This window comes from Azotobacter chroococcum (genome assembly GCF_004339665.1).
Taxonomy (GTDB): Bacteria; Pseudomonadota; Gammaproteobacteria; order Pseudomonadales; family Pseudomonadaceae; genus Azotobacter; species Azotobacter chroococcum.
This window is the reverse complement of the sequence record NZ_SMMU01000001.1, coordinates 326,892-435,627: the sequence shown is the minus strand read 5'-3', so window position 1 is coordinate 435,627 and position 108,736 is coordinate 326,892. Positions and strand designations below refer to the sequence as shown.

General features: G+C 67.4%; 113 protein-coding genes, 5 pseudogenes and 1 riboswitch (2 of these 119 only partly in view). Of the genes and pseudogenes, 66 read left to right on the top strand and 52 right to left on the bottom strand.

Annotated features, from left to right (window positions below):
- Together rsxA and metG are read right to left on the bottom strand one after the other, a co-directional pair.
- Nucleotides 1–19, bottom strand: partial view of an electron transport complex subunit RsxA gene (rsxA, locus tag EV691_RS02100; RefSeq protein ID WP_039803267.1) — the 5' portion only. Its footprint begins 566 nt before the window's first position; only the first 19 of its 585 coding nucleotides appear in the window; the start codon lies at nt 17–19; its stop codon lies beyond the left edge, outside the window.
- Between the two features lie 147 nt (nt 20–166).
- Nucleotides 167–2,212: a methionine--tRNA ligase gene (metG, locus tag EV691_RS02095; RefSeq protein ID WP_131297748.1), complete on the bottom strand. Its 2,046-nt coding sequence runs from the start codon at nt 2,210–2,212 to the stop codon at nt 167–169.
- Nucleotides 2,213–2,407: 195 nt separating this feature from the next.
- Between metG and apbC the strand changes: the two genes are divergently transcribed.
- Both apbC and EV691_RS02085 read left to right on the top strand, forming a co-directional pair.
- Nucleotides 2,408–3,502 carry an iron-sulfur cluster carrier protein ApbC gene (gene apbC / locus EV691_RS02090; RefSeq protein ID WP_131297749.1) on the top strand — a complete coding sequence of 365 codons (1,095 nt, stop codon included), beginning with the start codon at nt 2,408–2,410 and terminating at the stop codon, nt 3,500–3,502.
- A 65-nt stretch (nt 3,503–3,567) separates the two neighbouring features.
- Nucleotides 3,568–4,089, top strand: coding sequence for a sterol desaturase family protein (locus EV691_RS02085; protein ID WP_131297750.1), 522 nt, complete (start codon nt 3,568–3,570; stop codon nt 4,087–4,089).
- On the opposite strand, the gene EV691_RS02080 is transcribed toward EV691_RS02085, so the two are convergent.
- Genes EV691_RS02080 through fni form a run of 5 tightly spaced genes read right to left on the bottom strand, consistent with a single transcriptional unit; the run spans nt 4,004 to nt 9,624 of the window.
- Nucleotides 4,004–4,969 (bottom strand): phytoene/squalene synthase family protein, encoded by a 966-nt coding sequence (locus tag EV691_RS02080; RefSeq protein ID WP_131297751.1) that lies wholly within the window; start codon nt 4,967–4,969, stop codon nt 4,004–4,006. The genes EV691_RS02085 and EV691_RS02080 overlap by 86 nt on opposite strands.
- Nucleotides 4,966–6,456 carry a phytoene desaturase gene (locus tag EV691_RS02075; RefSeq protein WP_131297752.1) on the bottom strand — a complete coding sequence of 497 codons (1,491 nt, stop codon included), beginning with the start codon at nt 6,454–6,456 and terminating at the stop codon, nt 4,966–4,968. The genes EV691_RS02080 and EV691_RS02075 overlap by 4 nt, the downstream gene beginning before the upstream one ends.
- A 1-nt stretch (nt 6,457) precedes the next feature.
- A complete protein-coding gene (gene crtY / locus EV691_RS02070; RefSeq protein WP_131297753.1) occupies nt 6,458–7,627 on the bottom strand; it encodes a lycopene beta-cyclase CrtY in 1,170 nt (389 codons plus the stop codon).
- Entirely contained in the window at nt 7,614–8,564 is a 951-nt protein-coding gene (locus EV691_RS02065; RefSeq protein ID WP_131297754.1) for a glycosyltransferase, read from the bottom strand. Before EV691_RS02065 ends, crtY begins: the two co-directional genes overlap by 14 nt.
- A gap of 16 nt (nt 8,565–8,580) precedes the next feature.
- On the bottom strand, nt 8,581–9,624 hold the full coding sequence (gene fni, locus EV691_RS02060; protein ID WP_131297755.1) for a type 2 isopentenyl-diphosphate Delta-isomerase: 1,044 nt from the start codon (nt 9,622–9,624) through the stop codon (nt 8,581–8,583).
- 142 nt (nt 9,625–9,766) lie between these two features.
- Here fni and EV691_RS02055 point away from each other — a divergent pair, with 142 nt between their 5' ends.
- Together EV691_RS02055 and dcd are read left to right on the top strand one after the other, a co-directional pair.
- Nucleotides 9,767–10,669: a polyprenyl synthetase family protein gene (locus tag EV691_RS02055; RefSeq protein WP_131297756.1), complete on the top strand. Its 903-nt coding sequence runs from the start codon at nt 9,767–9,769 to the stop codon at nt 10,667–10,669.
- Nucleotides 10,670–10,743: 74 nt separating this feature from the next.
- The gene (gene dcd / locus EV691_RS02050) at nt 10,744–11,310 is read left to right on the top strand and encodes a dCTP deaminase (protein WP_131297757.1); all 567 of its coding nucleotides are present in this window, start codon (nt 10,744–10,746) and stop codon (nt 11,308–11,310) included.
- A gap of 48 nt (nt 11,311–11,358) precedes the next feature.
- Here the strand turns inward: dcd and EV691_RS02045 are convergent, their stop codons facing one another.
- From EV691_RS02045 to EV691_RS24105, 6 genes are all read right to left on the bottom strand, one after another.
- The gene (locus EV691_RS02045; RefSeq protein ID WP_131297758.1) at nt 11,359–12,540 is read right to left on the bottom strand and encodes an NYN domain-containing protein; all 1,182 of its coding nucleotides are present in this window, start codon (nt 12,538–12,540) and stop codon (nt 11,359–11,361) included.
- 96 nt (nt 12,541–12,636) lie between these two features.
- Nucleotides 12,637–13,080 (bottom strand): potassium channel family protein, encoded by a 444-nt coding sequence (locus EV691_RS02040; RefSeq protein ID WP_131297759.1) that lies wholly within the window; start codon nt 13,078–13,080, stop codon nt 12,637–12,639.
- Between the two features lie 12 nt (nt 13,081–13,092).
- Entirely contained in the window at nt 13,093–14,133 is a 1,041-nt protein-coding gene (locus EV691_RS02035) for a DUF2955 domain-containing protein (protein ID WP_131297760.1), read from the bottom strand.
- Entirely contained in the window at nt 14,123–15,259 is a 1,137-nt protein-coding gene (locus EV691_RS02030) for an HlyD family secretion protein (protein WP_131297761.1), read from the bottom strand. The genes EV691_RS02035 and EV691_RS02030 overlap by 11 nt, the downstream gene beginning before the upstream one ends.
- The gene (locus EV691_RS02025; protein WP_131297762.1) at nt 15,252–16,772 is read right to left on the bottom strand and encodes a TolC family protein; all 1,521 of its coding nucleotides are present in this window, start codon (nt 16,770–16,772) and stop codon (nt 15,252–15,254) included. Before EV691_RS02025 ends, EV691_RS02030 begins: the two co-directional genes overlap by 8 nt.
- A 10-nt stretch (nt 16,773–16,782) precedes the next feature.
- Nucleotides 16,783–16,905, bottom strand: a complete 123-nt coding sequence (locus EV691_RS24105) for a hypothetical protein (RefSeq protein WP_269768794.1) — start codon at nt 16,903–16,905, stop codon at nt 16,783–16,785.
- A 302-nt stretch (nt 16,906–17,207) separates the two neighbouring features.
- On the opposite strand from EV691_RS24105, the gene EV691_RS02020 reads away from it, so the two are divergent.
- Nucleotides 17,208–17,417, top strand: a complete 210-nt coding sequence (locus tag EV691_RS02020) for a hypothetical protein (RefSeq protein ID WP_082045382.1) — start codon at nt 17,208–17,210, stop codon at nt 17,415–17,417.
- A gap of 25 nt (nt 17,418–17,442) precedes the next feature.
- Here the strand turns inward: EV691_RS02020 and EV691_RS02015 are convergent, their stop codons facing one another.
- Nucleotides 17,443–18,114, bottom strand: a complete 672-nt coding sequence (locus EV691_RS02015) for a phosphoribosyltransferase (RefSeq protein ID WP_131297763.1) — start codon at nt 18,112–18,114, stop codon at nt 17,443–17,445.
- A gap of 4 nt (nt 18,115–18,118) precedes the next feature.
- On the bottom strand, nt 18,119–19,435 hold the full coding sequence (locus EV691_RS02010; protein ID WP_207390158.1) for an erythromycin esterase family protein: 1,317 nt from the start codon (nt 19,433–19,435) through the stop codon (nt 18,119–18,121).
- Nucleotides 19,436–19,574: 139 nt separating this feature from the next.
- Between EV691_RS02010 and EV691_RS02005 the strand changes: the two genes are divergently transcribed.
- Nucleotides 19,575–19,853, top strand: coding sequence for a hypothetical protein (locus EV691_RS02005; RefSeq protein WP_242672499.1), 279 nt, complete (start codon nt 19,575–19,577; stop codon nt 19,851–19,853).
- 140 nt (nt 19,854–19,993) lie between these two features.
- Here EV691_RS02005 and EV691_RS02000 read toward each other — a convergent pair whose 3' ends face one another.
- From EV691_RS02000 to EV691_RS01990, 3 genes are all read right to left on the bottom strand, one after another.
- Complete coding sequence (locus EV691_RS02000) at nt 19,994–22,525, bottom strand: penicillin acylase family protein (protein ID WP_207390159.1); 2,532 nt, start codon at nt 22,523–22,525, stop codon at nt 19,994–19,996.
- Nucleotides 22,526–22,645: 120 nt separating this feature from the next.
- Nucleotides 22,646–23,101 carry a DUF2489 domain-containing protein gene (locus EV691_RS01995; RefSeq protein WP_131297764.1) on the bottom strand — a complete coding sequence of 152 codons (456 nt, stop codon included), beginning with the start codon at nt 23,099–23,101 and terminating at the stop codon, nt 22,646–22,648.
- A 6-nt stretch (nt 23,102–23,107) separates the two neighbouring features.
- Nucleotides 23,108–23,605 carry an LEA/WHy family protein gene (locus EV691_RS01990; protein WP_207390160.1) on the bottom strand — a complete coding sequence of 166 codons (498 nt, stop codon included), beginning with the start codon at nt 23,603–23,605 and terminating at the stop codon, nt 23,108–23,110.
- Nucleotides 23,606–23,782: 177 nt separating this feature from the next.
- On the opposite strand from EV691_RS01990, the gene EV691_RS01985 reads away from it, so the two are divergent.
- Nucleotides 23,783–24,319: a hypothetical protein gene (locus EV691_RS01985; protein WP_131298168.1), complete on the top strand. Its 537-nt coding sequence runs from the start codon at nt 23,783–23,785 to the stop codon at nt 24,317–24,319.
- Nucleotides 24,320–24,486: 167 nt separating this feature from the next.
- Here the strand turns inward: EV691_RS01985 and EV691_RS01980 are convergent, their stop codons facing one another.
- Together EV691_RS01980 and EV691_RS01975 are read right to left on the bottom strand one after the other, a co-directional pair.
- Nucleotides 24,487–25,005, bottom strand: a complete 519-nt coding sequence (locus tag EV691_RS01980; protein WP_131297765.1) for a YchJ family protein — start codon at nt 25,003–25,005, stop codon at nt 24,487–24,489.
- A gap of 4 nt (nt 25,006–25,009) precedes the next feature.
- Nucleotides 25,010–25,507 carry a DUF6231 family protein gene (locus tag EV691_RS01975; RefSeq protein WP_131297766.1) on the bottom strand — a complete coding sequence of 166 codons (498 nt, stop codon included), beginning with the start codon at nt 25,505–25,507 and terminating at the stop codon, nt 25,010–25,012.
- A 110-nt stretch (nt 25,508–25,617) separates the two neighbouring features.
- Here EV691_RS01975 and EV691_RS01970 point away from each other — a divergent pair, with 110 nt between their 5' ends.
- Nucleotides 25,618–25,887: a DUF1145 domain-containing protein gene (locus EV691_RS01970; RefSeq protein ID WP_131297767.1), complete on the top strand. Its 270-nt coding sequence runs from the start codon at nt 25,618–25,620 to the stop codon at nt 25,885–25,887.
- Between the two features lie 18 nt (nt 25,888–25,905).
- Here the strand turns inward: EV691_RS01970 and EV691_RS01965 are convergent, their stop codons facing one another.
- Nucleotides 25,906–26,370 carry a CopD family protein gene (locus EV691_RS01965; protein ID WP_131297768.1) on the bottom strand — a complete coding sequence of 155 codons (465 nt, stop codon included), beginning with the start codon at nt 26,368–26,370 and terminating at the stop codon, nt 25,906–25,908.
- A 94-nt stretch (nt 26,371–26,464) separates the two neighbouring features.
- Between EV691_RS01965 and dinG the strand changes: the two genes are divergently transcribed.
- The gene (gene dinG / locus EV691_RS01960) at nt 26,465–28,609 is read left to right on the top strand and encodes an ATP-dependent DNA helicase DinG (protein ID WP_131297769.1); all 2,145 of its coding nucleotides are present in this window, start codon (nt 26,465–26,467) and stop codon (nt 28,607–28,609) included.
- 12 nt (nt 28,610–28,621) lie between these two features.
- Here the strand turns inward: dinG and EV691_RS23720 are convergent, their stop codons facing one another.
- From EV691_RS23720 to EV691_RS23710, 4 genes are all read right to left on the bottom strand, one after another.
- Nucleotides 28,622–28,834: a hypothetical protein gene (locus EV691_RS23720; protein WP_242672500.1), complete on the bottom strand. Its 213-nt coding sequence runs from the start codon at nt 28,832–28,834 to the stop codon at nt 28,622–28,624.
- Nucleotides 28,835–28,993: 159 nt separating this feature from the next.
- Nucleotides 28,994–29,539 (bottom strand): proton-conducting transporter transmembrane domain-containing protein, encoded by a 546-nt coding sequence (locus EV691_RS23715; RefSeq protein WP_242672501.1) that lies wholly within the window; start codon nt 29,537–29,539, stop codon nt 28,994–28,996.
- A 12-nt stretch (nt 29,540–29,551) separates the two neighbouring features.
- The gene (locus EV691_RS01950) at nt 29,552–29,737 is read right to left on the bottom strand and encodes an NADH-ubiquinone oxidoreductase chain 4L (RefSeq protein ID WP_242672502.1); all 186 of its coding nucleotides are present in this window, start codon (nt 29,735–29,737) and stop codon (nt 29,552–29,554) included.
- A gap of 4 nt (nt 29,738–29,741) precedes the next feature.
- Nucleotides 29,742–30,026: an MnhB domain-containing protein gene (locus EV691_RS23710; protein ID WP_242672503.1), complete on the bottom strand. Its 285-nt coding sequence runs from the start codon at nt 30,024–30,026 to the stop codon at nt 29,742–29,744.
- A gap of 393 nt (nt 30,027–30,419) precedes the next feature.
- Here EV691_RS23710 and EV691_RS01940 point away from each other — a divergent pair, with 393 nt between their 5' ends.
- The 5 genes from EV691_RS01940 (at nt 30,420) to EV691_RS24100 (ending at nt 36,005) form a co-directional block, all read left to right on the top strand.
- Nucleotides 30,420–32,813, top strand: coding sequence for a beta-agarase (locus EV691_RS01940; protein ID WP_131297770.1), 2,394 nt, complete (start codon nt 30,420–30,422; stop codon nt 32,811–32,813).
- Between the two features lie 88 nt (nt 32,814–32,901).
- Nucleotides 32,902–34,053, top strand: a complete 1,152-nt coding sequence (locus EV691_RS01935; RefSeq protein WP_131297771.1) for a serine hydrolase domain-containing protein — start codon at nt 32,902–32,904, stop codon at nt 34,051–34,053.
- 143 nt (nt 34,054–34,196) lie between these two features.
- Nucleotides 34,197–34,841 (top strand): OmpA family protein, encoded by a 645-nt coding sequence (locus EV691_RS01930; RefSeq protein ID WP_131297772.1) that lies wholly within the window; start codon nt 34,197–34,199, stop codon nt 34,839–34,841.
- A 52-nt stretch (nt 34,842–34,893) separates the two neighbouring features.
- Nucleotides 34,894–35,541, top strand: a complete 648-nt coding sequence (gene pdxH / locus EV691_RS01925) for a pyridoxamine 5'-phosphate oxidase (RefSeq protein WP_131297773.1) — start codon at nt 34,894–34,896, stop codon at nt 35,539–35,541.
- Nucleotides 35,542–35,876: 335 nt separating this feature from the next.
- On the top strand, nt 35,877–36,005 hold the full coding sequence (locus tag EV691_RS24100; RefSeq protein ID WP_278250223.1) for a hypothetical protein: 129 nt from the start codon (nt 35,877–35,879) through the stop codon (nt 36,003–36,005).
- Between the two features lie 37 nt (nt 36,006–36,042).
- Here EV691_RS24100 and EV691_RS01915 read toward each other — a convergent pair whose 3' ends face one another.
- Complete coding sequence (locus tag EV691_RS01915; RefSeq protein ID WP_131297774.1) at nt 36,043–36,483, bottom strand: anthrone oxygenase family protein; 441 nt, start codon at nt 36,481–36,483, stop codon at nt 36,043–36,045.
- A gap of 471 nt (nt 36,484–36,954) precedes the next feature.
- Between EV691_RS01915 and EV691_RS01910 the strand changes: the two genes are divergently transcribed.
- Complete coding sequence (locus EV691_RS01910; RefSeq protein WP_131297775.1) at nt 36,955–37,665, top strand: DUF2076 domain-containing protein; 711 nt, start codon at nt 36,955–36,957, stop codon at nt 37,663–37,665.
- A gap of 145 nt (nt 37,666–37,810) precedes the next feature.
- On the opposite strand, the gene EV691_RS01905 is transcribed toward EV691_RS01910, so the two are convergent.
- Together EV691_RS01905 and EV691_RS01900 are read right to left on the bottom strand one after the other, a co-directional pair.
- The gene (locus EV691_RS01905) at nt 37,811–38,155 is read right to left on the bottom strand and encodes a zinc ribbon domain-containing protein YjdM (RefSeq protein ID WP_131297776.1); all 345 of its coding nucleotides are present in this window, start codon (nt 38,153–38,155) and stop codon (nt 37,811–37,813) included.
- 138 nt (nt 38,156–38,293) lie between these two features.
- Nucleotides 38,294–38,650, bottom strand: a complete 357-nt coding sequence (locus EV691_RS01900; RefSeq protein WP_131297777.1) for a cation transporter — start codon at nt 38,648–38,650, stop codon at nt 38,294–38,296.
- Nucleotides 38,651–38,975: 325 nt separating this feature from the next.
- On the opposite strand from EV691_RS01900, the gene EV691_RS01895 reads away from it, so the two are divergent.
- The 3 genes from EV691_RS01895 (at nt 38,976) to EV691_RS01880 (ending at nt 41,732) form a co-directional block, all read left to right on the top strand.
- Nucleotides 38,976–39,236: a hypothetical protein gene (locus tag EV691_RS01895; protein WP_039803340.1), complete on the top strand. Its 261-nt coding sequence runs from the start codon at nt 38,976–38,978 to the stop codon at nt 39,234–39,236.
- Nucleotides 39,237–39,989: 753 nt separating this feature from the next.
- Nucleotides 39,990–41,225 carry an OprD family porin gene (locus EV691_RS01885; protein WP_131298170.1) on the top strand — a complete coding sequence of 412 codons (1,236 nt, stop codon included), beginning with the start codon at nt 39,990–39,992 and terminating at the stop codon, nt 41,223–41,225.
- 42 nt (nt 41,226–41,267) lie between these two features.
- A complete protein-coding gene (locus tag EV691_RS01880; RefSeq protein WP_131297779.1) occupies nt 41,268–41,732 on the top strand; it encodes a MaoC family dehydratase in 465 nt (154 codons plus the stop codon).
- Nucleotides 41,733–41,791: 59 nt separating this feature from the next.
- On the opposite strand, the gene EV691_RS01875 is transcribed toward EV691_RS01880, so the two are convergent.
- Entirely contained in the window at nt 41,792–42,067 is a 276-nt protein-coding gene (locus EV691_RS01875; RefSeq protein WP_242672504.1) for a DUF3144 domain-containing protein, read from the bottom strand.
- A gap of 195 nt (nt 42,068–42,262) precedes the next feature.
- On the opposite strand from EV691_RS01875, the gene EV691_RS01870 reads away from it, so the two are divergent.
- Nucleotides 42,263–42,508 (top strand): hypothetical protein, encoded by a 246-nt coding sequence (locus tag EV691_RS01870; RefSeq protein WP_131297780.1) that lies wholly within the window; start codon nt 42,263–42,265, stop codon nt 42,506–42,508.
- Nucleotides 42,509–42,618: 110 nt separating this feature from the next.
- Here EV691_RS01870 and EV691_RS01865 read toward each other — a convergent pair whose 3' ends face one another.
- Nucleotides 42,619–43,317, bottom strand: a complete 699-nt coding sequence (locus EV691_RS01865) for a YebC/PmpR family DNA-binding transcriptional regulator (protein ID WP_039803344.1) — start codon at nt 43,315–43,317, stop codon at nt 42,619–42,621.
- Between the two features lie 106 nt (nt 43,318–43,423).
- Nucleotides 43,424–43,795 carry a DUF3597 domain-containing protein gene (locus tag EV691_RS01860; RefSeq protein WP_131297781.1) on the bottom strand — a complete coding sequence of 124 codons (372 nt, stop codon included), beginning with the start codon at nt 43,793–43,795 and terminating at the stop codon, nt 43,424–43,426.
- A 241-nt stretch (nt 43,796–44,036) separates the two neighbouring features.
- Here EV691_RS01860 and EV691_RS01855 point away from each other — a divergent pair, with 241 nt between their 5' ends.
- The 7 genes from EV691_RS01855 to EV691_RS01830 all read left to right on the top strand — a co-directional run bounded on the left by EV691_RS01855 (nt 44,037) and on the right by EV691_RS01830 (nt 48,999).
- Complete coding sequence (locus EV691_RS01855) at nt 44,037–45,080, top strand: DUF1176 domain-containing protein (RefSeq protein WP_242672505.1); 1,044 nt, start codon at nt 44,037–44,039, stop codon at nt 45,078–45,080.
- 106 nt (nt 45,081–45,186) lie between these two features.
- A complete protein-coding gene (locus EV691_RS01850) occupies nt 45,187–45,972 on the top strand; it encodes a TSUP family transporter (protein ID WP_131297783.1) in 786 nt (261 codons plus the stop codon).
- A 148-nt stretch (nt 45,973–46,120) separates the two neighbouring features.
- Nucleotides 46,121–46,348: a hypothetical protein gene (locus EV691_RS01845; protein ID WP_131297784.1), complete on the top strand. Its 228-nt coding sequence runs from the start codon at nt 46,121–46,123 to the stop codon at nt 46,346–46,348.
- Nucleotides 46,345–46,626, top strand: a complete 282-nt coding sequence (locus EV691_RS01840) for a cell division protein ZapA (RefSeq protein ID WP_039803360.1) — start codon at nt 46,345–46,347, stop codon at nt 46,624–46,626. The genes EV691_RS01845 and EV691_RS01840 overlap by 4 nt, the downstream gene beginning before the upstream one ends.
- A 217-nt stretch (nt 46,627–46,843) precedes the next feature.
- Nucleotides 46,844–47,200, top strand: coding sequence for a hypothetical protein (locus EV691_RS23560; RefSeq protein ID WP_207390162.1), 357 nt, complete (start codon nt 46,844–46,846; stop codon nt 47,198–47,200).
- Nucleotides 47,201–47,308: 108 nt separating this feature from the next.
- Nucleotides 47,309–47,731, top strand: a complete 423-nt coding sequence (locus EV691_RS23555) for a tetratricopeptide repeat protein (protein ID WP_207390163.1) — start codon at nt 47,309–47,311, stop codon at nt 47,729–47,731.
- Between the two features lie 77 nt (nt 47,732–47,808).
- On the top strand, nt 47,809–48,999 hold the full coding sequence (locus tag EV691_RS01830; protein ID WP_242672506.1) for an acyltransferase family protein: 1,191 nt from the start codon (nt 47,809–47,811) through the stop codon (nt 48,997–48,999).
- Between the two features lie 77 nt (nt 49,000–49,076).
- Here the strand turns inward: EV691_RS01830 and EV691_RS01825 are convergent, their stop codons facing one another.
- The 3 genes from EV691_RS01825 to EV691_RS01820 all read right to left on the bottom strand — a co-directional run bounded on the left by EV691_RS01825 (nt 49,077) and on the right by EV691_RS01820 (nt 50,224).
- Nucleotides 49,077–49,358: a peptidylprolyl isomerase gene (locus EV691_RS01825; RefSeq protein ID WP_089168565.1), complete on the bottom strand. Its 282-nt coding sequence runs from the start codon at nt 49,356–49,358 to the stop codon at nt 49,077–49,079.
- A 120-nt stretch (nt 49,359–49,478) separates the two neighbouring features.
- Nucleotides 49,479–49,610: a hypothetical protein gene (locus EV691_RS24095; protein WP_264371140.1), complete on the bottom strand. Its 132-nt coding sequence runs from the start codon at nt 49,608–49,610 to the stop codon at nt 49,479–49,481.
- 287 nt (nt 49,611–49,897) lie between these two features.
- Nucleotides 49,898–50,224 carry a hypothetical protein gene (locus EV691_RS01820; protein WP_131297786.1) on the bottom strand — a complete coding sequence of 109 codons (327 nt, stop codon included), beginning with the start codon at nt 50,222–50,224 and terminating at the stop codon, nt 49,898–49,900.
- A gap of 516 nt (nt 50,225–50,740) precedes the next feature.
- Here EV691_RS01820 and EV691_RS01815 point away from each other — a divergent pair.
- Nucleotides 50,741–51,313, top strand: coding sequence for a histidine phosphatase family protein (locus EV691_RS01815; RefSeq protein WP_131297787.1), 573 nt, complete (start codon nt 50,741–50,743; stop codon nt 51,311–51,313).
- Between the two features lie 111 nt (nt 51,314–51,424).
- On the opposite strand, the gene EV691_RS01810 is transcribed toward EV691_RS01815, so the two are convergent.
- Nucleotides 51,425–53,425, bottom strand: coding sequence for a peptidase U32 family protein (locus EV691_RS01810; RefSeq protein ID WP_131297788.1), 2,001 nt, complete (start codon nt 53,423–53,425; stop codon nt 51,425–51,427).
- A gap of 326 nt (nt 53,426–53,751) precedes the next feature.
- Here EV691_RS01810 and EV691_RS01805 point away from each other — a divergent pair, with 326 nt between their 5' ends.
- From EV691_RS01805 to EV691_RS01785, 5 genes are all read left to right on the top strand, one after another.
- Nucleotides 53,752–54,162 carry an HPF/RaiA family ribosome-associated protein gene (locus EV691_RS01805; RefSeq protein ID WP_089168561.1) on the top strand — a complete coding sequence of 137 codons (411 nt, stop codon included), beginning with the start codon at nt 53,752–53,754 and terminating at the stop codon, nt 54,160–54,162.
- 219 nt (nt 54,163–54,381) lie between these two features.
- Nucleotides 54,382–55,233, top strand: coding sequence for a CAP domain-containing protein (locus EV691_RS01800; RefSeq protein ID WP_131297789.1), 852 nt, complete (start codon nt 54,382–54,384; stop codon nt 55,231–55,233).
- Between the two features lie 99 nt (nt 55,234–55,332).
- Nucleotides 55,333–55,674, top strand: a complete 342-nt coding sequence (locus EV691_RS01795; RefSeq protein WP_131297790.1) for a hypothetical protein — start codon at nt 55,333–55,335, stop codon at nt 55,672–55,674.
- A gap of 30 nt (nt 55,675–55,704) precedes the next feature.
- Nucleotides 55,705–56,043: a hypothetical protein gene (locus EV691_RS23705; RefSeq protein ID WP_242672507.1), complete on the top strand. Its 339-nt coding sequence runs from the start codon at nt 55,705–55,707 to the stop codon at nt 56,041–56,043.
- Between the two features lie 687 nt (nt 56,044–56,730).
- A complete protein-coding gene (locus EV691_RS01785; protein ID WP_039803376.1) occupies nt 56,731–56,979 on the top strand; it encodes an FmdB family zinc ribbon protein in 249 nt (82 codons plus the stop codon).
- Between the two features lie 72 nt (nt 56,980–57,051).
- On the opposite strand, the pseudogene EV691_RS01780 reads toward EV691_RS01785, so the two are convergent.
- Nucleotides 57,052–57,584, bottom strand: a pseudogene (locus EV691_RS01780) (REP-associated tyrosine transposase).
- 267 nt (nt 57,585–57,851) lie between these two features.
- Between EV691_RS01780 and EV691_RS01775 the strand changes: the two are divergent.
- Nucleotides 57,852–58,595, top strand: coding sequence for a class I SAM-dependent DNA methyltransferase (locus EV691_RS01775; RefSeq protein ID WP_207390178.1), 744 nt, complete (start codon nt 57,852–57,854; stop codon nt 58,593–58,595).
- A 277-nt stretch (nt 58,596–58,872) separates the two neighbouring features.
- On the opposite strand, the gene EV691_RS01770 is transcribed toward EV691_RS01775, so the two are convergent.
- The 5 genes from EV691_RS01770 to EV691_RS01750 form a co-directional block, all read right to left on the bottom strand.
- Nucleotides 58,873–59,322, bottom strand: a complete 450-nt coding sequence (locus tag EV691_RS01770) for a hypothetical protein (protein ID WP_131297792.1) — start codon at nt 59,320–59,322, stop codon at nt 58,873–58,875.
- 638 nt (nt 59,323–59,960) lie between these two features.
- A complete protein-coding gene (locus tag EV691_RS01765) occupies nt 59,961–61,217 on the bottom strand; it encodes a ribonucleotide-diphosphate reductase subunit beta (protein ID WP_131297793.1) in 1,257 nt (418 codons plus the stop codon).
- Between the two features lie 294 nt (nt 61,218–61,511).
- The gene (locus EV691_RS01760; protein WP_131297794.1) at nt 61,512–64,394 is read right to left on the bottom strand and encodes a ribonucleoside-diphosphate reductase subunit alpha; all 2,883 of its coding nucleotides are present in this window, start codon (nt 64,392–64,394) and stop codon (nt 61,512–61,514) included.
- Between the two features lie 657 nt (nt 64,395–65,051).
- Nucleotides 65,052–65,777 carry a 4'-phosphopantetheinyl transferase family protein gene (locus EV691_RS01755; protein ID WP_131297795.1) on the bottom strand — a complete coding sequence of 242 codons (726 nt, stop codon included), beginning with the start codon at nt 65,775–65,777 and terminating at the stop codon, nt 65,052–65,054.
- 96 nt (nt 65,778–65,873) lie between these two features.
- A complete protein-coding gene (locus EV691_RS01750; protein ID WP_089168550.1) occupies nt 65,874–66,659 on the bottom strand; it encodes a dienelactone hydrolase family protein in 786 nt (261 codons plus the stop codon).
- 303 nt (nt 66,660–66,962) lie between these two features.
- Between EV691_RS01750 and EV691_RS01745 the strand changes: the two genes are divergently transcribed.
- A complete protein-coding gene (locus EV691_RS01745; protein ID WP_089168549.1) occupies nt 66,963–68,291 on the top strand; it encodes a dicarboxylate/amino acid:cation symporter in 1,329 nt (442 codons plus the stop codon).
- On the opposite strand, the gene EV691_RS01740 is transcribed toward EV691_RS01745, so the two are convergent.
- Nucleotides 68,266–68,760: a SprT family zinc-dependent metalloprotease gene (locus EV691_RS01740; RefSeq protein ID WP_131297796.1), complete on the bottom strand. Its 495-nt coding sequence runs from the start codon at nt 68,758–68,760 to the stop codon at nt 68,266–68,268. The genes EV691_RS01745 and EV691_RS01740 overlap by 26 nt on opposite strands.
- 203 nt (nt 68,761–68,963) lie before the next feature.
- The gene (locus tag EV691_RS01735; protein WP_131297797.1) at nt 68,964–69,563 is read right to left on the bottom strand and encodes a Yip1 family protein; all 600 of its coding nucleotides are present in this window, start codon (nt 69,561–69,563) and stop codon (nt 68,964–68,966) included.
- Between the two features lie 284 nt (nt 69,564–69,847).
- On the opposite strand from EV691_RS01735, the gene ttcA reads away from it, so the two are divergent.
- The 6 genes from ttcA (at nt 69,848) to EV691_RS01700 (ending at nt 75,508) form a co-directional block, all read left to right on the top strand.
- On the top strand, nt 69,848–70,672 hold the full coding sequence (gene ttcA, locus EV691_RS01730) for a tRNA 2-thiocytidine(32) synthetase TtcA (RefSeq protein ID WP_131297798.1): 825 nt from the start codon (nt 69,848–69,850) through the stop codon (nt 70,670–70,672).
- Between the two features lie 479 nt (nt 70,673–71,151).
- On the top strand, nt 71,152–72,231 hold the full coding sequence (locus tag EV691_RS01720) for a 3-deoxy-7-phosphoheptulonate synthase (protein WP_131297799.1): 1,080 nt from the start codon (nt 71,152–71,154) through the stop codon (nt 72,229–72,231).
- A 91-nt stretch (nt 72,232–72,322) separates the two neighbouring features.
- Complete coding sequence (locus EV691_RS01715) at nt 72,323–72,994, top strand: DNA-3-methyladenine glycosylase I (protein ID WP_131297800.1); 672 nt, start codon at nt 72,323–72,325, stop codon at nt 72,992–72,994.
- A 127-nt stretch (nt 72,995–73,121) separates the two neighbouring features.
- Nucleotides 73,122–73,889 (top strand): NAD-dependent deacylase, encoded by a 768-nt coding sequence (locus EV691_RS01710; RefSeq protein ID WP_131297801.1) that lies wholly within the window; start codon nt 73,122–73,124, stop codon nt 73,887–73,889.
- Nucleotides 73,890–74,237: 348 nt separating this feature from the next.
- Complete coding sequence (locus EV691_RS01705) at nt 74,238–74,855, top strand: C40 family peptidase (RefSeq protein WP_131297802.1); 618 nt, start codon at nt 74,238–74,240, stop codon at nt 74,853–74,855.
- A 140-nt stretch (nt 74,856–74,995) separates the two neighbouring features.
- On the top strand, nt 74,996–75,508 hold the full coding sequence (locus tag EV691_RS01700) for a C40 family peptidase (protein ID WP_131297803.1): 513 nt from the start codon (nt 74,996–74,998) through the stop codon (nt 75,506–75,508).
- Nucleotides 75,509–75,519: 11 nt separating this feature from the next.
- Here EV691_RS01700 and EV691_RS01695 read toward each other — a convergent pair whose 3' ends face one another.
- A complete protein-coding gene (locus EV691_RS01695) occupies nt 75,520–76,227 on the bottom strand; it encodes a glutamine amidotransferase (RefSeq protein WP_131297804.1) in 708 nt (235 codons plus the stop codon).
- A gap of 104 nt (nt 76,228–76,331) precedes the next feature.
- On the opposite strand from EV691_RS01695, the gene EV691_RS01690 reads away from it, so the two are divergent.
- The 13 genes from EV691_RS01690 to EV691_RS01630 all read left to right on the top strand — a co-directional run bounded on the left by EV691_RS01690 (nt 76,332) and on the right by EV691_RS01630 (nt 89,087).
- A complete protein-coding gene (locus tag EV691_RS01690) occupies nt 76,332–77,066 on the top strand; it encodes an SIR2 family NAD-dependent protein deacylase (protein ID WP_131297805.1) in 735 nt (244 codons plus the stop codon).
- Nucleotides 77,067–77,145: 79 nt separating this feature from the next.
- A riboswitch (cobalamin riboswitch) is annotated at nt 77,146–77,377 on the top strand.
- A 95-nt stretch (nt 77,378–77,472) separates the two neighbouring features.
- Nucleotides 77,473–79,326, top strand: coding sequence for a TonB-dependent vitamin B12 receptor (gene btuB, locus EV691_RS01685; protein WP_131297806.1), 1,854 nt, complete (start codon nt 77,473–77,475; stop codon nt 79,324–79,326).
- Between the two features lie 47 nt (nt 79,327–79,373).
- Nucleotides 79,374–79,958 carry a hypothetical protein gene (locus tag EV691_RS01680; protein WP_131297807.1) on the top strand — a complete coding sequence of 195 codons (585 nt, stop codon included), beginning with the start codon at nt 79,374–79,376 and terminating at the stop codon, nt 79,956–79,958.
- Complete coding sequence (gene cobO / locus EV691_RS01675) at nt 79,955–80,566, top strand: cob(I)yrinic acid a,c-diamide adenosyltransferase (protein WP_039803421.1); 612 nt, start codon at nt 79,955–79,957, stop codon at nt 80,564–80,566. The genes EV691_RS01680 and cobO overlap by 4 nt, the downstream gene beginning before the upstream one ends.
- Nucleotides 80,567–80,711: 145 nt before the next feature.
- A complete protein-coding gene (locus EV691_RS01670; RefSeq protein ID WP_131297808.1) occupies nt 80,712–82,004 on the top strand; it encodes a cobyrinic acid a,c-diamide synthase CobB in 1,293 nt (430 codons plus the stop codon).
- A gap of 27 nt (nt 82,005–82,031) precedes the next feature.
- Entirely contained in the window at nt 82,032–82,682 is a 651-nt protein-coding gene (gene bluB, locus EV691_RS01665; protein ID WP_090898729.1) for a 5,6-dimethylbenzimidazole synthase, read from the top strand.
- Nucleotides 82,679–83,587: an adenosylcobinamide-phosphate synthase CbiB gene (cbiB, locus tag EV691_RS01660; RefSeq protein ID WP_131297809.1), complete on the top strand. Its 909-nt coding sequence runs from the start codon at nt 82,679–82,681 to the stop codon at nt 83,585–83,587. Before bluB ends, cbiB begins: the two co-directional genes overlap by 4 nt.
- The gene (gene cobD / locus EV691_RS01655; RefSeq protein ID WP_131297810.1) at nt 83,580–84,656 is read left to right on the top strand and encodes a threonine-phosphate decarboxylase CobD; all 1,077 of its coding nucleotides are present in this window, start codon (nt 83,580–83,582) and stop codon (nt 84,654–84,656) included. Before cbiB ends, cobD begins: the two co-directional genes overlap by 8 nt.
- A complete protein-coding gene (locus EV691_RS01650) occupies nt 84,644–86,095 on the top strand; it encodes a cobyric acid synthase (protein WP_131297811.1) in 1,452 nt (483 codons plus the stop codon). Before cobD ends, EV691_RS01650 begins: the two co-directional genes overlap by 13 nt.
- Nucleotides 86,096–86,210: 115 nt before the next feature.
- The gene (gene cobU, locus EV691_RS01645; RefSeq protein ID WP_131297812.1) at nt 86,211–86,732 is read left to right on the top strand and encodes a bifunctional adenosylcobinamide kinase/adenosylcobinamide-phosphate guanylyltransferase; all 522 of its coding nucleotides are present in this window, start codon (nt 86,211–86,213) and stop codon (nt 86,730–86,732) included.
- The gene (gene cobT / locus EV691_RS01640) at nt 86,729–87,787 is read left to right on the top strand and encodes a nicotinate-nucleotide--dimethylbenzimidazole phosphoribosyltransferase (protein WP_131297813.1); all 1,059 of its coding nucleotides are present in this window, start codon (nt 86,729–86,731) and stop codon (nt 87,785–87,787) included. Before cobU ends, cobT begins: the two co-directional genes overlap by 4 nt.
- A complete protein-coding gene (gene cobC, locus EV691_RS01635) occupies nt 87,784–88,353 on the top strand; it encodes an alpha-ribazole phosphatase family protein (protein ID WP_131297814.1) in 570 nt (189 codons plus the stop codon). The genes cobT and cobC overlap by 4 nt, the downstream gene beginning before the upstream one ends.
- A gap of 2 nt (nt 88,354–88,355) precedes the next feature.
- On the top strand, nt 88,356–89,087 hold the full coding sequence (locus EV691_RS01630; RefSeq protein WP_131297815.1) for an adenosylcobinamide-GDP ribazoletransferase: 732 nt from the start codon (nt 88,356–88,358) through the stop codon (nt 89,085–89,087).
- Between the two features lie 12 nt (nt 89,088–89,099).
- Here the strand turns inward: EV691_RS01630 and EV691_RS01625 are convergent, their stop codons facing one another.
- The 3 genes from EV691_RS01625 to EV691_RS01615 all read right to left on the bottom strand — a co-directional run bounded on the left by EV691_RS01625 (nt 89,100) and on the right by EV691_RS01615 (nt 91,083).
- Nucleotides 89,100–89,435 (bottom strand): four-helix bundle copper-binding protein, encoded by a 336-nt coding sequence (locus EV691_RS01625; protein ID WP_131297816.1) that lies wholly within the window; start codon nt 89,433–89,435, stop codon nt 89,100–89,102.
- Nucleotides 89,436–89,518: 83 nt separating this feature from the next.
- On the bottom strand, nt 89,519–89,998 hold the full coding sequence (locus EV691_RS01620) for a hypothetical protein (protein ID WP_131297817.1): 480 nt from the start codon (nt 89,996–89,998) through the stop codon (nt 89,519–89,521).
- A 230-nt stretch (nt 89,999–90,228) separates the two neighbouring features.
- Nucleotides 90,229–91,083 (bottom strand): sulfurtransferase, encoded by an 855-nt coding sequence (locus EV691_RS01615; RefSeq protein WP_131297818.1) that lies wholly within the window; start codon nt 91,081–91,083, stop codon nt 90,229–90,231.
- 81 nt (nt 91,084–91,164) lie between these two features.
- On the opposite strand from EV691_RS01615, the pseudogene EV691_RS23700 reads away from it, so the two are divergent.
- Nucleotides 91,165–91,326 (top strand): annotated as a pseudogene (locus EV691_RS23700) (adenosylcobinamide-GDP ribazoletransferase); the annotation flags it as partial.
- A 13-nt stretch (nt 91,327–91,339) separates the two neighbouring features.
- Here EV691_RS23700 and EV691_RS23695 read toward each other — a convergent pair.
- Nucleotides 91,340–91,468 (bottom strand): annotated as a pseudogene (locus tag EV691_RS23695) (IS5/IS1182 family transposase); the annotation flags it as partial.
- Nucleotides 91,469–91,592: 124 nt separating this feature from the next.
- Between EV691_RS23695 and EV691_RS01605 the strand changes: the two are divergent.
- Complete coding sequence (locus tag EV691_RS01605) at nt 91,593–93,182, top strand: glycoside hydrolase family 68 protein (protein WP_207390164.1); 1,590 nt, start codon at nt 91,593–91,595, stop codon at nt 93,180–93,182.
- A 325-nt stretch (nt 93,183–93,507) separates the two neighbouring features.
- On the opposite strand, the gene EV691_RS01600 is transcribed toward EV691_RS01605, so the two are convergent.
- Entirely contained in the window at nt 93,508–95,163 is a 1,656-nt protein-coding gene (locus EV691_RS01600; RefSeq protein WP_131297819.1) for a glycoside hydrolase family 32 protein, read from the bottom strand.
- A gap of 703 nt (nt 95,164–95,866) precedes the next feature.
- On the opposite strand from EV691_RS01600, the gene rnd reads away from it, so the two are divergent.
- Entirely contained in the window at nt 95,867–96,994 is a 1,128-nt protein-coding gene (gene rnd, locus EV691_RS01595) for a ribonuclease D (protein WP_131297820.1), read from the top strand.
- Nucleotides 96,991–97,293 (top strand): YcgL domain-containing protein, encoded by a 303-nt coding sequence (locus tag EV691_RS01590; RefSeq protein ID WP_131297821.1) that lies wholly within the window; start codon nt 96,991–96,993, stop codon nt 97,291–97,293. Before rnd ends, EV691_RS01590 begins: the two co-directional genes overlap by 4 nt.
- 49 nt (nt 97,294–97,342) lie before the next feature.
- Here the strand turns inward: EV691_RS01590 and EV691_RS01585 are convergent, their stop codons facing one another.
- Nucleotides 97,343–98,056, bottom strand: a complete 714-nt coding sequence (locus tag EV691_RS01585; protein ID WP_131298179.1) for a FadR/GntR family transcriptional regulator — start codon at nt 98,054–98,056, stop codon at nt 97,343–97,345.
- A gap of 411 nt (nt 98,057–98,467) precedes the next feature.
- Here EV691_RS01585 and EV691_RS01580 point away from each other — a divergent pair.
- From EV691_RS01580 to EV691_RS01550, 7 genes and pseudogenes are all read left to right on the top strand, one after another.
- Nucleotides 98,468–98,560: pseudogene (locus EV691_RS01580) on the top strand (5-dehydro-4-deoxyglucarate dehydratase); the annotation flags it as partial.
- A pseudogene (locus tag EV691_RS01575) lies at nt 98,553–99,530 on the top strand (MFS transporter); the annotation flags it as partial. The pseudogenes EV691_RS01580 and EV691_RS01575, both read left to right, overlap by 8 nt.
- A 76-nt stretch (nt 99,531–99,606) precedes the next feature.
- Entirely contained in the window at nt 99,607–100,959 is a 1,353-nt protein-coding gene (gene gudD, locus EV691_RS01570) for a glucarate dehydratase (protein WP_131297822.1), read from the top strand.
- Nucleotides 100,960–101,120: 161 nt separating this feature from the next.
- A complete protein-coding gene (locus EV691_RS01565) occupies nt 101,121–101,570 on the top strand; it encodes a YcgN family cysteine cluster protein (protein WP_131297823.1) in 450 nt (149 codons plus the stop codon).
- Between the two features lie 74 nt (nt 101,571–101,644).
- Nucleotides 101,645–102,883, top strand: a complete 1,239-nt coding sequence (locus EV691_RS01560; protein WP_131297824.1) for a hypothetical protein — start codon at nt 101,645–101,647, stop codon at nt 102,881–102,883.
- 218 nt (nt 102,884–103,101) lie between these two features.
- Entirely contained in the window at nt 103,102–103,551 is a 450-nt protein-coding gene (locus EV691_RS01555; RefSeq protein WP_131254356.1) for a bacteriohemerythrin, read from the top strand.
- 165 nt (nt 103,552–103,716) lie between these two features.
- Nucleotides 103,717–104,562: a YihY/virulence factor BrkB family protein gene (locus tag EV691_RS01550; protein ID WP_377802304.1), complete on the top strand. Its 846-nt coding sequence runs from the start codon at nt 103,717–103,719 to the stop codon at nt 104,560–104,562.
- 3 nt (nt 104,563–104,565) lie between these two features.
- On the opposite strand, the gene EV691_RS01545 is transcribed toward EV691_RS01550, so the two are convergent.
- Complete coding sequence (locus tag EV691_RS01545) at nt 104,566–106,596, bottom strand: S9 family peptidase (protein WP_131297826.1); 2,031 nt, start codon at nt 106,594–106,596, stop codon at nt 104,566–104,568.
- A gap of 107 nt (nt 106,597–106,703) precedes the next feature.
- On the opposite strand from EV691_RS01545, the gene EV691_RS01540 reads away from it, so the two are divergent.
- Nucleotides 106,704–107,150: a hypothetical protein gene (locus tag EV691_RS01540; RefSeq protein ID WP_131297827.1), complete on the top strand. Its 447-nt coding sequence runs from the start codon at nt 106,704–106,706 to the stop codon at nt 107,148–107,150.
- A gap of 33 nt (nt 107,151–107,183) precedes the next feature.
- A complete protein-coding gene (locus EV691_RS01535; protein ID WP_089168519.1) occupies nt 107,184–107,957 on the top strand; it encodes a class II glutamine amidotransferase in 774 nt (257 codons plus the stop codon).
- Nucleotides 107,958–107,987: 30 nt separating this feature from the next.
- On the opposite strand, the gene EV691_RS01530 is transcribed toward EV691_RS01535, so the two are convergent.
- Nucleotides 107,988–108,736: the 3' portion of a vWA domain-containing protein gene (locus EV691_RS01530; protein ID WP_131297828.1), read on the bottom strand. It continues 430 nt past the right edge of the window; only the last 749 of its 1,179 coding nucleotides appear in the window; its start codon lies off the right edge, out of view; the stop codon is at nt 107,988–107,990.

The window sequence follows — 108,736 nt, the reverse complement described above, 5'->3', positions numbered from 1 at the left end:
TCAGAACGAGTTCGGTCATCGCGGGGGCACCGTGGTGCGAGCTGGAGTCGGGGAGAAAAGGTGTCCATTATCCGGGAAGACGCCAGAACGGACAACCGCGAGGGTTGTCCGGCGAAGGCTTCTGGAGCGCGGGGGCGGGGTGGAAAACTCTCCACCCCGGCGGGCCTCAGTGCACGCGCTGACCGGGTTTGGCGCCGGCGTCCGGGCTGAGCAGGAAGATCTCGCTGCCGCCAGGGCCGGCGGCCAGCACCATGCCTTCGGACAGGCCGAACTTCATCTTGCGCGGCGCCAGGTTGGCGACATACAGGGTCAGGCGGCCTTCCAGCTGGCTCGGGTCCGGGTAGGCGCTCTTGATGCCGGAGAACACGTTGCGCTTGGCGTCGCCGATGTCCAGGGTCAGGCGCAGCAGCTTGTCGGCGCCCTCGACGAACTCGCACTTCTCGATCAGGGCGATGCGCAGATCCACCGCCGCAAAAGCGTCGAAGTTGATTTCCGCGGCCAGCGGCTCCTTGGCCAGTTCACCGTTGCCCTGCGGGGCGGCGGCTTCGGTGCTCTGGGCGGCGAGGTCTTCCTTCGAGGCTTCGATCATGGCGTCAATCTTCGCGGGTTCGATACGGGTCATCAGCGGGATGAACGGGTTCAGCGGGTGGTTGGCTAGGCGCAGCGCGTGGTCCTGCCAGGTCAGCGGGGCGACGTTGAGAAAGCTCTCGGCGGCAGCGGAGAGGTTCGGCAGCACCGGCTTGAGGAAGATCACCAGCTGGCGGAACAGGTTGACGCCGAAGGCGCAGATTTCCTGGACCTCGGCCTGCTTGCCCTCGACCTTGTTCAGTGCCCAGGGCGCCTTGTCGGCGATCCAGGCGTTGGCGCGGTCGGCCAGGGCCATGATCTCGCGCATGGCGCGGCTGAAGTCGCGGTGCTCGTAGGCCTCGGCGATGGCCGGAGCGGCGGCCTGGAAGGCGTCCCAGAGTTCCGGCTCGGGGTTGGCGTCGACCATCACCCCATTGTTGCCCTTGTGGATGAAGCCGGCGCAGCGGCTGGCGATATTGACCACTTTACCCACGAGATCCGAATTGACCTTCTGCACGAAGTCCTCGAGGTTGAGGTCGAGGTCGTCCACGCCGCGCGACAGCTTGCTGGCGTAGTAGTAGCGCAGGTACTCGGGATTCAGGTGGTCCAGGTAGGTGCGTGCCTTGATGAAGGTGCCGCGCGACTTGGACATCTTCTGGCCGTTGACGGTCAGATAGCCGTGGACGCAAACCTGCGTCGGCTTGCGGAAGCCCGCGCCTTCGAGCATCGCCGGCCAGAACAGGGTGTGGAAGTTGACGATGTCCTTGCCGATGAAGTGGTACAGCTCGGCGCTGGAGTCCTTGCGCCAGAAGGCGTCGAAGTCCAGCTCTGGACGGCGCGCGCAGAGGTTCTTGAAGCTGGCCATGTAGCCGATCGGCGCATCCAGCCAGACGTAGAAGTACTTGCCCGGCTCGCCGGGAATCTCGAAGCCGAAGTAGGGCGCGTCGCGGGAGATGTCCCACTCCTGCAGGCCACCGTCCAGCCATTCGGCGATCTTGTTCGCCACTGCATCCTGCAGGCTGCCGCTGCGGGTCCAGTCCTTCAGCATCGCCTCGAAGTCCGGCAGCTTGAAGAAGAAGTGCTTGGAGTCCTTGAGCACCGGGGTGGCGCCGGAGATCGCCGAGCGCGGGTCCTTCAACTCGGTCGGCTCGTAGGTGGCGCCGCACTTCTCGCAGTTGTCGCCGTACTGGTCCTCGGCGCCGCACTTCGGGCAGGTGCCCTTGATGAAGCGGTCGGCGAGGAACATGCCCTTGTCCGGGTCGAAGTACTGGGTTACCGAGCGGGTGGCGATGTGTCCGGCGTCGCGCAGGCGGGTGTAGATCAGCTCGGCCAGCGCGCGGTTCTCCTCGGCGTGGGTCGAGTGGAAGTTGTCGAAGTCGACCAGGAAGTCGGCGAAGTCGGCACTGTGCTCGGCCTGCACATAGGCGATCAGCTGTTCCGGGGTGATGCCTTCCTTCTCCGCGCGCAGCATGATCGCCGAGCCGTGGGCGTCGTCGGCGCAGACGTACACGCACTGGTTGCCGCGCAGCTTCTGGAAGCGCACCCAGATGTCGGTCTGGATGTACTCGAGCATGTGTCCCAGGTGGATGGAGCCGTTGGCGTAGGGCAGGGCGCTGGTGACGAGAATCTGGCGAGCTTCGGACATGGTCTGTGCGGTCGGAATTGCGGAAGGAAAGTCCGCGAGTGTAAAGCCGCGGCGGTTTTTTTTCACCCGCAGGGGTGCCATGCGAAAGCCGGCGGGCAGGCGTCTTTCGTCGCGCCTGCCGCCTGAGCATGGCGCCCGGGCCGACCTCGGCTATCATGGCCATCTGTTTTACTCGGTCTTTTTCGGGAGCACCCCATGTCCGTCACCCGTGAAGCGGTGGAAACCGCGCTGCGTCAGTACCTCGACCCGCATCTCAACCAGGACCCGGTCAGCGCCGGCTGCGTCCGCGACATCGCCATCCAGGATGGCCAGGTCAGCGTGCGCCTGGAGCTCGGCTATGCCGCCGGGCTGTTCAAGGACGGCTGGGCGCAACTGCTCGAGGCCGGCCTGAGGAATCTCGACGGCGTGCGCGAGGCCCGGGTGCAGGTGGACTGCACGATCGCTCCGCATCAGGCGCTGGGGCAGGTGCAGGGACTGCATGGGGTGAAGAACGTCATCGCCGTGGCCTCCGGCAAGGGCGGGGTGGGCAAGTCCACCACCGCCGCCAACCTGGCCCTGGCCCTGGTTCGCGAGGGCGCGCGGGTCGGCATGCTGGATGCGGACATCTACGGCCCCAGCCAGGGCATCATGTTCGGCATTCCCGAGGGCACCCGTCCGCAGGTCCGCGACCAGAAGGCCTTCGTGCCGCTGCAGGCCCACGGCGTGCAGCTGATGTCCATGGCCTTCCTCACCGACGACAACACGCCGATGGTCTGGCGCGGGCCGGTGGTTTCCGGCGCGCTCCTGCAACTGGCCACCCAGACCGACTGGGACGACCTCGACTACCTGGTGGTGGACATGCCGCCCGGTACCGGCGACATCCAGCTGACCTTGGCGCAGAAGGTGCCGGTGGCCGGCGCGGTGATCGTCACCACGCCGCAGGACCTGGCTCTGCTGGATGCCAAAAAGGGCGTGGAGATGTTCCGCAAGGTGAACATCCCGGTGCTCGGCGTGGTGGAGAACATGGCCGTGCACATCTGCTCCAACTGCGGGCATGCCGAGCATCTGTTCGGCGAGGGCGGCGGCGAGAAGCTCGCGGCGCAGTACAACGTCGAGCTGCTCGCCTCCCTGCCGCTGTCCATGGACATTCGCAGCCAGGCCGATGCCGGCCGGCCGACGGTGATCGCCGATCCGGACAGTCCGGTCAGCCTGATCTACCAGCAGATGGCCCGCACCGTCGGCGCGCGCATCGCCCAGAGCGGGCAGATCGTCGCCCAGTCGATGCCGAAGATCGTGATCAGCGAGGATTGAAGTCCGGGGTTGTCCGCAGCCGGCGTCTTCTAGACTGAGGGCACCTCCACTGCCGAAGGTCCGCCATGCGCCTGCTGCTCGACACCCTCATCGTGCTCGCCACCGTCGCCATGATGGAGGCGGTGGCCTGGGCCTCGCACAAGTACGTGATGCACGGCTGGGGCTGGGGCTGGCACCGCTCGCACCACGAGCCACGCCACGGCTGGTTCGAGAAGAACGATCTCTATGCGCTGGTGTTCGCCGGCCTCGCCATCCTGCTGATCGCCCTGGGTACCGCCGGTCTCTGGCCGCTGCAGTGGATCGGCGCCGGCATGACCCTCTATGGCCTTCTCTATTTCCTCGCCCACGACGCCCTGGTGCATCGGCGCTGGGGGCTGCGCTACGTGCCGCGCAGCGGCTATCTCAAGCGCTTGTACCAGGCGCACCGGCTGCACCATGCGGTGCCGGGACGCGATGGCTGCGTCTCCTTCGGTTTCCTGTATGCGCCCAGGCTGGACATTCTCAGGGGGGAACTGCGACGCCTGCATGGCGGGCCGTTGCAGGGTCCGGCCGCGACCGGGTCCACAGGCCCGTGGGCCGCGGACTAGGCCTGCCGAGGCGCGAGACCAGCGCCTGCAAGCCGCCGACGGAGGCCAGACACAGCTTGTCCGTCCTGCTCGTGGCAAGGCGCGAGTCCCAGGCAGCGGAACCGGCCGCCTTCACCCTGATCCCGATCTGCCGATAGACCGCCCACGCCGTGGCGACGGCCCAGGCCGAACGCGGCGGCAGAGCCGCCAATCCGCCGAGCGCCGAGGCGTAGTAGGGCTCGGCTGCATTTACCAGGCGCCCGGCCAGATGTGCCAGCGCTGGGCGGTGCCGGGGGGCGCTCAGCGCCTCGGGCGGCACGCCGGCTTCGTCCAGCCACTGCGCCGGCAGGTAGAGGCGGCCGCTGGCGTGGTCGTCGAGGATGTCGCGGGCGATGTTGGTCAGCTGGAAGGCCAGGCCCAGGTCGCAGGCGCGATCCAGGGTGTCCTCGTCGCGCACCCCCATGACCAGCGCCATCATCACGCCGACCACCCCGGCGACGTGGTAGCAGTAGTCCAGGGTGTCGGCGAAGCTGTGGTAGCGCCGGCCTTCCACGTCCATGCGAAAGCCGGCCAGGTGATCGAGCGGGTAACGCTCGGGAATGCCGTGCCGGCGGACCACCTCCTGCAGCGCGGCGAAGGCGGGGCTGGCGGGGGGCTCGCCGGCGCAGACGCGGCGGGTGGCCTCCTCGAGCTGGGCGAGACAGGCCGGATCGGCGCCGGGCAGTCCGTTGCCGAAGCCGTGGGACTGGCCGTCGACCACATCGTCGCAATGCCGGCACCAGGCGTAGAGCAGCACCGTGCTGCGCCGGGTCGATGCATCGAACAGCCGGGCGGCGGCGGCAAAGCTCTTCGAGCCTGCGGCGATGCTCCGGCTGGCGTGTTCGAACAGGAGATCGTTCATCCGCTCAGCTCCTCGAGCATCAGTCCCGCGGTGGCCTTGGCCGAGCCGACCACCCCGGGCAGGCCGGCGCCGGGATGGGTGCCTGCGCCGACGATGTAGAGGTTGGCGATCTCGTCGTCGCGGTTGTGCGGACGGAACCAGGCGCTCTGGGTCAGGATGGGTTCCAGGGAAAAGGCCGAGCCCAGGTGAGCGTTCAGCTCGTCGCGAAAATCCAGCGGGGTGAAGGTGCGGCAGGTCACCAGGTCCTGGCGCAGGTCCGGGATGTAGTGGCGCTCCAGGTAGGCGAGGATGCGGTCGCGGTAGCGCGGCCCTTCCTGCGTCCAGTCGATGGCGGCGCGTCCCAGATGCGGCACCGGCGCCAGCACGTAGAAGCCGGAGCAGCCCGGCGGCGCCAGCGAGGGGTCGGTGACGCAGGGCGCGTGCAGGTAGAGGGAAAAGTCCTCGGGCAGGGCCGTGCCCTTGAAGATTTCCTCGATCAGGCCGCGATAGCGCGGGCCGAAGCACACCGTGTGGTGCTGCAGATGCGCGTGCTGGCGCTTCAGGCCGAAGTAGACGACGAACAGCGACATGCTGAAGCGCTTGCCCGCGAGCCGCCGGCCCTCCCGGCGGCCGCGCTCGTGTTGACCGAGCAGTTCGCGGTAGGTATGCACGACGTCGGCGTTGGAGGCGACGGCATCGGCCGCGAAACGTCGGCCATCGGCGCAGATCGCCGCGTTCAGGCGCTTGCCCTCGGCGGCCAGGCGCGCCACCGGCGCGTTCAGCTCCAGTCGCCCGCCGAGTTCCTCGAACAGTTGCACCAGGGCGCGCACCAGGGCGCCGGTGCCGCCGCGGGGGAACCACACGCCCCAGCGCCGCTCGAGGGCATGGATCAGCGCATAGATCGAGGAGGTGGCGAAGGGATTGCCGCCGACCAGCAGCGAATGGAAGGAGAAGGCCTGACGCAGCTGGTCGTCCTCGATGAAGGACGACACCATCCCGTACACGCTGCGCCAGGCCTGCAGCCGGACCAGCTGCGGCGCGGCCATGACCATGCGCTCGAAGGTCAGGAAGGGCACGCTGCCGAGCTTCAGGTAACCGGCTTCGAACACTGCCCGGGAATAGTCGAGAAAGCGCCGGTAGCCGTCGACGTCCGCCGGGTTGCGCGCTCGGATCTGGCTGTCCAGCAGGGCCTGGTCGTTCACGTAGTCGAAGCGGCTACCGTCCTCCCAGCACAGCCGGTAGAAGGGGCTGACCGGCAGCAGCTCGACGTAGTCGGCCAGGCGCCGGCCGCTTGATATGAACAGCTCTTCCAGCGCCGAGGGATCGGTGATCACCGTGGGACCGGCATCGAAGACGAAGCCTTGGTCCTCGTAGACGTAGGCGCGGCCGCCCGGCTTGTCGCGCTTCTCCAGGAGCGTGGTCTGGATCCCGGCGGCCTGCAGGCGGATGGCCAGAGCCAGGCCGCCGAAGCCGGCGCCGATCACCACGGCGTGTTTCCCTGTGCTCATTTCAACTCCCTTGTCGATGCAGATCCCCGGCCAGCGCCGCCCACAGCGCCTGGTCGAGGGGCACCGGCGGCTTGCCGGCGAGGATGCGCAGTTTGTCGCCGGCATGCAGACGGCCGGCGTAGAAGCGCCGGATCAGAGCCTCCGGCAGGCCGTAGAAGCGCTGCATGACCCGCCAGCGGTCTTCCGGCGCGCCGGCGAGGAACAGCATGCGGTTGAGCAGGCGGAAGAACCCCTGGCGGCGCCACTCGGCGCGCAGGGTCGCCTGTATTTCTGTAGCCAGACTGGCGGCGTCGAGCTGTGGCAGGGCGGCGATGCGCTCGGCCAGGCGCACCGCATGCGGCAGCGAATAGCCGGTGGTGGCGTGAAACAGGCCGGCGGCCAGACCGCTGCACGGCTGGGCGCCCATTTCCCGGCAGAAGCCCTCGAGATCGCCGCTGAGGATGATCGGCAACACGCCCTGTTCCTCGCGCAGCACCTCCAGGATGCGCCAGCCATGCTGCGCGGTGTACTCGTCGATCCGTGCGCGCAGGGCTGCGGGGGCCAGAGTCTCGCCGTCGGCGTAGTAGGTGTCCTCGATCAGCAGGCGGTCGGGGCCGAAGGGCAGCAGGTAGACGAACCGGTAGCCTTCGCGCTGGGCGACGCCGGCGTCCATCAGCACCGGCATGTCCAGCCCGTGCGGCGCCGTCAGGCGCACCTCGCGGCCGAGGAATTTCTGGTAGCCGAGCGCCAAGTGCGGACTGGAACGCGGGCCGCGGCCGTCGATCACCGCGCGGGCACCGAGGCTGCTGCCGTCCGCCAGCTCCACCCGTTGCGGATTCAGGCTGTGCACCTTGTTGCCCAACTGCACCTGACCGACGAGGCGTGCACACAGCTGGGCGTCGAAGTGCGTGGAGGTGATCGACGCATAACCGCTGTGCAGGATGCGCCGTCGCTCGGGAAAGCGCACTTCGTAACCGGGCCAGCGGTGACTCACCAGCGGCGCCAGCCAGGCGTGCTGTTGCGGGGTCAGATCATCCTGATGGAACGACCAGGTGTGATTGCCGCCGAGCACCGGGCCCCGCTCCAGCAGCAGCAGGCGCAGCGCCGGGCGCAGCTCGGCCAGGCGCCAGGCGATCAGGCCGTTGGCCAGGCCGCCGCCGACCAGGATAAGGTCGTAGTCAGGCCGCGGCATGGAGAACCGGCCGGCCGCTTTTCAGTACCGCCTCGACGATGTCGGCGGCGCGCTCGGCACCGCCCGCCTGTCGCGCCTCGGCGCCGATCCGGGTGGCATGCTCGGCGAAGGCTGGCTCGTCCAGCAGCCGGCGCAGCAGGCGACGCAGCGTGCTGCGCTGGGCCAGCAGCGGTGAGGCGCGCAGCCCGGCGCCGGCATACACCACCCGGGCGGCGATCGCTGGCTGATTGAAGGCGATCGGCAGGGCGAGCATCGGCGTGCCGGCGACCAGGGCATCGAGCACGGTGTTCAGTCCGGCATGGGTGATCGCCACATCGGCTTGGGCCAGGGCCGCACATTGAGGGGCGAAGTCGGTCACCCAGGTGGCGCCCGCCGCGTGCAGTGCGCGCACCTGGCCGGGGTCCAGTCGGCCGCAGTGCGCCAGCAGGAGTTGCAGATCCAGGTCGCGACAGGCTGCGGCCATACGCCGAAACAGGCCGAAACGGCCGCCCTGCAGGGTGCCGAGCGAAGCGAAGACGAACGGCCGCCCAGGGGCGACTGGCAGGTCCAGCGGCGCCGTGCCCTGATTCGGTGAGCGCAGCGGGCCGACCGGGTGGAAGTGCGCCGGGGCCTCCTGGCGCGGAAAGTCGAAGCCGGCGAGGGTCTGGCTGATCTGGGCGAAGGGCGACAGGCACTGGTGCAGGCTGTCGCGCGGCGGCAGGCCGAACGGAGCACCGGGATGCCCGGCATGGCTGATGACCGTGGCGAGCGAGCCGGGCGGATGCGAGGCCTGGCCGAGGGCGGCGAACTCGACGTGCGGCTGGCGCAGCAGGGCGCGGGCATCCTCCTGCTGGACGAAGGTGACCCGGTGCCCGCGCATGATGAGGCATTCGGCCAATGCTTCCAGCGCCCAGAAATGGCCGGCGAAAGGTGGTGCGATGACGGCGAAGTGGCTCATCCTTGAACTCCAGCTTCTAGTGCGGCGGCGCTACCTGCCGTATGCGCGCCAAGCGCAGGGCCGCCAGGTCCGCCGAGCCGGTGCAGAAGCAGGCGATGCGCAACTGCTCGATGATCACGCTGAAATGCTCGATCACCGCCTCGCTTGAGCACAGTGCGCCGGGCAGCGCGGCGGCGGCCTGTCCGGCCAGATCGGCACCCAGACGGATCGCCTTGGCCACGTCCACGCCGTCGCGTATCCCGCCCGAGGCGATCAGTGGCGTCCCCGGGCAAGCCTGGCGCACCTCGCACAGCGCCTCGGCGGTGGGGATGCCCCAGTCGGCGAAGGCCAGTGCGATTTGCTTCCGGGCCGGGGTGCGTGCCCGTTGCGCCTCGACCGTGACCCAGTTGGTGCCGCCGGCGCCGGCCACATCAATCACTGCGACGCCGGCTTCGACCAGGCGCCGCGCGACTGGGGCGCTGATGCCGGCGCCGACCTCCTTGACCACCAGCGGTACGCCCAGCCGGGCAGTGAGATGGCTGATGGCATCGAGCACGCCGCGCCAGTCGCGGTCGCCTTCCGGCTGTACAGCCTCCTGCAAGGGGTTCAGGTGCACGATCAGGGCGTCGGCCTCGAGCATGTCCACCGCCCGTCGTGCCTCCTCCAGGCCGAAGCCGGCAGCCAACTGCGCCGCGCCGATATTGGCCAGCAGCGGCACGTCCGGAGCCAGTTGGCGCAGTTGTCGGGTCAGGCCGTGGTCGGCGCCGGTTTCCAGGGCGATGCGCTGGGAGCCGACGCCCAGGGCGATGCCGAGCGCCTGTGCCGCTTCGGCCAGATGCCGGTTGATGGTCGCCGCCCGCGCGGGACCGCCGGTCATGGAGCTGATCAGCAGCGGCGCACGCAGGGGGCGGCCGAGGAAACTCGTGCCCAAGTCGACCTGCTGCAGGTGCAACTCCGGCAGCGCGCAATGCTCGAAGGCAAAGGCGGCGAAGCCGGTATTGCCGTGTCGCTTGGTCCGGGCCGGGTCGAGGACGATATCCAGATGGTCGTTCTTGCGCGCCGCCAGTTCGTCTCCTGCCATCGCTGTTCCCTGGTTCGGTGGAGTGGGACTGCGGGGGTCGGGAAATCTTTCCGTCAGGATTGTACAGAATTGGAAATATGTACAAGAATTTTAGCATTCTTTCTTCCGCCCGCCTTTTCAGAAAACGGAGTTTCTGGACCTTATGGCAACTTCACTTGTGCCACTCCAAGATGACACCTTCGCCGACGACCTCGGCGCGCTGCGTGGGCGGATCGACCGGCGCCTGGCGCATCTGCTGTCCACTTCCGCGGATGAGAGCGACCTGATCGGCACGGCGATGAAGGCTGCGCTGCTCTCGCCCGGCAAGCGCGTACGTCCGCTGATAGTGGTGCTGGCAGGAAGCCAGCTGGGCGCCCGCGAGGCGCCGCTGCTGGACCTGGGGTGCGCGCTGGAGATGGTCCATGCCGCCTCCCTGGTGCTCGACGACATGCCGTGCATGGACGATGCGCGTCTGCGCCGGGGCCTGCCGACCGTGCATGTACGCTTCGGCGAGGATATCGCCGTGCTGACGGCGGTGGCGCTGCTCGGCCAGGCCTTCAAGGTGATTTCCAGTGCATCCGAGCTGCCGTCGTTGCTGCGTGCCCGGCTGGTCGGCGTGCTCGCCGACGCGGTGGGGGCACAGGGGCTGGTGCGCGGCCAGTATCAGGATCTGCGCGAAGGCGGCCGGCCGCGCCGGGTCGGCGAGATCGCCGAAACCAATCACCTGAAGACCGGGGCGCTGTTCGCCGCGGCCCTGGAGATGGCGGCGCAGGTCGCGCATGCCCGCGATGACGTGCGCATGACCCTGCGCGAAGCGGCGCTCGAGCTGGGGCAGGCCTTCCAGCTGTACGACGACCTCTGCGACGGCGCGTCGGATGCGCCACTGCGCAAGGACCCGGGCAAGGATGCCGGCAAGTCGACCCTGGTCGCCCTGCTCGGGCAGGAAGCGGCCAGACAGCGTCTGTACGGGCACGTGCAACGCATCGATACCCTGCTGAGTGGCGTGTACGGGCCGGATTGCTTGCTCCTGCGGCTTCTTTGCCTGCTGTTTTCGCGTCTGTACTAGGCCGGCGGCTGGCGCTTTGAAGGCGTCGGGACAGCCGTTAATATGCGCACCTCATTTTTTGCAGGACTGCCGTCATGACCATCAAATCGGACAAGTGGATTCGCCGCATGGCCCGGGAGCAGGGCATGATCGAGCCCTTCGTCGAGCGCCAGGTGCGCACCGAGGGCAGCGAGCGGCTGATTTCCTACGGCGTGTCCAGCTACGGCTACGATGTGCGCTGTGCCAACGAATTCAAGGTATTCACCAACATCCACTCGGCCACCGTCGACCCGAAGAACTTCGACGAGCGGAGCTTCGTCGACGTCAAGGGCGACGTCTGCATCATTCCGCCGAACTCCTTCGCCCTGGCGCGCACCGTCGAATACTTCCGCATTCCGCGCAACGTGCTGACCATCTGCCTGGGCAAGAGCACCTACGCGCGCTGCGGGATCATCGTCAACGTCACCCCGCTGGAGCCCGAATGGGAAGGCCACGTGACCCTGGAGTTCTCCAACACCACCACCCTGCCGGCGAAGATCTATGCCAACGAGGGCGTGGCGCAGATGCTCTTCCTCGAGTCCGACGAGCCCTGCGAGGTGTCCTACAAGGACCGCGGCGGCAAGTACCAGGGACAGACCGGGGTCACCCTGCCCAAGGCCTGATCGCCCGCGTGGGCGCATGACGTCCGTGGGCAGCCCTTCGTCATCGATTCAGGCCTCGGCCTTTTCCTGCAGGGCCGATGCCTGTTCGATGAGCTGTTCGAGCGCATTGTCGTCGTATTTCCCATAGAGCAGGTCGCGCAGTGCGGCCTTTTCGATCTTCGTGCCGTTTTCCCGGCAGGCCGAGAACAGCCGGGAAAGCATGGCCGCATCCACGGTGCGCGCGAGGTTCAGCTCGGGAGCTATGCTCCACAGCTTTTCCCCGGCGTCGCTGAAGCCGCTGACCCGGAGCACCTTCGAGCGGACCAGGATGATCAATGCCTTGTTGATTTCGACGCTGGTGAGCATCTGGCTGTGCTTGCGGGCCTCCTCGGTGATCCGCTCCTTGCTCTGCTGGGGATGATGGCGGGCGAGTTGATAGACCTCGTTCAGGGCCTTGCTGGACGTGAGGCGCCACTGTTTCTTCCGGAGCAGTCTTTCGTAGCTTCTCACCAGGGAGTCCTGGAGGTTCCCTTCGCGGGCCTCGCCGGCCGGGTCGCTGCCCTTCAGGGTCGCGGTCCAGGACTTGTTCTTGCCGTCCTGGGTGACCTCGATCGAGTCGATCGCCTTGAGGAAGTCGATGAACGAGCGATAGCCGAGATCGCGCTCGTTGAAGGCGCTGTCGACGCTGAGCATGCCGTTCTTCAGGGTGGAGAGCGGCAGCGTCTGGTCGGCGGCCCTGAGGATCTTCTCGGCCAGATCCATGGCGTCGTCGGTGTTCGAGCGCAGCTCCTTCTTGCTGGCCGTGTGCTCGGTGCCGGTGTAGAGGTACTTCGAACAGGAGGTCTTCACGCTCTCGCTGAGCGGCGAGCGCGGGCCGACGCCGATCACCTCCTTGCCCATCTCGCGCAGCTTGCGGAACAGCGGCGAGAAGTCCGAGTCCCCGGTCGCCAGGACGAACCACTGGATGCCCGGCAGGTTGTGGGCGTAGTCGATCACGTCGATGGTCAGTTGAATGTCGGAGGAGTTCTTCTTGCTGACCGGATGGAAGTTGTGGATCAGCTCGAAACCGAGCCGGTTGAGTTCGCTCTGGAAGCCCTGCACGCAGGGATTGCCCCAGTTCCCGTAGGCGCGCCGCACGATCAACTGGCCGATGGCGCTGAGTTCGGTGATCAGCAGGTCCGGGCCGTTGTTCTTCAGCCAGTGCGTCAGGTTTTCCACGTCGATGAACAGTGCGATTTTCGATCGATCCATGATGCTTTTCTTGTAATGGAGACAGAGGGAGACAGGCGTCCTGGCCAGGGCGGGAGTATCCACTGCCCGGGCGCCTGCCGTCACCTGCCGGGGAGTTCACGGCGACCCGGGCGGCTTGTCCCGACCGTGCCGGATCAGGTCGGTCAGCGCCGCGGTCATCATCGCGGTGGAAACGCCGAACATGAGGATGCCGTTGGCCGCCTCCAGCGCGCCGAGCAGGCGCCAGCGCTCGGACATGACGATGTCGCCGTAGCCCAGGGTGGCGAAGTTCACCGCCGAGTGATACAGCGCGGTGGAAAAGTCGGCGAACTCGCCGAGCAGCACGAACAGCCCGGCCCAGGCGGCCATCTGCAGGAGGTTGCCGAACATCGCCAGCAGCATCACCAGGGCGAGCAGGACGATCTGCTGCAATGACCTGCCGAATACCTCGTGGTCCTGGCGGAAACGCACATAGCGGCGCAGGCAGATGCCCACGAAGATCGCCTGGAACAGCAGGCAGATCAGCATGACGGCGATTCCGATCAACAGATTGAGCAGCATGGCGAACTCCTTTCAGGCGGCGGGGTGCGGGCGCAGACGCCGCCGGTCGATCAGTTGGACCGCCGCGCAGGCATACAGGGTGACGGCGATGAACAGCCCCATGCGTACGGCGAAGGCGGTGTAGACGTCCTTGCCGGCCGCGCTGTCCTGTACCGACTGGCCGAGCAGGATGATCAGAGTGGCGGCGCCGTTCAGCCAGAAGCCCGGCGTCTGCCGGTTGTCGGTCACGCGGTAGAGGCGGCGCGCCAGCAGCAGGACGAACAGCAGCGTCCACAGGAAGAACATCCACAGGTGCGGGAAAAGGCTCAGCGCCGACCAGAAACACACCGCCAGCAGGCCGCCCAGCAGGGTCGAACCGAGCAGTTCGCGTCCGGCGTCGCGGGCACTGGTGCCGCACACCTGCTGGCCGAGGCTCACCGCCTTCATCACCAGCGGCACATAGCTGCCCGGATCGATCAGGGCGAGCAGGAAGGCCGGGATCACCACCAGGGTCGCGCGCAGGGCGATCCAGGCGGTCTGCTGCGGGTCGGCTGGCGGGCGAACGGGCGGCTCGGCGAGTCCGCTGGGTTCGGGAAACAGCCAGTGACCCAGGGCCACGCAGAGGCTGGTCAGCAGCAGCCCCTTGACCAGCGCCTCGATGACCGTCAGGGCGATGGCGAAGGCGCTGGCGCCTGTGGCGGACACCAGGGTCAGGCCGATGATCAGGAAGGTCGACACCAGGTTGTTGCCGCCGCGCAGCGCATAGCCGAAGCAGAGGAACAGGCACAGCGCGACCAGCAGCACGCCGCTGGCCGGGTAGTAGCGCAGCAGCGGGATCAGCAGCAGGCCGCCGCCGGTGGTGACGGCCGCCAGCACGGCCAGGCCGAGACTGGCCTTGAGGGGCAGCGGCTGGTTGCGCATGGCCAGCAGAAACAGGGTCAGCACGGGTGGCAGGAAGGGGATCGGCAGGGCCAGGCCGAAGCTCGTGGCCAGGCAGGCGGCCGTGCCGAAGGCCAGGCGCAGGGCGCGCTGCGGGCGCGGATCGAGGCGGCGGACGGGCGCTTCAGTAGGCATAGGACAGCCAGCTCATCAGGCGCAGGAAGACGCGGCCGAGCGGATTGAGCGGATTGCCGGGGCTGGGGAAGGCCATCACCTCGGCCTGGCCGCCGATGCGCAGCGCCCGGGGATCGGCCAGCTCGCCCGGCGCGAACTCGACGATCACCGGGAAGCGCTGGGCGGCGCGCAGCCAGTCGCGGTTGTTCTGCACCGTCGGCAGGCTGCCGGGCGGGCTGCCCTGGCCGACGCTGACGCCGAAGCCGATGCTGCGCACATGCCCTTCGAACACGGCTCCGGGCAGGGCGTCGAGGACGATCGCCACCGGCGTGCCGGGTTCGAGGTGGCCCAGGTTGTTCTCGGTCATTTCCGCGCTGATCCACAGGTCGTCGATGGCGATCAGGGTCAGCACCGGATTGCCGGTGCCGGCGTACTGGCCGACCTCGGCGCGCAGGTCGGTGATCAGTCCTGCGGAGCTGGCGCGGACCCGGGTGTTGGCCAGGTCGCGTTCGGCCTGCTCGAGGGCGGCGGCGGCGCTGCGCAGCGTGGCGTTGTCCGCGCCGCTGCCGCCTTCCTGTTCGCGGGCCCGCTGGACCTCGGCGCGGGCCGCGGCGACCTGGCTGACGGCCTGTTCCAGGGTCGCCTGGGCAACCTCCAGGCGCCGCAGGGAGATGGTGCCGGAGTCCTCGCGGTAGAGCCGCGCCAGGCGCTCGCTGTCCTGCCGGGCCTTGAGTTCGTTGGCCTGCGCGGCGCGCAGTCCGGCCAGCGCGGCATCGATGCCGGCGGTGCCGGCGCCGACCTGCCGGCGCGTGCTCTCCAGCTCGGCGCGTGCCCGCTCGACGGCGATCCGGTAGGGCTCCGGGTCCAGTTCGAAGAGCAGTTGGCCGGCCTCCACGCTCTGGTTGTTGCGCACCGCGACGCCGGTCACGCGGCCGGCCACCTCGGGCGCGACCCCGACCACCAGGGCCTCCACCCGGGCCTGCTGGGTGTAGGGAGTGTAGCGGTCGGCGCACAGATACCAGAGCAGGCTGAGGACGATCAGCACGAGGCTCCAGCGCACGCCGCGGCGGCTGGGGTCGGCCGGCTCGGGTGCTGCGGCGGGCGGCGGCGCGGGCGTCTCGATGGGGGGCTGCGGGGTTTCAGTCATGGCTGTCTGCCTTGTCGGAAGGGGGACTGACCTCGTCCAGCAGGTCGCCCCAGTCGGTGCGTTTGGCCATCTGTTCGCGGCTGGCCGCATCGATGGGCGGCCGCTCGCTGTACCAGCCGCCGCCGAGGGCCTTGTAGAGGTCGATCAGGCTGCTTATCGCGGCGTTGCGGGTGACCAGGTAGCTGTCCTGCTGGGCCAGCAGGGCGCGCTGGGCGTCCAGCACGCGCTGGAAGTCGGTGTAGCCCTCGCGGTATTGGGCGCTGGCCAGGGTCAGTGCGCGCTGGGCGCTGATCGCCGCCTCGCGCAGGGTGCGCTCGCGCTCCAGCGCCTTGACCAGTCCGGTGGCGGCGTCATCGGCCTCGCGCGCGGCCTGGCGCACCCGGTCGCGGTAGGCCTCGATCAGCTGTTGCAGGCGGGCGTCCTGGACGCGCACGTTGTTGCGCATGCGGCCGTTGTCGAAGACGTTCCACAGCAGGCTGGGTCCGCCGATGAGATCGCGGCTGTCGGAGCTGCCATCCAGCGAGCTGGCCGACCAGCCGATCGCACCGAACAGGCTCAGGGACGGGTAGAGGTCGGTTTCGGCCAGCCCGACCTGGGCGGACTGCGCGGCCACCTGCAGTTCGGCGGCGCGCACGTCCGGGCGGCGCAGCAGCAGGTTGGCGGGTACGTCGTCGAGCAGGGCGCGGTCGAGCAGGGGGACCAGGCCCGTGTGTACGGCGAGTTCCGGCAATGTGTTGGGGGGGACGCCAATCAGTACCGAGAGGGCATTGCGGGTCTGCCGCACCAGGGTCTCGAACTCCGGCACGGTGCTCAGGGTGCCGAGGTACTGGGTCTTGGCCTGCTGCAGATCGAGTTCGTCGCTGTTGCCGCTCAGGAACAGGCGCTCGGTGATCTCGAAGCTGCGCTTCTGCCGCTCGGTGTTTTCGCGGGCGATGCGCAGGCGGGCCTCGGCGGTGCGCAGGGCGAAATAGGTTTGCGCGACCTGGGCGCGCAGCAGCACGAGGACGTCCTGATAGTTGGCCTGGGCGGCGAAGTAGGCGGCGTCGGCGGACTCGATGGCGCGGCTGTAGCGGCCCCAGAAGTCGAGTTCCCAGCCGACGCTGAAGCCGGCGTCGTACTGCCAGGCATGGCGGTCCTGCGGATTGACGCCGCCGTACTGGCGGCGGTCGAGGTAGAGCGCCTCGGCAGTGACCTGGCGCAACTGGGGGCTGAGGCCGCTGAGGGCGATGCCGAGCTGCGCCCGGGCTTCGAGGATGCGCAGGCCGGCGATGCGCAGGTCCGGATTGTGCTCATCGGCGTGGGCGATCAGCCGGTCGAGCAGCGGGTCGCCGAGGCCCGTCCACCACTGGCGGTTGTCCGGCTGCACGCGCAGGGTGCTGGCCTGGGCCAGCATCTCGCTGTCCCAGTGGTCGACCCAGGGCTCGCGGGGCGACTGGAAGTCCGGCCCCAGGCGGATGCAGCCGCCCAGGACACAGGTCGCCAGCAGCGGGAGCGGGGCGAGCCGGAGCCGCATGGCGGGGTGGTCAGACGAGCGGCTGGAGCCTGTCCGGCATGCGGCCGCGCGCCTTCGCCGGCAGCGGCCTGATCGTCCGGCCGGCGCGCAGGGTTTTCCGAGGTTGCTGGCTGAGGGAGCTTTTCGGCGACATGGAGAGTTCCTTTCCTTGAGGGCACGGGCATCCTGTCCGGGCGGTCTGGGCGATTCAGAGGGGGCGGGACGAATGCTTCTGCAGCGGGAGCGTGCGCGCTAGAGCATAGTTCAGGCGCTGGCGTCCGTTGGCCAGTAGTGCGGGGGGCGCACGGGGCGGGATCAAGGCTCGTAGAAGGCATGACCGGCGGCATCGCATCGCCAGGCTCGCCGTCCAATTTCGGGAATTACTCCTCTCCGGCGGGTTCTACCGACTGTAGCCATCGGGTCGGCAGCTCGCCGCCCCCACCGTCGGAGGTCATCATGGAGATCCGTCAGCACCGCGAACCCCTTCAACAACCCTCGATAGCGCCGCAGGCGCTGCCCAATCGGCCCTGGTTGGCCGGCAATCCTTCCGGCGATCCGGAGCCGGGAGGACCAGGGCAGCCCAGCGAGCCCGGCGTGCCGACGCAGCCGACCGAGCCGGGAGAGCCGACCCGGCCGGACCAGCCGCCGCCGGCGCCGGTGGTCTGAGCGCCCCGTCGGGCACGGCGCCTGATCAGCGGGCGCTGTGCCGAGCCTCCGCCAGCAGGTCGACGACTTCCTGATCGCTGATTTCGCCGAAGTCGCCGTAGTGCCGCCAGATCGCCCCGAAGGGCTCGGGCATGGCCAGGCAGACCAGCTCGTCGACCAGCGGCTGCAGGTCCTTGACGACTTCACGTGGGGCGACCGGTACGGCCAGGATCAACTGCCCGGGGGCGGACTTGGCCAGGCCCTTCAGCGCGGCCCGCACGCTGCTGCCGGTGTCGATGCCGTCATCCACCAGGATCACGCAGCGGCCGGTCACCGGAGGGGGGGGCTCGCTGCAGTACAGTCTCCGGGCGCATTCCAGCTCCAGCAGCTGGCGCTGCATTTCCAGCTCGAACCAGCCGGACGGCGGACGCACTTGGCGCACCACTTCCTCGTTGACCACGAACTGCGGATTGGCGCCGTCGATCACCGCACCCAGCGCAAGGCCGCTGTGTCCGGGCGCGACGATCCGGCGCACCAGCAGGATGTCCAGTTCGGCACGCAGCGTCCGGGCGACCTCGAAGGCGACCGGAACACCGCCACGGGGTAGGGCGAGCACCAGCGGTCGTTCGGCCGCATGGGACAGCAGCGCGTCGGCCAGCTCCAGGCCGGCGCTGCGGCGGTCGAGGAACAGGTGGGGGGCATGGCTGGTTGCGTGCATGGGCTCATTCTCCGAACGGGTAGGTTTCGGCCTGCCCCACCTGCGGCTGGTGGGGCCCCAGGGGCGTGACGGCGTGGGTTTCCTCCAGCCAGATCCAGGCATCGAACTGCTCGGCCAGCACGGCTTCGAAGTAATGGCTCTGACGCTCGCTCTCCGGCCGGTAGATCACGCCGATGGCGCGCTCCAGCAGGGTTTCGGAGAGAACCGCACGCAGCTCGGCGGGTGCGTCGTCACGCCAGTCGGTGAAGGAGGCGGGGATGCCGGTTTGCAGGAACAGGCGCTCCCAGCTGTCCGGACGCGCGGGGCGAACCTTCTTGATGCGCATCGGCTCGTCCCACTCGCTGGCGCAGGCCACCTCGCCGCGGTCGGTGCCCATGCCGATCAGCACAGCATCCCTGCCCCAGGCGGTGCGGCTCAGTTCGCCGATGTTGAATTCGCCGGCCCAGCCCATGGCCGTCGCGTCGGCATTGCCGATGTGCGAGTTGTGCGCCCAGACTACCGCCCTGGCCGCGGGGCCGCGGTGCTCCAGCAGGCTGCGCAGGGTGTCGAACATGTGCCGGTCGCGCAGGTTCCAGGAGGCGCTCGAGCCGTGGTACATGATCCGGTAGTAGTGTTCGGCGGCGCGCACCACGCGGGCGTTCTGGGTGGCGTCGAAGAAGTCCTCGCCATCCTGGCCGAGCGCCTCCAGGCGCAGCTCGAGCAGGCTGCGCAACTGCTCGACCACCGCCTCCTCGCAGGACTGGGTACCGTAGAGGACATCGCGGCCGTAGCGGGCCGGCGCATCCTGCCAGGGCATCAGGCAGCCGTAGCGCTGGCGCGCCTCCCGGGCGGCCTGGGCATCGGTCCTGTCCAGGTAGTCCAGCACCGCGCCGATCGAGGCGCCCAGGCTGTAGACGTCGAGGCCGCGAAACTCGACGCGCTGCTCGTACGGCAGGTCCCGGTTGAAATGGCTCAGCCAGTCGCAGAACTCGGCGACCTCCAGATTGCGCCACATCCAGACGGGAAAGCGCTGGAAGGCCTGGCGCTCCCAGTCGGGCGGCTGCTGCCGGCGCACCTGGTGATCGATCCGGGCAGCGTCCGGCCAGTCGGCCTCGACCGCGACGATGTTGAAGCCGTGCCGTTCGATCAGTCGCCGGGTGATCGCCGCGCGGGTGCGGTAGAACTCGGAGGTGCCGTGGCTGGCCTCGCCGATCAGCACCACCCGGGCATCGCCGTAGCGGTCGAACAGGCTGGCGAACGCCTCGCTGTCGAGCGCAGGCAGGGAAATGGCATGGCGGCCCAGCAGCTCCACAGGCTCCCGGGCCTCGAAAAGCTCTTTCATGCAAGCCTCCTGAAGCCCTGGCCTCGTCGGGCGAGCCTGTCGACGGGCTGTGGCAGGATCCTCAGAAAAGCCTAGTCATATTTGGCCAAGTGGCGAGTTGTGCAGAGAGGGTCTAGTCTGACTTCTAGACTGGACCGGGATGTCTACCCGCATTCCCGCATTGATGGCGAAAACGGAGGAATACGACATGGCTATTTGGTCGATCACATTCAACAAGGATGGCAATACGGTGAAGATGGTGACCGAGTCACCGGCCAAGCCCAGCGTGGAGGAAGCGAGCCGGAAAGTTCTGGAACTGGCGAGGCGTGAAGGTTTCGAGCGCCGCGACAATGGCGGTGGCAACGGCGCGAAGGAGCCGGCGCTGCAGTTGTTCGAGCGCTACGGCATCACCCTGAGCGGCATCCTGAAAACGGGCTGAGGCGCGGCGGCGCCCCAGGAAAGAAAGACAGTCCGGCACCTGACGGGCTGAACGTCTAAAGACAAAACTTCCCCGAGTACCAGCGAGGATGGTATCGGGATCAGTTCGTTCCCGGCCCCTCGGGCCAATCCACCTCGAGCCTACGGCACCAGCAGCAGACGCTGGCTGCCGTAGGTCTTGTCCAGATTCTCTGCCTTGAAGGGAAAGCTCATGTAGCGCCCTTCGAGCCAGGCATCGATGCCGTCCTTGTAGTGCGCACTGGCCGGGTTGCCGGACTGGCCGGTGCTGTTCAGCCCGAGCATGGGCTCCTCGCGGGCGAAGTCGACGACGATGCGCATGGCCGGGATCAGGCGGCTGTCGAAATCCTGTCCCCAGCGATAGGCGGAAGCGTTCAGCGTGCCATGGTCGCCGCCGGCAGGACGGGCGGCACCATCCAGGTAGTCGCCGAGCGCGTGGATGGCGGTGCGTTGGCTGGCGCCGAGGTAGGGCGCCATGCGGGTACTGTCGCTGGTCCACTGATAGCGGTGCAGCTTGCCCCATTGCCAGGCACCGCGCTCGCTGCCGAGCCGGCTTTCCAGGTGGCTCACCGCGGCCGCCAGGCTGCGCGCGAGGATGGCCGGCTTGTCCTCGGGCGGCGGGGTGGCGATGTCGTCCCAGAACGGGCTGTCCTCGCGGCCGAGCAGGTGGTCGGCCTGGGCCGAGTAGGAGAGGCCGGACATCTGCAGCAGGGCTTGCCAGGCGGGACTGTCGTCCGGGCCGAGTTCGTCGAGGAAGGTCTGCCGCGCGCTCTCCTGCAGGAAGGCGCCGTACAGGGCGGCGTCCGCCGAGTCGGCTGTTAACCGGCCGTCGAAGGCGAGCAGCCGGCTCAGGGCCTCGCGGGCCTTGTCGCGCTCGGCCGGCGGCAGGGCGTCGATGGCCTGGCGCAGTGGTTTGGCCATGCCCGGTGCTTCGAACATGCTCTTGAGCTTGGCGGCGAAGCGCGTGGTCTGGTCGTACTGCATGGCGATCATGCTCTGCGTGTCGTGGCGACCGCGGCCGGCCAGTTCGGCGATGCGTTCGGCGCGCTCCGGGTAGTACCAGGTGCTGGACAGCTGCATGCCATAGCCGCGCGGCACCGTGCGCTGGTTGGCGGTACCCAGCCAGCCCTGTGCCGGGTCCTGGTCGTAGGGATGCAGCATGGGATCGGCGAAGCCGTCCCAGTCGTAGGCGCCGTCCCAGCCGGGGGAGGGCAGCAGACCGAGGCCCGCGCGGCGATTGGGATAGCGTCCGGTCACCTGCCAGCCGATGTGCTCGGCATCGGCGAACATCAGGTTCACCGCCATGGCGCGCAGTTCGCCGGTCGCCTTGAAGGCCTCGTCCACCGAACGGGCGCGGGACAGCTGGAAGAAGGCGTCCAAGCTGCGGTCGTCGTCGATGGGCAGCGTCTGCAGCGCCAGCCCATGGCCGCTGCTCACCGACAGGGGCTGCAGCGGATGCTTGCGCTCGCCGAGCACGCTGTTCAGCAGCGGGCCGTGGCGGGTCTCGTAGAGGGTTTCGCGGACTGGCTGCGCGCCCTTGACGAGGAAGGTCTCCTGGCGCTCGCGGGCCGGCAGCCACTGGCCGTCGGCGAGGTAGTGGAGGCGCCCGCCCTCGCTCCTGATCCGCTCGAGGAACAGGTCCTGGGTGTCGGCCATGACCATGGTCATGCCCCAGGCCAGCTGGCCGTTGAAACCGGCGATCACCGCCGGGATGCCGGCGACCGAGACGCCGGCGGTCTGGCGTTGCGGCGTGCGGACATGCACGAAGTTCCACAGCGAGGGCAGGGCCGGCGGCAGGTGGGTGTCGTTGGCCAACAGGCTCTTGCCTAGTCGGCTGCCGCGTGGCGCGATCGCCCAGTTGTTGGAGGCGGCGACGCCCAGCATGTTCACGGCGGCGACCTGTCCGGCCGCTTGCTCCAGCGCGGTGAGGCCGGGGATCTGCCCGCCAAGGGCGAGGCCCTTGAGCTTGTCCGCCTCCTCGACCGGCAGGGGATCGTCCGGGTAGATCGGCGTCAGCCAGGCCAGCCGATCCGTTCCGAGCTTCTGCGCCAGCGTGAGCGCGGCGATCTCCTCCTGCAGGTTGGTCGACAGGCTGAAGTTCAGCAGGCAGAACAGCAGCACCGAGTCCTCGGCGTTCCAATACGGCGGCTGGTAGCCGGACTCGGCCAGGTCCATGGGCAGCCGCTCGCGGTGACGGAACAGGAAGGCATTGACCCCCCGGGCGTAGACCTCGAAGTCCTGCTTCAGCCGGGGCGAGGCATTGTGGTAGAGCGTTTCGGCATGGCGCCGCAGGCCCATCGCGCGCATGAAGCGGTCGATGTCGAGGACGCCCGGGCCGAGCATTTCGGCCAGCCGTCCTTCGGCCATCAGGCGCAGGCCGACCATCTGGCTGAGACGATCGCTGGCGTGCACGTAGCCGAGGGCGAACAGGGCGTCGTGCTCGTTGCGGGTTTCGATCAGCGGCATGCCGAGGGCGTTGCGCCGCACCACCACGCTGTCCGTCAGTCCCTGAATGTGCTGTACGCCCTGCGCAGGCGGCAGGTTGTCCGCATGGCGCTGGTCGACCATCGTCTGGCAGCCGGCGAGCGCGAGCAGGGACGCGAGTCCGGCGCCGAGGGTCAGGCGGGACAGGGGGCGAAACGGGCGCAGGCACATGCGGCGGGTTCCTTCGAGCATGGGGTCGCGCAAATGACGGGCAGGCGGGCGACCCGGGGGTACGGGATGGGCGCCTAAGGTAGGGAGCCGGCCTGCGGCTTGCAAGCCGGCTGGGGGTTTTCAGCGATGCGTGGCCAGCCCTTCCTCCAGCAGCCAGCGCGCGCTGCTGCGGGCCGCTGCCTTGTGCTGCAGTTCGAGGCTGCTGAACAGCACCTCGTACTGGCGCCGCTCCGCCCTGCTCAGGGCTTTCCAGGCCTCATGCGTGGGAATGTGGGCGGTGGCCTCGCAGAGTTCGTGGAAAACCTGTAGGCGTTCGCTCTGGTTCAGCGGTGGGTCGTAGTGTTCGAGCAGGCTCTTGATGCGGATGGCGCCCTCGAGCAGGGGCAGTTGCCCATCGAGCAGGCTGCCGGCGAGGATGCGCAGATGCTCGGCGAGCTGCGCCTGGCGCTCTGCTTCGGCGGCCTTGCGGGCTTTCTGGCGCAACCACACCCGGCGCCAGAGGACGAAGGCTACAACGCTCAGGGCCAGCACGATCAGCAGGGCGGCCAGCAGCAGGCCGACGATCAATGGACTCATGGGCGATCAGTCCCGGATGTAGTCGCCAGGGGTGATCTCGCCATAGCGGGAAACCAGCACCTTGCGTCCAAACAGCAGCCCCGTCTTGGCCTTGCCCTGCAACTGGTACTGGATCGGCCGGTCGGGTTCTTCCAGCAGCTTGACGATTCTCTTCATATGTCGCCAGAGGTTGGTCGTGACCAGGACGTCGAACTCCTCGCGACCGCGGGCGGGTACGGTGAACCACTTGCTCGACTCCCCCTTGGCCAGGCGGATGTCGTTCAGGAACACCTCATAGTCCAGGCCGCGGATCGGCAGGCTCGCCCAGTTGGGATTGTCGACGCGAAAGCGCAGGATGAACTGCTGTTCCAGCAGGCGGGCCTTGACGACGTCGACTTTGACCAGCTGGACATCGGGATCCTTGAAGGCCCCGGTCACCCAGGTGGAACAGCCGGCGAGACCGGAAAGCAGACCGAGCAACCCCAACAGGCCTAGAGTTCTTGTGATTTGCGCCTGGAAAAACATGCTGCACTCCAAAGGGGGCCTCAGTGTAACAAGCAGCGGCCTGGCTGCAACCGTTGCCGGATCCGCCCGGCGGCGGGATGATCTGCTTCGCAGAAGTCCCGTTTGCCTGCTGCCCGAGCTTGTTGGCCGAAAAAAAACTGCGCCATACTGCCAGACGATTGGGACATGAGTATGACCATGAGCCGCTATCAGATCGTTTTTTCCGGCCAGCTGGTGCACGGAGCTTCTCGGGAGCAGGTGCAGGCCAATCTGGCCAAACTGTTCCGTGCGGATGCCGCACGCATTGCCGCCCTGTTTTCCGGCCGGCGTGTATCCCTCAAGGGCAATCTGGCGGCCGAGGAGGCCGAGAAGTACCGGACCACCCTGGAGCGGGCCGGTGCCCTGGCGGACATTCTGCCGATGGAGACGGCGGCGCTGCTTGCCCCAGGGCAGGAAACCGACCTTCCTGCCAATCGGCCCGAATCTCCCCGCAAGCCTCTCGTGGTGGCGCCGCGGGATCTTTACATGGCGGCCTTCACCGCGGTCGAGGCTCCGGATTTCGGAGTCGCTCCGGCGGGGGCCGACCTGCAGGCGCCGAAGCCCGAAGCGCCGCCGCCGCGTCTGGACCTGAGCGCTCTGAGCCTGGCTCCGGTCGGCAGCGACATGGGACAGGCTCCGGCGCGGTCGGCCGGCCCGGCGCCCGATATCTCCCATCTGCGCCTGGAGACCCCCTGATTCGAGGGCGCCTGCACCTCGGTCGGACAGGGGCATGCAATGTTTCCTTGGATCGTCACCGTATACACCCGATGTCGGGGATGGGGAATGGTGGGGTGACGAGTGTACTCAACAATTAAGAATTATTCTTAATAATTGGCGTTTTGCCGCCTTCGCCAGGAAGGGGACTACCCATCCGGTCCCTGCGCGGCCTGGTGCAGCGCATCCGCGCAGCATTTCTTGAACTTCATTCCGCTGCCGCAGGGGCAGGGATCGTTGCGCCCCGCCTGCAGCGGGACGGTCGGGTCGATGAAGTACCAGCGGCCGGCATGCCGCACGAAGGCGGAGCGCTCGCGATGGATGTGCCCGCCCGAGACATCCCGCCAGCGTGCGCTGAAGGTGACGAAGGCATGCGCCGACCGCTCGGCGGGCGGCTCGGCCCTTTCCACCTGCAGGCCTAGCCAGGTGCTCTGCAGGCTCCAGGCACGCATCGCCTCGGCGTCCAGACCCGCCTGCTGGGCCGGCAGGGTGGTCTGCCGCAGATAGTCGATGTCGCCCAGCACGTAGGCGCTGTAGCGCGAGCGCATCAGGCGTTCGGCGCTGGGGGCGGGAGTGCCGGCCAGATACTGGCCGCAACATTCGTCGAGTCGGGCGCCGCTGCCGCAGGGGCAGTCCGGGCTCCGCTCCGGCGTGGAGTGGCTGGTCATCCGTTCACCACCAGTACTTGCCGAAATTTTCCGGGTTGGCCCAGAACTTGGCGTTCAGCCAGTCCGGTATCTGCTTGTAGTCGTAGAGGTCGTAGGTGAACAGAGAGAGGGTCTGTTCGTCACGTCGGAAACGCTCGCTGGCCTGCAGCGCCAGGGCGAAGAAGTCGGTATCCTGCCAGCCGCACGCCGCCAGGTCGACCAGTACCGCGAGTCGGTTGGCGTTCAGGTTGCGAATGCCGCCGAGCAGTTCCAGGCCGGTGCGCCGGGGCAGGTGTTCCAGACAGTCGACCAGCACGGCCAGCTCGTAGCGCTGGGCGGCGACTTCGGCCGGCAGCGGGCCGGCGGCGCAGTGGGTCACCTGGGCCTTTGGATGCGTGTTGCGGAAGGCCTCGAGGGCGGGCAGGTCGCTGGCGCCGACCAGCAGCAGCCGGTCCGGGGCGTAGCGCTCGAGCAGGGCGGCGAGGGCCTGCTGCGGCGTGCGGGAAGAAAAGCTGTCGGTCATCGAAGATCCTCGATCGGGAGTGCAGCTGAGGTTCAAGAGTAAGGCAATCGGCGTTCCGTGCTGGCGGCGACGCCTGACGGATCGGACAAGGATCGCATGACGGGAGCGCGATGAAACTGTTGTTGACTATGGGAAAGGCCCTGAACCTGACGCTGTGGTTGGCGCTTGCCGGCGCTTTCCTGGTGCCGCTGAACAAGCCCTTCGACCTGCTGCTGCCGCTCTGCGGCGGAGTGCTGCTGCTCGCCCGGGTGCTCGCGCTGATGCTGTCCCGGCGTGGCGCCGAGGCCGTCCCGCCGAGCTGGAGAAGCCGTCTGCAGATACTGCTGTTCGGCATCCTCCATGTGTATGCACCGCCGCAGGACAGTCGGCCTCGGCCATGACTTCGGCGGCCGGGCGTTTCAGAACGTCGGCCGGGCGGCGGCGATGGCGACCAGCGCCAGACCGATCAGCAGGTTGAATCCCACCAGCCGGCGGATCCGCCCCAGCGCCGCGCCGCCGGCCGGCCAGTCGCGAAGCTCCACGGCCCTGCGCAGCTGCGGCAGCTGCAGCAGCTGCACGCGCAGGAACAGGGCGAGCATCACCAGGTACAGGCCCATCATGATGTGCACGTACGCGGGTGCCGTCTCAAGGCTGGGGAAGCGCAGGTGCAGCAGGCCGATGCCGCTGAGGGGCAGTACTACCACGGCCACCCAGACCCACTGGAAGAAGCGGCGAAATACTTCCGGCCAGAGCTTCAGCCGAGCCGGCGTATCCAGCTCGCTGACCGTGGCGGGACGCAGGATCATCCAGGCGAAAAACATGCCGCCGACCCAGATCAGGGCGGGCAGCACATGCAGGGTGTAGGCGAGGGAATAGGGCGTCATTCGGCAATCTCCGGTGGTGGTCCACGCAACGCGCGCTATCATAGCCGCCGATTTGCATACTGAAAATTTGTCCAGTTTCGATTCGGGAAGCGGAATGCTCAGCGCCGAACTCAAGTCACAGATCCAGGGTGCCTACTCCCGCTTTCTCGAAGCCAAGGGCCTCAAGCCGCGCTACGGTCAGCGCTTGATGATCGCCGAGGTGGCCAGGGTCCTGGGCGCCATCGTCACCGACGACGAAGGCCGGCGCCTGGGCGAGCCGGCGGTGGTCGCGGTGGAGGCCGGCACCGGCACCGGCAAGACAGTGGCCTACAGCCTGGCGGCGATTCCCGCGGCCAAGGCGGCCGGCAAGCGCCTGGTGATCGCCACCGCGACTGTCGCCCTGCAGGAGCAGATCGTCAACAAGGACCTGCCCGACCTGATGCGCAACAGCGGCCTGAGCTTCAGCTTCGCCCTGGCCAAGGGGCGCGGCCGCTACCTGTGCCTGTCCCGGCTCGACCTGCTGCTGCAGGAGGGGCAGGCGCAGAGCGCCACCGCCCAGCTGTTCGAGGAGGAAGGCTTTCGCATCGACGTCGACGAGGCCAGCCAGAAGCTGTTCACCCAGATGATCGAGAAGCTCGCCGGCAACCGCTGGGACGGCGACCGCGATGCCTGGCCGCAGGCCATCGAGGACGACACCTGGTCGCGGCTGACCACCGACCACAGCCAGTGCACCGGCCGGCACTGCCCGAACTTCCAGCAGTGCGCCTTCTACCGGGCGCGCGAGGGCATGACCAAGGTCGACGTGATCGTCACCAACCACGACATGGTGCTCGCCGACCTCGCGCTGGGCGGCGGCGCCGTGCTGCCCGATCCGCGCGAAACCCTCTACGTGTTCGACGAAGGCCATCACCTGCCGGACAAGGCCATCGGCCACTTCGCCCACTTCACCCGTCTGCGCTCGACCGCCGACTGGCTGGGGCAGGTGGAGAAAAACCTGACCCGGCTGCTCGCCCAGCATCCGCTGCCCGGCGAGCTGGGGCGGTTGATCGAGGGCGTGCCGGAGCTGGCCCGCGAGCTGCGCACCCAGCAGCAGTTCATGTTCGCCGCCTGCGAACAGCTCGCCGACTTTCGTGCCGGCGAGGACATGGACGGCCGCGAGCGGCCGCGCCACCGCTTCGTCGGCGGGGTGGTGCCGGAGCACCTGCGCGAGCTGGGCTGCGAGCTGAAGAAGGGCTTTTCCCGATTGATGGAGGCTTTCACCCGGCTCACCGAGCTGCTCAAGGAGGCCATGGACGGCGAGCCCGGCACGGGCCTGGCCAGCCACCAGGCGGAAGAGTGGTATCCGCTGTTCGGCAGCCTGCTGGCGCGGGCCGAGGGCAACTGGCAGCTGTGGACCGCCTTCACTGCGGAGGACCCGGAGGACAGCCCGCCGATGGCGCGCTGGCTGACCCTGGCCGAGGGCGGCGCGCTGCACGACATCGAGGTCGACGCCAGTCCGATCCTCGCCGCCGAGACCCTGCGCCGCCACCTGTGGAGCATCGCCCATGGCGCGCTGGTGACCTCCGCCACCCTGACCGCGCTGAACAGCTTCGACCGCTTCCGCATGCGCGCCGGCCTGCCGAAGAGCGCCGTCAGCGCGGTGGTGCCCAGCCCCTTCGCCCATGCCGAGGCGGGCCTGCTGCGGGTGCCGGACCTCAAGGCCGACCCGCGCGACGTCGCTGCGCACACCGCCGCCATCGTCCGCGAACTGCCGCAGCTGGTGGCGGGCGCGCGCGGGGCCCTGGTGCTGTTCTCCTCGCGCCGGCAGATGCAGGACGTCTTCGACGGCCTCGAGCGCGACTGGCGCAGGCGCGTGCTGATCCAAGGCAACCTGTCCAAGCAGGAAACCCTGAACCGGCACAAGGCGCGGGTCGACGGGGGCGAGCCCAGCGTCTTGTTCGGCCTGGCCAGTTTCGCCGAGGGCGTCGATCTGCCCGGGGCCTACTGCGAACACGTGGTGATCGCCAAGATCCCCTTCGCTGTGCCCGACGATCCGGTGGAGGCGGCGCTGGCCGAGTGGATCGAGGCGCGCGGCGGCAATCCATTCATGGAGATCGCCGTGCCCGACGCCTCGCTGCGCCTGGTCCAGGCCTGCGGCCGGTTGCTGCGCACCGAGCAGGACCGCGGCACCATCACCCTGCTCGATCGGCGGGTGGTGACCCAGCGCTACGGCAAGGCGATCCTCGATGCGCTGCCGCCGTTTCGCCGGGAGATCGGCTGACGCGGCTGCGGATCAGGATCGCCGTGGCAGTCGCCTCCAAAGCTGCATCTCGAGAGCGGTGTGCCACTCCCGGGGCTGGGCAAGGCTCAGTCGTTTTTCCGCCGCTCCCTTCTCCTTCTTGTTGCGTGCTTCGTGTTCTGCCGACTCCTCGCGGAACAGGAAGGCGCAGGCGGTGGTGCCGATGAAGGACATCAGGGCCGGCAGCACCGCGACATCGAGCAGCACCGCCTGGACCCGGAACAGGGCGGCCAGGGCCAGTGGCGTGGGTCAGGGCGAGGCCGAGGATCATGTAGCCGATCTGGCTGACGATAAGGACAGGATGCGCCGCACTTCGCTCTGTGCCGCGGCGCCCAGCACGCCCGCCAGCATGGTGGCGCAGGCGATTCACAGCAGAGCCTCGTGGGCCGGGCCGTATTCGGGCCAGAGCAGGGTCACCAGGCGGATCAGCGCATAGACTCCGACCTTGGTCAGGAGGCCGGCGAACAGCGCCGAGACAGCCATCAGCGGTACGTGATAGGTGGCCGGCAGCCAGCCGAACACCGGGAACAGTGCGGCCTTGATGGCGAACGACGGTAGCACCAGAAACAGCGCGGCGGTGGTGCCCGGAGCCGTCTCGCCGGCGCGTACGATCAGCGCCAGATCGCCCATGTTGAGGGTTCCGGTGCTGCCGTAGAGCAGTCCGGCGGCGAGCAGGAACAGCAGGGTGGCGAACAGGTTCAGCGCCATGTAGGTCATGGTGCCTGCCAGGTGCCGCTTGCCGCCGCCCAGTTGCCCGGACAGCAGCACATCGCTGGCCGCCAGCCAGACGAGCGTCAGGCCGACCAGCAGCAGACTGCAGCCGCCGATGCTGAGTCGCGCTACCAGCCGGATCCGGGCCCGCCAACAGGATGCCCAGCAGCAGCGTGGCGAGCGGTACCAGCACGGGAGCAACCAGCAGGATATTCATGAGGGTGGCTCCCGCCGGCCGCCGCTGCCGGGTTCCTCTTCCGCCTGGCCGGCGGTGAGCACGCCGAGATTGATGGCATTGCCCAGCACGCCGATGCCCAGCACCACACGCTTCAGATTGCGGTCCAGAAGTATCCACGGGCCAAGGCCGGCCAGGCCGCCGGCAGTCAATGCCGCCTCCACTCCATCAGTCCGGTACTCCCGTCAGCTTCTCCTGCATGTGCATGGCCGAGCCGAGCACCGTGAGAAATACGCCCAGGTCGAACAGCAGGGGACTGCCCAGCGGGAGGCCGCCGGGAAACATCCAGAGCCCGTCGAGAAAGGCCTCGCCGGCCAGCAGGCCGAGCAGCCCCGCTCCCGTGGCACAGGCCAGACCGCAGCCGATCAGGCGTGCCGGGCTGACCGGCAGCAGGCGGCGGACCCCGCGGCTGCCGAAGGTCAGGGACAGCAGCATCAGGTTGGAGGCCGCCACCAGAGCGGCGATGAACCCGCGCCACCCGGCAGGTTGTGGCCACGCCACAGCAACAGGGCGCTGGCCTGACGCAAGCGGCGGGACTGCGCTGGAGCAAAAGACATCCGCGCCAGGGTGTGCGATGAAGGGCTGCCGCTCGGTATTCCATGCCGCTTTTCCCAGCATAGAGAATCCGCCAGCACATTACCCTTTGTTACGCTAGGGCGTCTGCTTGTCGATGTCCGGTCCCGGCCGAACTGCATGGGCGGATCCCTGTCGCATCCGGTCATGCCCTTGCATGAAGCGTGCTGAAATAGGCCATTCAGTCAGCGCCTTGGCTTCACCGCGGCAGGGGCGACTGGCATCATGCCAACCTTTATTGTCCACCTCCCGTCCCGCTGGAGAGCGAACTCGATGATCCGTCCGCTGGTTTCCCTGCTGTTCGCCTGTTGTCTGGTACCCCTTTCTGCACAGGCGGCCGACGAGCAGGTGCTGTTCAACTTCGTGCGTCCCACCGACGTGGTGCAGGTCAAGGGCGAGGGCGCCTTCCTGCCCGAGCTGACCGCGGAGGGCGTGGCTGGGGGAGAGCTGCTCCGGCGGGTCACCTTCAATCCGCAGGAGGGGCCGAGCCTGCGCCTGACCCCGCAGCAGGGCAGCTGGGACTGGTCCAGCACCGGGGCGGTCAGCCTGCGCATCCAGAATGCCATGGACTGGGCGTTGACCCTGCAGGTGAGCATCGAGAGCGCCGACGGCAAGTTCCTCAAGACGCTCGTCGCGTTGCCGGCCGGTCCGGCACAGACCCTGGTGCTGCCGCTGCACGCCAGCTCGCCCAGGGCGCAGGGCATGCGCGCTGCGCCGCCGATGCCCTGGACCCATGACAACCAGCGCCTGCTCGTGGCGACCAGCCGGGAAGGCGAGATCGATCTCCGCCAGGTGAAGGCGGTGACCCTCTCCCTGGAGAAGCCGGACGTGCAGCAGAGCATTCTGCTCGGCCGCTTCGGCGTGCGCGAGGATCTCGAGCCGGAAGTCTACCGTGGCATCGTCGATGCCTATGGGCAGTACAGTCGGGGCGAGTGGCCGGAAAAGGTCAGCAGCGACAAGCAGTTGAAGGCGGCAGCCGAGCAGGAGCAGGCGCAGCTCGGCCGCTGGCTGGCCGAGCGGTCCCAGCTGGACCGATTCGGCGGCTGGCTGAAGGGCCCGCAGCTGGAGGCCACGGGCTTCTTCCGGGTGGCCAGGCACGAGGGCCGCTGGTACCTGGTGACGCCGGAGGGCCATCCGTTCTTCTCCCTCGGCGTGAACACCGTTTCCTCCGGCAACAGCCGCACCTACATCGAGGGGCGCGAGGGGATGTTCCTCGACCTGCCCGGCAAGGACGCCCCGCTGGGCGCCTTCTACGGGGCCGGCGACAGCCGCCAGGCCACCGGCGCCAACGGCGGGCGCCAGTTCGCCCACGGACGCTGGTACGACTTCTACCGGGCGAATCTCTATCGAACCTACGGCCAGAGCTGCACGCCGGCCGGGGTGCAGGCTGCCACCGAGGCGGAGATTGTCGAGCCGGAGCGCGCGCCGCCGGAAGCCCCCGCCGCGGAAGCACCTGCCAACCCGGCAGCTGTCGCGCCGGTCGCCGGGCAGCCCGCCGCTGCACCGCCGTGCGTCACCCAGTTCTTCGACGCCCAGCGCTGGCGCGGACAAACCCTGGACCGCCTGCAGGCCTGGGGCTTCAACACCCTGGGCAACTGGAGCGATCTTGCCCTGGGGGCGATGCGCCGGGTGCCCTACACGATTCCGCTGCTGATCCGCGGCGACTACGCCACCATCTCCACCGGCCACGACTGGTGGGGCGGCATGCCCGACCCCTTCGATCCACGTTTCGCCATGGCCGCCGAGCGCGCCATCGCCATCGCCACCCGTGATCACCGGAACAACCCCTGGGTGGTCGGCTATTTCGCCGACAACGAGCTCAGCTGGGCTGCGCCGGGCACCGATCCGAAGTCCCGCTACGCGCTGGCCTATGGCACCCTGCGGCAGACCACCGACGTGCCGGCCAAGCGCGCCTTCCTCAAGCTGCTGCGCGACCGCTACCGCAACCAGCAGGGCCTCTCCGCCGCCTGGGGCATCGAGCTGCCGGCCTGGGAGCTGATGGAGGACCCGGGCTTCGAGGCGCCGCTGCCGAGCCCCGAACATCCGGCCATCGAGGAGGATCTGCTGCGCTTCCAGCAGCTCTTCGCCGACACCTACTTCAAGACCATCGCCGAGTCGCTGAAATGGCACGCCCCCGACCATCTGCTGCTCGGCGGCCGCTTCGCCATCTCCACCCCCGAGGCGGTTGCCGCCTGTGCCAGGTACTGCGACGTGCTGAGCTTCAACTTCTATACCCGCGAGCCTCAGCACGGGTATGACTTCGAGGCCCTGCGCGCGCTGGACAAGCCGGTGCTGGTCAGCGAGTTCCATTTCGGCTCGCGGGATCGCGGCCCGTTCTGGGGCGGCGTGGCCGAGGTGTACAAGGAGGAGGAGCGTGGGCCGGCCTACGCACACTTCCTCGAGCGCGCCCTGGCCGAGCCGTCGATCGTCGGCGTGCACTGGTTCCAGTACCTCGACCAGCCGGTGACCGGGCGTCTGCTGGACGGCGAAAACGGCCATATAGGCCTGGTCGGCGTCACCGACCGGCCGTTTTCCGGCTTCGTCGAGTCCGTGCGCAAGGCCAACCTGAAGGTGGAGAGCATCCTCGAGTCGGCCGCGGCACCGGCTGCCGGCAAACCGGCGGCCGAAGGCGGCGCTCGGTCCGAGACGCCGGCCAAGGCGCCGTGACCGCGCCACAAAGATTCCGTGCAGGAGTTCACAAAACCCTGTGGCGGCTGGGAGAATGACGAACGGTTGGGCTGCCAGGAGAGACAAGGTGCAGGTTCAAGGCTATTTCGACCTCAAGTTCGAGGCGCTGAAGGAAGCGTTCGCCGCATTGTTCGAGGACGGCCAGACCCGTGGCGCGGCGCTCTGCATTCAGATCGGCGGGGAAACCGTGGTGGATCTCTGGGCCGGGGTCGCCGACCGGGAGGGCAGCGAGGCCTGGCAGAGCGACACCATCGCCAACCTGTTTTCCTGCACCAAACCCTTCGCCGCGGTCACCGCCCTGCAATTGGTGGAGGAGGGCAAGCTGGATCTCGATGCCCCAGTGGCACGGCTGTGGCCCGAGTTCGCCGCCGCCGGCAAGGCACGCATCACCCTGCGCCAGTTGCTCTGCCACCAGGCGGGACTGCCGGCGATCCGTGCCCCGCTGGCGCCGGAGGCGCTCTATGACTGGCAGGCGATGACCGCGGCTCTGGTTGCCGAAGCTCCCTGGTGGGAGGCGCACGACAAGGGACACGGCTATGCGCCGATCACCTTCGGCTGGCTGGTCGGCGAGCTGCTGCGGCGTGCCGATGGCCGCGAGCCTGGCGACTCGATCGCGGCGCGCATCGCCCGGCCGCTCGGTCTGGATTTCCATGTCGGGCTGGACGACGCCGAATTCCACCGGGTCGCCCATATCGGGCGGAGCAAGGGCAATCTTGGCGATACCGCCGCCCAGCGCCTGCTCAAGGTCACGATGAGTGAACCGGAGGCCCTCAGCACCCGCGCCTTCACCAACCCGCCGTCGATCCTGAACAGCAGCAACAAGCCCGAGTGGCGGCGCATGCATCAGCCGGCGGCGAACGGCCATGGCAATGCACGCTCCCTGGCGGGCTTCTATACCGGGCTGCTCGACGGTCGCCTGTTGCCGGCCGAGTTGCTCAATGAAATGACCCACGAGCACAGCTGCGGCGAGGACCGCACCCTGCTCACCCCGACCCGCTTCGGCCTCGGCTGCATGCTCGACCAGCCCGCGCTGGCCAATGCCACCTTCGGCCTCGGCCCCAAGGCCTTCGGTCATCCGGGCGCTGGCGGCTCCTGCGGTTTCGCCGACCCCGAGTGCGAACTGGCCTTCGGCTTCGTCACCAACAGCCTGGGGCCCTACATACTGATGGACCCGCGGGCACAGAAGCTGGCGCGCCTGGCGGGAAAATGCCTGGGTTGACACCGCTCGTCTGCCTGTCAAGGCAATGCCTTGCCTGCGGCGAGCTTGCGGCCAGACTCAATTTCTAACCTGAGGCTTGCCAGCGTCATACGACCCGTGACGCCTCATCGTCCCTACCACCTTATCCACGACGGGATCTATCGATGAAACTCCTCATTAAAAGCAGCACCCTGATCCTCTGCATGGCCATGGCCGCCTGCAGTTCCTCCGGCAAGCCGGAGCGTTACGTCACCCGGACTGCCAAGCCCGTTTCGCCGGCGGCCAAGTTGGAGTCCCGGGCAAGTCGGGTCTGGACGGCGGAGCACGAGGCGCGTGTGCGCGAGGCCGTCAAGGGCAGCCAGTTCGAAGTGGAGCGCCGCGGCGATCTGCTGGTCGTGACGGCCCCGGTGGACGGCTCGTTCAATCCGGATCGGCCGAGCATGCTGCTGGTGGCGACCCTGGGACCGCTCAGTCGGGTGGCCAAGCTGGTGGCGCAGGACCGCGAGGTGGCCGTGCTGCTGCTGGGGCATGGCGACAGCAGCGGGTCGCCTGCGCTGACGCTCAAGTTGAGCCAGGAGCGGGCGCAGTCCATGGCCTCGATCTTCCGCATGAGTGGCCTGCACCATGACCGCCTGATGTACAAGGGAATGGGCGACGACGCGCCGCGTGCCAGCAATGACAGCAAGGATGGGCGCTCCCTCAATCGCCGCGTGGAGATGTTCCTGGCCACCCGCGGCAGCCTGCCTACCGTTCTGGCCCAGTATGGTGCCCCAGGGGGGCGGATGGTTGCCTCAGATCAAGCGAAGTGACGGCGGTCTGGTTAAGATTTGCGCGAACTTAATCCATCCGAAGGACCCCGCCATGCCCCAGACTCTGGCCGACATGCGCCGCGACTACACCCGCGCCGGCCTTTGCGAGGCCGATGCCCCGCTCGAACCCTTTTCCCTGTTCCATCTGTGGTTCGCCGAGGCGATGAAGACCGAGCAACTGCCGGTCGAGCCCAATGCCATGAGTCTGGCCACCGTGGACGCCAGCGGACGGCCGCATTGCCGGGTTCTGCTGCTCAAGGGCCTGGATGAGCGTGGCTTCACCTTCTTCAGCAACTACGACAGCGCCAAGGGCCAACAACTGAAGGCACGGCCGTTCGCCGCCATGACCTTCTTCTGGCCCACCCTGGAGCGTCAGGTGCGCATCGAAGGGCAGGTGGAGCGGGTGACGTCACAGGAGTCCGATGCCTATTTCCAGGTGCGCCCCTTGGGCAGTCGCCTGGGGGCCTGGGCTTCGCCGCAGAGCCAGGTGATCCGCGACCGTGTCGAGCTGGAGGATCTGCTGGCACTGACCGAGAAACGCTTCCTCGACCAGGCGCCGCACTGCCCCGGGCATTGGGGCGGCTACCGCCTGCTGCCCGAGCGCGTCGAGTTCTGGCAGGGACGTGCCAGTCGTCTGCACGACCGGCTCAACTATCGCCTGGAAAAGGGCGGCTGGATTCGCGAGCGTCTGGCTCCCTAGTGCAACCGTAATGGGTACAGACCCGCTCCATTGCCAGGCGCTTGCCGACCCAGTCGAGGAAGTCCTCGTCACCTGGCTGAGCGGGCAGCCCCTGACGAAACGCAGCAGCCTCTGCCCCGTGTCGGCGCGCAGCAGACCATAGCAACTCGCCGCCTTGGGTCCGGCATCCTGCGGATCCGCCGACAGCTGCTGCAGGCGCAGGGCCGGCCCCTCGCTCCAGGCATTCAGGGACGGACGCGCGAAGCGGCGCCCCAAACTTCGTCCTGAAAACCCAACACCCAGTCCGGACGCTTCGCCGCCAACTGAACCCGGCGGACGGCCCGCTGGCCGATTTCGTGCGGCTGAACATCGCCGGGCAGCGCTACGGCCGCGGCGAGGATAACGCCAGCGCCTGGCCCGCCAGCCCCCAGACCTCCTTCGTCAGCGGCGCCGAGCTGCTGGTGGCCGGCGGCTTCAGCCCCTGATCCGGGCGCGCGCGGCTCCAGCGTTGGGCGGCGGGTCTCAGGCACCGAGCAACTGCAGCAGATAGACCAGGGAAGCGGCCAGGCCCAGGCCGCTGCGCACTCCGTGCAGCCGGCCCCACCTGTCGAGCAACTGGCGCGTTTCCGGCGACGACAGGTCGCGTCCGGGTTCGAGCAGGCGGTGGTTGGTCGGCATGATCGCGACGAAGGTGAAGGGCACCACCAGACCGATCAGCAGCGCCCCGCCAAGCCAGGCGATGCCTCCGCCGAGCAGCCAGGCCAGCACGCCGCAAAGCAGGCTGGCGATGCCCAGCGAAGCCTGCATGAGGGTCGCTCGCCGATAGCTCGGCGCCCATACCGTCGCGGCGATCTCGGTGGGGCAGCTCATGCGCGCCGGATGCTCGACGAGGTTGATGTAGATCGCTGCGCCGCTGAACAGGGTGCAGCAGAGGGTGGCGAGTAGCTGGGCCGCTTCGAGCATGGGGGTTCTCCTGTCCCGGATTGGAATGCCGAAGACGCAAGCCTGGCCGCTGCTTGGCAGTCTTGCCCGGCAGCCGACTGCGCCATGGAGCATGAAGCCATATATGGCGCGCCACTTCGAAACAGTGGCGATTTATTGCTTGTAAATTAAGGAGGCTGTTATGGCAGATGGCTGGACACTCGATCGAAGTGCATGTCACCAATGGGAGGACAATTTTTGTAATAGCTGGACTTTGACATTTCCCAAGCGCAGTTGCAGTATTGCGCTACGTTTTCCGGATTGGTAATTGTCGCCGGATTCTTTGTTTTTAGCTTCATTTTCGTGCTTTTTGTCGATTTAAGTGCTCTCTTTCGAGTTTTTCAAAGTTTCGATACAAAGTGCGTTTGATTTTCCCGTATTCGACCTTATATGTAAGTCATGCATGCGTTTCGGCATGCGATCTTCTATCGGCAACCCAGTCAAGAGAAAACCATGCAGTCTGAAGAGAAGAATCTGATCGATGGCCTGTTTTCCCGCCTCCGCAATGCCGAAGGCCAATCCGCGCCTCGCGATCCGCAGGCTGAGAGCGTGATCAAGGAGCACGTTGCCCGTCAGCCGGCTGCTCCCTACTACATGGCCCAGGCGATCATCGTGCAGGAAAGCGCCATCCAGCAGCTCGACGGTCGTGTCAAGGAACTGGAAGCTGAGATCGAACAGCTGAAGCTGCAGGCCCAGAACGCCAGCCGCCAGCAGGGCAGCGGCGGCTTCCTGGCCGGTCTGTTCGGCGGTGGCCGCAGCGAGCCGCAGCCCCAGCAGCCTGTCGCCCGTCCGCAACCGGTGGCCCGTCCGGCGGCCTCGGGCTGGAGCGAGCCCGGCCACGGCAGCCAGGGTGGCTTCGGCCAGCAGCCGGGCTTCCAGCGCGGCGCCTATGCGCCCCAGCCGGGCGGCGGTGGTGGTTTCCTCTCCGGTGCGCTGCAGACTGCAGCCGGCGTGGCCGGTGGCATGGTGCTGGGCAACCTGCTGATGGACATGTTTCAGGATGAAGAAGCGCCGGCGGTGGCCGAAGCCGCTCCCGAGCCGGCCGCGGAGCCGGCACCGCAGGTCGCGGAAGAGAGCTATGAGCCGCAAGAGGACTACTTTGCCGACAGCGGCGAGGGCGAGGGTGGCGATTTCTTCGGCGGAGACGACGAAGACTTCGTCTGACCGGCCTTCCGGCTGCTCCCGCTTCCTGTGGGAGCGCGCTTGACCGCGATGCCGCCGAAGGTGGCACCTGCGGTCGTGGATGGGGCGCGCTGCCCCGTCCATGGAGTCGCGGCGCCTCGAGCGCGAGGTGCCTGCTTTCCAGGCGTCAGACCTTCTTCACGAACTCCGACTTCAGTTTCATCGCGCCGATCCCGTCGATCTTGCAGTCGATGTCGTGGTCGCCGTCGCACAGGCGGATGTTCTTCACCTTGGTGCCGACCTTCACCACCAGGGACGATCCCTTGACCTTCAGATCCTTGATCACGGTAACGGTGTCGCCGTCCTGCAGGGTGTTGCCGACCGAGTCCTTGATCACCTTGTCGCCCTCGGCTGGCGCTTCGGCCGTCCCGTTGGCGGACCACTCATGGGCGCATTCCGGACAGACCAGCTGCGTGCCGTCCTCGTAGGTGTATTCGGAAGCGCATTTGGGGCAGGGTGGCAGGGTGCTCATGAGGTGTCCTCGGCTACAGGGATGAAAAGGGCGGGGATTGTAAGGCTTTTTGCAAGGCATGGCAGTGGCTGCGCCGGCTCGCCAGGCCGGTGGCAGGAGGCCTGGCGGTGTGCCGGTGTCGGTTGTCCCGCGGCCCGCCTATCTTCTGGGCATTATCCTGTGGTGGGACCAAGGCTCGTGCTGGGCATTGTCCCTGACATTCTGGTCGGTGAAGCGGTACCAGCCCTCCTTGAAGTGCGTCCACCAGCCATGATCGAGATCGCTGCCGTACCTGCGCACGATCTCCTCCAACTGCTCGATGCGCAGGTGCGCGGCGTCGTAGGCAACATCCAGACGGCCGCTGCTCTTGTCGAGCGCGACCTTGTCCACACCCACCAGCCGATTGATCTCCTGCGCGATGGCCTCGGCCCTGGCCGCATCCAGAGCTTCGAGTTTGAGATGACGTTTCACCAGGTAAGCTTCGCGGACTCCCGGTCGGTGATCCATATCAGACATGCGTGTTCTCCCGCGCTTGGGTGCGTTTTGTTGTGGCGGTGCCCGAGCGCCAGGCGGGTTGGCTGCGGAGCTTGGGCACGAAGAGCCCGCCTCGTCGCCTGGCTAACCAGCAACTATAGGCCGGCTGCCGACTGGCGGCGGCTCGCCGGCAATCGCCTGTGCTATACCCCTCTCAGGGCAGGAGGAAGGCGCAAGGACAGCGATTCCTGCCGGCGCTTGAGCCGTCGAAGTCCGGCGGCGCCATCCGGGCCGCATCTGCGGCCGGCCAGCGCAGCGGATGCCCTGGCCGGCGGGCGGGCGGCCGGCAGACAGCGAGGTTCATACCATGACCCTGATGCAATGCACCTACCGCGACCACATCATCACCGCCGACGTTCTGGAGCATGAGGGCAGTCCGATGCCTTGGGCCGGCGGTTGCCAGATCACCACGCCCGAAGGCCGCACCACCCGCCGGCTGCCCCTGCCGCTCGGATACGCCTTCATGGCCGAGCTGGAACAGGCCCAGCACGCCTCCATCGCCCACGGCAAGTGGCTGGTCGACCAGTGCCTTGACCACGGTAAGCCGCTCTTCCCCCAGGCCGCCTGACGGGCCGGCATCCCGCTTCACGACCGGGTGGAAAAGCCGCCAGGCCTTTTCCACCCCTGACCGTCATGCTTCTCCTGCAGGCAGGCGCGCATGCGCCTTCCTTGGAATCACGCTGGCCGTTGGCTGTCCGCAAATGTCCAGAATTAGGCTGCAAGCGTTATTGTCGTGCCACTGTCCGCCCGCCACTCTAATGCTGCCCCGCCAGGCTGGCGATCTGGCCATCCGCACGGCGGGCAGTGATTCTGGCAATGAGTTCACAACAATCATTCGGAAAAAGACTCATGCAAGCACGGAAAGCCGTCATCCCCTCGGGGATGCCTCCCGCGATCGAAGGTCATGGCGGTGACCTGAACGGTTGCCATCCATCCGGTCCGACCGCACTGGTCCTGGCCGTAACAGTCAAGCCTTTCGCTCTTGCTTCTTCCGGCCCTGGCCGGCGCCCCTGCCGAATTCCCATCGAGCACGCTTGAAGCGGCTGTCCCTCGGGGCGGGCGGGCCTGAGTCCGTACGGCCAGGCTCGCGACCGGCACGTCGCTAGGCAGGCGCACCGCCGACCGTCTCCCGGACATCCCGATCAAGACTGGAACTCGCCCGATTCAGCCGAATGGGGCGTGACGGGCAGCCTTTGCCTGCGCGATTCCCGGCGTGGCGGCCCGTCATGGCTGAGCGGTGGCGATGCCCACCGTGCCCGTGACAAGAACAACAAAACAGAAGGATCACGACGCGATGTTCAAGACTTTCCATCTCCGGAGCATGGTGTTTTCCCTTTCCGGCCTGGCGCTGGCCGGCGGCACGCCCTCGCTGGCGCTGGCCGATTTCTTCGCCGACAGCAAGGCCAGCCTGCTGATACGCAACTACTACTACAACCGCGATTTCCGCCAGGAGGGCGGCAGCAGCACGGGACAGTCCCATGCCGATGAATGGGCCCAGGGCTTCATGCTGAACTACGAGTCCGGTTTTACCGAGGGCGCCTTGGGATTCGGCATCGACGCCGTCGGCATGTGGGGCATCCGCCTCGACTCCAGTCCCGGGCGGGCGGGCACCGGCCTGCTGCCGGTGCATAATGATGGCGACGTGCCCAACGACTACGGCAAGGTGGGCGCCACGCTCAAGCTGCGTTACTCCAGGAGCCTGCTGCGGTACGGCAGCCTGTTTCCCAAGATGCCGACGGTCATGCCCAACGAGACGCGCCTGTTTCCCACCTATTTCCGTGGTGGGAGCCTGGTTTCCCAGGAGATCGACGGCCTGACCCTGAATGTCGGTCGCCTGACCCACCTGATTGAGCGCAATTCCAGTGCCAGCGAAGACATCACCATGATCAACAAGGGCATGAAGGGACTGGATGCCACCGACCAGTTCGACTTCGCCGGGGTCAAGTACAAGTGGAGTGACAACCTGACCACTGCCTATGACTATGCCAACCTGGACAACAACTACCACCAGCACTTCTTCACCCTGAACCATTCGCTGCCCATCGCTGCCGGGCAGTCCCTGGCGACGGACCTGCGCTTTGCGCGCTCGTCCGACGACGGCGACAGCAACGTGGACAACAAGGCGATCAACGCCATGTTCGTCTACAAGCTGACGGCCCACAGCTTCGGCCTTGGCTATCAGAAGATGATCGGCGACACCGGCTTCGCCTACATCACCGGAACCGACCCCTACCTGGTCAACTTCGCCCAGGTGAACGACTTCGCCAACCCGGGCGAGAAGTCCTGGCAGGTGCGCTACACCTACGACTTCGCTGCCCTGGGCATTCCCGGTCTGAATTTCATGACCCGCTACATCAGCGGCCGCGACATCCGCCGGGCCGACGGCAGCAAGGGGGAGGAGTGGGAGCGCGATACCTACATCGACTATGTGTTCCAGAGCGGTGTCCTCAAGAACCTCAGCCTGCAATGGCGCAACGCCACGCTGCGCAACGACGGCCGAGGCAACGACCTCGACGAGAACCGCCTGATCGTCACCTACACCATGCCCTTGCTATAGCCTGCATGGGAGGATGCCTGCAATGGAACAGAAGGAGTGCACATGAACGAGATGCGGCGGGAAGCAACCCTTTATCTGGACGATCTGGCCGTGGGCGCGCGCTTTCGCAGCGGCGAATTCGTGCTGGACGAGGCCGGCCTCAAGGCCTTCGCCGCGCAGTTCGACCCCCAGCCCTTTCACCTGGACGACGAGGCGGCCCGGCAGACCCTGTTCGGCGGGCTGGCCGCCAGCGGCTGGCATACCGCGGCCATCACCATGCGCCTGCTGGTCACCAGCGGCATGCCGCTGGCCGACGGGCTGATCGGTGCCGGCGGCGAGATCGACTGGCCTAGGCCGACCCGGGCGGGGGACATCCTGCATGTGGAGAGCTGCATCCAGGCGATCACGCCGTCGCGCTCCAGGCCGGATCGCGGCATCGTCGCCCTGGAAAGCCTGACGCTGAATCAGCGTGGCGAGGTGGTGCAGAGGTTGCTGGCCAAGCTGGTCGTATTCCGGCGGCCGGCGTAACGGGACGTGCTGCGGGAGTCGGCAGGCGGGTTCGGAAGTCCCGCCTGTCCGGCGCCTGTTCAGCGCTGTTTGGCCATCTCGATATGCTGGTCGAGGTTTTCGGCCAGCATCTTGCTGAACTGCTCGGTGTACCAGTTGAAGGCTTTTTCCTTGTCGACCGACAGATCGCCGGAGCGGCAGGCGGCCTCGTGGGCGCTGAAGCGGGCCGCGGCGTAGCGGATAGCGGCACTGATCTGCCCCAGATCCTTCTGTTCCTCCTCGAGCAGACGGTTGGCAACGGCGATGAACTCATCGGCCATGTCGAAGATTTCCATGTTTACCGGGTTTTCGGCCATGTTCGGATCCTGTGGCATCAAGGGTTGAGTGGAAGTTTGTTCCGTTTATACGTGGCACGGATTTGCAAGTAAACGGTTGCATGTCGCCGCGATGTCATGCTTGGGGCGAAATCCAGCCAGCCGCCGCTGGACCGTCGAAGCTTTCCCCGGCTCGCGTTGTCCATTACTGCATAGCGCCCACCAACGGAGAGTCGTATGGCCCGCAAGCATTTCACCAAGTTCGACGCCATTTCCTCGGCCATTCCCGCAGGCAAGGCCTTCCAGGCTGTCATTGCCGTCAAGCGCCGTGGCGTCGACGAAAACGCCCGTGTGCATCAAGTGGCCAATGGTCACTGCTACGACCTGGCCTCCGAAGCCGACGCGGTGGCCGAGGCCGCGCTGACCAAGGTGATCGAGGTCCGCGACGACGGCGTGCTGATATGGGAGCCCAATGCAGTTTGAGGCACCAGGCATCCTGAACTTGCTGCCGGAGCCTCAGCTCCGGCTAGTACAAGCCTGGATATGTTCGGGATCGTTCCCGGGTGGCGGCGCGGGAATGATCTGGCGAGGACTCAGGCGCTCAGGCCGACGTAGACGTTCTGCACGTCGTCGTGGTTGTCCAGGGCTTCGAGGAAGGCCTCGACCTCCTCGAGTTCGGCGCCGGACAGGCTCACCGGGTTCTTCGCCTTGTAGCCGAGGTTGGCCGACTGCACGGTGAAGCCGAACTCCGGCAGCGCCTTGCACACCGCGTCCAGGTCGGTCGGCTCGGTGTAGAACAGGGTGGCGCCTTCCTCGGCAGGCTCGAAGTCCTGGGCGCCCGCCTCGATGGCGGCCAGTTCTGGATCGGCGCCTCCCTCCGGGGTCGCCTCGATCATGCCCAAGTAGTCGAAGTCCCAGCTCACCGAGCCCGAGGTGCCCAACTGACCCTTGCGGAACAGCACGCGGATTTCCGCCACGGTGCGGTTCACATTGTCGGTCAGGCACTCGACGATCACCGGCACGCGGTGCGGGGCGAAGCCTTCATAGATGGTGCGCTCGTAGTTGACCACCTCGCCGGAGAGGCCCGCGCCCTTCTTGATCGCGCGCTCCAGGGTGTCCTTGGGCATCGAGGCCTTCTTGGCCTGATGCACCGCCAGGCGCAGCTTGGGGTTCATATCCGGGTCCGCGCCGTTGCGTGCGGCAATCATGATTTCCTTGACCAGCTTGCCAAAGATCTTGCCCTTGGCGTTGGCGGCAATTTCCTTGGGTCTGGCTTTCCACTGGGCGCCCATATCGATTCTCTCGCTGCGAGGGGTGAGTCCCGGCCGGCCCGGGAACGAAAGGGGGCGATTCTAGCGCCTCGCGGGCAGGCCGGCACCTGCCGGCCGGGCGCGCTCATCAGTCGAGCAGCTCGGGCGGTACGTTGCCGCCGTTCTCCGCCAGCTTCTGCAGCACGGTCTTGTGCAGCCACATGTTCATCTGCGCCGAGTCGCCCATCTTCTCCGGCGGGCAGCCCAGCTCGCTGGCCAGCTCCTTGCGCGCCTGCAGGCTGCTGTCCAGATCGAGCAGCTTGAGCAGGTCGACGATGGAGGTTCGCCAGTTGAGCTTTTCCGGATGGCCGGCCGCCAGCCCTTCCAGCTTGCCCACCACATCCACCGTACCGCTGCCTGCCGGGGCGGCTGGCGCCGAGGGGGCGGACGGTGCCGCCTCTGCCGACTTGGCTTTCGCGCCGAAACCGAGCGAATGGAGAATCTTGCTGAACAGACCCATGGGAGTTCCCTCCGGTTTTTGGTTATGGCGAAGGGAGCATAGATCAGGATGCCGCTGTTTATCCTGACGGTACCAGCAGGGAAGTGCTGGCGTTTCGGTGCAAAAATGCCGCTATCGAGCGCAGGGCGAGGGCGTTCCGGCATTGGTCTGCAGCCGGAAGCATCCATGGCGCGCGCTTGTGGCGTCGGGGCCTGGCGCGCAAGATGCGCGGCAAAACCGCCCCATGAAGAACGGAGTTCCCATGCCGCGTCTGTCGCCCCTGATCCTGATCCTGCTCGGAAGCGCCGCCCAGGCGGCGCCGGAGCCGGTGCCCCTGTACCGCGAGATCAAGGACTGGGTGGTGGCCTGCGACAACCTGCGCAGCTGCCAGGCCATCAGCGCCGCGGCCTTCGGCTTCAGCCCGCTCCGCCTGGTGGTCAGCCGCGATGCCGGCCCCAAGGCCCAGCCGCGGGTTCGCCTGAGCTACGCCGGGCAGGCTGGGCACTTCCCGCTGTCGACCGACGACCGCCCGTTGCCGGATGCGCTGACGGATGCCCTGCAGCGCGAGGCGGGCGAGGACGCGCTGATCCTCCGCGGCGAGGGCGATACGGCGCGCGCGCTGCTGGCCGAGTGGCGCAATGGCGAGACTTTGCGCCTGGACGTGACGACAGGCGAGGAGGCCGAGGTTTCCCTCGCGGGCCTTTCTGCGGCGCTGCTGTTGATGGACTCGGTGCAGGGCCGGCTCGACACCCGCGGCGCGCTGTACCGCCCTGGCGAGCGCGACGACCGCGAGGTGCCGGAGGCGCCGCCGCTGCCGCTGCTGCGTCCGTTCCCCGGTGTCGTGCCGCTGGCCGATGACGAGCGCCAGCGCATCGCCCAGGCGGTGCTGGCCGCCACCCGCAGCGAATGGCAGGAGGCCAACACGGACGGCCGGGAGCCCGAGGCGCAGGCCCATGCGCTCAACACGCGGGAGGCGCTGGTGCTGATCCAGACCTCCTGTGCGGCCTACAACTGCAACTTCGCCCTCTACCGGGTCGCCCGCGAAGCGCCCTATCCACAGCAGCCGCTGCGCATCGAGCCCCTGCCGCTTGGCGGCGAAGGCCTCGGCGGCTGGGTCGAATACGACGAGGGCACCGGGGAACTCGGCTACTTCATGAAGGGCAGGGGCCTCGGCGATTGCGGTGACGCGGGCAGCTGGCTGTTCGACGGCGAGCGTTTTCAGCTGCAGTCCGCGCAGATGATGCAGCGCTGTGCCGGCAGCACCCCCGACGACTGGCCGGAGCTGTGGCGCACGGCCAGGCCGTGAGGGCGACAACCGCCAGGAAAGCCGGTATCTGCCCGCTTGCATTCGCGGCAGTCGGTGCGGCGCGCTACCATCCGCGCCGCTCTTTCCCCATAGGTCGCGCCAGCCCATGCCCTTTGCCTTCGAGATCGCCATGGACCCCGCCACCCTTGCCGTCTTGGCGGGTGTGGCCTTCATCGCCGGCTTCATCGACGCGATTGCCGGCGGAGGCGGGCTGATCACGGTTCCCGCGCTCTTGACCGCCGGTCTGCCGCCGCATCTGGTGCTGGGCACCAACAAGCTCAGCTCCACCTTCGGTGCGGCCATCGCCAGCCTGACCTTCATTCGCCGCGGCCTGTTCCAGTCCGGCCACTGGTATGGTGCACTGGTCGCCACCGCCCTCGGTGCGCTGCTGGGCGCCGCCATCACCCATTACCTGCCGGCCAGGTGGCTCAACCAGATGCTGCCGGTCGTCGTCTTTGCCTGCGGGCTGTACCTGCTGTTCAGTCGCACGCCGGACAGCGCCCACGCCCCCGATGTCCCGATCGCGAAAAGGCGCCAGTGGCCGCAAGGTCTGGCCCTGGGGGCCTACGACGGCGCCATCGGTCCTGGTACCGGCGCCTTCTGGACGATCAGCACCCTGCTGCTGTACCCGCTCGATCTGGTGCGCGCCAGCGGCGTGGCGCGCACCATGAACTTCGTCAGCAACGCCATGGCCCTGGGCGTCTTCATCGGCACCGGCCATGTGGCCTGGGTGCTTGGCTTGTGCATGGGCAGTGCCCTGATGGCCGGCGCATGGCTGGGCGCCCGCACCGCCATCGGCGGCGGGGCCCGGTTCATCCGCCCGGTGTTCATCTGCGTGGTGCTGGCCCTGACCGCGCGCCTGGCCTGGCTGCACTGGTTCGGGCATGCTTGAATGCCGGACTCGGATCGCTTCACCTTCCGGCACGAGAGGACAGGCGAGGCGCTGCGTCACGGCGCCGCAATACCCGAAGCAAAAACTTTTCCGCTGGCCGGTGTTCTTAGATAACCTTCCCGTTTCTCCACGGATCCCGATAAACACCATGTTTGAAACGACCCTCGCGCAACTCGAACGCGTTGTAGCCGACCTGCTGCAACAAAACCGGACGCTGGCCGAAAACTGCAGCCAACTTGAGCAGGAGCTGCGCCAGGCCAGGGAGGAGAACGACAACCTTCAGCTGGCCGCCCTCGAACAGGAAGAAAAGCAGGCCGCCACGCTCGCCCGTTTGCGGGCTCTGGTAGAGCGTGCCGGCGCCAGTAGCGTCGCATGAAGGAGAGTGGCGTCCGTGTCCTGAAGATTCTCGGGCGCGATTACCCAGTCAGGGCCTCCGCCAGCGAGGAGCGCGCCCTGCAGGAGGCCGCCGACCTGCTCCAGGAGCGTCTGGCGGAGAGCCGGCAGCGCTTTCCCGGCGCCAGCAAGGACGAGCTGCTGGTGCTGACGGCCCTCAACCTCTGTGTCCCGCTGATTCAGCAGGGCCAGCAGCTGCGCGAGGCCGAGCAGCGCCTCGCTGCCTGCATCGAGCAGATCAGCCGCCAGTTACAACTGTAGGCTGGCGCTCGACCGGCCTCACCTCACGGCATTCTCTGAGCCCGGCGCCTGCCATGGCCGTCGGTGGACAAGCAGTGCCTTGCCCAAAGGTCCACATCGACGGCTACTGCGACCTGGTCAAGCTGTTTACGGCCAGGGCTACAGCGTCCCGGTGCTCGGCTAATTTCCAGCCTCCTTGTTCGTTCCTCCCTGATTCGCCAGCCAAAGGAGACTGTGCGTGAAGTCTAAGTTCGCACGTGGTTTGATCGCCGCCAGTTTGTCGATCGGCAATGTCGCTCTCGCCGCCCCTTTTCAGAAGGAGCCGATCGACACCCTCAAGGACGAGGGCTGGTTCAAGGCCTGCCTGCAGATCGACGATCTGCAAGAGCCGGCGGACACCGCCGGTAAAGAGTGGCGCGACCATGTATCCCTCAAGGCCGCCTGCCTGGCGGAGGCCCGCCGCGACGCCGAGGCCGTCGCCTTTCTCGAGGAGAAGATGGCCAGGGCCGGGCGCAGCCCGCAACTGCTGGATTTCCTGGGCACCAGCCAGTTCCGGCTGGGGCAGAACGCCGAGGCAGCGGCTTCCTTCGAGTAGGCTCTTGAAGGCGGGGTTTCTTACAATGACAGGCCGAATCTCTACCGCAAGCTGGCCGCCGCCTACCTGAAGCAGGCATCCGCCAGCGGCAAGGCGCCCGACAAGGAAGTGCTGGCCAAGGCCGAGCGCTACACCAGGCTGCTTCTGGACGCCGACCCGATTGCCGGGCCGGCAGTCTATGCTCAGCTGGCCCGAGTGAGGCTGATGCAGGGGGCCTATGATGAATCGAACAGCCTGTTCGGCGAGGCCTTGGTGAAGAACGCCAGCTACCCCGGTTGGCCCGGCGAAGTGCGCAGGATCATGGAAGTCGAGTTCACCATGGGACTGGGGCAAGCCTACTACCGCAAGGGCGACAAGTCTCGCGGCGCGGCCCTGATGGAGCAGGCCATCGATATTGCGCCGACCGAATCCCTCAAGGCCGTGATGCGCGCCATTCGCGACGATACCCTGAGGCCGGCCACGGCCGGTCTTGGACTTGATTGGAGACCCGGGCTCCCGGGAGTGTGGACAGCCATGGGAGCCCGGACCTGAGGGATGAGGCCGGCCAGCGGAGTGTCCGTCCCCAACCAATGACTCGCCCCTGATCATCAACCATGGAGGACACGTCAGTGAAACTCCAGGCAGTGAAGTTCGGCGATGGCTTTGCGCGGTGGCTGCGTCGCGATGCACGCCCGCTGGGCGCACGGGACCTCTCGCACGCCATCGGACTGGCGCGCATCACGCTGATCGTCGGTCTGGTATTCCTGCATTACCTGGAGTATCCGAACTCGCCCGTTTCCCCGTTCCACGGCATGGACGTCGTGCACCATCCGCTGGCGACCTTCGTCAACAGCTTCATCCTGTTCTTCTTTTTCAGCGCGGTTCCCCTGCTCAGCCTGATCTCCGGCTGGCTGTTCTTTTCCTTCGCGGAGGAGCGTCACGCCGCCCACCTCGAGCTGGCGCGGCGTATCCGTCGCCGCCTGACGTCCCTGTATCTTCCGCTGGTGTTCTGGAACGCCGCATTCCTAGCGATGCTGCTGCTCCTGTTCAGTTGGCGCCCCGATGCCCCGCTGCTCGATGCGCTCAATATCCGCTTCGAGCGTGCCGGCTGGTTCGACTACCTCAACGCCGTATTCGGCCTCACCCGGCATCCGGTGGGATTCCAGTTCTGGTTTGTGCGCGACCTGTGTGTGACCGTCCTGGTCAGTCCGCTCCTGTGGCTGTCGCTGCGCCATGTGCCCAGCCTGGGTCTGGCGATGCTGGGGTTGGCGTGGATGGCCGACAGCGACCTGCGGATCTTCTTTCGCGCCGACGTGGTGTTCTTCTTCTATCTGGGGGGCTGGCTGCGGATGCGCGGCATGGCGCTGGAAGTGGGGCTGCGCTCGACGCTGGTTTCGCTGCTGGCCTACCTCGTTCTCGTCGCGCTGCGGGCCGCGGCTCCCCTGCTGTTGGGTGGGGAAGGTCCGCATCCCGAGTGGCTGAACGCGGCGACTCGGGCCATGCGCCTGATCGGCGTGCTGGCATGCTGGGGGATCGTCCTGCAACTGGCGGCGACCCCGGCGGGCGCCGCCCTTGCACGCTACGGCGGCCTGGCCTTCTTCCTCTACGCCATGCACTTTCCCTTCATCGCCGCGGTGAAGATCCAACTCTGGCGCCTGATCCCGGCTCCGACGGACGGCTGGATGCTGGCGCACTATCTGGCCAGCGTCCTCATCACCCTGGCGATCGCGCTTTCCGCTGGCCTGCTATTGGCGCGAAAGGCGCCGCGCTGCTTCGCCTTGATGAACGGCGGCAGGGCGCTCGGTGCAGGCAGTCCGTAGTGCTGAAGAGGGGGTATGCCGGCGGTCATGGGGGTGCCAGCGCCGGGCCACGAAGTCCCGGCGCGACGCCCGCCGGCTCAATCCTGGCGGCTGGTGACTTCGAGCAGGTGGTAGCCGAACTGGGTCTTGACCGGACCCTGCACGACATTCAGCGGGGCGCTGAACACTACGGTGTCGAATTCCTTCACCATCTGGCCCGGGCCGAACGAGCCGAGGTCGCCGCCGCTGCGGCCGGACGGGCAGGTGGAGTTGTCGCGGGCGACCTGGGCGAAGTCGGCGCCGGCTTCGATGGCGGCTTTCAGTTCGAGGCACTTGGCCTCGGTGGGAACCAGAATGTGACGGGCGGTGGCGCGGGCCATGGGGATACTCCTGTTCGATGAGGGCGCTCAGCCTACCCTAATGTGGCGGCCATGCAAGTTCTCGGGGCGCAGGATGTCAGGCCCTGCGACCCGGCGCGCGGCGCCGGGTCATGCCGCTGTTCAGGAGGTGGCGGCGTGGCTGCCCAGCAGGGTGTGCTCGGACTTCTTGATGCGCTTGGCCTGGCGTTTTTCCTGGGCGCTCTTCAGCGGTTTCTTCTTGGTGTCCTTGTGCGATTCGTGGCTTTTGCTCATGGCGTCGCTCTCCAGGGAAAGGGGGAGTGGATCAGTGGGGACTGCGCGGGTCGTGCATCGTCACCTCCCTGGCGTGGGCCTTGGTTGTGGAATTGATTCCAGTCTAGTACGGGAGCGGGGCGGCGTTGGCCGGCTAGCGGAGAGTGCTTGTGCGAGCCGGCTGGAGAGCGCCGGAGAGGCGCTCCCACGCGGGAGCGTGGGAGCTATCAAGAGGGAAGCCTGCCCGGGGCACGAGGCCCGGCGGACACGGGCCTCGGTCGGGCGGTGTGCGTACCGCGGCTGTCAGATCAGCAGTACCTGTCCAGGTAGTGAACACCGGGATTGCTCCGCGCGACGCGCCAGTGTTCCGTCAGGGTCTGATGAACGCGCCCGATGAAGTCCCTGTCGGCCGCGGCCTTTTTGCCGACGTAGCCTTTTCCCCGGCGGTAGGTTCTGAGCCTGACGCGCATGGTGGGGACGCATTTCTCGAATTCATCTTCCTCCATGCCGGCCGGAAGACGATCGAGACGGACTTCGCCAGACTCGCTGACCCACAGGATGTGGCTTTCCTTATCCTTGTGCTGGGCGAACAGTTGAGCCAGGTCTTCGGGGGAGAGTGCATTGTTCAGGTTCATGTGCAAGGTCCTCTATTGATCGAACGTTTTGCGAAGTACGTGTGCTGTCGTTCGGTTTCAGGCCAGTCGTCCGTCGCCCGGAGGATCGGGACGCTGGCCTGCATGCCGTGCCAGCTGGGTTCAGATCACAACATGAGCCTTATGTAGCGCTGATCTTAGCTAACTACACGAGGCAGAGCCTGGGGAAGCCATGACAGAGTCACGAGGGGAGGAGGGGGCGAGTATCGGATGATGCGGGGTAGCGGACCGTGAGGGGTTGTACGGCCAGCCACAAGCATCATCAGAATGTCTCGCCAGCACTTCTCGCCGCCACATGACGATTACTGCCAGTCAACTTCATCAGTCTGCCTTGTGGGCAGTACAGTCGCGAGGACTCGGCGAGTGGGCCGAGCAAGCTGCGAACACCCTTACCAGGGCTCCCTGTTAGGGAAGCGATTTCATCATCCAAGGACAGGCATGGTTGTGTCAATGGTTTTGTAGTGTTTTTTTTAATGCACTACAAAAGGAGGGCTATCCATGCAGATCATCCTGGTGCGCCACGGCCGGCCCGAGCATTCCGCGGCGAGCTGGTGCACCCCGGCGCAGATGAAGGGCTGGCTCGAGCGCTACAACGAGGCGGACGTGGCCGGCCATGAGGTGCCCGACAGGCTCGTCTCGCTCGCCCGCTCGGCAGGGGCGGTGGTGTGCAGTTCCGTTGCGCGCTGCGTGCAGTCCAGGGCTTTTCTGGACGTGGATTGCTGCCTGCAGCCCGATCCGCTGTTTGCCGAAGCCCATCTGCCCTACCTGGACTTGCCGTTCCCGCGGCTGCCGCCTTCCCTGTGGCGCTTGCTGTTTCGCAGCGCCTGGTTCTGCGGCTTCGCCCGGCACACCGAGCCCATCGGCGAGTCGAACAAGCGGGCCGGCGCGGCGGCGGAGCGGCTTATCCGGCTGGCCGAGACGCACGGCAGCGTGTTGCTGATGGGGCACGGCATCATGAACGTCCTCATCGCGCGGCAATTGCGCAAGCGCGGCTGGGCGGGGCCGCTGCATCTGCTGATGCGGGGCTACTGGCACGCCAGCGTTTACCGGAAAGGGTCACCCGGTCGGTAGGCAGCGTGTAGCGCTGCGGGTGGAAAAGCCGCGCGGCGGTTTTCCGGTACGCGCATGGACAGCGAAACGCCCGGAGCGTGGGAGCGAGCAAAGGCAGAGGTGCAGCCAGGACTACCTCTGCGGCTTGTTCCTGATGGTCTTGAGCAGATCCTCGGGGCTGATGTGGCCGACGATGCTGGCTGTGCTGCCGGGCTGTGGCAGGTTGAGGATGTGGCCTTTCATCTTGCCGACGACGTGCATTTCGCAGGCCTTGCAGTCGAAGGTCAGGGTCAGCACCTCGTCCTGATGCACCAGTTGCATCGGCGCGACCTTGGTGCGTACGCCCTGCACGCCCTTGGCCTGTTTCGGGCACAGGTTGAAGGAGAAGCGCAGGCAGTGCTTGGTGATCATCACCGGCACCTCTCCGGTTTCCTCGTGGGCCTCGTAGGCCGCATCGATCAGCTGCACGCCGTAGCGGTGATAGAAGGCGCGGGCCTTCTCGTTGTACACGTTGGCCAGGAAGGTCAGGTGCGATTCCGGATACACCGGCGGCGGCACGCTGACCGGCTTGCGGCCGCCACGCGGGTGGGCCGCCAGGCGCGCGGCGGTCAGCGCGTCGATGGCTTCGCGGCGCAGGGACTTGAGCTGCGAATTGGGGACGAAGAAGGCCTGCGGCGCGTCGATCTCTACGCCCTCGGCATGGTAGAGGGTGGTGCCCAGCTGGCCGAGCAGGTCGCGCAGCTGCTCGAGCGCCTGCTCCGGCTTCTTCGCCAGACCGAAGGGTCCCGCCAGGCGGGCCTGGGCGCCGATGCCTTCCTCGCTGGTCACCGTCAGGACGAGCCGTTCTTCGCTCAGTTGGACGTGCCAGCGGACCGCCACGCGGCGCTCGGCGGAGGTCTTCAGCAGTGCCTGCTGCCAGTTGTGGTCCAGGTTGCGGTTGAGCGCATGCTGCGGACGCAGCTGCTTCAGTTCCGCCGGCATCTCGTTGGGCTCGATGCGGTACTGCCAGTGGGGCTTGCCGTCCTGTTCGAAGTGCTCGAGCGGCTCGACGACGCTGGCGCGGAACCCCACCACCTCGCGCTTGACCAGCACGTTCAGGCCGTCGCCGTTGCCGAGCGGCTCCGTGGTGCTGGCGATGAAATCCTTCTTGCGGACCTTGAGGATCTCGCCCACCGGCAGGCCGGTGAAGGTCGGTGAATCGAAGGCACCGATATCGACCTTGCGCTCGGTGGCAAAGTAATCCGTGCTGCCCCGGTGGAAGGTCTTGTCCGGGTCCGGCACGAAGAAGTGCTCGATCCGGCCGCTGGAGGCGCGGGCCAGCTCGGGACGCTCGGCAAGGACTGCATCCAGCCGCTGCCGGTAATAGGCGGTGATGTTCTTCACGTAGCCCATGTCCTTGTAGCGTCCCTCGATCTTGAAGGAGCGCACGCCGGCGTCGATCAGGGCCCGCAGGTTGGCGCTCTGGTTGTTGTCCTTCATCGACAGCAGGTGCTTGTCGTAGGCCACCACCCGGCCCTGATCGTCCTTCAGGGTGTAGGGCAGGCGACAGGCCTGCGAGCAGTCGCCGCGGTTGGCGCTGCGCCCGGTCTGCGCGTGGGAGATGTAGCACTGCCCGGAAAACGCCACGCACAGCGCGCCATGGATGAAGTACTCGAGGGTCGAGTCCACCTGCGCGCCGATGGCGCGGACCTCCTGCAGACTGAGTTCGCGGGCCAGCACCAGCTGGGAAAAGCCGGCATCCGAGAGGAACTTCGCCTTTTCCAGGGTGCGGATGTCGGTCTGAGTGCTGGCATGCAGCTCGATGGGCGGAATGTCCATCTCCAAGATGCCCATGTCCTGCACGATCAGCGCATCGATACCCGCGTCGTACAGCTGCCGGATCAGCTGGCGGGCCGGCTCCAGCTCGTCGTCGTGCAGGATGGTGTTGAGGGTGACGAACACCCGGGCGCGGAACAGATGGGCGAACTCCACCAGACCGGCAATCTCCGCCACGCCGTTGCTGGCATTGTGCCGTGCACCGAAGCTGGGACCGCCGATATACACGGCATCGGCGCCATGCAGAATGGCCTCCCTGGCGATGGACACATCCCGTGCCGGGCTCAGCAGTTCCAGATGGTGCTTGGGTAATGACATGGCTTCAAGATTCGGTACGAAACAAGCGTGCCATTGTAGCTGCGTTATGCGGCTTTTGATCGTTTCCACGCTCCTGCGTGGGAGCAGGGCATGACGCTCTGCAACACGGTGAAGCCTGGAGGCGATTGAAAAAATCGATCCTAGGCCGGCGCCGGATTCCACGTCCATTCCCGCCGCAGTCGTTGTCGCGGACTTCTGATGCAGGTCAGCAACGAGTATTTTTTTCTGCAGCAGGGCCTTCCAAGCACCTCGGTTTGGCGTAGTCTGGGGGCGTCGCATGAGTACTACGCGGCACCATTGCTGATCGGTTGAATAAGGAATGGCGTATGCAACTCCAGGTTCACAGCGATAACCATATCGAAGGCAGTGCCCGCCTGGCCGGCTGGGTCCGTGCCACTGTCGCCAGCAAATTCGAGCGTTACGACGAGGAATTGACCCGAGTGGTCATCCACCTGAACGACGAGAACGGCAACAAGGCCGGGGCCAATGACAAGCGCTGCCAGATCGAGGCACGTGCCAAGGGGCGCCAGCCGCTGTCGGTGACCCACAAGGCCGAGTCCCTGGAATTCGCCCTGGACGGCGCGATGGAAAAGCTCGGCCATGCCCTGGCCCACCGGCTCGGCAAGCAGCGCAACAAGCGCATCACCGGCGGTGCTGAAGTCGCCGGCAGCGTGGCCAGTCGTGACCGCTTGCTGGAGGAGGACTTCCTCGCCGAGGAGCAGCTGCGCATCGCCTGAGTCCGCAGCAGAATAAACCGCCGGCAGGCTGGGCCTGCCGGCGGTTTTTTATTGGCTGGTTTCCAGACTTCCGCGCCCGATCACTCCCACGCTCCTGCGTGGGAGCGGAGTAGGTGACGCTCTGCGTCACGGTGCCGCTTGGGAGCGATCAAAACCCCGCGCGTGATCAGAAGGCCCGCAATCGCGCATCATGGATGCAGACGGATCAAGGAGGTTTTCATGCGCATTGCTTCATTCGTGGCGCGGCTTGCCGCTCTGTCGCTGGGATTGCTGTTCGCCGCCGCTGCCGGAGCCGACGAGGAGGCGCGGCTGGTGGAGTCGATCAACGTCTACCGGGCGCAGGTGCAGAGCTGTGCCGGCCAGGCGTCTGGGGAACTGCCGCCGCTGGCGGAGGATGCGCGGCTGCTCCTGCCGGCCGGGGTCGTCGGGGATTTGCGGGAGGCGCTGAGCCTAGCGGCCTACCCGCTGGTCAACGCACAGTCGATCAGCCTGTCCGGGCCGCGCGACGCGCAGGCTGCCATGAAGACCTTGCAACAGAGCTACTGCCAGGTACTGCTGGACCCGCAGTTCGTCGATATCGGCATCAGCCGCGCGGAGCGCGACTGGCGCATCGTGCTGGCGCGGCCGCTCCTGGCCGGGCGCATGGGCGACTGGCAGGTGGAAGGGCAGAAGCTGCTCGAGCAGATCAACGCCGCCCGCGCGCAGGCGCGCCAGTGCGGCGGCCAGCAGTTCGCCGCGGCAGAGCCGCTGGCCTGGAACGCCGTGCTGGGAGCGGCGGCCGAAACCCACAGCCGGGCCATGGCCAACGGCAACTTCTTCGATCACAAGGACCGCGACGGCCGCACCCCGAGCGACCGGGCGGAACTGGCCGGCTACGCCGGCGGGCTGGTTGGCGAGAACATCGCCGCCGCGCAGGACAACGCCAGCAAGGTGGTCGACGGCTGGCTGGCCAGCCCCGGCCACTGCGCCAACCTGATGAACCCGCAGTTCCGCGAGCTGGGCGCGGCCTACGCGGCCGATCCAAAGAGCGATGCGGGGATCTACTGGACGGCGCTGTTCGGGGCGCCCTGAGTGCTCGGCGGGCAGGCAATGGCGCAGCATCGCCCAGTATGACTATTCTGAATGGCGGGCATAGGCCCCATCTTTTCACTCGACTCGGGAGAACTCACGATGAGCAGCTTCGAGATTGAGAGCTGGTGCAAGACCAAACCCACCGAAAAATCCGTTCCCATGGGGTTGATCCATTTCTACATCGGCGGCGACGACCGCGTGCACCTGGAACGGGCCGAGGAGCGCCTGCAGAGCACTGGCGAAGCCGAGACACTGGTCGATGTCGACCTGGGTACTCTGGAACTGGTCACTCCGCCCGAATGCGGGCCACTGTCCGATTGCCACTTGCGGGTCTACCTGCGGGAGGATGACCGGCGCGGGCAGTTCCACCTGGTGGGCCATCGCGCCAGCGACGGCAGCCTGATCTATACCAATGCGATGCTGATCGACGCGCTGATGTAGCGGCCCGCCGCTCATGGGCGTGCGGGCGGAATGATCGAAACGCCATGGGTCGTGCGGCGCAGGGGAGATCGGGCTCCGCCGGATATTTTTTATATCTTGAACGATATAGCGCTTTCGCCCATCCTGTCGCCCCACGATGATCCGGTACTGGGGACAGGTATGAGCACGGCAAGGGTAAACCTGGCATTGTTGGCCAGGGTCAATCATTTTCTGGCAGCGAAAGGGGAGCAGCAGATCAAGCGCTGTCAGCCCGACAGCGACAGGTACGGGGAGTTGGGAGGCCTGTACCTGATCGAGATGGCTTCGGGCGAGGTGCTCGACCACCATGTGGATATCGAGGCGTTCGCGAAGAGGATTGGCGTCGCGTAGAAGGCGCGAGCGTTTGGGGGAGCCCCGGCCAGGTGCCGGGGCTTTTCGTTTGCGGATGCGGGAAACGGGGAAGGGTGGAAACCTGCGCAGTGGTTTTCCGGCGGGAATACCCGGGCTGCTCGCGATACAGGCTGGGCGGGGACGGGGCTCGTCCGGCTGGACAAGCTGGCTTGGCCGCCCTACAAAGGACCACGTCGCGCAGGGCGGGCCCGCCTGCCGTGGAGTCGCTGCCCCGGCTCGCGAGAGCCGCCGGTCGCCGCGCATTCGTTTTGGTTTTATCGAGAGGCAGGTGGATTTGTGAGAAAGAAGAAACCCTTGGACCCCGTTCGCCAGGCACAGAAGAATCGGGCCTATCGGATCGGCTATCTGATCGCCTTGGCCGGCATCGTGTGCGGGTTCGTGTTGCTGGAGCTGAAGCCGGTGTGACGAATTTTGCCGCTGGCGGATCGAACACTTCTCCGTAGGGTGGAAAACCCGCGCAGCGGTTTTCCACCAGGGATGTCCGGGCGACTTGCTGCGCGGTTGTCTGCCCCGGTGTCACTGGGCCACGGCGCCCTGTGCGGCGTACAATCCTGCCCTGTCCCGCCCCTCTCCAGTACGGGAGGGGCATGGCGGCGGCCGGCTCCTGCCATTCAAGCCGGCTGTCGCAGATTGCCGATGCACGCATCTACCGCGAGAGAAATACCCATGCCGACCTACGATTACCGTTGCGAAGCCAACGGTCAGGTATATGAAGTCCAGCATCCGATGGCCCTGAGCCCGAAAACCTGGGGCGAACTGCGCGCCGCCAGCGCGCTGGCGGAAGACCCATCGATCCCGGACGATGCGCCGGTAACCAAGCTGATGAGCGCAGCCGGCGTGGTCAACAGCCGGGCACTGAAGAACCCGGAACCCCCGGCCTGCGCCCGGGGAAACTGCGCCGGCAACTGCCGCTGAACGGCTGCCTCGCCCGGTGATCGTCGCCGATCGTTCCCACGCTCCCGCGTGGGAACGCACACGGCTTTCTCCTCAGCTCCAGCCCGCAATCTCCAGCAGCCCCGGCTCTCCCGCATAGTTCCTCGCACTGGAATAGCGCCAGTGTTCCGGCCGTTCCACATAGCCGCGCCGTACCGGGTTGTGGTGGATGTAGTCCAGCTTCTGGCGCATCACCGCCTCGCTGCACACCAGCTCGGCATGGCTGCCTTCCTGCCAGAACTGGAAATCTCGGTCGTGCTTGTGCGTCTTCTTGCCCGCACGAGCCGATCCAGCGCTTGCGCTGCGCCGATGCTTTGCAGGTGCTCGACGATCCGGCGGGCGGTGAAGGACTTGAAGCCGGCCACGCAGCGGGGCAGATCCCTGGCCTGCGCCAGGTAGTGCAGGTGGTTCTCCATCACCACGTAACCGTAGAGCCGCAGGCCCTGGTGTTGCTGCTGGTAGCGCCAGCAGGTCAGCAGGATGTCGACCAGGGCGGGGTGGCTGAACAGCGGCAGCCAGTCCACCACCGTGCAGGTGAGAAAGTGCGGAAGGTCCGGTTCGGTAATCACATAGCGGCTGCGGCCCATGGGTGCCTCCTTGTACCCCATGCCTGGACGCCGGAGCGTCCGGGCGGGCGTTCCCACGCGGGAGCGTGGGAACGATCATTCGATCGGTTCATCGTGCGGAAGCCGATCCCCGACTCCCGATCCCCGATGGCTCCCGCGCTCCTGCGTGGGAGCCGGGTGGGTGACGCTTTGCGTCATGGGACGGGCTGGAATCGATCAAAATGCCTCCCATGCCCGGGTTGGGCTATGATGCGCGCCCCCACGCTCCGCTTGGAACATCAGGTCATCATGTCCGGCAATGCCCTTTATAACGACTTGTCCGGTTATTACGACCTGATGTGCGCCGATATCGACTACCAGGCGCAAAGCCACTGCGTTCACCGGCTGCAGCGACTGTTCGGCAATGGCGGGCGCCGGCATCTCGATCTGGCCTGCGGAACCGGGCCGCATGTCCGCCATTTCATCGATGCCGGCTATTCGGGTAGTGGCCTCGACATCAACCAGCCGATGCTGGACCGCGCCGTCATGCGTTGTCCGGAGGCGCAATTCTCCCGCCAGGATATGTGCGCCTTCACGGTGGACGAGCCGCAGGACCTGATCACCTGCTTTCTGTACTCCATCCATTACAGCGGCGGAATCGACAGGCTGAAGGCATGCATCGCCAGCGCGCACCGCGCACTGGCCGCCAACGGGCTCTTCTGCTTCAACGCGGTCGACAAGCGGCGGATCGACAACGCTTCATTCGTGACGCACACCGCACGGCACGCTGACGGCCTGTTCCGCTTCAGTTCCGGCTGGAACTACGCCGGCCAGGGCGAGCGGCAGTCGCTCAGACTGCGTATCGAACGAAGCGTGACGGGCGAAACCCAGGTGTGGCACGACGAACACCCCATGGTCGCGGTGAGCTTCGACGAGTTGCAGACGCTGCTGCAACCGTACTTCGAGGTTCATGTGTTCGAGCATGATTACGAAAAGCTCATTCCCTGGAGCGGAACCTCCGGGAATGCCTTGTTTACCTGCGTGAAGCGGTAAGGCCCTTCCAGGCTACCTCGCTATGGGGGGGCTGGCCCATGCGGTGTAGCGGCTGGATGTGGGAGCGTCGAGGGCTGCGCTCCCACGCGGGAGCGTGGGAACGATCATCAAACGATCAACGATCCGTTCACCGGGCAGAAGCCGATCCCCGACTCCCGATCCTTGATGGCTCCCACGCTCCTGCGTGGGAGCAGGGTGGGTGGCGCTTTGCGTCACGGGGCGAGGTGGGAGCGATCAATGCCCGGACGCCGGAGTGTTTTTTTGTGACGCAGTAAGATTAGGTAGCCTTTATGTAAACGAGCCACCAGACAACTCCTGCCCCGATAACCAGGATGCACCCAAGCATTATTGAGGTTGTTGGGGCGTCGGGATTTTTGTATTTGGATTTCCATGCTAGGCAGAACGATTTAGTAAAAGTCTTAAAGATTTTTCTTAATCTGTCTCGTCTGGCCTTTATCGAGCGTTCGAGTTTCCACAAAAGAAATACTCCGGTACCGCTAAGTGCTGTAGCAAGGAGACACAGAATTAGCCGCTCACAGGAGTTTAGGGACAGGTTTGGAATTTGCGGTATGCCCACAAGAGCGGCATACAAGAGAATGCCGTAGTTCGTAATTAACCATTGCTGCCCTTTAAAAAACGCCAGGTCTTGCGCGGAGACTTGATAGAGAAGGCGCAACTCTTCTTCAGCCTTCTGCCTAAGGTCGGTTCTGTCGTTCGGGTCCGACATGGCGTTTCCTCTTGGCTACCTAACGATGGAGTTCAGCCGCGGACGTTGGCTGGAGCGAATTGTTGGGCGTCAGCACGATTCATTCTAGTGGCGTTAAAATTTGGAATTTGACTGGACACAGTTGTAAGTCGAATCTAGCTCTGCGTTTTCATTCGTAACCATGAGGATTCCGGTTGTGCGATTGATCCTGTGATACCACTTCGCACCACCAGTAGAATTGAAGAACGAGATCGTGTCCTTTGTGATCCTAACCGCCTCTGCTTGCTCGTCGGTATCGACCGTGACTGAATTGGCGTATTCATCAATCTGGAGCGTGATTGAAAATCCATTCTTGCTTGTGCATACGAGATCAATGGACGAAGCACGGGCTCCAAGCGATACAATTAATAACATGAGACCAGTTATAACGATCTTCATATCAATTCTCTCCGCACATGTGCAAGCCTGGTAGCAACCTGCCTACTGACGGCCAATTACTATTCGACACCAGATGGTGTGAATAAACACACCATCTGGTGCATAACATTCCCTCGCCGATCCCGGCAAACCACTTGTAGGCTGCGGCCTTCAGCATGAAACCGGTGTCTTTCAGGGCGTTGTGCACCATGGGCGGCAAGCCAAAGCTCGTTAGCCCTACTTCAATCCCAGGCCAGCGCCCCGCCCGTCTGATACTCGGTGACGCGAGTCTCAAAGAAGTTCTTCTCCTTCTTCAAATCCATGATCTCGCTCATCCACGGGAAGGGGTTGGTGGTGCCCGGGTATTGTTCCGGCAGGCCGAGCTGGCTCAGGCGGCGGTTGGCGATGAACTTGAGGTAGTCCTCCATCATCGCGGCGTTCATGCCGAGCACGCCGCGGGGCATGGTGTCGCGGGCGTATTCGATTTCCAGCTGGGTGCCCTGCAGGATCATCTGGGTCGCTTCGTCCTTCATGTCGGCGTCCCACAGGTGCGGGTTCTCGATCTTGATCTGGTTGATCATGTCGATGCCGAAGTTCAGGTGCATGGACTCGTCGCGCAGGATGTACTGGAACTGCTCGGCGGTGCCGGTCATCTTGTTGCGGCGGCCCATGGAGAGGATCTGGGTGAAGCCGCAGTAGAAGAAGATTCCTTCCAGCACGCAGTAGTAGGCGATCAGGTTGCGCAGCAGCTGGCGGTCGGTTTCCGGGGTGCCGGTGTCGAAGGTCGGGTCGGAGATCGAGCGGGTGTACTTGAGGCCCCAGGACGCCTTTTTCGCGACGCTCGGGATCTCGTGGTACATGTTGAAGATCTCGCCCTCGTCCATGCCCAGCGACTCGATGCAGTACTGGTAGGCGTGGGTGTGGATCGCTTCCTCGAAGGCCTGGCGCAGGATGTACTGGCGGCATTCGGGGTTGGTGATCAGGCGGTACACGGCCAGCGCCAGGTTGTTGGCGACCAGCGAGTCGGCGGTGGAGAAGAAGCCGAGGTTGCGCATGACGATGCGCCGCTCGTCCTCGGTGAGGCCGTCCTGGCTCTTCCACAGGGCGATGTCGGCGTTCATGTTGACTTCCTGCGGCATCCAGTGGTTGGCGCAGCCGTCGAGGTACTTCTGCCAGGCCCAGTCGTACTTGAAGGGGACGAGCTGGTTGAGGTCGGCGCGGCAGTTGATCATGCGCTTCTCGTCGACGCGCACGCGGGCGGCGGCGCCTTCGAGGTCTTCGAGGCCCTCACGGATGTCCAGTTCGTTGAGCGCGGCCTTGGCGCGGGCCACCGCGTCGGAGTCGTCGGCGGCGATGGCGCGGGCGTCGTGGGCGGCGGCGTCGCCGACGCTGTCCAGGCGCTCCAGGCTCATGGCGGCGGCCTGCGGCTGCGCGGCAGCGGCGGCCGGCTTGGCGGCGGCGCCTTCTTCGGGTTGGTCGAATTCGTCCCAGCTGAGCATGGCGGGTTCTCCTGGTCGGGACCGGGCGGGCCGGTCGGTGCAAGTCGAATGGCTTCCCGCGGCGCGGGAAGCGCGGAATCTGTAGGGAAGGGGAAGCTGTTCCCCTCTCCCTGGCCCTCTCCCCGGCGGGGAGAGGGCATGGAAAGCAGGCCCCTACGGGGCGAGCGGTTTCCAGAGCGAGGCAGCGCGAGGCGCGCGGCGGTTCGGAGCCCCTGAGCGTACTGAAGTACGTGATGGGGGCCGGACCGCCGCGCAACGACGCGGGGTCCGCTCTGGGGACCGCGGATTAGCCACTCACTGACAGGCTTCGCAGTCGGGGTTGTCGATACTGCACGCCTGCGGCACCGGCGCCGGCTTGGGTTCGGCGGCGGACAGGCTCTCGTCGATCACCGAGGACACGGCGTTGAGCTTGCCGGTGGTGATGGTCGATTTCTCGGCGCTGGTGGCGGCCAGGGCGCGGAGGTAGTAGGTGGTCTTCAGGCCGCGGAACCAGGCCATGCGATAGGTCACGTCGAGCTTCTTGCCCGAGGCGCCGGCGATGTACAGGTTCAGCGACTGCGATTGGTCGATCCACTTCTGCCGGCGGCTGGCGGCCTCGACGATCCACTTGGTCTCCACCTCGAAGGCACTGGCGTAGAGGTCCTTGAGGTCCTGCGGGATGCGCTCGATCTGCTGCACCGAACCGTCGTAGTACTTGAGGTCGTTGACCATCACCCCGTCCCACAGGTCGCGCGCCTTGAGGTCGTGGACCAGGTAGGGGTTGATGACGGTGAACTCGCCGGAGAGGTTCGACTTCACGTAGAGGTTCTGGTAGGTCGGCTCGATCGACTGCGACACGCCGACGATGTTGGAGATGGTCGCGGTCGGCGCGATGGCCATGATGTTGGAGTTGCGCATGCCCTTCTTCACGCGCTCGCGCAGCGGCGCCCAGTCCAGGGTGCTGCTGCGGTCGACCGCGATGTACTTGGCGCCGCGCTGCTCGGCGAGGATGTCCAGCGAGTCCAGCGGCAGGATGCCCTGGGACCACAGCGAGCCCTCGAAGGTGGAGTAGGCGCCGCGCTCCTCGGCCAGGTCGCAGGAGGCCTGGATGGCGTAGTAGCTGATGGCTTCCATCGACTGGTCGGCGAAGGCGATGGCCGCCTCCGAGCCGTAGGGGAGGTGTTGCAGGTACAGCGCATCCTGGAAGCCCATGATGCCGAGGCCGACCGGGCGGTGCTTGAAGTTGGCGTTCTGCGCCTGCGGCACCGAGTAGTAGTTGATGTCGATGACGTTATCCAGCATGCGCACGGCGGTCTTCACGGTGCGCGCGAGCTTGGCGGTGTCCAGCTTGCCGTCATTGATGTGGTTGACCAGGTTGATCGAGCCCAGGTTGCAGACGGCGATCTCGTCCTTGTTGGTGTTGAGGGTGATCTCGGTGCACAGGTTGGAGCTGTGCACGACACCAACGTGCTGCTGCGGGCTGCGCAGGTTGCACGGGTCCTTGAAGGTCAGCCAGGGGTGACCGGTCTCGAACAGCATGGAGAGCATCTTGCGCCACAGGTCCTTGGCGGCGACGGTCTTGAACAGCTTGAGCTTGCCGTACTGGGTCAGCGCCTCGTAGTACTCGTAGCGTTCCTCGAAGGCCTTGCCGGTCAGGTCGTGCAGGTCCGGCACGTCGGACGGGGAGAACAGGGTCCACTGGCCGTCCTCGAACACCCGCTTCATGAACAGGTCGGGAATCCAGTTGGCGGTGTTCATGTCGTGGGTGCGGCGGCGGTCGTCGCCGGTGTTCTTGCGCAGTTCGAGGAACTCCTCGATGTCCAAGTGCCAGGTCTCCAGGTAGGAGCAGACCGCGCCCTTCCTTTTACCCCCTTGATTGACCGCTACGGCCGTGTCGTTGACCACCTTGAGGAAGGGCACGACGCCCTGGCTCTTGCCGTTGGTGCCCTTGATGTAGGAGCCGAGCGCGCGCACCGGGGTCCAGTCGTTGCCCAGGCCGCCGGCGAATTTGGACAGCATGGCGTTGTCGTGGATGGCGCTGTAGATGCCGGAGAGGTCGTCCGGCACGGTGGTCAGGTAGCAGGAGGACAGCTGCGGGCGCAGGGTGCCGGCGTTGAACAGGGTCGGCGTGGAGGCCATGTAGTCGAAGGACGACAGCAGGTTGTAGAACTCGATGGCGCGTTCTTCCTTCTGCGGCTCCTCGATGGCCAGGCCCATGGCGACGCGCATGAAGAACACCTGCGGCAGCTCGAAGCGGATGCCGCCCTTGTGCAGGAAGTAGCGGTCGTAGAGGGTCTGCAGGCCAAGGTAGGTGAACTGCTGGTCGCGCTCGTGATCGATCGCGGCGCCCAGTCGGGCCAGGTCGTAGCCCTGCAGTTTCGGGTCGAGCAGTTCGAACTCGATGCCTTTCTCGACGTACACCGCCAGGGCCTTGGCGTAGAGGTCGGCCATCTCGTGGTGGGTGGCGGACTCGGCGACGCCGAGAAAGCCCAGGGCTTCGGCGCGCAGGGTGTCCATCAACAGGCGCGCGGTGACGTAGGAGTAGTTCGGCTCGCGCTCGACCAGGGTCCGCGCGGTCATCACCAGGGCGGTGTTGACGTCCTTCTCGGCCACGCCGTCGTAGAGGTTCTTCAGGGTTTCCTTCTGGATCAGCCCGCCATCGACCTCGGCCAGGCCCTCGCAGGCCTCGCCGATGATGGTGTCCAGGCGACCCATGTCCAGCGGGACGAGGACGCCGTCGGCGCGGGCGACGCGGATGCTCGGGTGCGGCTGGGCGACTTCCTGGACGGCGGCGGCGCGCTTGCGCTCCTGGGTGCGGGCTTCGCGGTAGATGACGTAGTCGCGGGCGACCTTGTGCTCGCCGGCGCGCATCAGCGCCAGTTCCACCTGGTCCTGGATCTCCTCGATGTGGATGGTGCCGCCGGAGGGCATGCGGCGCTTGAAGGTGGTGCTGACCTGCTCGGTCAGGCGCGCGACGGTTTCATGGATGCGCGACGAGGCGGCGGCGGTGCCGCCTTCCACTGCGAGGAACGCCTTGGTGATGGCCACGGTGATCTTGTCGTCGGTGTAGGCAACGACGGTGCCGTTGCGCTTGATCACCCGCAGCTGGCCGGGCGCGGTGGTGGCCAGGTCAGGGGTCGACTCGGCGGTCCGCGGTGCGCCGGGCGACTGGGTCTCGCGAGTGGCGTCGGTATGCATGAAGATCTCCATTGTGAGGGGTGTCTGCTCGGACGCCCGGGACAGCGATATCTTCGCCGCAGGCCCGCAACGGGGCGGCGGATGGATCGCTGCGGCGGGCGTCCTCCTGGTGTTTCGAATGCAGTGCCGCGACTTGACTCTAGTCCAAAATCCAGAGTCGAAACCACAATATCTAGTGGTGGTGTCGCTAGCGGCATGTTCGTCTGGTCGGTGTGATTCCTGCCGCTGAAAACAATTCCAGCCGCATTCGCGGCTGGCTGAGCGTGACTCCGGTGACATGGGAAACCGGGTGGAAACGTCTGTTGACCGGAGTTTCCAGAGGTCTTACGAGCAGGCTGTTTCCCGGTCCATACCTCTACATATAGATGCGGCGGCGAATAGTAATACAAGATGGTGCGTTTCGGAAGGCGATGCAAGGCAAAGCGATGGGGGTAACCTGTGGATAAAGTGTGGGTCGTTGGTGGGTGACAGGAGGGTATTTTGGCGCAGGCCGCACCGCTCTTGGCTTGGGCCGCTTGTCGCCGGCATGGATGAATTCGACGGGCTGGCGGAGGATTTTGGCTGGTATATACAAACCCAACATCTTGTGTTTCTGATTTTTCCGTCAAGGGGCTGAACGGTTCGACGAGGGCGATACAGTCGTCCGCAGGCTGACGCCTACCGCCCGGGCTTTTCGGCGGGAATGGCGACCAGGGTCAGCAGCCGCTCGCCCTCGTAGACGAACTGGCCTTCGAGCAGGCTGCCGGCCGGCCAGTCCGGGCCGAGGCCTTCGAGCAGGCGCAGGCGGGCCGCTCCGCCGGGGCTCCAGTCGAGCAGTTCGGCATGCTCGAAGTAGAAGCGCTGGCGGACCAGCGGGTAGAGGGCCTTGAACAGGCTTTCCTTGAGGGAGAAGGTCAGGCTGGTCAGCCAGGCCTGCTCCTCGGGCGTGCCGGGCAGGCGGCGCAGCTCGGCGGGGGTGAGGATCTGTTCGGCCAGACGCCCGGCGCGCTCGGCCGGGATCAGGAGTTCGGTGTCCAGCCCCAGGCCGCGCCAGGTGTCCGCCTGCCCGACCAGGGCGGCCGCCCAGCCGTCACCGTGGGTGATCGAGCCGACCACCCCGGCGGGCCACTGCGGCGCGCGGTCCTCGCCGACCGCCGGCACGCCGGGAAGGCCGGTCAGCCGCAGCAGGGCCTGGCGCGCACAGAGGCGTCCAGCCAGGTATTCGGCCTGGCGCTTGGCCACGCCGCGGACCGGCGCGATGCCGCAGGCCGCGAAGTCGGTCGCTTGCAGCAGGGCCGGGTCGAAGCGGGCGCTGTTGAGCGTGGCATTGGACAGCGCCAGGGGCAGCGGCCAGCGCTCGCTCGGCTCGCTCAGGCAGGGGGGCAGGGGGCTGGAGAAGGTCATCGCGGCATTCTGCCGTGGGCGGCCTCGGGCGGATAGGGGAAGGCGGCGCTTTTCGGGCGCCCACGCGGGAGCGTGGGCGCCATCGTTCTTCCCATGTCATTGGAACACTTGTTTGAGGAAGGCCTGCATGTCGGCCCAGGAGCGCTCGTCGGCTTCCTTCTGGTAGGCGACGTCGAGGCCGTGGCTTGCGTGGGCAGCGGCGTCGGGGTTGGTGAAGCTGTGCCTGGCGCCGGGGTAGCGGTTGAACTGGTAGTCGGCGCCGGCCTGCTCCATCTCGTGCTTGAAGTTGGCGATGTCCTGGTCGCTGACGAAGCTGTCGGCCTCGCCGTGGGCGACCAGCACGCGGGCCTTGACGCTGCCGGGGGTGGCCGGCGTGGTGGTGGCGAGGCTGCCGTGGAAGCTGACCACTCCGGCCAGCGGCACGCCCTGGCGGGCCATGTCCAGCACCACCCGGCCGCCGAAGCAGTAGCCGATCGCGGCGATCTTCCGGCCGTCGGTCTGCGGCTGGGCCTTGAGCAGTTCCAGGCCGGCGAGGAAACGCCCCTTGGCGTTCTCGGCGTTGGCCGTGGCGGCCTGCATGAAGGACTGGGCGTCGGCGGGGTGGGTGGTGTTCTTGCCCTGGCCGTACATGTCGATGGCCAGGGCGCTGTAGCCGAGGCCGGCGAGGTCGCGGGCGCGGCGCTTGGCGTAGTCGTTCAGCCCCCACCATTCGTGCACGACCATGACGCCGGGGCGTGGGCCTTCGAGGGCATCGTCGTAGGCGTAATAGCCCACCAGCGGAGTGCCGTCGGCGCTTCGGTAGGTCAGCTCGCGGGTCTGGATCTCCGCCAGACTGGCGGTGCTGAAGGCCAGCAGAAGCAGGCCGGGCAGGTAGTGATGCATGCGAATGTCTCCCTTTCGTTGGTCTTGGCGATGGCTGCTAATCCTAGCTGGCCGCTGGCGGAATCTCGCCTCCTGGCCGGCGGATATCCGCCCGATCAGGGCTGCGTGGCCGGGTTTTTGTTCTGTAATTTTTTGATTTTAAAGGAATATTTTTTGTTTTGGTGGGCTGGCATATGCCTTGCCTTACAGATTGGACAGCCCCGCCTGCGGGGATACAAGAATCTCCCCGGAGGAGGGAGGTACCCAGTCTGGTGGCGTCCGTATCCAGGAAGGAGTTCAGGCGTCGCTTGTGAGGACCTTGCAATGTCCAATCAACAACAACCTTTCTACAAGAGTCTGTACGTTCAGGTGCTGGTGGCCATCGCCGTCGGCATCGCGCTGGGGCATTTCTATCCGGAAACCGGGGAGGCGATGAAGCCGCTGGGTGACGGCTTCGTCAAGCTGATCAAGATGGCCATCGCCCCCATCATCTTCTGCACCGTGGTCAGCGGCATCGCCGGCATGCAGGACATGAAGGCGGTCGGCAAGACCGGCGGCATCGCGCTGCTGTACTTCGAGATCGTTTCCACCGTGGCCCTGGTCATCGGCCTGGTGGTGATCAACATCGTGCAGCCGGGCGTCGGCATGCATGTCGATGTTTCGAGCCTGGACGCCAGCAGCATTGCGGCCTATGCCAAGGCCGGCGGCGAGCAGAGCACCATCGGCTTCCTGCTCAACGTGATCCCCAGCACCGTGGTTGGCGCCTTCGCCAACGGCGACATCCTGCAGGTGCTGTTCTTCTCGGTGATCTTCGCCTTCGCCCTGCAGCGCATGGGCGACTTCGGCCGTCCGGTGCTGGAGTTCATCGACCGCATCGCCCACGTGATGTTCGGCATCATCAACATGATCATGAAGGTCGCGCCCATCGGTGCCTTCGGCGCCATGGCCTTCACCATCGGCAAGTACGGCGTCGGTTCGCTGGTGCAGCTGGGCCAGCTGATGCTGTGCTTCTACATCACCTGCGTGTTCTTCATCCTGGTGGTGCTCGGTGGTATTGCCCGCGCCAACGGCTTCAACATCCTGCGCTTCATCCGCTACATCCGCGAGGAGCTGCTGATCGTGCTCGGCACCTCGTCCTCCGAGTCGGTGCTGCCGCGCATGCTGAAGAAGATGGAGAAGCTCGGTTGCCACAAGTCGGTGGTCGGCCTGGTGATTCCGACCGGCTATTCCTTCAACCTCGACGGCACCTCGATCTACCTGACCATGGCCGCGGTGTTCATCGCCCAGGCCACCGATACGCCGATGGACATGACCCAGCAGCTGACCCTGCTGGCGGTGCTGCTGGTCGCCTCCAAGGGCGCAGCGGGCGTCACCGGCAGCGGCTTCATCGTGCTGGCGGCCACCCTGTCGGCGGTCGGCCATGTGCCGGTGGCCGGTCTGGCACTGATCCTCGGCATCGACCGTTTCATGTCCGAGGCCCGCGCGCTGACCAACCTGATCGGCAACGGTGTGGCCAGCGTGGTGGTGGCCAAGTGGGTCGGTCAGCTGGACAGCGAGCAGATGCAGCGTGAGCTGGCCAGCCAGGGCAAGGAGGCTGCCGTCGAGGCCGCCGCCGAGCCGGTCCTGGTCACTGAAGACGCCGCTCGCCGCTGAACTCCAGCACCGCCCGGCAGCGACGGCAGAGATACCGGCGACCGCGCAGCACCAGCGAATGGCGCTGCGCGGTGAAGGGAAACTCGCCGTCCGGGCACTGGCAGCGGTACAGGTAGTGGGTCGCCCGGCGGCGCTGCACGGCATAGTCGTGGCAGCGCTTGGCCGGCAAGTCGTAGACCTCCTGCATGATCCGCTGCCACTCCTCCCCATGGGGCCTGATCCCCATTCCGAACAGCTGATAGGCCACCAGGTGCGCCACTTCGTGGGCTACAGTCTGGCGCAGGAAATCCTCGCGGTTCTCCTCGTACAGCCGGGCATTGAAGCGCAGCAGGTTTTCCCGCGGATAGGCCACGCCCGCCTTCTGGCCGCGCAGCTGCAGGCTGACCTGCGGGCGCGCGAAGCGGCGTTCGAAGAAGACCTCGGCCTGGCAGAAGCAGGCGTCGACACGGGCAAGAATCAATTCGGGCATGGGGCGATACCTCCTGTTCGCGCCATTATGCCGAAAGCCGGACGGCGGTCAGGGCTGTCTCGCGCCTGTCCGTCGGTCCCGTTCCCCGGAACCCTCCCAGCGGACGCTCGCGGCGGGGCGCCTCGCCCCGTCTTTTCCCGGCGCAGAGACACCGAGGCCGCCCCTGGGGGCGGCCTCGCGGTTGCGGATGAAGGCGGCTGCGTTCAGCTGGTATAGGTCGGGCCCATGCCGAAGCCCCAGAGGATCACCGAGATGCCGATCATCGCCACCAGCAGCACCAGGCCGACGGCGAGCACCGAGCTGGAGAACAGGAAGCCTTCCTCGCGGGGGATGTTCATGAAGGTCGGCAGGCCGACGTAGAGCAGGTAGGTCGTGTAGCAGACCGCCACAGTGCCGACGACCATGGCCAGCCAGAGGTTGGGGTAGAGCGCCGCGAGCCCGCCGACGAACATCGGCGTCGCGTTGTAGGCGGCGAACACGATGCATTGCGTCAGGCTCGGATTGGCATCGTAGGTGCGCGCCATCCAGTGGATGAAGCCGCCCATCATCGCCACCCCGGCGAGCATCGCCAGGTAGGTCATGACGCTCATCTGCAGAGCGCTCGCCACCGTCAGTCTGACCGGCTCGCCGCCGGCCACGCTCCAGCCGACCTGGGTCGTGCCGATGAAGGCCGAGACGGCGGGAATCGCCGCCAGGAACAGGACATGGGTGAGATACATGTGCCTGATGCTTTCCTCTTCGCCACGGATTTCCTGCCACTCCTGATCGGGGTGGGTGAACAGCCCCCAGACATGGTTGATCATGCCAACTCTCCTCTTTTATTTTTAACGGCCGCTCCAGAGTGCCCCCGCGTCTGCGCCAAGTTCCGATGCGGCCTCGCGACCTTGCAATCGGAGTATAGAAGCCGTCTGGAAACCGCGCAGATCGCGGCTTTAGAGTGATTTGCTCTCTTTGGGGAAAGGGTGATAACGCTACATTATTACAGCCCGGGGACGGCAGCTCGCGCCAAGTCGGGGGCCGGCAGCCCGTTGCGCATCATTTGCGCGTAAAATGCCCGGCCTTTCGTACCTTCCGGATTCACAGCACCATGGGCACCCTTTCGGTCAATCAGAACAAGCTGCAGAAGCGCCTGCGCCGCCTGGCCGGCGAGGCAGTCACCGACTTCAACATGATCGAGGAGGGCGACAAGGTGATGGTCTGCCTGTCCGGCGGCAAGGACAGCTACACCATGCTCGACGTGCTGCTCTACCTGCAGAAGGTGGCGCCGATCAAGTTCGAGATCGTCGCGGTGAACATGGACCAGAAGCAGCCGGGCTTTCCCGAGGACGTGCTGCCGGCCTACCTGAAGTCCATCGGCGTCGAGTACCACATCATCGAGAAGGACACCTACTCGGTGGTCAAGGAGAAGATCCCCGAAGGCAAGACCACCTGCTCGCTGTGCTCGCGTTTGCGCCGCGGCACCCTCTACACCTTCGCCGACCAGATCGGTGCGACCAAGATGGCGCTCGGCCATCATCGCGACGACATCGTCGAGACCTTCTTTCTCAACCTGTTCTACGGCGGCACCCTGAAGGCCATGCCGCCCAAGCTGCTCTCCGACGACGGCCGCAACGTGGTGATCCGCCCGCTGGCCTACTGCAGCGAGACGGACATCGAGGCCTACGCCAGGCTGAAGGAATTCCCGATCATCCCCTGCAACCTCTGCGGCTCCCAGGAGAACCTGCAGCGCCAGGTGGTCAAGGAGATGCTGCGCGAGTGGGAGCGCCAGTCGCCGGGGCGCACCGAGATCATGTTCCGTGCCCTGCAGAACGTGCACCCCTCGCAGCTGGCCGACCGCAAGCTGTTCGACTTCGCCGGCCTGCGCATCGACGACGAGGCCACGCCGCGCTTCGTCGATGTGATGAGCCTGTGAGACTCATCCGGACGGCCCGGTTGAAAACCACCGGGCCGCTGGAGTAAGGTTCGGACATCTCATGGAGAACAGCATGCCGCTCAGCCTCGATCTTCCGTCCCTCGTCCACGCCGGTGCCGCGCGCACTGCGCCGGGTCGTGCGCGGCAGGTCGCGGCTGCCGGTTATTACTTCGGGTATTGGTTTAGCCACAGGCGCGCCTGATACCCCGCAGGCGCCCCAGCAAGCAGGGTCGCCACCAGAAGTTTTCGCAAACCCCCGGTCGGCAACCAGACCGGGGGTTTTGTTTTTCCGGCCGCCAAAGGCCCGCACAACGAGGAATCGCCGATGACCAGCTATCGCAGCACTTGCCGTCATTACCGCCATGACTGGCGATTTAGCCGCTTCGCCGCCGTCCCGACCGCTCTCGAACGAACGACCGAACGAACAATCGACTAGTGCCGCCGCGGGATCGCCCGCGCCGGCCAAGGACCGCCAGATCATGAATGCATCCGTTTCCGCCCAGCTCGCCACCAGCCCCCTCGCCACCGCCGAGTCCGTTCCCGCCCGCCGCAGCGCCCAGCCGTTGCCCAGTCCCGCCGTGCTGCGCCAGCGCCTGCCGCTGAGTCCTGCGCTCGCCGCACGTGTCCAGGCCGACCGCGCCGCCATCCGCGCCGTGCTCGACGGCCGCGACCCGCGCCTACTGGTAGTGGTCGGCCCCTGTTCGCTGCACGACCCCGAATCCGCACGGGACTACGCCGCGCGCCTGGCCGAGCTGGCGCCGCAAGTCGACGACCGGCTGCTGCTGGTGATGCGCGCCTACGTCGAGAAGCCGCGCACCACCGTCGGCTGGAAAGGCCTGGTCTACGATCCGCACCTGGACGGCAGCGGCGACATGGCCGAAGGCCTGCGCCTGTCGCGCCGGCTGATGCTGGACATTCTCGAGCTGGGTCTGCCGCTGGCCAACGAGCTGCTGCAGCCGCTGGCGGCCAGCTACTTCGACGACCTGCTCGGCTGGGCGGCTATCGGCGCGCGCACCAGCGAGTCGCAGATCCACCGCGAAATGGTCAGCGGCCTAGACCTGCCGGTGGGCTTCAAGAACGGCACCGACGGCAGCCTGGGCATCGCCTGCGACGCCATGCGCTCGGCCGCCCATGCCCATCGGCATTTCGGCATCGACGAGCTGGGCCATCCGGCCCTGCTGCAGACCCGCGGCAACCCGGACACCCATCTGGTGCTGCGCGGCGGCCACGGCGGGCCGAACCACGATGCGGCCAGCGTCGCCGGCGCCCGCCAGGCGCTGGAGCGCCAGGGCATCACGGCGCGGATCATGGTCGACTGCAGCCACGCCAACAGCGGCAAGGACCCGCTGCGCCAGCCGGCCGTGCTGGACAGCGTGCTCGAGCAGCGCCTGGCCGGCGATGCGAGCCTGCGCGGGGTGATGCTGGAGAGCCATCTGTTCGACGGCTGCCAGCCGCTGTCCGGCGCGCTGCGCTACGGCGTCTCGATCACCGACGGCTGCCTCGGCTGGAGCGCCACCGAAGGGCTGCTGCTGGACGCCGCCCGGCGCCTGCGCGGCTGAATCGCCGCCGCTCCGCGTCACTGCGCACTTGCGGAGCGGCACCGCCTGCGGGCAACCTGTGCGGCCGCTTTTCACGGACCGGACTCACAGGATGCGCGACTACCAATGGCTGCACGGATACTGTCTCAACCGCTTTGGCTCGCCGGCGGCGCTGGAGGCGCAGTTGCCGCAACCGAAGAGCGCCGACGAGCTGCGCGCGCTGCCCGATGATCGCTATCTGTCGCTGATCGCCCTGCGGGTGTTTCGCGCCGGCCTCAAGCACAGCCTGGTGGACGCCAAATGGCCGGCCTTCGAGGCGGCCTTCTTCGGCTTCGATCCGCACAAGGTAGTGCTGATGGGCGCCGAGCATCTGGAGCGGCTGATGCACGACGAGCGGCTGATCCGCCACCTGGCCAAGCTCAGGAGCGTGCCGCTCAATGCCCGCTTCGTGCTGGAGGTGGCGCAGGAGCAGGGCAGCTTCGGTGCGCTGATCGCCGACTGGCCGGTCGCCGATATCGTCGGCCTGTGGAAGTACCTGGCCAAGCACGGCAACCAGCTCGGCGGCCTGTCGGCGCCGCGCCTGCTGCGCATGGTCGGCAAGGACACCTTCATCCCCACCGAGGACGTGGTCGCCGCGCTCAAGGCCCAGGGCATCGTCGACAAGGCGCCGACCAGTCAGAAGGAACTGGCCGCGGTGCAGGCCGCCTTCAACCGCTGGCAGGCGGAAAGCGGCCGACCGATGTGCCAGCTGTCGGTGATGCTCGCCCACACCGTGAACCACTGAAGGGGGCCGGTCGCCAGGGAAGGCGACCGAAGGTCTTTTCCCTCCGGCGCTTCCTGGGCTTCACTGAGCCGGGCATCGATTGGTTGGCGAGGGCGGTCAGGGAGCGCTTCCGTCCGAAGGAGACTGAATGGAAGACGGTATCGAGCGGATCGCCGGCGCGCTGCGGCGCGCCGAGCGCATCCTGGTTATCAGCGGGGCGGGGCTTTCCGCCGACTCCGGCCTGCCCACCTATCGCGGCCTCGGCGGCCTCTACAACGGCTGCACGGCGGAAGGCCTGCCGATCGAGGCGGCGCTGTCCGCCGGCATGCTGCGGCGCGACCCGGCGCTGTGCTGGAAGTACCTCGCCGAGCTGGGCCGCGCCTGCCTGGCGGCCCGGCCCAACGCCGGCCACATGGCCATCGCCGAGCTGCAGCGGCGCAAGCCCGGCTGCTGGGTGCTGACCCAGAACATCGACGGCTACCACCGTGCGGCCGGCTCGCCGCCGGAGCGGCTGATCGAGATCCACGGCGAACTGGCGCCGCTGTATTGCCAGAACTGCGGCAGGCGCAGCGACGAGTTGCGCGAGCACCTGGAGCGGCCGCTGCCGCCGCGCTGTGCGCAGTGCGGCGGGGTGCTCCGCCCGCCGGTGGTGCTGTTCGAGGAAATGCTCCCCGCGCACGCCTGCCAGACCCTCGCCGAACAGCTCGCCCGCGGCTTCGATGTGGTGCTGGCAGTGGGCACCACGGCGAGCTTTCCCTATATCGTCGAGCCGGTCCTGTGCACCTGGCAGTCCGGTGGCTTCACCGCGGAAATCAACCCGCAGCGGACCGATCTCAGCGACATCGTCGACATCCATCTGCCGGGGCGGGCATCCCAGGTCCTGCCGGCCCTGCTGGAGCGTCTTGCCCGCGGCTGAGTACCGCACGCTTATCGCTGCTCCCCTGTGAAAGCCAGCCGGAACGAGCGCGAAAGCGCACGCGTGATGGCGAAATGATTTTGCGACGGGTTGTCGCAGGGAAAACACACGCCGGCAGCTCCAGAAATCCCCTCTAGAAGGCCTCTAGTCCAGGCTGTAACCCGCGCAGATCCTGGGCTCGGCTGGTTTTGGCGGGTGCCGTGGAGTTGTGTGGGGAATACGACACTGCCTGTGCGGCGGGCATCCGAAAACGCCTCTTTTGTCACAATCCGCACAGGGAGAATTTGTAAATCGTTCTCGTCACAGGCATAGTCGCCGGCCATTAGACCTTTAGATAAGCGTTTGCCCATGCTGAATCGTCTCGCAACCCTCGTGCCCCTGGCGCTCGCCGTTCTCCTGACCGGCTGCGCGGGGCAGGCTCCGCAGCAGGACTTCTCCGCTCCCAAGCGGGTATCCCTGACCCAGGAGCCCAGCCAAAAGGATCTGGCCGCGCTGAACGACGGCTATCGTCTGCCGGCCATGGCCGACAGCATTCTGGTACGCGGTTTCGGCCTGCTCGGCACGCCCTACCGCTACGGTGGCAACTCGGAAGACACCGGTTTCGACTGCAGCGGCTTCATCGGCTACCTGTTCCGCGAAGAGGCGGGCATCAAGCTGCCACGCTCGACCCGCGAGATGATCTCCCTCGACGCGCCCCGCGTGGCCCGCAATGAGCTGGCCCCCGGCGACCTGATCTTCTTCAACAACCGCGGCCGCGGCCAGGTCAGTCACGTCGGCGTCTACATCGGCAATGGCCGTTTCCTGCATTCCGCCAGCCGGCGTGGCGGCGGCGTGCGGGTGGACAGCCTGAGCGACGGCTACTGGAATGCCAGCTACCTGCAGGCCAAGCGGGCCCTGGTGATGGCGTCCAACGACAGGCAGGCGCCGGCCGGTCGCCCCATGGTGCTGGCTGCGCAGCACGACTGAAGCCTCCGCTTTCGACAAGGCCCGATCCCGGCGACGTGATCGGGCCTTTTCATTGGCGTCGGGGGAATGGCCAGGCGGTGGCTTGCGCGGGCTGCCGCCTGTCGGCAGAGTAGGGCGATTCGACAATCGGACTGTCGCCCATGCCCATTCAGGCCCGCCTTGCCCTGGCCCTTCTCGCCGCGTTGCTCGCGGCCTGCTCCGCCCGCTCTCCCACGCCCGATGCGCTGCCCGATGCAGGTCCCCCACCGGCGGCGGAGGACGTGCTGGTCCGCGCGCTTGGGCTGGTCGGCACGCCCTATCGCTGGGGCGGCAACACCCCGGGTTCCGGTTTCGACTGCAGCGGGCTGATCAGCTATGTCTACCGCGAGGCGGCGGGCCTGCACCTGCCGCGCTCGACCCGCGAGATGCTCGCCATGCGCGCGCCCGGCGTGCGTCCCGGGGCCCTGCGCAGCGGCGACCTGGTGTTCTTCGCCACCGACGGCAGCGGCCGGGTCAGCCATGCCGGCATCTATGTGGGCGAGGGGCGTTTCGTGCACGCGCCCTCCAGCGGTGGCACGGTGCGTCTGGATCGCCTGGCCGACGGCTACTGGCAGGGGCGCTACCTGGGCGCCCGGCGCGTGCTGCGCGGCATGCCGGTGGCGCGTCAGCCCTGACGGACGGGCCGTCAGGCCAGTCCAGCGAGCCAGTCGCGCAGCACCTGCTGTCCGCGCTGGCGCAGCTCTTCCCCCACGTCCTTCGCCTGCCGGCGGATCGTCACCGGATCGATCCCGCTGGCGGACAGCTCCGCGGCATGGCCGATCAGCCACTGCTCGATCCGCGCGGGATCGGCTTCGAGGTGGAACTGCAGGCCCAGCACGGCATTGCCGAGCATGAACGCCTGGTTCGGGCAGATCTCGGTGCGGGCGAGGAGGGTAGCGCCCGGCGGCAGCTGGAACATGTCGCCATGCCAGTGCAGCACGGTGCCGCCGTCGCCCAGTGCGCCGAGACAGCCGGCGGCGCCTTCCGTGGTCAGCTGGAGAGCGCCGAAGCCGATTTCCTTGACGCCCATCGGCGCGACCTTCGCCCCCAGGACGCGGGCGATCAGTTGGGCGCCCAGACAGATGCCGAGCAGCGGCTTGCCGCTGCGCAGCCGCCTGCCGATCAGCTCCAGCTCCGCTAGCAGGAAGGGATAGGTGGCTTCATCGTAGGCGCCGATGGGCGCGCCGAGGACCACCAGAAGGTCGGCCGCCTCCACGTCCAGCGCGGCCAGCTCGGTCGGGTCCGTGACGCCGGGATCGGCATAGCGGATCTGGTAACCCAGTTCTTGCAGCACGGGGGCGAAGACGCCGAGATCCTCGAAGGCGACGTGGCGGATGGCGATGGCGGTTTTCATGCCTGTACCGGCTCCATGTTGTGGGTGTAAGAAGGCAACCTATGCGAAGGGCTGGCCGGTTGTCGAGATCGGCGGGCCGCCAACGACCATCGAGGAGTTCCAGCATGCACGACGCCCTTCCTGATCTCGCCCGCCGCCTGCGCGATGCCGTCCGCGTGGTGTTCTTCACCGGCGCCGGGGTGTCTGCCGAGAGCGGCATCCCGACCTTCCGCGACGCCCAGACCGGGCTCTGGGCGCGCTACCGCCCGGAAGAGCTGGCCAGCCCGGAGGGCTTTCGCGCCGATCCGCGCACCGTCTGGGAGTGGTATGCCTGGCGCCGCGAGAAGTGTCTGGCCGCCGAACCGAACCCGGCGCACCTGGCCATCGCCGAGCTGGAGCGGCGGCTGCCCGGGGTCACGCTGATCACCCAGAACGTCGACGGCCTGCACCAGCGCGCCGGCAGCCCGGCGCCGCTGGAGCTGCACGGCAACCTCCACCGGCTGAAGTGCTTTCGCTGCGAGGCCGACGGCGGCGACTGGCCGGCGACGCTCGACAGCCTGCCGCACTGTGCTTGCGGCGGCCTGCTGCGTCCGGCGGTGGTCTGGTTCGGCGAGAACCTGCCGGGCGAGGTGCTGAGCCGGGCCAGCGAGGCCGGCCTGCGGGCCGGGCTGTTCTTCAGCGTCGGCACTTCCAGCCTGGTCTATCCGGCCGCCGAGCTGCCGTTTTCGGCCAAGCGCCGCGGCGCTTTCGTGGTCGAGATCAATCCGCAGCCGACGCCGCTCAGCCGGCATGCCGACCTCTGCCTGCACGGCCCGGCCGGCAGCATCCTGCCGCAGTTGCTGGCTGCGCTGGAGGACTGAGCGTCGGCTATCGCAACATGAGCGGATCTCATGATGCCGGACGATCCGTCTCATTGTGCCCGGCCGGCGTTTCCACTACCCTGCGCGCCTCGCTTCAGGTGCCCTTCGCACGAAGGGTGAAACAGGGAAGCCGGTGCGTGCCGCGATGATCCGCGACACAAGGCCGGCGCTGCCCCCGCAACGGTAGACGAGTCGCGAAACCGCCGTAAGGCCACTGTGTCCCGCATGGGCACGGGAAGGCGTGGTTTCGGAAGCCGCCGCATGGCGCTTCGCTCGTGAGCCCGGAGACCGGCCTGTCGCGATTTCTGGCGGCGCGGAGAAGGCTGCAGGCAGGTTTTGCCTGAGCGCTTTCCCGCCCGCTTTCGCTGATTTCAGGCCGTGCGGGTGGCGCGGCGGAGAACCGATCTTGATTCGCAAGCCCTGTTTCGGGCCGGCGGCGTCCGCGCTGCTCGGCCTTTTTTCCCTTTCCCCGGCCCAGGCGGCCGACGAGCCCCTGAGCCTCGACGCCACGGTGGTGACCGCCGCACGCAGTGCCCAGACCCTGCGCGACAGCCTCGCTGCGGTGAGCCTGATCGAGCGCGACGACATCGAGCGCAGCCAGGCGCAGTCGGTGCCCGAGCTGCTCAGGCAGGTGCCGGGAGTGTCCATCGCCAACAACGGCGGCCACGGCAAGTCCACCTCCGTCTACCTGCGCGGCACCGAGTCCGACCATGTGCTGGTGCTGATCGACGGCGTGCGCGTCGGCTCGGTGACCACCGGCACCGCCGCCTGGCAGGATCTGCCGGTGGAGATGATCGAGCGCATCGAGGTGGTCCGAGGGCCGCGCTCCAGCCTGTACGGCTCGGAGGCCATCGGCGGGGTGATCCAGATCTTCACCCGCAAGGGCGGCGACGGCGCGCCCAAGCCGTTCTTCTCCGCCGGCTACGGCACCCACGACGCCTACACCGGCAGCGCCGGGGTTTCCGGCGGCAACGCCCACGGCTGGTACAGCCTGGCCCTGAGCAGCGAGGACACCGACGGCATCAACGTGAAGAGCCCCGGGACCAGCGGCTACGAGAACGACGCCGACGGCTACCGCAACCACTCGGCCGCGCTGCGTGCCGGCTGGCGCTTCGACAACGGCCTGGAACTGGAGGGCACCTTCCTGCGCGCCAAGTCGCACAACGACTACGACCAGGTGAACCGCCGCAGCACCGCCGGTTTCTCCGCCAACGCCGACGGCGAGCAGAACGTGGTCAGCGGCCGCGCCCGCTTCAGCCCGCTGGCCTTCTGGCAGGTCACCCTGCAGGCCGGGCGCAACGAGGACAAGTCCGACACCTATCAGGACGGCAGCTTCTATTCGCGCTTCGACAGCCGCCGCGACAGCGCCAGCTGGCAGAACGACCTGACCCTGGCCGAAGGCCACGTCCTCACCCTGGGCGTCGACTACCAGCGCGAGGAGGTCAACGGCAGCACCGACTACGACGAGGACTCCCGCGAGAACAACGGTGGTTTCATCCAGTACCTCGGCGAATACGGCCGCCACGACTGGCAGATTTCCCTGCGCCGCGACAACAACGAGCAGTTCGGCCAGCACGAGACCGGCAACATCGCCTACGGCTACGCCCTGACCGACGCCCTGCGCGCCACCGTCAGCTACGGCAGCGCCTTCAAGGCGCCGACCTTCAACGAGCTGTACTACCCCTTCTACGGCATTCCCGACCTCGAGGAGGAAACCTCCCACAGCGTCGAGGTCGGCCTGGCCGGCACGCACGACTGGGGGCACTGGTCGCTGAACGCCTACCGTACCAAGGTGGACGATCTGATCGTCTACGATTCTTCCATCGAAGGGCCGGCGAACATCGACGAGGCGCGCATCCGCGGCCTCGAGCTGGTGGTCGGCAGCCGCACCTTCGGCTGGGACTGGAGCGCCAACTACAGTCTGCTGGAGCCGGAGAACAGCGGTTCGGGCGACAATGATGGCAACGAGCTGCCGCGTCGCGCCTCGCAGATGTTCAACCTGGAGCTGGACCGGCGCCTCGGCGATTTCGCCGTCGGTGCCACGCTGCACGCCGAAGGCCGGCGCTACGACGACGTGGCCAACGACAACGAACTGTCCGGCTACGCCACCGTGGACCTGCGCGGCGAATACCGCATCACCCCCGAATGGCGTCTGCAGGCGCGCGTCGCCAACCTGCTGAACGCCGATTACGAAACCGCCCTGGGCTACAACCAGCCGGGGCAGGCGGTGTATTTCACCGTCCGTTACCAGGCGCTGTGAGGCGCCTCCGGCCGGCGGGCCGGAACCATCCACAAGGAGAACGCAGCATGCTCAACCTGTCCCCCCGCAGCCAGCTGGTCGTCGGTGTGGCGCTGGCCCTGCTGATGGCCATGACCCGCGGTCAGCACTTCGCCACCCTCAACCTGCCGAGCGCCTCCTGGGCGGTGTTCTTCCTCGCCGGCGCCCTGCTGCGCCCGCGCTGGGTGTTCCCGGCGCTGTTCCTCGAAGCCACGCTGCTCGATTTCGTCGCCACCGGCTGGATGGGCGTGAGCGACTGGTGCCTGTCGCCGGCCTACTGGCTGCTGGTTCCGGCCTACGGCTCGCTGTGGCTGGGCGGACGGATCTTCGCCGTGCTGCAGCGCGATAGTCTGGACCGGCTGGACAGCCTGGCCGTGCTCTGCCTGGCGGTGATCTGCAGCGCCTTCGTCGGCTACCTGTTCTCCGGGGGTGGCTTCTACTTCTTCTCCGGCCGCTACCCGGAGCCGGCGTTCGCCGAGTTCGTGCAGCGCGTGCTCGTCCACTATCCGCGCAACCTGGCCAACCTGGCGCTCTACGTGGGCCTCGCCGCGGCGCTCTACGCCGGCTTCGCCGCCCGCCTCAAGGCCCAGCGGGCGCAGGAAGCCCGCGGATGAGCGAGTCGCCGGAACGGGACGCGCGCCACAAGGCGCGCATGCAGCGCAAGAAGGCGGTGGTCGACGGGAAGATCGCCCAGGCCACCGACGAGCACGGCCTCTTGCTGGTGCACACCGGAAACGGCAAGGGCAAGAGCAGCGCGGCCTTCGGCATGGTCGCCCGCGCGCTCGGCCATGGCCTGCGGGTCGGCGTGGTGCAGTTCATCAAGGGTGCCGCCAGCACCGGCGAGGAGGCCTTCTTCCGGCGCTTTCCCGAGCAGGTGCGTTACCACGTGATGGGCGAGGGCTTCACCTGGGAGACCCAGGACCGCCAGCGCGACATCGACAAGGCCTGCGAGGCCTGGGTGGTGGCCCGCGAGCTGCTCGACGATCCGTCGATCGACCTGGTGCTGCTCGACGAGCTGAACATCGCCCTGAAGTACGGCTACCTGGAGCTGGAGCCGCTGCTCGCCGACATCCAGGCGCGGCCACTGCACCAGCATGTGGTGGTGACCGGCCGCGGCGCGCCGCCCGGACTGATCGAGGCGGCCGACACCGTGACCGAGATGACCCTGGTCAAGCACGCCTTCCAGGCCGGGGTGAAGGCGCAGAAGGGGATCGAGTTCTGATGCGGCGAGTGGATGCATACGGCTCGCGTAGGGCGGGTGAAACCCGCCAGGCATGGCGAAGATCCCATCGAACCCGGCGGGTTTCACCCGCCCTATGCCATGCAGGCGCGGATTCGTTCGTGGTCCCGGGCGTCGGGAGGCTCCAATGAACGAGCGCCACTGCCCGGCCCTGCTGATCGCCGCCCCGGCCTCCGGCCAGGGCAAGACCACCGTCACCGCCGCCCTGGCCCGCCATCACGTCAACCGGGGCCGGCGCGTGCGGGTGTTCAAGTGCGGCCCCGATTTTCTCGACCCGATGATCCTCGCCCGCGCCTGCGGCGCGCCGGTGCACCAGCTCGACCTGTGGATGGTCGGCGAGGCCGACTCGCGGCGCCTGCTCTGGGAGGCGGCCGGGGAGGCCGACCTGATCCTCATCGAGGGGGTGATGGGCCTGTTCGACGGCGCGCCGTCCGCCGCCGACCTGGCGCGGCGCTTCGGCGTGCCGGTGCTGGCGGTGATCGACTCCGCGGCCATGGCGCAGACCTTCGCCGCCGTCGCCCATGGCCTGGCCACTTTCCAGACCGACCTGCCGTTCGCCGGGGTGCTGGCCAACCGGGTCGGCAGCACCCGTCACGGCGAGATCCTCCGTGACAGCCTGCCGGCGCACTTGCCCTGGTACGGCGCGCTGCCGCGCAGCGCCGAGATCGAGCTGCCGAGCCGCCACCTGGGGCTGGTCCAGGCCGCGGAGCTGGCCGATCTCGACGCCCGCCTGGACGCCGCCGCCGCGGCCCTGGCCGCCAGCGCCGGCACCGACCTACCGCCGCCGGTGGCCTTCGCCGCGCCCGCACAGGCGGTGCCCGGGCCGCTGCTGGCCGGGGTACGCATCGGCGTGGCGCGCGACGCCGCCTTCGCCTTCCTCTACCAGGCCAACCTGGAGCTGCTCGAGCGGCTCGGCGCCGAGCTGGCGTTCTTCTCGCCGCTGGACGATGCCGCGCTGCCGGCGGTCGACAGTCTCTATCTGCCGGGCGGCTATCCCGAACTGCACCTGGACCGGCTGGCCGGCAATGCGCCGCTGCGCGCGGCGATCCGAGCCCACCATGAGGCCGGCAGGCCGATCCTCGCCGAGTGCGGCGGCATGCTCTACCTGCTCGACGCGCTGACCGACCTCGACGGCCGGCGCGCGGCGATGCTCGGCCTGCTGCCCGGCGAGGCCTGGATGCAGCCGAAGCTGGCCGCCCTGGCGCTGCAGGAGGTCGAGCTGGACGGCGCGCGCCTGCGCGGGCACAGCTACCACCATTCCACCCTGGCCTGCGCGCTGACGCCCGTCGCCCACGGCGAATGCCCCAACTACCGGCGCACCGCCGAGGCGGTCTACCGCCGCGGGCGGCTGACCGCCAGCTACATCCATTTCTACCTGCCCTCGGCGCCGCAGGCGGCGGCCGCGCTGCTGCGGCCCTGAGGCGCGGGTGAACCCACGGGAATTGCGATGAACCCCCACGCCTTCAGCGACGCCGAGCGCGCCGCGGTCTACCGCGCCATCGCCGAACGCCGCGACATGCGCCATTTCAGTGGCGGCAGCGTGGCGCCGGAGCTGCTGGCGCGCCTGCTCAACGCCGCGCACCAAGCGCCCAGCGTCGGCCTGATGCAGCCTTGGCGCTTTATCCGCATCAGTGACGCCGATTTGCGCCAGCGCATCAAGGATCTGGTGGAAGCCGAGCGGGTGCGCACCGCCGAGGCCCTCGGCGAGCGCGCCGACGAGTTCATGCGCCTCAAGGTCGAGGGCATCGGCGACTGTGCCGAGCTGCTGGTCGGCGCCTTGATGGACGGCCGCGAGGCGCACGTCTTCGGCCGCCGCACCCTGCCGCAGATGGATCTGGCTTCGCTGTCCTGCGCCATCCAGAACCTCTGGCTGGCGGCCCGTGCCGAAGGCCTGGGCATGGGCTGGGTGTCGCTGTTCGAGCCGCGGGCGCTCGGCGAGCTGCTCGGCCTGCCGCCTGGCGCCGAGCCGGTGGCGCTGCTCTGCCTCGGCCCGGTGGAGGGCTTCTATCCGCGGCCGATGCTGGTGGAGCAGGGCTGGGCCGAGGAGAGGCCGCTGGCCGAGATGCTCTTCGAGAACCGCTGGGGCGTGCGTCCATGAGCCTGGGATTGAGCCTGCTCGCCGGCGTGGCGCTGGATGCGGTCTTCGGCGAGCCGCGGCGCTGCCATCCGCTGGTCGGCTTCGGTCGACTGGCCGACTGGCTGGAGAGCCGCTTCAACGCGGCGGAGCGCGGCCGCCGCCTCGACGGCCTGCTCGCCTGGGCCCTGGCGGTGCTGCCCCCGACCCTGCTTGCCGGCCTGCTGGCGCAACTGCCGCTGGTCGGCGAGCTGCTGGCGATCTTTGCCCTCTACGCCGCGCTCGGTCTGCGCAGCCTGGGCGAACACGCCCGGCCGGTACTGGAGGCGCTGCAGCGCGGCGATCTGGAGGCGGCGCGCCGTGGCGTGGGCCGGCTGGTCAGCCGCGACACCTCGGCGCTGGATGCCGGCGGCGTGGCCCGCGCCGCCAGCGAGTCGCTGCTGGAGAACGGCAGCGACGCGGTGTTCGCCGCGCTGTTCTGGTTCGCCGTGGCCGGCGCGCCGGGGGTGGTGCTGCACCGGCTGGCCAACACCCTGGACGCCATGTGGGGCTACCGCACGCCGCGCTTCGAGCGCTTCGGCTGGGCCGCGGCGCGGATCGACGATGCCCTCAACTATGTCCCGGCGCGCCTCGCCGCGCTGACCTACGCGCTGCTCGGCAAGACGCGCCTCGCCCTGGCCTGCTGGCGCCATCAGGCGCCGCTGTGGGACAGCCCCAACGCCGGCCCGGTGATGGCCGCCGGCGCCGGCGCGCTGGGCGTCGAGCTGGGCGGCGCGGCGGTCTACCACGGCGCGCGGCACGAGCGCCCGACCCTCGGCGCCGGCGGCCCGGCCGATGCCGGGACCATCGCCGCGGCTTGGCGCCTGCTCCAGCATGGCGTGCTGCTCTGGCTGGCGCTCGTCCTGCTCGGAGACTGGCTGCATGCTTGAGCACGGCGGCCGCCTGCGCGCCGCGGCGCAGCGCTACGGGATTCCTCTGAGCGACTGGCTCGACCTGTCCACCGGCATCGCCCCCGAGCCCTGGCCCGTGCCGCCCATCCCGCTCGACGCCTGGGCGCTCCTGCCGGAAGAGGACGACGGCCTGGCCGAGGCCGCCTGCGCCTGCTACGGCGCCGTCCACGCCTTGCCGGTGGCCGGCAGCCAGGCGGCGATCCAGGCGCTGCCCCAGCTATTCGCACCGGCGCGGGTCGGCGTGCTGGCGCCGAGCTACGCCGAGCACGCCCTGGCCTGGCAACGGGCCGGCCATCGGCTGATCCCTCTGGCTGGCGGGGAGATCGAGGCGCGTCTCGACGAACTCGACGTTCTGGTGCTGGCCAACCCCAACAACCCCACCGGCGAGCGCTTCGAGCCGTCCCGGCTGCTCGACTGGCAGGCGCGGCTGGCCCGGCGCGGCGGCTGCCTGCTGGTCGACGAGGCCTTCATGGACTGCACGCCCGAATACAGCCTGGCGGTCCATAGCCAGCGGCCGGGGCTGGTCGTGCTGCGCTCGTTCGGCAAGTTCTTCGGCCTGGCCGGCGTCCGCCTGGGCTTCGTGCTGGCCGAGGCGGCGCTGCTGGCGCGGCTGCACGAGCGCCTCGGACCCTGGACGGTCAGCGGCCCGGCGCGAGCGCTGGGCCGGCAAGCGCTGGGGCCGGCCAGTGGCGTGGCGCGTGAACGACGCGCCGGCCAGCTGCAGGCGGCAGGGCAGCGGCTGGCCGAGATGCTGGATGCGCACGGGCTGACGCCGGACGGCGGCACCGCGCTGTTCCAGTGGGTCCGCACGCCCGAAGCCGTGCAGCTACACGACTTTCTCGCCCGTCGCGGCATCCTCGTGCGCCTGTTCGAGACGCCCGCCAGCCTGCGCTTCGGCCTGCCGGCGGACGAGGCCGGCTGGCAGCGGCTGGCCCGGGCGCTGGCCGATCCGGTGCGTCCCGGTAGGAGCGAATTCATTCGCGACCGGGTGAAGATGATCGCAGATGAATCTGCTCCTACATGCAAGGAGTCTTCATGGCCACTCTGATGGTGCAGGGCACCACCTCCGATGCCGGCAAGAGCACCCTGGTGACCGCGCTGTGCCGCTGGCTGGCGCGCCAGGGCGTGGCGGTGGCGCCGTTCAAGCCGCAGAACATGGCGCTGAACAGCGCCGTCACCTCTGACGGCGGCGAGATCGGCCGCGCCCAGGCGGTGCAGGCCCAGGCCGCGGGCCTGGCGCCGCACACCGACATGAACCCGGTGCTGCTCAAGCCGAGCAGCGACACCGGCGCCCAGGTGATCATCCACGGCCGCGCCGTCACCAGCATGGACGCCGCCGCCTACCACGACTACAAGCGCGTGGCCCGCCAGGCGGTGCTGGTCTCCCACCGGCGTCTGAGCGAGCAGTACCGGGTGGTGATGGTCGAGGGTGCCGGTTCGCCGGCGGAGATCAACCTGCGCGCCAACGACATCGCCAACATGGGTTTCGCCGAGGCGGTCGACTGCCCGGTGATCCTGATCGCCGACATCGACCGGGGCGGGGTGTTCGCCCATCTGGTCGGCACCCTGGCGCTGCTCTCCGAAAGCGAGCAGGCGCGGGTGCAGGGCTTCGTGATCAACCGCTTCCGCGGCGACCTGGCCCTGCTCAAGCCGGGCCTCGATTGGCTTCAGGCGCACACCGGCAAGCCGGTGCTGGGCGTCCTGCCCTACCTGCACGACCTGCATCTGGAGGCCGAGGACGCCATCGACGATCGCCAGGTGGCCAAGGAGGGCGAGCGCCTGAAAGTGGCGGTGCCGGTGCTGCGGCGGATCAGCAACCACACCGACTTCGACCCGCTGCGCCTGCATCCGCAGGTGGAGCTGAGCTTCGTCGGCCCCGGCCAGCGCATCCCGCCGGCCGACCTGATCGTGCTGCCAGGCTCGAAGAGCGTGCGCAGCGATCTGGCCTTCCTGCGCGCGCAGGGCTGGGAAGAGTCGATCCGCCGCCATCTGCGCTACGGCGGCAAGCTGCTCGGCATCTGCGGTGGGCTGCAGATGCTCGGCAACAGCATCGCCGACCCGCTGGGCCTGGAGGGTGCGCCGGGGGAAAGCCGGGGCCTCGGCCTGCTGGATCTGGACACCGTGCTGGAAGAGGAGAAGCAGCTGCGCAACGTGCGCGGCCATCTGGCGCTGGAGGGCGCAGCGGTCGCGGGCTACGAGATCCACGCCGGGATCAGTCGCGGCGCGGGGCTCGAGCGGCCGGCGGTGCGGCTCGACGACGGGCGCAGCGACGGCGCGCTGAGCGCGGACGGGCAGGTGCTCGGCACCTACCTGCACGGCCTGTTCGAGTCGCCCGCCGCCTGCAGCGCACTGCTGCGCTGGGCCGGCCTGGGCGAGGTCGTCACCCATGACTACCACGCCCTGCGCGAGCGCGACATCGAGCGCCTGGCCGATCTGGTCGAGGCGCATCTGGACACGGCGCGGCTGCGCGAACTCTGTGGCTTGTAGGCGCCAGCTTGCTGGCGATCAGCCGGTAGGGCGGGTGCAACCCGCCAGACATGGCAAAGGCCTCACCGAACCCGGCGGGTTGCACCCGCCCTACAACGAATCGAGAGGCATCACGATGCATGAACTGATCCTCGGCGGCGCCCGCTCCGGCAAGAGCCGCCTGGCCGAGCGCCTGGCCGCGGAGTCCGGACTGGCGGTGACCTACGTCGCCACCGCCCAGGCGCTGGACGGCGAGATGGCCGCGCGCATTGAGCATCACCGTCAGCGGCGGCCGGCCGGCTGGGCGCTGGTCGAGGAGCCCATGGCGCTGGCCCGGGTGCTGCGCGAGCAGGCCGGGGCGGAGCGCTGCCTGCTGGTCGACTGCCTGACCCTGTGGCTGACCAACCTGCTGCTGGCCGACGATCCGGCGCGCCTGGCGCAGGAGCGCGAGGCGCTGCTGGAGTGCCTGCCGCAATTGCCCGGGCGGATCATCCTGGTCGGTAACGAGACCGGTCTTGGCGTGGTGCCGCTGGGCGAGCTGAGCCGGCGCTACGTGGACGAGGCCGGCTGGCTGCACCAGGCGCTGGCCGAGCGCTGCGCCCGGGTGCTGTTCTGTGTCGCCGGCCTGCCCATGACCCTCAAGGGAGATCCTGTATGAACCACGACTGGTGGCAGGCCGCCGCCCGCCCGCTGGACGAGGCCGCCCGCACCCTGGCCGCCATCCGTCAGCAGCAACTGACCAAGCCGCGCGGCTCGCTGGGCCGTCTGGAACAGCTGGCGATCCACCTGGCCGCCCTGCAGGGCTGCGAGCGGCCCGCCGTCGAGCGCCTGTGGATCGCCATCTTCGCCGGCGACCACGGCGTGGCGGAGGAGGGCGTGTCGCCCTATCCGCAGGCGGTGACCGGGCAGATGCTGCGCAACTTCGCCGCCGGCGGCGCGGCGATCAGCGTGCTGGCCCGCCAGCTGGGCGCCGAGCTGGAGCTGCTCGACCTCGGCACGGCCGAGCCGCTGGAGCCGCCACCGGCCGGCGTGCGCCGCCTGCAACTGGGGCGCGGTACGGCGAATTTCCTCCGCGGGCCGGCGATGAGCGCGCAGCAGGGCCGTGACGCCCTCGAAGCCGGGCGCGACAGCGTGCGGCGTGCCCGGGCGGCCGGCGCGCAGCTGTACATCGGCGGCGAGATGGGCATCGCCAACACCAGCTCCGCCAGCGCCCTGGCCTGCGCCCTGCTGGACCTTCCGGCGACGGCGCTGGTCGGGCCGGGCACCGGGCTGGACGCCGTCGGGGTGGCGCGCAAGGTCGCGGTCGTCGAGCGCGCCCTGGTGCTGCACGGCGCGCATGCCGGCGAGCCGCTGGAGATCCTCCTGCGCCTCGGTGGTTTCGAGATCGCCGCGCTGACCGGCGCCTACCTGGCCTGCGCCCAGGAGGGCCTGCCGGCGCTGGTGGACGGCTTCATCTGCAGCGTGGCGGCGCTGCTCGCCGTGCGCCTGAATCCCGGCTGCCGCGACTGGCTGCTGTTCGCCCACTGCGGCGCCGAGCCGGGCCACCGCCGGGTGCTCGAGGCGCTGGCCGCCGAGCCGCTGCTGGAGCTCGGCCTGCGCCTGGGCGAGGGCAGCGGCGCGGCGCTGGCGGTGCCGCTGCTGCAGCTGGCCTGCCGGCTGCACGGCGAGATGGCCACCTTCGCCGAGGCGGCGGTGGCGGACGCCGGCCGATGACCCTGCATCTCGATCTGCTGCGCCACGGCGAAACCGAATGCGGCGGTGGCTTTCGCGGCAGCCTGGACGATGCGCTGACCGCCGCGGGCCGGGCGCAGATGGAGGCGGCGACGACCGCGGCCGGGCCCTGGGATCTCGTGGTCAGCTCGCCGCTGCGCCGCTGTGCCGACTTCGCCGCCGAGCTGGCCGCCGCGCACGACCTGCCGCTGCAGCTGGAGGCGGACCTGCGCGAACTGCACTTCGGCGCCTGGGAAGGACGCAGCGCCGCCGCGCTGATGCAGACCGACGCCGAGGCGCTGGGCCGCTTCTGGAACGACCCCTACGCCTTCACTCCGCCGGACGGCGAGCCGCTGGCGGCCTTCGAGACGCGGGTGCTGCAGGCCGTCGAGCGGCTGCGTCGGGAGTGCGCCGGCCGCCGCCTGCTGTTGGTCAGCCACGGCGGGGTGATGCGCCTGCTGCTGGCGCGTGCCCGCGGCCTGCCGCACGGCGCGCTGCTGCAGGTGACGGTGGCCCACGGCGCGCTGCACCGCCTGCGCCTGGACGGTTCGAATTGGCAGGAGCTTTGAAGATGCCGCTGCCCCTGCTGATCGCCCTGCAGTTCCTCACTCGTCTGCCGATCCGCCTGCCCGGCATGCCGGAGCCGGCGCAACTGGGCCGCTCGCTGCTCTGGTATCCGCTGGTCGGGCTGCTGCTCGGGATATTGCTGGTCGCCCTGCATGGGCTGCTCGGCGATGCGCCGGCGCCGCTGCACGCGGCGCTGCTGCTCGCCGCCTGGGTCGGGCTGAGCGGGGCGCTGCACCTGGACGGTCTGGCCGACAGCGCCGATGCCTGGGTCGGCGGCTTCGGCGACCGCGAGCGCACCCTGGCGATCATGAAGGACCCGCGCAGCGGGCCGATCGCCGTGGTGGTGCTGGTCGTCGTGCTGCTGCTGAAGTTCGCCGCGCTGCTGGCGCTGCTCGGGCAGGGCGCGGTCGCGGCGCTGCTGCTGGCGCCGCTGATCGGGCGCGGTGCGCTGCTGGCGCTGTTTCTCTCCACCCCTTACGTGCGTCCCGGCGGCCTTGGCCAAGCTCTCGCCGAACACCTGCCGCGAAAAGCAGGACGGGCGGTGCTGCTGGGCGTGGCGGCGGCCTGTCCGCTGCTGTTCGGTGGCGCCGGCGTGCTGGCGCTGCTGCTGGCGGCGGCGCTGTTTCTCTGGCTGCGCCAGTGCCTGCTGGCGCGCCTCGGCGGCACCACCGGCGACACCGCGGGGGCGCTGCTGGAGCTGGTGGAGTGTGCGGTGGTAGTGGGGCTGGCGCTCTGAGGGGCGAACTGCCTACGCCGCCTCGCCCAGCGCTTCGCATTCGTCGGCGCAGTGCTGGCAGGTCTGGGCGCATTCCTGGCACTGGGGCAGGGGATGCCGGGCGCATTCCTCGGCGCAGGCGAGGCAGAGGCGGGCGCAGAGGCCGCACAGGGCGGTTGCCCACTCGCTTTCCCGCGCCATCAGCAGGGCGGTCAGGCGGCAGACATCGGCACAGTCGTGGCAGAGCTCGATGCATTGGCGCAAGGGCTGCGGGTCGGTGGCCTGCCGGCAGGCTTCGGTGCAGGCGTCGCAGGCTACCGCGCAGGCGTTGCAGGCGCGGATGCCGGTCGCGTAATCCACGATGGTCATGAGGCTTCTCCCAGGACGATGGCTGTACTCGGCATCATCGATTCAAGCACAGTGGGCCGGTGCCTGTCGGGAGCCGGGCTGCTTCAGGCGGCCTGGATGGCACTGCCGATGCAGCGCTGCCAGGCGTCGAGGAATTCCTCGGGCCGGCCGCCGGGCTGGAACACCTGACACCAGATCTGGGCCTGGCCCGGCAGGTCGTCGGCGCCGGGCAGCGGCAGCTGCTGCTCTTCCACCAGCAGCCAGGCGATGGCGGTGGCGTAGCGCAGGTTGACCGTCAGCTCCAGGTGCGGCGCAGTCAGGAAGGCGTGCTGGCTGGCCAGGCCGCGGACATGGCTGGCCAGGTCCGGGTTCAGCGCCAAGTAGTGGTCCCAGACCTGCAGGTGGCTGGCCTCGCGGATGCCGTAGAGGCCGTGGCCGTGATGCTGGTGCAGGGCCGCGCCGAGCGCCGACTGGCTGGCCGCGATGCCCAGCAGCAGGGCTTCGGCAGCGCTGGAGGAGCGTCCTAGGTAGAGCAGGGTCGGCCGGATCACATGCTTGCTCAGTTCACTGGCTGCAATGCCCATGGTGCGTCTCGCAAGGAAAAGGTGTCCGGCGGGGTGTCATCGTCCAGTGAAGCGTCTCGCCGGAAGCGGGAGTGCGGAGTCTCGTGGCGCTCTGCTGGCCGCTCAACTTGAAGTCTAGTGCGACCTTTAGGCTGTAAACCGCTGTTTTTAAATTATTTCCATCGGCGCTTTCGTCGCCATATAGCGGCCGGTGCTTAGACCGGCCGCCGAAAGACGCCTGGCGAAGCGACTCAATCCCCCGTGGCGACCGGCCTGGAGCGGTCGGTCAGCCACTCGCTCCAGGAGCCGGCGTAGAGCGGTGCCAGCGGATAGCCGGCAAGGCTCAGGGCGAACAGGTTGTGGCAGGCGGTGACGCCCGAGCCGCAATAGGCCACCAGCTGCTCGACGGGGCGCTCGCCGAGAAAGGCGGCGAAGCGCTCGCGCAGCTGTCCGGCCGGCAGGAAGCGGCCGTCGGCGCCGAGGTTGTCGGTGAAGGGCGCGCAGCGGGCGCCGGGGATGTGCCCGGCGACCGGGTCGAGGGGTTCCACCTCGCCGCGGAAACGGGGCAGGGCGCGGGCGTCGAGCAGGGTCAGCCGCACATCGCCGAGACGCGCCAGCAGGTGCTGCGCCTCCACCAGCAGGTCGGGGTCGGGCTGGCCCTGGAAGGTGCCGGCGGCCGGGGCGGGCTGCTCGGCGCTCAGCGGCAGGCCGGCGGCGCGCCAGGCGTTCAGGCCGCCGTCGAGGAGGTACACGCCGTCGCGCTTGCCGAGCCAGGCGAGCAGCCACCAGGCACGGGCGGCGAAGGCGCCGGGGCCGTCGTCGTAGAGCACCACCGGGCTGGCGTTGTCGATGCCCCAGGCGCGCAGGCGCTCGACCAGCAGGGCCGGCTCGGGCAGCGGATGGCGGCCGGTCACGCCTTTCTGCACCGGGCCGGAGAGGTCGCGTTCGAGGTCGGCGAAGCGGGCGCCGGGGATGTGCTCCTCGGCGTAGCTGCGCGCGCCATAGGCCGGGTCCTCGAGGGCGAAGCGGCAGTCGAGGATGCGCAGCTCCGGCTGGTCGAGGCGTTCCGCCAGCTGGGCAGGACTGAGCAATTGGGCGTGGGACATGGGGGCTCCTTGTCGTTCGGTGAAGGAATTTCCAGAGGCTGCGAGTCTGCGGCCCGCCGCGGCAAACGCCAAGCCGTTTGGCCGGGGCCGGCGCAGCTGGGCCGCTCGCTGCCGTGGTATCCGCTGGTCGGGCTGCTGCTCGGGATATTGCTGGTCGCCCTGCATGGGCTGCTCGGCGATGCGCCGGCGCTGCTGCTCGCCGTCTGGGTCGGCCTGAGCGGGGCGCTGCACCTGGACGGCCTGTACGCAACAGTTACAGCACCGCGCAGAACACGTCGTACAGATCCACTTTCCGTGGGGCGGTCTTCTTGCGTGCACTTTCCAGCAGGGGGCGAACCTGCTCGAACTGGTCACGGTTGATGTCACTGGGATGGCAATGTCTCATCCCAGTAGTATCGGGGTATCCCGCTGAGATTTTTAACAGACATTTTTTAACGTTAACAATCTACATTTAACGTTAACAATCTGTATGTTAGCATCGCACCCGCTTTTAAAACGAAGGAAACATCATGTTACTCATCGACCAACGTATTCAGCGATCTCTCCTCAGCGGGATCGCTGCGGCGACGCTGTTCGGCAGTGCCACGGCAGCCGTTGCGGCTCCCCACCTGGAGCCCGGCCCCGAGCCCACCGTGCACACGCAGGAGGCATTCGCGCCCGAGAGCACCTTCACCGCGAAGTGGACGCGTGCCGACGCGCGTCAGATCAAGCGGATGTCGGACCCGAGGGCCGTCTCGCGTCAGAGCTCGATGCCTGCGGAATACACCATGCCCAACGTCCCGCAGGACTTCCCCGACATGTCGAACGAGCAGGTCTGGGTGTGGGATTCCTGGCCCCTGACCGACGCCAACGCGAACCAGTACAGCGTCAACGGGCAGGAGATCATCTTCTCCCTCGTCGCCGACCGGAACCTCGTCTTCGACGAGCGCCACGTGTTCGCGAAGATCGGCTACTTCTACCGCCCGGCCGGCATCCCCGCCAACCTGCGGCCGGCGAACGGCGGCTGGACCTACGGCGGTCTCGTCTTCGACGAGGGCGTCACCGGCCAGATCTTCGAGGACCAGTCGTACAGCCACCAGACGCAGTGGTCGGGCTCGGCGCGCATCTTCCCGGGCGGCGAGATCAAGCTGTTCTTCACGGATGTCGCGTTCTATCGTGACGCCGCGGGCAAGGACATCAAGCCGTACGACCCGAAGATCGCGCTCAGCGTCGGCAAGGTGCACGCCAACAAGGAGGGCGTGAAGTTCACCGGCTTCGACAAGGTCATTCCGCTCCTGTCGGCCGACGGTACCTACTACCAGACCGGTGAGCAGAACCCGTACTTCAACTTCCGCGACCCGTTCACCTTCGAGGACCCGGCCCACCCGGGCGAGACCTTCATGGTCTTCGAGGGCAACTCGGCCATGCCGCGAGAGTCTGCCACGTGCAACGCGGAGGACCTCGGCTACCAGGAAGGCGACCCCTACGCCGAGACCGTCGAGCAGGTGAACGCGTCGGGTGCGACCTACCAGATCGGCAACATCGGTCTGGCGAAGGCGAAGAACGCCGACCTCACCGAGTGGGAGTTCCTGCCGCCGATCCTCTCGGCGAACTGCGTGACCGACCAGACCGAACGGCCGCAGATCTACATGAAGGACGGCAAGTACTACCTCTTCACCATCAGCCACCGTGGCACCTACGCGGCCGGCCTTGATGGCCCCGAGGGCGTGTACGGCTTCGTGGGCAACGGGATCCGCAGCGATTACCAGCCGATGAACCAGGGATCCGGGCTGGTGCTCGGCAACCCGACGAACCTCAACTTCAACGGTGGGTTCCCGTTCGCTCCCGACTACAACCAGCCCTTCGGCCACTTCCAGTCGTACTCGCACTACGTAATGCCGGGCGGCCTGGTGCAGTCGTTCATCGACACGATCGGCACCGAGGGCAACTTCCGGCGCGGCGGCACCCTCGCACCGACTGTGAAGATCGACATCGAAGGGGCATCGTCGGCGGTCGACTACTCCTACGGCGCCTACGGCGACGGGCTGGGCGGCTGGGCCGACATCCCGGCGAACCTCAATGTGAATCCGGGCGGCCAGAGTCAGCCGCTGAAGAAGTAACGGATCTCACGAAGAGGCGAAGAGGCGCCCGGCTGGATTTCCAGCCGGGCGCTTCGCTGTGTGTGCCTGGACTTTCGCTTCGATCCACGCTCAGGTCGCCAACCTGTTCATCCTCGCACTACGTTCTCGGTCGGCCACCCATCAACAACGTGACAGTGCCGCTTGAACAGCGCCACTCACTGCCTCGTCTTCGGACAACGCCAGCACCTGCACCAGCGCCATCGTCCGGGCTTCGGCCTTCAGCAGGAAATGGAGCGACGTGGCACCGGCTCATGAGGATTCGTCATGCGCTCAGTCTGCGGGCGCCACTGGCTCACCAGGTGAGTCACCGTCGCCTTGGGGTGCCTGCTCCATAATGCCGCTCAATCGGCGCAATCGCGAGCGGCGTGAGTCGGAAGGAGCGCAGTTCGGTGTCGCCGCCGAGCGACCTGACCGAGAGCCCGTTCGCGCCGGGGGCCCCGAACGCGAGATTCGAGAGCACGGCCTCGCCGTCGTTCACGAAGACCTCGACCGAGGCCGCATCGACGATGACGTCAAGGGTGACGGTGCCGTCGCGCGCCGGCGCCGGGGCCGTACGAACCTCGCGGTAGATCTCGGGCATCCGGTCGGCCGCAGCATCCGCGTCGCGCGCGACGAAGGCGACGCCGTGCACGAAGTCGTACCCGACGGTCGTGAAGTGCCCGCCGCCCTCCTTGACGCGGAAGCGCACCTCGTTGGCGCCCGAGGCCGCGTCGAGCTCGACCCGGAGTCGGTAGGCATCGGATTCCGGCTGGGGGAGCGTCGTCCCCGAGACTGCCGTCACTCGTACCCTGGAACGCACCTCGGCGTCGCCCGCGAGCTCGTCGAGCGCGTCGACGGGCTGCGAGACGAGCAGCGGCTCGCCATCGACCGATCGCAGCTCGATGCGTCGCACGATCGAGTCGGCGCCGCCATGCCAGTCGTCGGTCGGCAGCTTGGTGGCGTAGGCCCAGTTGTTGAGCCAGCCGATGGCGTAGCGGGAGGCGAGGCGTTCGGCGTCGTCCTGTCGCGGGTCGTCCCACGTCACGGTGGCGTAGAAGTCGGCGCCCGAGTCGAGCCATCGCGGTTCGTCGCGATCCGCGGTGAAGCGCTCGCCGTCCCAGTCGCCGGTCCAGTACACGGTTCCCGTGGTCATGCCCTTGCTGGCACCGTTCGCGCCTGCCGCGAGCACCCATCGCGTGTTCGCCGGGTCACCGTCGACCGACATGCGGAACAGGTCGGGGCACTCGAGGATGCCGAGGTCGTCGCGCTCGAAGCCCGATCGGTACGTCCAGCGCTTCAGGTCGGGCGAAGTGTAGAAGCCGATCTTGTCGCCCTCGGCGAGCGCCATGAGCCACTCGTCGCGGGCGTCGTCCCAGATGATCTTCGGGTCACGCCAGTGCTCGGCGCCCGGGTTGTCCATGACGGGGTTGCCGTCGTACGCCTTGAAGCGGTAGCCGCCGTCGGTCGAGACGAAGAGCGACTGCCGTTGCACGCCCTCGTGCTGCTGGGTCATGACGGCGATCACCGCGCCGGCGCCGAAGCCCGCAGTGTTCTCGGTGTCGATCACGGCGCTGCCGGTCTCGATGTCGCCGAGGCCGTTCTTGTACTTGTCGATCGCGACGCCGTGATCCTGCCAGTGCACGAGGTCGGTCGAGGTCGCGTGGTACCACTCGGTGCCGTTCCCCTTGGGGTAGTCGGCGTTGTAGAGGTAGTAGTAGTGCCAGACGCCGTCGATCAGGATCGGGCGCTGGGGATCGTTCATCCAGTGCTTGGCGGGGGTGAGGTGCACCGCGGGCCGGTGGGGCGACCAGTCGGCCGGCCGCGAGAATTCGGAGGACTTGGCCGGCGGCGGGCTCGACGGCTCGGGGCCTGACGGGGTCGCCGGACCGGGCGCGAGCACGAGCACCGCCACGAACGCGGCGACGAGCAGCGCGGCGAGCGCGCAGACCGATGCGTGCTTCGAGGTGGGATTGCGGTTCATGATTCTCCTTGTTGGGTGTCGAGCACCGATCAGGGCTTGTCGTCGAGGCGTTCATCGAAACCCTCGATGCGTTTTCGCAGCAGAACTTGAGGAGCGGATGCGCCACTCGAGGAATCCTCGGCCGCGCTGGTCAACTCCAAATCGATTTGCAAAATGAGAGGCTCCGCTCTCGGTGGAACGGATTCCGCTGAGCGCGCGACCACCTGCGCGCTGATGCGGATCCTCGGAATTCCGCGGGTTCTCGCGGGGGGAGGCGGGCGCTTCGAGACACCCGTCGCCTGAAATTGAATCCGTGCGCCGCCGTGGAAACAGCGGGGGTCTTCGCACCCCATGCATATGAAAAAAGGAGCACTTTATTCACATGAAGGGGCCACTTTCCGACACGTTCGATGGATGGCCTGGAACGGGTTCGGAGGGAGAAGCCGTTGCTAGAGTTAACGTTAACAACAGTATGGGCCCACCCCGAACGCGGGTCAAGTCGGTCCTCTGGAGGAGGTACTGTCACGTTGTTGGTGTGTGGCCGACCGAGAACAACGTGACAGTACCAAGCCGTTTGGCCGGGGCAGGGGGCGCTGGATATACTGCATGCCCTCCGGCGGCCCTGTGCCGCATTTCGCAGTACGGATGCTGCCGTGCCAGCCGTGTCCGGCGTCGGGACCGCCCCGGCGCGGCGTTGCTGCCGCGGCCTCAACAAGGAGCCTTCGTGGCCATCGACATTCACTGGATCCGCGACGATGCCAGCCTCGCCAGCCACTGCGCGCGCTGGCGGCAGTTGCCCTTCGTCGCCCTCGATACCGAATTCGTGCGGGTCGACACCTTCTATCCGCAGACCGGCCTGGTGCAGGTCGGCGACGGCCGCAGCGCCTATCTGATCGACCCGCTGACCATCGGCGACTGGCGGCCGCTGGCCGAGCTGCTGGCGGACCCGGCGGTGGTCAAGGTGCTGCACGCCTGCAGCGAGGACCTGGAGGTGCTGCTGCGCCTGACCGGCAGCCTGCCGCAGCCGCTGTTCGACACCCAGCTGGCCGCCGCCTACCTGAACCTCGGCTTTTCCATGGGCTACTCCCGGCTGGTGCACACGGTACTGGGCATCGAGCTGCCCAAGGGCGAGACCCGCTCCGACTGGCTGCAGCGCCCGCTGAGCGAGCTGCAGATCCGCTACGCTGCCGAGGATGCCGTGCACCTGGCAGAGCTCTACGTCGCGCTCTCCGCGCGGTTGTCGGAGGACAAGCGCGCCTGGACTCTCGAGGACGGCGCCGAGCTGGTCGCCAACCTGCGCCGCGAGGTGGCGCCCGAGGAGCTCTACCGCGAGGGCCGGCTGGCCTGGAAACTGGGCCGCCAGCAGCTCGCTGTGTTGCGCGAGCTGTACGCCTGGCGCGAGCGCGAGGCGCGCCGGCGCGACCAGCCGCGCAACCGCATCCTGCGCGAGAACAGCCTGTGGCCGCTGGCGCGCTTCCAGCCGACCGATCTGGCCGGTCTCGGGCGCATCGAGGACATGCACCCGCGCACGGTGCGCCAGGACGGCGAGGCCCTGCTCCGGCTGATCCGCGAAAGCGGCTCGACGCCGCCGGAGAGCTGGCCCGAGCCCCTGCCCGAGCCCCTGCCGATGGAGGCCTCGGCACTGCTCAAGAAGCTGCGGGCGGTCGGCCAGGCCGAGGCCGCGCGCCTGCAGGTCGCGCCGGAGCTGGTGCTGCGCAAGAAGATTCTCGAAGCCCTGCTGAAAAGCGGCTTCCCCAACGGCCCCTACCGGCTGCCCGATACGCTGCGCGGCTGGCGCCGCGAGCGGATGGGTCAGGCCCTGCTCGACTGTCTCGGCGGAGAACGACCATGAAACGCATCTGCTCCATCTACAAGAGTCCGCGGCGCCGGGAGATGTATCTCTACGTGGAGAGGAAGGACGCCCTGGCGCGGGTGCCCGAAGCCCTGCTGGCGGCCTTCGGCACGCCGCAGCACGCCTTCGACCTGGTGCTCTCGCCGGAGCGCACGCTGGCCCGCGAGGACATCCACAAGGTGCTGGAAAATCTCGGAAAGCAGGGCTACCACCTGCAGATGCCGCCACCGGAGGAGGAGGAGGACAACTACATCGAGCACCTGCCGGACGAGCTGCTGCGGATGAACGACCCGCTCTGAACCGGGCGGGCCTGGCGGATCGGCTTCGCCAGGCGACCGCGCTTCGCCGTCACTCGTCCGGCGCGAAGCGCTCGCGGCTGTTGCTCAGGTGGGTCCACATGGCGGCCCGTGCCGCATCCGGATCCTGCCGCTGGATGGCCTTCAGGATGGCTTCGTGCTCCAGGTTGGCCAGGTAGCCGTGGCGGGCCAGATTTTTGTCGCCCTGCGCGCTGGAGTCGATCCGGTTGCGCGGAATCAGGGCCTCGCCCAGGTGGCGCATGATCTCGCCGAAATAGGGGTTGCCGGTGGCTTCGGCGATCAGCAGGTGGAAGCGCCGGTCCGCCTCCACGCAGCTGCGGGCGCCGGCCAGCGCGTCCTGATAGTCGTCCAGCGCCTGGCGCATCGCCGCCAGCTGTTCTTCCGTGCGCCGCCGGGCGGCCAGGGCGACCGCCTGGCTCTCCAGTCCGAGGCGCAGCTCCAGGATGTCGCGCATGCTCAGCGCCGTTTCGACGTTCAGGCCCAGCGGCGTCTGCGGCTTGCGCTCCAGCACGAAGGTGCCGATGCCATGGCGGGTCTCGACCAGCCCCGAGGCCTGCAGCTTCGAGATGGCCTCGCGCACGACCGTGCGGCTGACCCCCTGCTCGCGGACGATCTCGCTCTCCGAGGGCAGCTTGTCGCCCGGTCCGAGCTTCCCCAGCAGGATGCGCTGGGTGAGTTCCGTGACCAGGTCGTGGGCAAGGCTACGCGAGCGTTTGCGCGGTGCGGCAGGGAAGGTGCCCTGCATGTTCGTACTGTCCAAATGAGCGTTTTCCATCTGCAAGAAGCCTGATTTCGCCGGGCCGAACCGGCAAGTGCTGCGCCGAGGGTACGCCAGAACGCGTGCTGCCGGCAGTCCAGACGCCATTCTTGTATGACAACATACATATGTATGCGTATTTGCTGTCCTTGATCTGTATCTGGAATGGGCGTCGGCGGGGCGCTTGTTCGTTGATTTATGCGTGTTGAAATGCTGCTTTCTATGGGTTTTTGCACGGATTGTGCGGCTTTGGTCTGCGCGGTCGCGCTCGGTGCGCCTAACGAAAAGCCTGTTGGACGACTTGCGGTATTTTTGCAAGTACTTGTATGATGTCTATCAATATGAGTGCCTGGCTTGCCGTGTAAACCAACAAGAACCCTCAGCGCAGGACAATCCGCCATGACCCCTCAAGAATTGAAGTCCATCCTCTCCTCCGGCCTGCTGTCCTTCCCGGTCACCGACTTCGATGCCGCCGGCAACTTCATTCGAAGTGCCCTCCAACCTGCTCCTGCAGAGGGTCGGCGCCCGTGCCTGGCTGACCCGCATCATGCTGACCTGGGGCCTGGTCGCCACGGCGATGGCCTTCATCCAGAACGAAACCCACTTCTACGTCCTGCGCTTTCTGCTGGGCATCGCCGAAGCGGGCTTCTTCCCCGGGGTGATCTACTACTTCACCCGCTGGCTGCCCGCCGCCGAACGCGGCAAGGCCATCGCCATCTTCCTCAGCGGCTCGGCGATCGCCTCGCTGATCTCCGGCCCGCTGTCCGGCGCCCTGCTGCAGATCGAAGGGCTCGGCTGGCAGTGGATGTTCTTCATCGAAGGCATGGCTTCGGTGCTGCTCTGCGGTTTCGTCTGGTTCTGGCTGGACTCCAGGCCGCACGATGCCAAGTGGCTGGAGCCTGCCGAGCAGGACGCCCTGGTCGCGGCCATCGACGAGGAACAGCGTGCCCGCGAGGCGGCGACCAGCGTCAAGCCGTCGCTCTGGGCGCTGTTCAAGGACCAGCAGATCGTCCTGTTCTGCGTGATCTACTTCTGCATCCAGCTGACCATCTACGCCGCCACCTTCTGGCTGCCCAGCATCATCAAGCGGATGAGCGAGCTGAGCAGCGTCGAGGTGGGATTCTTCAACTCGATTCCCTGGCTGATCTCGATCATCGGCATGTACGCCTTCGCCCGGCTGGCCGCCCGCTGGAAATTCCAGCAGGCCTGGGTCGCCGCGGCGCTGCTGATCGCCGCCGGGGTGATCGCCCTGATCAACTCGGTGGGCAACCTCGGCGGCTTCGTCGCGCCGACCACCTTCGGCCTGCTCGAACAGCACACCGGCTCGATCCAGGGCGGCCTCTACGCCCTGGCCGCGACCTCGGTGCTGGCGGCCATCGTGGTGTTCTTCGCCCGCACCCGGCCCGCTTCCAGCGATGAATCTGGCCTGTCCAGCCCCAGGCTGAGCCAGTCCCACTCCTGAAACCGAACGCCGTCCCGCGCCGTCGCCATTGGCGCGGGACGGAGTGCCACATCCCGCAGCCCATAAGGAATCCACCATGAGCACTCCGCTTTCCCAGGCAACCGGCAAGGCCCCCGTCATCACCAGCCTGCAGGTCATCCCGGTGGCCGGCCACGACTCCATGCTGCTCAACCTGAGCGGCGCCCACGGCCCCTACTTCACCCGCAACATCGTCCTCCTCCAGGACAGCGCCGGCCACACCGGGGTCGGCGAAGTTCCCGGCGGCGAAGGCATCCGCCAGACCCTGGAGGACGCCCGCAGCCTGCTGATCGGCCAGCCGATCGGCAACTACCAGAAGCTCCTCAACCAGGTGCGCCAGGCCTTCGCCGGGCGCGACGCCGGCGGCCGCGGCCTGCAGACCTTCGACCTGCGCATCGCCATCCACGCGGTGACCGCCCTGGAGGCGGCGCTGCTCGACCTGCTCGGCCAGTTCCTCGAGGTGCCGGTGGCCGCCCTGCTCGGCGAAGGTCAGCAGCGTGACGAGGTGGAGATGCTCGGCTACCTGTTCTACGTCGGCGACCGCCAGCGGACCGACCTGCCCTACCGCAGCGAGCCCGAGGCCGCCGACGACTGGTTCCGCGTCCGCCACGAGAGGGCCCTGACCCCCGAGGCGGTGGTCCGCCTGGCCGAGGCGGCGCAGGCGCGGTACGGCTTCCAGGACTTCAAGCTCAAGGGCGGCGTGCTGCGCGGCGAGGAGGAGATCGAGGCGGTCACCGCGCTGGCCGAGCGCTTCCCCGAGGCGCGAATCACCCTTGACCCCAACGGCGGCTGGCTGCTCAAGGAAGCCATCCGCCTGTGCCGCGACCTGCACGGCGTGCTGGCCTACGCCGAGGACCCCTGCGGCGCCGAGGACGGCTACTCCGGGCGCGAGGTGATGGCCGAGTTCCGCCGCGCCACCGGCCTGCCCACCGCGACCAACATGATCGCCACCGACTGGCGGCAGATGGGTCACGCCATCCAGCTGCAGTCGGTGGACATCCCGCTGGCCGACCCGCACTTCTGGACCATGCAGGGCTCGGTGCGGGTGGCGCAGCTGTGCCACGAGTGGGGCCTGACCTGGGGCTCGCACTCGAACAACCACTTCGACATCTCGCTGGCCATGTTCACCCACGTCGCCGCCGCGGCGCCGGGCAAGATCACCGCCATCGACACCCACTGGATCTGGCAGGACGGCCAGCGCCTGACCAGGGAGCCGCTGCAGATCGTCGGCGGCAAGGTCAGGGTGCCGCAGAAGCCGGGCCTCGGCGTGGAAATCGATCTGGACCAGTTGAACAAGGCCCACGAGCTGTACAAGGGCATGGGCCTCGGCGCCCGCGACGACTCCGTCGCCATGCAGTACCTGATCCCCGGCTGGCGCTTCGATAACAAGAAGCCCTGTCTGGTCCGCTGACCGGCCGAGGTGCGGCATCCTCCGACCCCGGGGAGGGCGGTCGCCGCGCGCGCAGCGGCGGCCGCCCTGCGGGCTCCGACCGCTTGCCGCGCCGCTCTTGGCCGGAGCTTCGCCAGTGGCTAGACTGCCCGCCCTTTTCGGCACAGGTGGCGGTAGTTCCCATGGCGGCGAAAGTCGAACCCTTCTGGAAGCGCAAGACCCTCGACCAGCTCGACGCCGGGGAGTGGGAGTCGCTGTGCGACGGCTGCGGCCTGTGCTGTCTGCAGAAACTCGAGGACGAGGAGGACGGCGGCGTCTACTACACGCGCATCGCCTGCCGCCTGCTCGATCTGGAAACCTGCCGCTGCCGCGACTACGCCAACCGCCGCCAGTCGGTCCCCGACTGCATCCAGCTCACCCCCGCCCAGGCCGGCGAGTTCCAGTGGCTGCCGCCGACCTGCGCCTATCGCCTGCTCTCCGAGGGCAAGGATCTGCCGCTCTGGCACCCGCTGGTCTGCGGCGATCCCCAGGCGGTGCATCGCGAGCGGATTTCCCAGGCCGGACGCATGCTCAGCGAAACGGCGGTGGCCGAGGACGATTGGGAGGACTACCTGATCTTCCGCGCCGGCTGATCCGTTCGGACACTTCCCACCGCGCCCGGCCAGCCGGCACACTTGCCCCGTCCGTCCCGCCAAGGAGCCTGCCCATGCCCGTCCGCCCGAAGCTGCCGTTCTGTGTCGTCCTGCTGTTCGCGACCGCCCCTGCGTGGGCGGCGAACAAGGTCCATCTAGACTACCACGTGCGTTTTCTACCCGAGAGCGACCAGGCCGAGGTGCGTCTGACCCTGGAGCGGGGCAGTGCGGTCCGCAGCCTGCGCTTCGAGCTGGGCGACCAGGGCCGCTACAGCGATTTCCAGACCGACGGGCAGTGGCAGCAGGATGAGCCCGGCAGCGGTACCTGGCAGCCTGCGGAAGGCAAGAGCAGCCTGAGCTACCGGGTGCAGGTCAGCCACGCGCGGGCATCGGGGCGCTTCGATGCGCGGATGACCGAGCACTGGGCGCTGCTGCGCGGCGACGATCTGGTACCCAGCGCCCATCTGGTGCAGCAGGATGCTGTGGAACTGGTGGCGCGCCTGGAGTTCGAGCTGCCCGAAGGCTGGCGGGGCGTCGAGACCGGCTGGCCGCGGATCGGCAAGAACCGTTTCCGCATCGACAACCCGGCGCGTCGCTTCGACCGGCCGACCGGCTGGCTGATCGCCGGCCGGCTCGGTACCCGGCGCGCCACCCTGGGCGATAGCGAGGTCAGCGTGGCGGCGCCGCTCGGCGAGAAGATGCGGCGGATGGACATCCTGACCCTGTTGACCTTCGTCTGGGACGAATACCGGGCGGTGTTCCTGCGCGAGCCGGACAAGCTGCTGGTGGTCGGCGCCGGCAACCCGATGTGGCGCGGCGGCCTGTCGGCGCCCAGCTCCCTGTACCTGCACGCCGACCGCCCGCTGGTCAGCGAGAACGGCACCAGCTCCCTGCTGCACGAGCTGGTGCACGTGTTCGCGCGGATTCGCGACACCGACGCAAGCGACTGGATCAGCGAGGGGCTGGCCGAGTACTACGCCATCGAGCTGCTGCGCCGCGCCGGCGGACTCGGCGAGGATCGCTACGAGCGGGTTCGCCAGCAACTGACCCGCTGGAGCCGCAAGGTCGAGAGCCTGCGCGGCGAGCGGGTCGGCGGTGCGGCAACCGCCCGTGCCGTGCTCCTGCTGCAGGCGCTCGACGCCGAGATCCGCACGCGCAGCGAGAATCGCCATTCGCTGGACGATGTGGTGAGCGGGCTGATCCGCATGGAGCGGGTCAGCACCGACGACTTCGTCGCGATCAGCGAAAACCTCATGGGCGGCAAGTCGCAGGTACTGGATACGCCCTTGCTGGCGCTCGAAAAAAGGCCGTGAGAAAACGCTCGCTTTTGTGCGGTTCGTTACAAAATCGCACGCTTTTGTGATCTTTGTATCAGTCATACCGGTTGGATGACCCGCCGGGGTGTCAAGAAATCTTTCCAGAACAGCCATTATTCGTGTGACATTAAAGTGACATTACGCGGCATGTGAATTGCAGGACTCCGGCAGGCGTTACCGCCTGCTTTCTGTCTTGCCGAGGTGCGTGCATAAAAATGGCTTACAACATCAACTGGTCGGCCGAGTTCGAAACCGGCATCGACATCATCGATGATCAGCACAAGCGTATCTTCGACTACCTGAACGAGATCGACCAGGCGATTGCCCTGCGCTCGGTTCCGGAGATCGAGCGGGTCATCAAGGCGATCATCGACTACTCCATTTCCCACAACACCTTCGAGGAAAGCCTGATGGAAAGGGCCGGCTATCCGCTGCTCGAGGCCCATCACCAGGTGCACGAGCGTTTCAAGGAGCGCGCCCATGGCTACGGTGCGCGCTTCGAGAAGGGCGAGGATCCGATCCGTCTGGCGCGGGAGGTGCGCAGCGATATCGGACTGTGGCTGACCAACCACATCAAGCGCGACGACAAGCACTACGTGAGCGATGTGAAGAAAAGCCTTGAGGGCAGCTTCGTCTCGCGCATGCTGGCCAAGTTCTTCCAGTGAGCCCGGGGCGGGCCAGTTGCCGGCCCGCCTCGTTCATCTGCCAGCCCTGCCGGCCACCGGCCTTGCCGCTGGTCGGCCCGGCCGGCACCGATACCGATCCGGCACGTCTATCCCTGAAAATGTGGAGCAGGAGGGGGCGGCATGCGTCTGCTGGATTTGCGGGGGATGGGGCTGGCCGAGATCCTCAGGTGTGCGGCGAAGGACTTCATGGCCGACGAAATGCCGACCTATGCCTCGGCGCTGGCCTTCCAGATGCTCTTTTCCCTGTTTCCCTTCCTGCTGTTCCTGATCGCCCTGATCGGCTTTCTCGACCTGCAGCAGTTCTTCGACTGGCTGCAGCAGCAGGCGGCCCTGCTGCTGCCGGCGCAGGCGATGGACACGGTCAACGCGGTCATCGCCCAATTCCAGACCGAGCGGGTCGGGCTGTTCTCGGTGGGGATATTGGCCGCCCTGTGGACGGCGTCGGCCGGGGTGCGCTCGACCATGCTCGCCATGAACAAGGCCTATGATGTCAAGGAGGGCCGCCCGGCCTGGAAGCGCATTCCGCTGTCGGTGCTCTATACCATCGGTATCGCCCTGATGCTGCTGAGCGCGGCCGCCCTGATGCTCGTCGGCCCGCAGGTGATGGGCTGGCTGGCCGGCTGGGTGGGCCTGGAGCAACTGATCGTCATCCTCTGGACCTGGCTGCGCTGGCCGCTGGCGGTGCTGCTGCTGATCCTGGTCGTGGCGACCATCTACTACGTGGCGCCGGACGTCGAGCAGCGCTTCCATTTCATCACACCCGGCTCGGTGCTGGCGGTGCTGGTGTGGATCGCGGCCTCGCTCGGTTTCGGCTTCTACGTGCGCAATTTCGCCAATTACGACGCCACCTACGGCAGCGTCGGGGCGATCATCGTGATGCTGCTGTACTTCTTCATCTCCGCGGCGGTGCTGCTGTTTGGCGCGGAGATGAATGCGGTGATCGAGCATCGTCACCCCGAAGGCAAGGACCCTGGCGAGAAGCAGCTTTGAGATTCAGGTGCGGCCGAGCACCTTGAGGAGGAAGGCATATTCCAGCGCCACGTCCTTCAGCGCCTGGTAGCGGCCGCTCATGCCGCCGTGGCCGGCGCCGAACTCGGTCTTCAGCAGCAGCAGGTTGCCGTCGGTCTTGCTGGCGCGCAGCCTGGCCACCCATTTCGCCGCCTCCCAGTACTGCACCCGGCTGTCGTGGTAGCCGGCCACCGCGAGGATCGCCGGGTAGGCCTGGGCGCGCACGTTCTCGCAGGGCGCGTAGGCCTTGATCCGGGCGTGGACTTCCGGGTCGCGCGGATCGCCCCATTCGTCGTACTCGGTGACGGTCAGCGGCAGCTCGGGGTTGTGCATGGTGTTCAGCACGTCGACGAAAGGCACCTCGGCGATCGCCGCGGCGAACAGCTCCGGACGCCGGTTGAGCACGGCGCCGATCAGCAGGCCGCCGGCGCTGCCGCCGCTGATCGCCAGGCGGTCGGCAGAGGTGAAGCCCTCGGCGATCAGCCGTTCGGCCACGGCGATGAAGTCGCCGAAGGTGTTCTCCTTGTGCTCTAGCTTGCCGGCGCGGTACCAGGCCTCGCCCAGCTCGCCGCCGCCGCGCACGTGGGCGATGGCGAAGACGAAGCCGCGCTCCAAGAGGCTCAGCCGGGCATGCGAGAACCAGGGATCGAGACTTTCGCCATAGGCGCCGTAGCCATAGAGGTAGAGCGGGGCGGGCCGGCCCAGGGTGTCGCGGCGGGCGACCAGGCTGACCGGGATGCGCGCGCCATCGGCCGCCTCGGCCCAGATCCGCAGGCTGAGGTAGTCGTCGGCATCGAACGGACCCTCCACCGGGGTTTCCTTGAGCACCCGCTGGGCGCCGCCGGCCAGGTCCAGCTGGCGGATCTGCGCCGGGCGGTTGAGCGCCTCGTAGCGCAGGCGGATCGCCGGGCTGTCGAACTCCAGGATGTCCTGCACGTCCAGGCTGTAGGCGGCGTCCGGCAGCTCGACGCGATAGGGCGTGGCCTCGGCCGGGTGCACCTCGACGATCGGCAGGCCCTGCTCGCGCAGGCTGAGAACGAAGCCGCCGGCATTCAGGCTGAGGTCCTCGATCATTCGCGCTGCGTCGTGGCCGATCCGCGGCCGCCAGTGCTCGCGGCTGGGCGAGCCTTCGGGCGCCTGGTAGACGGCGAAGTTGATGCCGTCCTGGTTGCTGCGGATCAGCCAGCCCCAGTCGCCATCGATGCGCCCGTGGTCGGGGTAGTACTCGTGACCCTCCTGGCGCGGCGCCAGGCAGACGAAGGCCGCCTGCGGGCGTTCGGCATCCAGCGCCCAGGCTTCGCAGGTGGTCTTGCTGTTGCTCAGGAGAACCAGCTGGCGCTCGGAGCTGGCGCGGTAGCAGTGGATGAAGAAGCGTCCGTCCGGCTCGTTGAACACCAGCTCGGCCTCGTCGGCGCCGAGCCGGTAGCGGTACAGCTTGTGCGGCCGCTGGGTGTCGTCCAGCTCGGCGAAGAACAGCGTTTCGCTGTCGTTGGCCCAGGTCATGCTGCCGTCGCAGTCCTCGAAGGGCAGCTCGTGCAACTCGCCGCTGTCCAGTTCCCTGACGAACAGCCGGTAGATCTCGTCGCCGCTGGTATCCAGGCTGTAGGCCAGGCGCCGATGGTCGGGGCTGATCTCGAAGGCGCCGAGCGACAGGTAGCCGCCGTCGGCCAGGGCATTGGGGTCGAGCAGCAGTTCCTCGCGGCGCTCGTCGGTCTGCAGCGAGCCGTCCGTCGGGCGCGGGCAGCGGTAGTGGCGCGGGTATTCGTCACCGGCCGTGGTGCGCTGGTAGTACAGGTACGCTCCCCAGGGAACCGGCAGGGACAGGTCGGTTTCGCGGATGCGGCCCTTGATCTCCTGGAACAGGCTCTCGCGCAGCGCGCCGACATCCTCGAGCCGGGCCTCCAGATAGGCGTTCTCCGCCTCCAGGTAGGCGAGCACCTGCGGGTCGTCGCGCTGTTCCAGCCAGCGGTAGGGGTCGGCGGAATGGCTTTCGACACGGGCGATGGGGGCGTGCATGGCGGCTCCTGGCGGCAACTGGCGTCCGACGGCGCGACTTCCGGCAGTGGCGTCGCGGTGGGGAAATGTCGTTATCATAAGCACCCTTCCGCCAGTCTCACACCGCCATGATCGAAAACGACTATCTGCTTGCCTGGGCCGTCTACGGCATCGCCGCACTCGGCTGCCTGCTGGTCTGGTTCCGGTTGACCCGCTGGATGTGGCGCTGGCTGTGCGAGCCCTTGCGGGTGGCCATGACGGTGCTGCTGCTGACTCCGACCGTCGTCGATCCGGGCAAGGAGCTGTTCGCTCCGGCCATCGCCATCACCGCCCTCGACCTGCTGTTCGGCGTCGGCAACAACGCCTGGCGCGCGGTGGCCGACCTGGTGCTCTACGGGATGATCGCTATGACCGGGTATCTGCTGGCGGCTGGATTGCGCTGGCTGCTCTGGCGCCGTCGGAGCCTGGTCGAGGCGTCGCCAGCGGGCGACGGGAACGAACCGACCCTGCGCGAGCGGATGGCCCGCGGCGAGTTCGGCAGGCCGCAGGGCCTGCGTGCCGGCCCGCGTCCCTGAAACCGGACCAGGCCGCCTGCGAGGAGCCCCGCGATGTGCGAACTGCTCGGCATGAGCGCCAACGTCCCGACCGATATCGTTTTCAGCTTTACCGGCCTGATGCAGCGCGGCGGGCGCACCGGCCCGCACCGCGACGGCTGGGGCATCGCCTTCTACGAGGGTCGCGGCGTGCGGCTGTTCCAGGACCCGGCGGCAAGCGCCGACTCTGAGGTGGCCCGGCTGGTGCAGCGCTATCCGATCAAGAGCGAGCTGGTCATCGGTCATATCCGCCACGCCAACGTTGGGCGGATCTGCCTGGCCAACACCCATCCCTTCGTGCGCGAGCTCTGGGGCCGCAACTGGTGCTTCGCCCACAACGGCCAGCTGGCGGACTTCCAGCCGCCGGCGGGCTTCTACCGGCCGGTGGGCGACACCGACAGCGAGCGGGCCTTCTGCGACCTGCTCAACCGGGTGCGCCAGGCCTTTCCCGAGCCGGTGGAGGCGCAGGCGCTGCTGCCGATCCTGGTGGCGGCCTGCAACGAGTACCGCGCCAGGGGCGTGTTCAACTGCCTGCTGGGCAACGGTGAATGGCTGTTCAGCTTCTGCAGTACCAAGCTGGCGCAGATCACCCGCCGTGCGCCCTTCGGTCCGGCGCGGCTGAAGGATGCCGAGCTGACGGTGGACTTCCAGGCCGAAACCACCCCGAACGACGTGGTGACGGTGCTGGCCACCGAGCCTTTGACCGCCAACGAGACCTGGATCGCCCACCGGCCGGGCGAGTGGACGCTCTGGCGGCTGGGCGAGTGCATCGCCCGCGGCGAGGCCTGAGCCGCTACCTTTCCCCCGGCCCGGCCGGCCTCACTTGGCCAGAAAGCGCATGCCCTCTTCGAGACCGCCGAGGGTCAGGGGGTACATGTGCTGTCCGACCAGCTCGCGGACGATCTGTATCGAGCTGCCGTAGTTCCAGGTGCGTTCGGGGGACGGGTTGATCCAGATGAGCTTGCGGTAGGTTTCCGTGAAGCGCTGCATCCACGCCAGGCCGGGTTCCTCGTTCCAGTGCTCGACGCTGCCGCCGGGCTGGAGGATTTCGTAGGGCGACATGGAGGCGTCGCCGACGAACACCACCTTGTAGTCCGGGCCGTACTTGTGCAGCAGGTCGTGGGTCGCGATGCGCTCGGAATGGCGCCGGCGGTTGTCCGTCCACAGGCTCTCGTAGATGAAGTTGTGGAAGTAGTAGTGCTCCAGGTGCTTGAACTCGCTGCGGCAGGCGGAGAACAGCTCCTCGCAGACCTTCACGTGGGCGTCCATCGAGCCGCCGATGTCCAGCAGCAGGAGCAGCTTCACCTTGTTGTGCCGTTCCGGGCGCAGCTGGATGTTGAGCAGGCCGGCGTCCCGCGCGGTGTGGGCGATGGTGGCGTCGAGATCGAGTTCCTCGGCTGCCCCTTCGCGGGCAAAGCTGCGCAGGCGGCGCAGGGCCATCTTCAGGTTGCGCGTGCCCAGCTCGACCTGGTCGTCGAGGTTGCGGTATTCGCGCTGTTCCCAGACCTTGACCGCCTTGCCCTGGCGCGCCCCGGCCTCGCCGACGCGGATGCCCTCGGGGTGATAGC

Excerpts from the sequence above, each read along its gene's own strand:
- EV691_RS01860 (WP_131297781.1), bottom strand. The coding sequence starts at position 43,795 with ATGGGTCTGTTCAGCAAGATTCTCCATTCGCTCGGTTTCGGCGCGAAA.
- EV691_RS01605 (WP_207390164.1), top strand. The coding sequence starts at position 91,593 with ATGTTACTCATCGACCAACGTATTCAGCGATCTCTCCTCAGCGGGATC.
- EV691_RS01720 (WP_131297799.1), top strand. The coding sequence starts at position 71,152 with ATGAATGCATCCGTTTCCGCCCAGCTCGCCACCAGCCCCCTCGCCACC.
- cobU (WP_131297812.1), top strand. The coding sequence starts at position 86,211 with ATGCATGAACTGATCCTCGGCGGCGCCCGCTCCGGCAAGAGCCGCCTG.
- EV691_RS01630 (WP_131297815.1), top strand. The coding sequence starts at position 88,356 with ATGCCGCTGCCCCTGCTGATCGCCCTGCAGTTCCTCACTCGTCTGCCG.
- EV691_RS01600 (WP_131297819.1), bottom strand. The coding sequence starts at position 95,163 with ATGAACCGCAATCCCACCTCGAAGCACGCATCGGTCTGCGCGCTCGCC.
- cobD (WP_131297810.1), top strand. The coding sequence starts at position 83,580 with ATGCTTGAGCACGGCGGCCGCCTGCGCGCCGCGGCGCAGCGCTACGGG.
- EV691_RS01795 (WP_131297790.1), top strand. The coding sequence starts at position 55,333 with ATGAGCAGCTTCGAGATTGAGAGCTGGTGCAAGACCAAACCCACCGAA.
- EV691_RS01615 (WP_131297818.1), bottom strand. The coding sequence starts at position 91,083 with ATGTCCCACGCCCAATTGCTCAGTCCTGCCCAGCTGGCGGAACGCCTC.
- EV691_RS02045 (WP_131297758.1), bottom strand. The coding sequence starts at position 12,540 with ATGGATCGATCGAAAATCGCACTGTTCATCGACGTGGAAAACCTGACG.
- EV691_RS02000 (WP_207390159.1), bottom strand. The coding sequence starts at position 22,525 with ATGTGCCTGCGCCCGTTTCGCCCCCTGTCCCGCCTGACCCTCGGCGCC.
- EV691_RS23705 (WP_242672507.1), top strand. The coding sequence starts at position 55,705 with ATGATCGAAACGCCATGGGTCGTGCGGCGCAGGGGAGATCGGGCTCCG.
- cobO (WP_039803421.1), top strand. The coding sequence starts at position 79,955 with ATGAGCGAGTCGCCGGAACGGGACGCGCGCCACAAGGCGCGCATGCAG.
- EV691_RS01560 (WP_131297824.1), top strand. The coding sequence starts at position 101,645 with ATGCCCGTCCGCCCGAAGCTGCCGTTCTGTGTCGTCCTGCTGTTCGCG.
- EV691_RS02065 (WP_131297754.1), bottom strand. The coding sequence starts at position 8,564 with ATGAGCCACTTCGCCGTCATCGCACCACCTTTCGCCGGCCATTTCTGG.
- EV691_RS01735 (WP_131297797.1), bottom strand. The coding sequence starts at position 69,563 with ATGATCAACCATGTCTGGGGGCTGTTCACCCACCCCGATCAGGAGTGG.
- EV691_RS01555 (WP_131254356.1), top strand. The coding sequence starts at position 103,102 with ATGGCTTACAACATCAACTGGTCGGCCGAGTTCGAAACCGGCATCGAC.
- EV691_RS01745 (WP_089168549.1), top strand. The coding sequence starts at position 66,963 with ATGTCCAATCAACAACAACCTTTCTACAAGAGTCTGTACGTTCAGGTG.
- EV691_RS01845 (WP_131297784.1), top strand. The coding sequence starts at position 46,121 with ATGTTTGAAACGACCCTCGCGCAACTCGAACGCGTTGTAGCCGACCTG.
- EV691_RS02040 (WP_131297759.1), bottom strand. The coding sequence starts at position 13,080 with ATGCTGCTCAATCTGTTGATCGGAATCGCCGTCATGCTGATCTGCCTG.
- metG (WP_131297748.1), bottom strand. The coding sequence starts at position 2,212 with ATGTCCGAAGCTCGCCAGATTCTCGTCACCAGCGCCCTGCCCTACGCC.
- EV691_RS02080 (WP_131297751.1), bottom strand. The coding sequence starts at position 4,969 with ATGAACGATCTCCTGTTCGAACACGCCAGCCGGAGCATCGCCGCAGGC.
- EV691_RS01805 (WP_089168561.1), top strand. The coding sequence starts at position 53,752 with ATGCAACTCCAGGTTCACAGCGATAACCATATCGAAGGCAGTGCCCGC.
- EV691_RS01975 (WP_131297766.1), bottom strand. The coding sequence starts at position 25,507 with ATGACCGACAGCTTTTCTTCCCGCACGCCGCAGCAGGCCCTCGCCGCC.
- EV691_RS01915 (WP_131297774.1), bottom strand. The coding sequence starts at position 36,483 with ATGCTCGAAGCGGCCCAGCTACTCGCCACCCTCTGCTGCACCCTGTTC.
- EV691_RS01545 (WP_131297826.1), bottom strand. The coding sequence starts at position 106,596 with ATGCACGCCCCCATCGCCCGTGTCGAAAGCCATTCCGCCGACCCCTAC.
- EV691_RS01690 (WP_131297805.1), top strand. The coding sequence starts at position 76,332 with ATGCACGACGCCCTTCCTGATCTCGCCCGCCGCCTGCGCGATGCCGTC.
- EV691_RS02005 (WP_242672499.1), top strand. The coding sequence starts at position 19,575 with ATGTCTACCCGCATTCCCGCATTGATGGCGAAAACGGAGGAATACGAC.
- EV691_RS01585 (WP_131298179.1), bottom strand. The coding sequence starts at position 98,056 with ATGCAGGGCACCTTCCCTGCCGCACCGCGCAAACGCTCGCGTAGCCTT.
- EV691_RS01750 (WP_089168550.1), bottom strand. The coding sequence starts at position 66,659 with ATGCATCACTACCTGCCCGGCCTGCTTCTGCTGGCCTTCAGCACCGCC.
- EV691_RS01865 (WP_039803344.1), bottom strand. The coding sequence starts at position 43,317 with ATGGGCGCCCAGTGGAAAGCCAGACCCAAGGAAATTGCCGCCAACGCC.
- cobT (WP_131297813.1), top strand. The coding sequence starts at position 86,729 with ATGAACCACGACTGGTGGCAGGCCGCCGCCCGCCCGCTGGACGAGGCC.
- EV691_RS01905 (WP_131297776.1), bottom strand. The coding sequence starts at position 38,155 with ATGAGCACCCTGCCACCCTGCCCCAAATGCGCTTCCGAATACACCTAC.
- EV691_RS01715 (WP_131297800.1), top strand. The coding sequence starts at position 72,323 with ATGCGCGACTACCAATGGCTGCACGGATACTGTCTCAACCGCTTTGGC.
- EV691_RS02085 (WP_131297750.1), top strand. The coding sequence starts at position 3,568 with ATGCGCCTGCTGCTCGACACCCTCATCGTGCTCGCCACCGTCGCCATG.
- EV691_RS02075 (WP_131297752.1), bottom strand. The coding sequence starts at position 6,456 with ATGAGCACAGGGAAACACGCCGTGGTGATCGGCGCCGGCTTCGGCGGC.
- EV691_RS24095 (WP_264371140.1), bottom strand. The coding sequence starts at position 49,610 with ATGAGCAAAAGCCACGAATCGCACAAGGACACCAAGAAGAAACCGCTG.
- crtY (WP_131297753.1), bottom strand. The coding sequence starts at position 7,627 with ATGCCGCGGCCTGACTACGACCTTATCCTGGTCGGCGGCGGCCTGGCC.
- dinG (WP_131297769.1), top strand. The coding sequence starts at position 26,465 with ATGCTCAGCGCCGAACTCAAGTCACAGATCCAGGGTGCCTACTCCCGC.
- gudD (WP_131297822.1), top strand. The coding sequence starts at position 99,607 with ATGAGCACTCCGCTTTCCCAGGCAACCGGCAAGGCCCCCGTCATCACC.
- EV691_RS01775 (WP_207390178.1), top strand. The coding sequence starts at position 57,852 with ATGTCCGGCAATGCCCTTTATAACGACTTGTCCGGTTATTACGACCTG.
- EV691_RS01785 (WP_039803376.1), top strand. The coding sequence starts at position 56,731 with ATGCCGACCTACGATTACCGTTGCGAAGCCAACGGTCAGGTATATGAA.
- EV691_RS01930 (WP_131297772.1), top strand. The coding sequence starts at position 34,197 with ATGAAACTCCTCATTAAAAGCAGCACCCTGATCCTCTGCATGGCCATG.
- EV691_RS01980 (WP_131297765.1), bottom strand. The coding sequence starts at position 25,005 with ATGACCAGCCACTCCACGCCGGAGCGGAGCCCGGACTGCCCCTGCGGC.
- EV691_RS01770 (WP_131297792.1), bottom strand. The coding sequence starts at position 59,322 with ATGTCGGACCCGAACGACAGAACCGACCTTAGGCAGAAGGCTGAAGAA.
- EV691_RS01885 (WP_131298170.1), top strand. The coding sequence starts at position 39,990 with ATGGTGTTTTCCCTTTCCGGCCTGGCGCTGGCCGGCGGCACGCCCTCG.
- EV691_RS01800 (WP_131297789.1), top strand. The coding sequence starts at position 54,382 with ATGCGCATTGCTTCATTCGTGGCGCGGCTTGCCGCTCTGTCGCTGGGA.
- EV691_RS01870 (WP_131297780.1), top strand. The coding sequence starts at position 42,263 with ATGGCCCGCAAGCATTTCACCAAGTTCGACGCCATTTCCTCGGCCATT.
- EV691_RS01815 (WP_131297787.1), top strand. The coding sequence starts at position 50,741 with ATGCAGATCATCCTGGTGCGCCACGGCCGGCCCGAGCATTCCGCGGCG.
- EV691_RS01710 (WP_131297801.1), top strand. The coding sequence starts at position 73,122 with ATGGAAGACGGTATCGAGCGGATCGCCGGCGCGCTGCGGCGCGCCGAG.
- EV691_RS01855 (WP_242672505.1), top strand. The coding sequence starts at position 44,037 with ATGCCGCGTCTGTCGCCCCTGATCCTGATCCTGCTCGGAAGCGCCGCC.
- cbiB (WP_131297809.1), top strand. The coding sequence starts at position 82,679 with ATGAGCCTGGGATTGAGCCTGCTCGCCGGCGTGGCGCTGGATGCGGTC.
- EV691_RS01820 (WP_131297786.1), bottom strand. The coding sequence starts at position 50,224 with ATGAACCTGAACAATGCACTCTCCCCCGAAGACCTGGCTCAACTGTTC.
- EV691_RS01995 (WP_131297764.1), bottom strand. The coding sequence starts at position 23,101 with ATGAGTCCATTGATCGTCGGCCTGCTGCTGGCCGCCCTGCTGATCGTG.
- EV691_RS01620 (WP_131297817.1), bottom strand. The coding sequence starts at position 89,998 with ATGGGCATTGCAGCCAGTGAACTGAGCAAGCATGTGATCCGGCCGACC.
- EV691_RS01590 (WP_131297821.1), top strand. The coding sequence starts at position 96,991 with ATGAAACGCATCTGCTCCATCTACAAGAGTCCGCGGCGCCGGGAGATG.
- EV691_RS01880 (WP_131297779.1), top strand. The coding sequence starts at position 41,268 with ATGAACGAGATGCGGCGGGAAGCAACCCTTTATCTGGACGATCTGGCC.
- dcd (WP_131297757.1), top strand. The coding sequence starts at position 10,744 with ATGACCATCAAATCGGACAAGTGGATTCGCCGCATGGCCCGGGAGCAG.
- EV691_RS01540 (WP_131297827.1), top strand. The coding sequence starts at position 106,704 with ATGATCGAAAACGACTATCTGCTTGCCTGGGCCGTCTACGGCATCGCC.
- EV691_RS01740 (WP_131297796.1), bottom strand. The coding sequence starts at position 68,760 with ATGCCCGAATTGATTCTTGCCCGTGTCGACGCCTGCTTCTGCCAGGCC.
- EV691_RS01875 (WP_242672504.1), bottom strand. The coding sequence starts at position 42,067 with ATGGCCGAAAACCCGGTAAACATGGAAATCTTCGACATGGCCGATGAG.
- EV691_RS02015 (WP_131297763.1), bottom strand. The coding sequence starts at position 18,114 with ATGCACGCAACCAGCCATGCCCCCCACCTGTTCCTCGACCGCCGCAGC.
- EV691_RS01850 (WP_131297783.1), top strand. The coding sequence starts at position 45,187 with ATGCCCTTTGCCTTCGAGATCGCCATGGACCCCGCCACCCTTGCCGTC.
- cobC (WP_131297814.1), top strand. The coding sequence starts at position 87,784 with ATGACCCTGCATCTCGATCTGCTGCGCCACGGCGAAACCGAATGCGGC.
- EV691_RS01940 (WP_131297770.1), top strand. The coding sequence starts at position 30,420 with ATGATCCGTCCGCTGGTTTCCCTGCTGTTCGCCTGTTGTCTGGTACCC.
- EV691_RS01810 (WP_131297788.1), bottom strand. The coding sequence starts at position 53,425 with ATGTCATTACCCAAGCACCATCTGGAACTGCTGAGCCCGGCACGGGAT.
- EV691_RS01985 (WP_131298168.1), top strand. The coding sequence starts at position 23,783 with ATGAGCCGCTATCAGATCGTTTTTTCCGGCCAGCTGGTGCACGGAGCT.
- EV691_RS01535 (WP_089168519.1), top strand. The coding sequence starts at position 107,184 with ATGTGCGAACTGCTCGGCATGAGCGCCAACGTCCCGACCGATATCGTT.
- pdxH (WP_131297773.1), top strand. The coding sequence starts at position 34,894 with ATGCCCCAGACTCTGGCCGACATGCGCCGCGACTACACCCGCGCCGGC.
- bluB (WP_090898729.1), top strand. The coding sequence starts at position 82,032 with ATGAACCCCCACGCCTTCAGCGACGCCGAGCGCGCCGCGGTCTACCGC.
- EV691_RS01825 (WP_089168565.1), bottom strand. The coding sequence starts at position 49,358 with ATGGCCCGCGCCACCGCCCGTCACATTCTGGTTCCCACCGAGGCCAAG.
- EV691_RS01565 (WP_131297823.1), top strand. The coding sequence starts at position 101,121 with ATGGCGGCGAAAGTCGAACCCTTCTGGAAGCGCAAGACCCTCGACCAG.
- EV691_RS01650 (WP_131297811.1), top strand. The coding sequence starts at position 84,644 with ATGGCCACTCTGATGGTGCAGGGCACCACCTCCGATGCCGGCAAGAGC.
- EV691_RS01695 (WP_131297804.1), bottom strand. The coding sequence starts at position 76,227 with ATGAAAACCGCCATCGCCATCCGCCACGTCGCCTTCGAGGATCTCGGC.
- EV691_RS01700 (WP_131297803.1), top strand. The coding sequence starts at position 74,996 with ATGCCCATTCAGGCCCGCCTTGCCCTGGCCCTTCTCGCCGCGTTGCTC.
- EV691_RS01755 (WP_131297795.1), bottom strand. The coding sequence starts at position 65,777 with ATGACCTTCTCCAGCCCCCTGCCCCCCTGCCTGAGCGAGCCGAGCGAG.
- EV691_RS01970 (WP_131297767.1), top strand. The coding sequence starts at position 25,618 with ATGAAACTGTTGTTGACTATGGGAAAGGCCCTGAACCTGACGCTGTGG.
- EV691_RS01765 (WP_131297793.1), bottom strand. The coding sequence starts at position 61,217 with ATGCTCAGCTGGGACGAATTCGACCAACCCGAAGAAGGCGCCGCCGCC.
- EV691_RS02010 (WP_207390158.1), bottom strand. The coding sequence starts at position 19,435 with ATGAAAGAGCTTTTCGAGGCCCGGGAGCCTGTGGAGCTGCTGGGCCGC.
- EV691_RS02035 (WP_131297760.1), bottom strand. The coding sequence starts at position 14,133 with ATGCCTACTGAAGCGCCCGTCCGCCGCCTCGATCCGCGCCCGCAGCGC.
- EV691_RS24105 (WP_269768794.1), bottom strand. The coding sequence starts at position 16,905 with ATGTCGCCGAAAAGCTCCCTCAGCCAGCAACCTCGGAAAACCCTGCGC.
- EV691_RS01760 (WP_131297794.1), bottom strand. The coding sequence starts at position 64,394 with ATGCATACCGACGCCACTCGCGAGACCCAGTCGCCCGGCGCACCGCGG.
- EV691_RS01965 (WP_131297768.1), bottom strand. The coding sequence starts at position 26,370 with ATGACGCCCTATTCCCTCGCCTACACCCTGCATGTGCTGCCCGCCCTG.
- apbC (WP_131297749.1), top strand. The coding sequence starts at position 2,408 with ATGTCCGTCACCCGTGAAGCGGTGGAAACCGCGCTGCGTCAGTACCTC.
- EV691_RS02030 (WP_131297761.1), bottom strand. The coding sequence starts at position 15,259 with ATGACTGAAACCCCGCAGCCCCCCATCGAGACGCCCGCGCCGCCGCCC.
- EV691_RS02025 (WP_131297762.1), bottom strand. The coding sequence starts at position 16,772 with ATGCGGCTCCGGCTCGCCCCGCTCCCGCTGCTGGCGACCTGTGTCCTG.
- EV691_RS01910 (WP_131297775.1), top strand. The coding sequence starts at position 36,955 with ATGCAGTCTGAAGAGAAGAATCTGATCGATGGCCTGTTTTCCCGCCTC.
- EV691_RS01550 (WP_377802304.1), top strand. The coding sequence starts at position 103,717 with ATGGGGCTGGCCGAGATCCTCAGGTGTGCGGCGAAGGACTTCATGGCC.
- EV691_RS02055 (WP_131297756.1), top strand. The coding sequence starts at position 9,767 with ATGGCAACTTCACTTGTGCCACTCCAAGATGACACCTTCGCCGACGAC.
- EV691_RS01625 (WP_131297816.1), bottom strand. The coding sequence starts at position 89,435 with ATGACCATCGTGGATTACGCGACCGGCATCCGCGCCTGCAACGCCTGC.
- EV691_RS01990 (WP_207390160.1), bottom strand. The coding sequence starts at position 23,605 with ATGTTTTTCCAGGCGCAAATCACAAGAACTCTAGGCCTGTTGGGGTTG.
- EV691_RS01895 (WP_039803340.1), top strand. The coding sequence starts at position 38,976 with ATGACCCTGATGCAATGCACCTACCGCGACCACATCATCACCGCCGAC.
- fni (WP_131297755.1), bottom strand. The coding sequence starts at position 9,624 with ATGGCAGGAGACGAACTGGCGGCGCGCAAGAACGACCATCTGGATATC.
- EV691_RS01900 (WP_131297777.1), bottom strand. The coding sequence starts at position 38,650 with ATGTCTGATATGGATCACCGACCGGGAGTCCGCGAAGCTTACCTGGTG.
- EV691_RS01670 (WP_131297808.1), top strand. The coding sequence starts at position 80,712 with ATGAACGAGCGCCACTGCCCGGCCCTGCTGATCGCCGCCCCGGCCTCC.
- EV691_RS01705 (WP_131297802.1), top strand. The coding sequence starts at position 74,238 with ATGCTGAATCGTCTCGCAACCCTCGTGCCCCTGGCGCTCGCCGTTCTC.
- EV691_RS01680 (WP_131297807.1), top strand. The coding sequence starts at position 79,374 with ATGCTCAACCTGTCCCCCCGCAGCCAGCTGGTCGTCGGTGTGGCGCTG.
- EV691_RS01840 (WP_039803360.1), top strand. The coding sequence starts at position 46,345 with ATGAAGGAGAGTGGCGTCCGTGTCCTGAAGATTCTCGGGCGCGATTAC.
- EV691_RS02020 (WP_082045382.1), top strand. The coding sequence starts at position 17,208 with ATGGAGATCCGTCAGCACCGCGAACCCCTTCAACAACCCTCGATAGCG.
- ttcA (WP_131297798.1), top strand. The coding sequence starts at position 69,848 with ATGGGCACCCTTTCGGTCAATCAGAACAAGCTGCAGAAGCGCCTGCGC.